Genomic DNA, 112,057 nt, shown 5'->3' with positions numbered 1-112,057 from the left:
CGTGCGACCAGTAGTCGACGTCGGTCCCCGTGAGGCCCGCGAGCGCCTCGGCCGATGAAGGGACGAGCTCCGGCGCAGGGACCGCCGGCATGACGGGACCATGGGTCGGGAACTCCTGCGGAACGTGAAAGGAGACCGTCGCCATGAAGACGAGCTTCGCGTGCTGATATCCGCGTACCTGTCGGGTGGAGAATCCGCGACCGTCGCGGATCGACTCCACGACGTAGCGAACTCGCTCCGCAGTGTCGACTCCTCGCAGGAAGGTGCTGTGCACGGAGTGCACCACACGGTCATCGCCGACGGTGCGGATGGCGGCGGAGACGCTCTGAGCCACCAGATCCCCTCCGTACGCCTTCGGCCATGGCACCGGCTGCGGCTGCGCGGTGAAGGCTCGGCTCTCCGGCGCGGCATCCACTTCCGTGAGCGTGACGGCCTGGCGAAACGAGTCGGTACCGCTCATCCCCGGCGAAATCCCTCGAGCGACGAGTCATCGACGTCCTCGAGATTGACGACGATGTTCTCGGGCGTGCGCGTCGTCAGCCAGACCAGCTCCTCCGTCGTGGACATGTTGGCCTCCACGTGCGGCATGTACGGAGGAACGAACACCCAGTCGCCCGCGGACATGTCGAGATACTCGCGGTACCCCTCTCCGAAGTAGATCCGCCCTGCCCCGCGCAACACGTAGCCGCCCGTTTCCGCCTCGCCGTGGTGGTGCGGCAACGACCGATACCCGGGCTCATTGGACACCTGGCCGAACCAGATCCGTGTGGCATCGGTGTGCTGCGGTCCTACTCCGGACACGCGGATGCAGCCCCCCGACGACGTCGTATGAGTGTCCTCCTCGCCTCCTCGGGTCACCTGAGGCACCTTGTCCCAGCGCAAGCCGTCATCAGTCATGCGTCGCTCCTTTGCTCGTGCTCACCGCGGCTGTGCGAAAGGACCGCACAGCACCTTGGAACAGGAGTGTTGCATATTTGACTATCGTCACACAAGCGCTATATCCAGAAACATGCGGATTCGACGGTGCACCGAGTGCCCCGTCAGTCGATGATGCTGGCGACGAACCTCTCGGCCGGCCCGCTGAGCGTGCGGTGCAGGCGGGAGAAGAGATGCTCGGCCTCGACACCGCTCCACCCGGACGGGAGAAGCTCGAGCGGGATTCCGGGGTCGAGGTAGACGAGATGGCGCCACTGAGTGACGGCACTCACGTACGCCGCGAAGGACTCCCTGTCCCCCAGGCGATCGTCCAGCAGATGAGCGAAAGTGTCGAGAAAGGACTGATACAACGGCTCCAGCTCGTCGAGGTCCCACCACCGCGGTATCGCTTCGGGCAGCTGGCCGACCGGCCTCCCGAGGAACAGGTCGACATAGTCGCTGAGCTCCGCACGCTCCAGCGCTGCTCGCACTTCATCGAGGATGATGCCGGTCGCAATCCACAGACCGCCGCTGACATGCCCGAATCCGTGGCGGCGCAGCAGCGTCCGCACCCGGTGCCGAAGCGGGCGCTCACGCTCCGGAACGCTGAAAGACGCCAACAGCCAGTCGTCATCGACAGCTGCCCGCCGGGCTTCGAAGATGCGATGGTCGCCGGCCTCGAAAGCGGTTTCCAACGAGCGGGACAGCCGGTAGGCAGGCGCAGGCCCACCTCTGTCGCTGACGAGGATGCCGCGCTGCTTCAGCCTCGACACCGACGAACGAACAGCTCCGGAATCAACGCTGAGTGCTCCCAGCAGCGTGATCAGGTCCGCGACGCGGAGGAGCCCGTCGCGGGACCTGCCGTAGCGACCGAACACCGTGACGATGAGGTGTTGCGGGCGAGGTGCGGCGTCGACGAGCACGTCGTCGTCCGACGGCTCCCGTTCCCTCGTTCCCACAGGCGTGAGCCTATCGCGATCACCGCTGGCCGCCATCGCCGTGGGGCAGGATAGGCGGATGAGCATCCCTTCCCCCTCCGTCGAGGTGCCGACCCGGGTACGCGAGCTCGCCCGTGGTGCCGTGCTCGTGCCGGTCTGGCTCAACGGGATCGGCGGGCTCACCTTCCGCACCGACGACGGTCGGTACATCAAGTGGGGCCCGCTCGACGACGAGGCCAGCATGCGTGACGAAGCCGAGCGCATGAGGTGGGCGCACACCTGGCTCCCCGTACCCGAGGTCCTCGAACAGGGGCAGGACGAGACACACGAGTGGCTCGTCACTGTCGCGCTCGAGGCGAGCAGCGCCGTCGACCCCCGCTGGTCGGAGCAACCCGAGATCGCGGTGCGGGCGGTCGGTGTCGGCCTGAGGACGCTGCACGATGCCCTCCCCGTCGCGGAGTGCCCGTGGGAGTGGAGCGCGGGTCGGCGCATCGCGAACGCAGCCGACCGCGGCACCCACGTGCCCCAAGAACTGCGCAAGACACCGCCGATCGACAGGTTGGTGGTGTGCCACGGCGACGCCTGCATGCCGAATACGCTTCTGGACCCCGACGGTCGTCCCGCAGCGTTCGTCGACCTCGCCGCCCTCGGAGTCGCCGACCGTTGGGCCGATATCGCCGTGGCCTCGATGAGCACCATCTGGAACTTCGGCACCGGCTGGGAGGACACGCTCATCGACGCCTACGGCGTCGACCCCGACCGTGAGCGCCTCGAGTACTACCGGAGGCTCTGGAACGAGACGTGAGCGCGATTCCGCCGAGCTAGCTCCACACGAAGCGGAAGGTCCCGAGCGCGACAGCGGCGGCGAGCGCCAGCGCCATGATCACGATGCCGCCGACCAGCGCCACCGCATCCCTCGGGTGCAGGCGCGACGGTCGCGACCAGGTGCGGGGGAGGTCGGATCCGAAGCCACGGGCTTCCATCGCGAGCGCCAGCTTGGAGCCGCGCCGCACGGCGAACACGAGCAGCACGAACGCCATGGAGAAGAATCTTCGCAGCACGCCCCGGTCCCCCACACCGCGAGCACGACGGGCCAGACTCATGGTGCGCCAGTCATCGAGGAACAGGCCCAGCATCCGCGTACCGGCGAGGATGCCGAGCACGAAGCGACTCGGAAGCTTGGCGACCTGGGCCAGCGCATCGGCGAGTTCGGTGGGGTCCGTGCCGCCGAAGAGCAGGATCGTGGGCAGTCCGAGCGCCACCACGCGCAGGCTCACCGCGATCGCGAGCGTGATGGAGTCCTCGCTGATGGTCGCGAACCCGAATGTCCAATAGATCCGCCCGGCAGGTTCGGCGTACAGCAGCATGCTCACGCCGGCGATCGGAGCGAAGATCACGATCGGCAGCAGCCGTTTCAGCACCGTCGACAGACGCAGCCCGGTCAACGGCAGGCAGAGCAGCTGCAGAACGATCGCGGCCAGGGCGCTCGTGATGTCGATCGACGCGAACAACGGCACCGACAGCAGCACGGCGAGCACCAGCTTCGTCACCGGGTTCACCCCGTCGAGCCACACCGGCCGCGCGACCGCGATCGCCGTCACGACGCCGACCCCAGCTCGATGCGATGACCGCCCAGATGTCGGATCACGGCGTCGTCGTGCGTGACCGCGACGATCGAGCGTCCGCGCGTGATCTCCTCCTGCAGGAGCGCGACCAGAGAGATCCACCCGCGCCTGTCCTGGCCGAACGTGGGTTCGTCGAGCACGATCACCTCGGGGGCGCCCGCCAGCGCCGTTGCGACGGACAGTCGACGCTTCTGCCCTCCGGAGAGGGTGAACGGATTGGCCAACGCGAGAGGCGTGAGCCCCAGGCGCTCGAGCAGCTCGTCGACGACCGCGTCCGTCCTCGCGCGGTCCCAGCCGAGTGCGCGCGGACCGACGGCGAGCTCGTCGCGCAGCGTCTGGGTGAGGAACTGGTGCTCCGGCTCCTGGAAGACCATGCCGATGCGGGTGAGCAGCTCACGCGACGACCAGCGGATCGGGCGAGCACCCTTACGCCCCGCCAGCTCGGGTGCCGACCGCACCTCTCCCGCTTGTTCGGGGATGAGCCCGGCGAGGGTGAGCGCGAGGGTCGACTTGCCTGCTCCGTTCGGCCCGGTGATCACCGTTGCGTTCGCCCGCGGTATGCGCAGGTCGAGTCCCGCCTGCACGATGACGCCCGCCTCCCTCGCGATCGAGAGACCGGAGGCGGTGAGCGCGTCGGCTGCCGTCACCCGCTCCAGCACGGGAAGGTCGATGCCTCGCTCGGGCACCCAGACCCCGGCTTCGGCGAGCACATCGCCGTGGACCGCGAACACGTGCTCGGGCGACCCATCCGCGAGCAGCCCGCCGTCGGCCGCCAGCACGATCACGCGCGACATCAGATCCGCCCAGATCGGAGTGCGATGCTCGACGACGACCAGTGTCGCTCCGGAGGACGCCACGGCACGCTCGACGCTCGCCCGCACTTCCCGAACGCCCTCGGGGTCGAGGTTCGCGGTGGGCTCGTCGAGCAGCAGCAGACCAGGGCGCATCGCGAGCACACCTGCCAGCACCAGTCGCTGCTTCTGTCCGCCCGAGAGCGCCTTCGTGGCGCGCTGCGGCGAGACATCGAGCCCTACGGCGTCGAGGGCCTCCGCGACGCGACCGGGGATGTCGGAAGCCGGGACACCCAGGTTCTCGCAGCCGAAAGCCACATCGTCGCCCACTTTCGACAACACGATGCCGGCATCAGGGTCCTGGAGAACGAGGCCCACCTGGCCGTGCCGCGACTCAGGGACGGCACCATCGATGCGCAGCGAACCCGTCCGCTCCCCCTCGTCGTCGCCGCCGAGGACACCGGCGAGGCCGGCGAGCAGGGTCGACTTGCCCGTGCCCGAGGCGCCGAGCAACAGCACCCGCTCGCCCGGCTCGATCGTGAACGAGACGTCGGCGACGGCTGGGCGCTTTCGACCGGTATACCGCCAGCCCCAGCCCGCAGCCTGCACGCGGGCCGGGGCGGCGACGCTCACGCTCAGACCTCGCGTACGTGCTCTCGCCCGACGGCGAAGCGGTTGAGTGCGCCGGTGACGGCAAGGGCTCGCACCAGCAGCCAGCCCACCACGCCGGCGAGGATCGCGCCCGAGACGATCAGGCTGACCAGATAGATCGTGTTGAACTCGACCGACTTCAGGATGTTCGGCGAGCTGCCGTAGAAGAGCTCGAACACCCACGCCGCGACCGCGGCCCCGATGCCGGCGAGCGCGGCGACCACGATCCCGAAACGACGGTAGAAGAACAGCGCGAAGATGATCTCCGCACCGAGGCCCTGCACGAGTCCGGAGAGCACGGTGGAGACGCCCCACACGTTCCCGATCAGCATCGACACGATCGCCGCGACCAGTTCGACGACCAGCGCGGCGCCGGGCTTGCGGATCACGAGGCCGCCCACGACGCCGCCGAGCAGCCAGATGCCGACGGCGATGCCGCCGAGCCCCGGGGTCAGCGCGTCGGCGGCGCCGAACCAGGCGTAGCCGATGGTGTTCCAGCCCCAGAACACGAGGCCGATCGCGACGCCGAGGACGGCGGCGACGACGATGTCGACGACGCGCCAGCGCCAGATCAATGTGCGGTGCAGGTCGTTCGCCGCGGCTGATGCCTGCTTCTCGGATGCGGACGTGGACGTACTCATCTGAACTCCTCCCTGCGCTGGCATGACCCAGATCAGGTTCGACGGTCGAAGCGCGATTCGCTCCCTCTCAGCCCGGCTCGCCGGACTCCCGTGGTTGTGGTGATGATCTTACCCGGTGGTGACACCGGCGTGGCGACAGGGCTCCGCGCCGCGGAACACGCCGGGGATTGGGTACCGTAAACGAGTGACCGCTTCAGATCGCGCCGACGAGGCGACGGGCGTCCTCAGCGACGACGCCTCGCGGACGGCCGCCCCCTCCGAGCGCGCTGCGACTCCACCGCTCACGAAGCCACGCTTCGAACCGCGCACGAGCGGTGACGAGGCGCCGGTGCTCGACGATGCCGATGCGCCGGTCGACGGCGCAGCCGTGCAGTGGGCGGACGAGGCGACCGGCGCGACCGCTCTCACCTGGGTCGACCCCGCCTCCGTCAGCGCGCACACGACCACGGCCACGTTCGAGCAGACCCCTGAGGCCGAGCAGAACGGTGGCCTCTTTCGCGGCGCTCGTCTGCGTCCGGCCATCGCCAGACCGGGAATCCTCGTGCCGCTCGCCGCGCTCACCACCCTGGTCGCCGCCTATGCGGGCACGACGCTGCTCTGGCCGCTACACGAGGTTCCGCCGGTGGCGCAGTCCGTCGAGTTCGACACGGTCCCCGCTCCCGCCGCGACGATCACCTGGCCGAGCGAGGGGAGCGCTTCGGTCGGCATCAGCGGGCTCACCACCGCGGCATCCATCGCCGATCCGGTGAGCATCGCGAGCATCACCAAGGTCGTGAGCAGCCTGATGGTGCTCGACCGGATGCCTCTCGCCCTCGGCGAGCAGGGCCCCGAGTTCCGCTTCAGCTATCGCGACAGCGTGGACTACTGGAACTACCGGCGCAGCGATCAGTCCGCGCTGGATGTCCCCGTCGACGGCGTCCTGACCGAGTACCAGATGCTCCAGGGCACGCTCCTCGGGTCAGCGAACAACTACATCGATCGGCTGGCTTCCGAGATCTGGGGCTCGGACCAGGAGTTCGCGTCCGCCGCCGAGGTGTGGCTGCGCGATCGTGCGCTCACCGGCATCACGGTGGTCACGCCGTCCGGTTTCGACGAGCGCAATGTGGCGACCCCCGCCGCGCTGATCAAGCTCGGCGAGCTGGCCATGCAGAACCCCGTGTTCGCGGAGATCGTCGGCACGCGGTCGGTGGACCTTCCCGGTGCGGGCACGGTCGTCAACACCAACGGGATGCTCGCCGACCCGGGCGTCGTCGGCATCAAGACCGGAACGCTGGTCGGCTGGAACCTGCTGACGGCGAAGGACCTGACGATCGGGGACACCACGGTGCACCTGTTCGCGGCCGCGCTGAATCAGGCGGGCGATGACGAGCGCCTCGCTCTCACCCGCTCGCTGTTCGCCGAGACGGAGGCCGCCCTGGAAGCGCAGGAAGCGGCCGTCGCGAAGGGCACGATCGTCGGACAGGTCACGACCGACTGGGGCGAGAAGGTCGACGTGGTCACCGAGTCCGATGCCGATGTCGTGCTGTGGAACGGCGCCGTCGCCACCGCGACCGCGGCTTTCGATCTGGAGGACGAGCGCGACCAGGGCGGCACGGTGGGCACGTTGACCACTGCCGGACCGCTCAATACCGCGACGGTTCCGCTGGTCCTGGCCGAGGACGTCGAGGGGCCGAGCCCGTGGTGGCGTCTGACCCACCCGCTGGAGCTGCTCGGGATCACCGCCGACGCGTCCTGACCTTCCGCCCGGACGGGTGCAGCACGACGCCCCATCCCGCGTGAGCAGGATGGGGCGTCTGCGTGATGCCGGTCAGTCGCGAGAAGCGGAGCCGTCGGCGCCCTCCTCGAGAAGCGCTTGGGCGGCAGCCGTCTCGGCGGCCGGAACCTGAGCCCCGGCTGCGGCACCGGCGACGGCCGCAGCCGCGTGCACGCCCTCCTCGCCCGCATCGCCGGTGACCACGACCGGTGTCGAGCCGGTCAGGGCGTCTTCGGCGTCGATGTCCGTGGCCGCCTGCTCGAACTGCGACTGGTACAGGCGCCAGTAGGCCCCCTGCGCGGCGATCAGCTCGTCGTGCGTGCCCTTCTCCACGATGTCGCCGTGCTCCATCACGAGGATGAGGTCGGCGTCGCGGATCGTGGACAGACGGTGCGCGATCACGAAAGACGTGCGTCCTTCGCGAAGCGCGGCCATCGCATGCTGCAGCAGCAGCTCGGTACGGGTGTCGACGGCCGAGGTGGCCTCATCGAGGATGAGGATCGACGGCTGCGCGACGAAGGCCCTGGCGATGGTGATGAGCTGGCGCTCACCCGCCGAGACGTTCGCTGCGTCCTCGTCCAGCACCGTGTCATAGCCCTCGGGGAGAGCGTGCACGAAGCGGTCGACGTAGGTCGCCCTGGCCGCGGCGAGAACTTCTTCGTCGGTCGCGGTGGAGCGACCGTAACGGATGTTCTCGCGGATACTGCCGGCGAAGAGCCACGGGTCCTGGAGCACCATCCCGGTGCGCGAGCGCAACTCGTCGCGGGTGACCTCGGCGATGTCCTGGCCGTCGAGCATGATGCGCCCGCCGCTGAGCTCGTAGAAACGCATGATCAGGTTGACCAGGGTGGTCTTCCCCGCACCGGTCGGCCCGACGATCGCGACGGTCTGCCCCGGCTCCACCCGGAACGACAGGTCCTTGATCAGCGGACGATCCGGCGTGTAGGAGAACGCGACGTTCTCGAACTCGATGACCCCCTTGCCCTCGACGAGCGTGGGAGCCTCCGCGTCATCCGCCTCCTGCTCGTCGGCATCGAGCAGCTGGAACACCCGCTCCGCCGATGCCGTACCCGACTGCACCACCGCTGCCATGCCGCCGAGCTCGGAGAGAGGCTGCGTGAACTGCTGCGAGTACTGGATGAACGCCTGCACATCGCCGAGACGGAGCTGGCCGTTCGCGACCATCAGACCGCCGAGCACCGCGATGCCCACGTAGCTGAGGTTTCCGACGAACATCATCGCCGGCATGATGATGCCGGACAGGAACTGCGCCTTGAAGCTGGCCTGGAACAGCTCTTCGTTCTCGGCCTGGAACTTGTCGAGCGCGTCCTTCTCTCGTCCGAAGACCTTCACCAGCGCGTGGCCGGAGAACGCCTCCTCGACGCGGGCGTTGAGCCGCCCGACCTTGCGCCACTGCGTGCCGAACGCCTTCTGGGAACGCGGCCCGATGATGCCGAAGATCACGCCCATCAGCGGCAGCGTGATGAGGGCGACGAGGGCAAGCTGCCACGAGATCGAGAACATCATCACGAGCACGCCGATCACGGTGAGCACCGACGTGAGTGCGCCCGAAAGCGACTGCTGCATCGTCTGCGTGATGTTGTCGATGTCGTTCGTGACACGCGAGATCAGCTCACCGCGCTGCACCTTGTCGAAGTACGACAGGGGCAGGCGGTTGATCTTCGCCTCCACCGCCTCGCGCAGTCGCCACATGGTGCGCACCATGATCACGTTGATGACGTAGCCCTGGATCCAGGTGAGGAAGGCCGCGGCGACGTAGATGGCGAGGACAGCGGCGATGACCAGGCGCAGCGCCCCGAAGTCCACACCCTGACCGACCGTGAACTCGCCGAGCGCGCCGACCTGATTCGCGAAGTCGTCCTGACCCGCGCCTCGCAGCGCTTCGACCACGACATCCTGCGGCGTTCCCGCCGGGAACCCGGGGAAGTCACCGTTCGGCTGACCGAGTTGGATGGAGATGAACCCCGTGTAGACGAGGTTCGTGGCCTCGGCGAGCACCTTGGGCGCGGCGACCGTCAGCACGACGCCCAGAGCACCCAGGATCGACACGAAGACGAACCAGAGAGCCGAGGGCTTCAGCAACCCGATCATTCGCGCGAAGCTCGGCCCGAAGTTGTCGGCCTTGCCCGGTGCGACGCTGTCCCAGTCGCCGGAGTTCTGTCGAGCCTGCTCCGCGAGCTCGGCCTCGTACTTCTCCTCGGCGGTCAGCTCGACCTCGGCCACGGGAGTCGTGGCCTTGCGGCGGCCACGCGTGGGCTTGTGCTGCTCGCTCATGCGTCCACCCCCAGCTGCGACTCGACGATCTCGCGGTAGGTCTCGCTCGTCTCGAGCAGTTCCTCGTGCGTGCCGACGCCGACCATCGTGCCGCCGTCGAGGACCACGATGCGGTCGGCGTCCGTGATGGTGGAGATGCGCTGCGCGACCACGATCTTCGTCACATGCGGAAGCTCCCGCCACAGCGCCTGGCGGAGCCGGGCATCCGTTGTCAGATCGAGGGCCGAGAACGAGTCGTCGAAGACGAGGATCTGCGGCTGGTGCACGATCGCACGCGCGATCGCGAGACGCTGACGCTGACCACCCGAGACGTTCGTACCGCCCTGCGCGATGCGCGAATCGAGTCCGTCCGGCATCTCCTCGACGAAGTCACGGCCCTGAGCGATGTCGAGCGCATGCCACAGTTCTTCGTCGGTCGCGTCCTCTCGCCCGTAGCGCAGGTTCGAAGCGACGGTTCCGGTGAAGAGGAACGGACGCTGCGGTACCAGGCCGATACTGTCCCACAGCGCCTCGACATCGGCCTCGCGCACATCGGTCCCCCCGACGTGCACGGCACCGCCGGAGACGTCGAAGAGACGCGGGATGAGCGAGACGAGGGTCGTCTTGCCCGAGCCGGTCGAACCGACGATCGCGACGGTCTCACCCGGCTGCGCGGCGAAGCTGATGCCGGTGAGCACCGGAGAATCGGCCCCAGGATAGGTGAACTCGACGTCGTCGAGCGCCACGGAACCCGGAACCGGGAACTCGGTGACGCCGTTCTCGGGGCGGATCAGCGTGGACTCGGAGTCGAGGACCTCGCCGATGCGCTCGGCCGAGACCGCCGCGCGAGGGATCATCATCGCCATGAAGCTCGCCATGATGACTCCGCCCATGATCTGGCCGATGTACTGCATGAACGCGAACAACGTGCCGACCTGCACCGTGCCGTTGTTGACCTCGATGCCACCGAACCAGATGACCGAGACGACGGTGACGTTGAGGATGAGCATGAAGAGGGGGAAGAGCAGCACGAACAGCGAGCCGACCTTGCGCCCGACGACCATGATGTCGGTGTTGGCCCCGCGGAAGCGCTCTTCTTCGATGCCTTCGCGCACGAACGCACGGACCACGCGGACGCCGGTGAGCTGTTCGCGCATGATGCGGTTCACGTTGTCGAGCTTGCCCTGATAGCTGCGGAACAGCGGGACCATGCGACCGATCACGAGGGCGGCGAGGATCAGCAGCAGCGGCACCGAGACCGCGATCAGCCAGCTGAGGGTGACCTCGGTTCGCACGGCGAAGATGATGCCGCCGATCGCGAGCAGCGGCGCCGTGACGAGCATGGTCGCCCCCATCATCGCGAGCATCTGAACCTGCTGCACGTCGTTCGTGTTGCGAGTGATGAGCGAACCGGCGCCGAACTGCGAGACCTCGCGCTCGGAGAAGCCGCTGACCTTGCCGAAGACGTCGGAGCGGATGTCGCGGCCTGCCCCCATCGCGGCACGCGCGGCGAAGTAGGTCGCGGTGACCGACGCGATGATCTGCCCCAGTGAGACCGCGAGCATGAACAGGCCGGTGCGCCAGATGTAGGCGGTGTCACCGCGGGCGACGCCGTTGTCGATGATGTCGGCGTTCAAGCTCGGCAGGTAGAGGGTGCCTGCCACGCTGGCGAGCTGGAAGACCAGCACGGCGAGCAGCAGCCACCGGTATCGAGAGAGATAGCGGAAGAGGATTTTTCCCAGCACAGGCGGACTTTCTAGGAAGGATGAAGCGGCGGGTTTCTCGGCAGACGGATGCCGACCGACAACCGGCCACAAGACAGAGTGCCACGATCCGCGGACATTCGTATCCCCCTCTGGGTGGACCTTCGCTGACAGCGAACCGCCGTGACAGCAGCAGTTCTATCCATTCTTGTGTTTAGTCACTGATACAACTTGTGATAGACATGCAGTACAAAGAGAACGGACTCCGCATGCCTGACCTTTTCACCTCCACGCTCGCCTCCGCTCTGTGGCGCCTGGATGGCTGGCAGATGATCAGCGCGCTCTTCACGATGCCGTGGGTCTCTCTGGTCGTCGCGGCGATCATCGCGTGCGGCATCTGCGCGTTCCCCGGAAGGCGCGCGCGGAGGGAGAGCCGGATGCGGCTCGGGGCGACCACAGCCGGCGGCGGCGTCGCCCGCTATTCACGAGAGCACCGCACACTCGGCCTGACGGCGATCGGAGTGGTCGTCGTCTTCCTCGCCGAGAATCTGCTCTCCGGATACGTGCTCGATCTCAACGGCGTCATCTCCTGGTGGCGGTACGCGATGCCGGTGTTCACGGCGTCCGTCGGCATCGGACTCCTGCTCGCGATCGTCGCGACCCTCGGGAGCACACCCCCGGAACGACCGGTCGCCGCTCCCCGTCGCACGTGGCTGACTTTCAGTCCGCGCGCTGGAACGGCGGGAGCCGCCCTCACAGTGCTTGCTCTGACGGCCACCACGGTCCTGGCCGGTCTCGCTTCATCGAACATCGACGGCGGCCCCTATGTCTTCCTCGAGATAGGCATCAACAACGAGCCGATCGACCCGCTCCGACCCTGGTTCTATGGCTGGGCGTACGGCATCCCTGTGCTGATCTGCACCGCGGTCCTCCTGTTCATCGCCGTGGCCGCGCTCCACGCGAGCGCCGTCCGCCCGTTCCTGCGCCCGGAGACGGTAGCCGCAGAGCAGCGAGAACGCCGCGATGTCGCGACGGCGATCACCCGGACCGCGACGGCCGCTTTCCTCCTCGCTCTCGCGGGGGCATGGCGGTTCATCGCCGATGCCGGATCGGTCGCCGGTCTCACCGTCCAAAGCGACGGCGGCTCCGACTCCTACACCGCGTTCTGGCGATACGGCGAGGTCGCAGGCGTCGGAGGCGGTCTGGCACCGTTGCTGGAGATCGCTGCCTTCGTGCTCCTCTTCCTGGTGATCGCGCAGCTGTACCCGCGCGATCACGGCGCACGGACGGGCACTGAGGCCGAGAGCCACGCCGACAGCGAGGCCGTGTGATGAACCCGAATCCGAAGCTCTCGGCGGCAGATGAGGCCAATCCTGCGCTCGACATCTACCGGCAGTTGCGCGGCCTCATCGTCTCGGGCCAGCTCGGTGCCGGCGAACGACTGCCGACCGTGCGTCAGACGGCGAGCGATCTGGGCGTCGCCCCGGGCACCGTCGCACGTGCCTACAAGATGCTCGAGGCGGACGGGCTGGTGATCTCGCGCACCGCCGCCGGCACGCGTGTCTCCGAGTCGGCCGGGGTCCTCCCGGCCTCGGTGATCCGACGCCTCCGCGACTTGGTCGACGAGGCCGACACCCTCAGCGCCGAGCTCGATGACATCGTCGATGTGCTGCGGACGATCTGGCAGTGGCGCGCGGCCGAGGACCCCGGGGAGTAGCCCGACCCTGCTCTGGCCCGGCCCACCTGCCGGGGACCCCCTGCCCGCCTGTCGGGAGTTCCGGACCGAACCGACCGGAACGGCCGAAACCGTCCGACAAGCGGGCACACTCCCGACGGGTGAACACCGCACGCGGGCACACTCCCGACGGGTGAACACCTCGGCTCCTCAGAACAGCGGCGGACGGGGCACGTACGCCCGCGCCGCGGCCCCCGCATCCGGGGCGAGCTCGGCCAGCGTTGGCGGGTCCCACTTCGGGTTGCGGTCCTTGTCGACGAGCTGCGCACGGATGCCCTCGACCAGGTCCGGGTGCTCGTTGACGAACCACAGCACCCGCCGGTACTCGCCCTCGAGAGCTGCCCGCAACCCTCGGAGCTCGCGCGCCTCGCGCACGGCGTCGAGCGTGACGGTGAGCCCGGTCGGCGCGAGACCTTCCAGGAGGTCGGCGACGGACGCGGCCTCCGTGCTCCCCTGTGCCTGCAGGCGGTCGATGATCTCGCCCACGGTCGCGGCCGAGAACGCGTCGTCGATCCATGCCTTCGACGAGGGCAGCGGGGTGGGCTCGGGCGTCTCGTCGAAGAGCAGGACGATCTCGCTGGGACCCGTCGGGTCGGCGCGGAAGGCGAGAGCCTCCCTCAGCGCGTCCAGACGATCCGAGGGCACGAAGTGGTCCGCGAACCCCAGATACACCGCATCCGCACCGCTCATCGTCGCACCGGTCAGCCCGAAGTACTCCCCGAAGCGGCCGGGCGCTCGTCCGAGCAGCCAGGTGCCGCCGACATCGGGCGTGAAGCCGATACGCGTCTCGGGCATCGCCAGCTTCGAGCGCTCCGTGACGATGCGGATCGCCGCGTGACCGGCAAGACCGATCCCCCCGCCCATCGTGATGCCGTCGGCGAAGGCGACGACCGGCTTCGGATACTCCGCGATCATCGCGTTCAACGCGTACTCCGAGCGGAAGAACTCGGCGGTGCGCTCGGCCTGCCCGGCGACGATCTGCGCGTGCAGGGCACGCACATCTCCGCCCGCGCACATGCCGCGTTCCCCTGCCCCATCGATCAGCACGATCTGCACGTCGGTGTCGTCGCGCCAGGCGTCGAGCGCGTCGGTGAGCGTCTGGATCATCCCCTCGTCGAGCGCGTTGATCGCCTCCGGGCGATTGAGAGTGAGCCGCCCGAGCGCTCCTTCGGTGCGGATGAGGACACGGGATGCAGCCTGGGATTCGGTCACGCGTGCCAGGTTACCGCCTCCCCCGGGGCGGGGAATCCGCGCGAAATGCGGGATCCGACAGGCTTTTCCGGCAGGATAGGGAGGAACTGTTCACTGCGACGAGAGGTCACGGATGCCTGAAGGACAGGTGCTGGAGTTCACGCACGTGACGAAGCGCTTCAATGAGGTGACCGCCGTCTCGGACTTCTCCGCGCGCGTCGAGCCCGGCGCCGTCACCGCCTTCCTCGGCCCGAACGGCGCCGGCAAGACGACCACCCTGCGAATCCTGCTCGGTCAGGTGCGCGCCACGTCCGGAACGGCCACGATCGGTGGAACGACCTACGCGGAGCTCCGCCAGCCGCTGCGCACCATCGGCGCGGTCCTCGAAGAGACCGTCTATCGTCCTCGTCGCACAGCCGAGCGCCAGCTGACGATCGCCGCCAAGGCGAACGGCATCCCGCTCGCCCGCGTCGGGGAGGTCCTCTCCCTCGTCGGCTTGGACTCCGAAGGCGACTCCCGGATCGGCGGCTTCTCGCTCGGCATGCGCCAGAGACTGAGCGTCGCGCACGCCCTCCTCGGGGACCCGGGCGCACTCGTCTTCGACGAACCGGCCAACGGGCTCGACCCCGAGGGCATCCGCTGGATGCGCCTTCTGATGCGTCGCCTCGCCGACGAAGGACGCACGGTGCTCGTGTCATCGCACGTGCTCAGCGAGGTGGAGCAGGTCGCCGACGACGTCCTCGTCCTCTCGAAGGGCCGGTTGGTGCTGGCCAGCGGCATCGAGACCCTGGCCGATCCGCAAGGCGGCTCCGTCATCGTGGACGCCGCGGATCGTGGTGCACTCCGCGCCGCACTCGACGCGGCCGGATTCGACATCGAGGTCCTTCGCTCCGGTCTGACCGTGCGGGGCGGAGACGCCGGGACCGTCGGCGCGGTCGCCGCCGAGGCCGGGATCGCCCTGAGCACTCTCGTGCAGCGCGGACCGACTCTGGAAGACGTCTTCATCGACCTGATGCGTGGCGGCCGACTGGCACCGCGCGCGGACACGACCACGCCCCCGCTGGATGCGCCGTCACCCGCTGCCGTGCCCGACGAGACCGGGCCAGAGGGTACCGAGCCCGCCGAGTCCACAGTTGCGATCCCGGTAGCCGCCGCCACAGCCTGGTCCGCCGAGGATGCTGCTGCGTCGGCGACCGTCGACGACGATTCGAACGACGACGTCTCCGATTCGTCCACCCCCGAGCCGGACGACGAGACTCCTGTGGCTGAGGCTCTCCCCCACGAGGACGACGACGATCGCCACGGCGGCGAGGACCAGGTCGAAACGAGCCGGACCGAGGATGCCGCCCAGACCGAGGATGCCGCCCTGGGCGAGGAGCCCCCGGCGCGCTCTTTCGACGAGATCCTCTTCGGCGCCGCAGCCCCCGTCACCTCCCCCACGGTCACAGCCGACGGGGAGACTCCGCGGCACGACGTCGCCGAGGTCTTCACCACGAGTGACGACGCCGAGACGAAAGCGCCCGAGCACGCCGCCGCGGACGACGTGGAGGCAGGCGACGGGATCGCCGGCGAGCACGGCGCGGACGACCACGACGACACGTCGGAGGGCGATGCCCCTGCCGGTGTCGAGATCTTCGCCGACCTCGACACCACGGAGGAAGCCGAGGGCGCCGAACAAGCCCAGGAGACCGGGGAGGCCGACCCGCGGTCGGCAGCCGTCAGCTCGATGCTCGCTGCGGCCGCGCGCGCGTACTACGAGGACGAGCCGAAGGACTACCCGCTGGGCCGTGAAACCGAAGCCAGCGACGAGGACCCCGTGGAGGACGGTGCCCACTGGAGCGTCGCCTCCACCGGCGTGATCGACACGGTTCCGCAGGCCGAGTCCCTGTCCGAGGACGCGAGCGCCGAGGAATCCGGCGACGACCCTGCAGACGGCGAGAGCCACGAGGGCGACCACCACGGTTGAGCCGCCCGCAACAGAACGGGGCGCAGGTTTCGCGCGTCGGACCGCGGTGCGCTCAGGCCGGCCGCGGGCGGATGACCGGTCGGCGGCTCCCCTTCGCGACGGGGATCGGCGCCGTGGCGACGATCTCCTCGACGTTCGCGGGCTCCGATGACACGTCGAGCCGGAGTGCCTGCGTGAGCGCGAGACCGTGCCGCGTCGTGAGGATGAGGCGACGGTACTGCTCGTCGCCCTCGAGGTCGATGACGACGCTCGGACGACGACGGCGGATGAGCACGAAGTCGAGGCTGCCCGCGGCCTTCCAACTCCCCGCGGCCAGGACTCCGGGGATATGCGTGCCGGGGTTCGGGACCCCACGCAGCCAGGTCCATGCGTCGTCGGTCAGCTGAACCTTGGTGATGGTGTCGCGCACGATCCTGAGGTTCTCACGGTGGAATGTCGCGGCACGTTCCAGCGGCGAGAGCACGACTTCGAGTTGCGTCTGGTCCAGCAGCAACGTCACCATGACACTTAGTCTGCCAGCGCCGCCCTGCCAGTTGTCTGGAAGTTGCTCACAGGAACGCAACGATCCCTTGTGGGGTCACACCATTCCCCGCCGCACTACGGGCGAGCCGCTGCCGCGGCCTCCGCGGCGGCGGGCAGTGCCGCTTCGATGAGCCCGAGCTCTTCGTCGCCGTGCGCGGCCGTCAGGAACCATGCCTCGAAGACACTCGGCGGCAGAGCCACCCCCTGCTCCCGCAAGGAGTGGAAGAAGGGCGCATAGCGGTACGACTCCTGCGCCTGAGCCTCGGCGTAGTTCCGCGGGACCGCCCCACGGAACGAGGCGCTGAACAGACTGCCCGCCCGCGCGACCGCATGAGTGACGCCGGCAGATGCGAGGGCGGCATCCAGCGCTGCGGAGAGCCGAGCGGATGCCGCATCGATGGTCGCGTAGACCTCGGGCGTCGCGAGCCGCAACGTCGCGAGGCCTGCCGCGACGGACAGTGGATTCCCCGAGAGCGTCCCTGCCTGATACACCGGTCCCAGAGGCGCGAGCAGGTCCATGACCTCAGCTCGACCACCGAGTGCGGCCAACGGCATCCCGCCGCCGACGACCTTGCCGAACGTGACGATATCGGGCAGGTAGTCCTCGCCGGCCGACGCCTGCAGTCCCCAGAAGCCCGCAGGGTGCACACGGAACCCCGTGAGCACCTCGTCGAGGATCATCAGCGCACCGTGCGCGTGCGCGGTCTCGGCGATCAGGCGGTTGAACCCCGGGAGCGGAGGGACGACGCCCATGTTCGCTGCCGATGCCTCGACGATCACGGCGGCGATCCGCTGCCCGTGCTCGGCGAACACGGCGGCCAGCGCCTCGGGGTCGTTGTAGCCGATCACGAGCGTCTGCGCGGCGATGGGCGCCGGCACCCCTGCCGAGCCAGGAAGCGCCAGGGTCGCGACCCCGGAGCCGGCCTCTGCGAGAAGCCCGTCGGAGTGACCGTGGTAGTGCCCGGCGAACTTCACGAGCAGGTCGCGGCCGGTCGCTCCGCGTGCGAGACGGATCGCCGTCATCGTGGCCTCGGTCCCGGTGGACACCAATCGAACGCGCTCGATCGGACGGATCTCGCCGAATCGGACCCGGTCGGCGATCAGCGCCGCGAGTTCCACTTCGCCCTCGGTCGGAGCGCCGAACGAGAGTCCGCGGGTCGCGGCCTCCTGCACCGCCGCGACGACTTCCGGGTGAGCATGGCCGAGAAGCGCGGGCCCCCACGAGGCCACCAGGTCCACGTACTGACGCCCTGCGGCGTCGGTGACCGTGGCGCCCAGTGCCGACGCCAGGAAGCGCGGCGTCCCTCCGACCGAACCATAGGCGCGAACCGGCGAGTTGACACCGCCGGGGATCACCGCCCTGGCAGCGGAGAACAGGTCGTCATTGCGGTCGGTCATGAAAGCTCCTCAGCGATGCGCGGAATCGTCCCGCCATCCCCTCCAGGCTAACCGTCGAGCGAGGCCTCCGAAGACGTCAGTCACGCAGCCAGGCCGCGGCCTCGGTCGCCCAGTACGTCAGCACCGCATCCGCACCCGCCCGCCGGATGGACAGCAGCGATTCGAGCACGGCAGCGCGTCTGTCGATCCAGCCGTTCGCACCGGCGGCCTCGATCATGGCGTACTCGCCGGAGACCTGGTACGCCCACACCGGAACGCTCACGGTGTCGCGGACCTCGCGCAGCACGTCGAGGAACGCCATCGCCGGCTTCACCATCACGATGTCGGCGCCCTCGGCCTCATCGACGACAGCCTCACGCACGCCCTCTCGGCGATTGCCGGGGTCGAGCTGGTACGTGCGCCGGTCGCCTTGCAGCTGCGAGTCGACGGCCTCCCGGAACGGTCCGTAGAAGGCGCTCGCGTACTTCGCGGCGTAGGCGAGCAGAAGCGTGTCGGTGAAGCCCTCGGCGTCCAAGGCCGCGCGGATCACCGCGACCTGACCGTCCATCATGCCCGACAGCCCGAGCAGGTGCGACCCCGCCCGCGCCTGGGAGAGCGCCATCGACGTGTACCGCTCCAGCGTGGCGTCGTTGTCGACCGAACCGTCGCCGTCGAGCACACCGCAGTGACCGTGGTCGGTGAACTCGTCGAGGCAGAGGTCCGTCTGGACCACGAGTGCGTCGCCGACCTCGGCCGCGAGCGCCGCGGTCGCGACGTTGAGGATGCCGTTGGGGTCGTCGGCACCGGAGCCGCGGGCATCGCGGACCGCCGGGACGCCGAACAGCATCACACCGCCGACGCCCGCTTCCGCCGCCTCCACCGCCGCCGCGCGCAGCGAGTCGATCGAGTGCTGCGCGACACCGGGCATCGAGCCGATCTCCACCGGCTCGGTGAGACCCTCCCGGACGAACAGCGGGAGTACGAGCTGCCGCGGCTCCAGCGAGGTCTCGCGCACGAGGTCGCGCACGGCCCGAGACCGGCGCAAGCGCCTCAGGCGGACGTCGGGGAAGCTCACGGTGCGAACTCGTCGGCCGCGTGCGGAAGGGTGAAGTGCGAGACCGCGTCGATCAGCGCATCGATCGTCTGTCGGTCGGCGACCACCGACACGGGCAGACCAGCGCGCTGGGCGTCCTTCGCCGTGCGCGGTCCGATCGCGGCGAGCAGCGTCTCATCCGGGATCTCCGGGAACTGTTCGCGCACCTGCTGGGCGACCGAGCCGCTGGTGACGAGGATCGCGTTGATGCGACCGTTCTCGACATCGCGGCGGATGCGCTCCGTCACAGGGACGCCGACCGTCCGATACGCGACGACGCCGTGGACGTCGTGTCCTGCCTCGGAGAGCAGGCGGCTGAGCACCGGCTTCGCGATCTCGCTGCGCAGGGCGAGGATGCGGCGCGGTTCCTTCTCGAGATCGATGAGCTGCCGCGCCATGCCCTCGGCGGAGTTGTCCTGCTCGGGGACCAGCGCGACCTCATAGCCGACGGCCTGCAGCGCGGCGGCCGTCGTCTCGCCGACCGCGGCGATCTTGGTCGATCGGGGCACGATCGCCCGATGCGCGAAGAGGACGTCCACGGTGGTCGCACTCGTGACCGTGAGCCAGTGGAACTCCCCGGCGGCGAGCTGCGCGAGCGCGGTGTCGAGCGTCGCCTGATCGGTCGTCGGGGCGAAGTTGATGAGCGGAGCCACGACGGGGACGGCGCCCAGCGCTCGGAGGCTCGCGGCGACGCTGTCGCCCCATGGCCCGCCACGGGGCACCAGAATGCGCCAGCCGTCCAGCGGTCGGTCCTGCTTGGTTTCTTCGGAAGTGGTCATGAGGATTGCTCTCGGGATACGAGGCCGGCCGCCCCTTGATCGAGCAGCCGACGGGCAACAGTGAACCCGAGCTCGCGCGCTGCGTGCATCGGGTCTGCACCATCGGCAGCATCCGCTCCATTGCCACTGCCGTTCCGACGAATATACTCCCCGTTCAGGTCGTCGGTGACGTCGAGGCCGATCCGGCGGCCGCCGTCCGCGGCGTAGACGACCGTTCTGACGCGGACCGACGAGCCGTCGACGACGGCATGCGCAGCCATCGGGGCCTGGCACCCCGCATCGAGCCCTTGCAGGATCGCTCGCTCCACCGTGATGGCCAGGCGAGTGTCCCTGTCGTCGAGACCGGCGAGGGCGTCGAGCAGCTCCCGCGGTGCGTCCGCACGGGTCTCCACCGCGAGCGAACCCTGCCCCGGAGCGGTCGGCCACTCGGCGAGCCCGAGCTCCTCGCGCTGGAGGGGAGTCTTCGCGTCGAGCCGCGACAGCCCTGCCGCAGCGAGGATGACGGCATCCAGCTCGCCCGAGACGACACGCGCGAGGCGTGAATCCACGTTGCCGCGGATGTCGACCACCTCCGCACCAGGCGCCCGTCGGTGGACCTGCGCGATGCGGCGCGGAGAGCCTGTGCCGACCGTGCTGCCGGGGCCGAGCTCGTGCAGCGGGACACCATCTCGGGTGAGGACGACATCTCGCGGATCCTCCCGCTTCGGCGTCGCCGCGATGACGAGTCCCTCGGGGACCGCGGTCGGCAAGTCCTTGAGGGAGTGGACGAGGAAGTCGCACTCGCCCGCGAACAGCGCCTCGCGCAATCGCGTGGCGAAGATGCCCTGGCCGCCGATCTCGGAGAGGGAAGCGCGATTCGTGTCGCCCTCGCTGGTGATCGGGACGAGTTCGACAGGGCGACCGGAGAGCTTCTCGAGCGCGGTCGCGACATGGCCCGACTGCGCCTGCGCGAGCGCGCTGCGACGGGTTCCCAGACGGATGGGGGTGCTCATGGCGCCTACTGGAGGACGTCCGCGATCTCGTCGAACCGGAGTCTGCGCCCCGTGTAGAAGGGCACCTCCTCCTTCACGTACATGCGTGCGTCCGTGTAGCGCAGGTCGCGCATCAGGTCGACGAGATCGGTGAGCTCATCGGCCTCGAGCGGCAGGAGCCACTCGTAGTCGCCGAGCGCGAAGGACGCGACCGTGTTGGCGAGGACACCGGTGAACGCCGCACCCCGGCGTCCGTGGTCGGCCAGCATCGTTCGCCGCTCCTGCTCCGGAGCGAGGTACCACTCGGGCGTGCGCACGAACGGGTACAGGCACAGCCAGTCCTTGGGCTCGATGCCGCGGAGGAAGCCGGGGACGTGGGCGCGATTGAACTCGGCGTCACGATGCACGCCCATCACGTTCCACACCGGGAGGAGCGGACGCAGGAGCTCGGTGCGGCGCAGACGTCGAAGCGCCTTCTGCAGCTCTTCCGCGGTGTCGCCGTGCAGCCACACCATGAGGTCGGCGTCGGCCTTGAGTCCGGAGACGTCATAGAAGCCTCGAACGGTCACGCCGGAGTCCTCGATGTACGCGACGATCGTCTCGAGCTCCGTCGACTCGCTCTCCGTCACGGGAACATCGGGGTTCCGTCGCCAGACGGCCCAGAGTGTGAAGCCGGACGGGTTCTCAGCGCTCTCTTCGGACATCATGCTCCCCAGTCTGCCTCGTTTGTGCAGGAGCCGCTAATCACCCCAGAAGCGGTCCCGACCTCACGCAACGCTGCGCGTCAACGCGAGATCACGCGCGCGATCGCCCAGACCGCGCCGCCCACGGCCGCAGCGACGCCGACGGCTGCGGCGATCGCGCCGATCGGATTACGATCGGCGAACACCCGGGCCTTCGCGGCCGCGCGCGTGGATGCCTTCTCGAGCCGGCGCGGAAGGTTGCCCTTGACCTCGATGGCGGCGAGGGCGGCTTTCAGCTCGGCGCGCGCGGAGGCGACCGGGTCGACGATCCCGTCGGGAACGGCGGTGCGCGGCATGGGCTCAGAACTCGTCATCGCCGGCCTCCTTCACGAGTCGGATGTCTTCCGCTACGGCCTGCGCCGGGTTCTGGCGCGCGAGGACCTTGCGGAACTTCAGGATGCCGAGCAGCGCGAACAGCAGCACGGCGAGGATCAGGATGCCGAAGACCGCGATCGCCGAGAGCCACACGGGCCACCACGACGAGAGTCCGGCGATCGCGAAGACCAGGATGACGGGCACGGCCCAGAACAGGAAGAACAGGGCGACGAGGAACCACACGGAGCCGATCCCGGCGTCCTTCGAGGTTCGGGAGATCCACGCCTTCGCCGCGTCGATCTCGGCCTTGACCAGATTCGTGACGAGTTCCGGCAGATCCCCGAGAAGGGTCAGCAGGCTGTCGTCCGCACGATCACGGTAGCCGCGGGGCATCTCAGGCGCCGGACTTCTTGGGAGCGGACTTGGTGGCCGCCGGCTTCTTCGCGGCGGGTTTCTTCGCGGCGGGTTTCTTGGCCGGAGCATCCGCCGTCGCCTTCGCGGCCTCGACCGCTTCCTCGGTGGCTTCGGCGAGGTCTTCCGCCGCCTCACGACCGGTGGCGATGGCGGAGTCGAGTCGCTGACCGGGAGTGCCGGAGCCGCTGACCGACTTCGCGACCTTCACGACCCCGGTCCAGAGCGCACCGGGAACGGCGGCCGCCTTGTCGCCGACGAAGCCCTTCACCTTGGTGACCTGCTCCTGCACCGGGTCGAGGTGCCATACCTTCAGCCACTGCGTCTTGATCTGTTCGTAGCGCTCACGTCCGGCACGGGTGCCGAGGACGTAGCCCACGCCGAGTCCGACGACGAGTCCGATCTTCCCCTTCATGGGGTCTCCTCACCTTGTTCCGGTTGTCCGGCCAGATTCGCCCGGCTTGGATCGGCCGCAGGCGTCGCGCCCGTCGGCCAGGTACCCAGCGTAACCCCGTATGCCGATTTCGGCATCTATACGCCGGAGGGTTGACACGGAGAGGTACCTCAGTCCCACAACAGGGTGCGCCGCAGGCGGTCCGCCTCGTCCCGCGCATCCGGGATCACCTGCGCGAGCCCCGTTCCGGCGAGCCAGGCACCGACTGCAGCAAGCCCGGGAACCGCGTGGACCGCAGTCCGAGCGGCCTTGCGCCGGTCTCCGGATCCGATGATCGACGCCGGCTGCGACTGCACGAAACGACCGCGATGGGCGGCGAGGACGGCCGCGGGGGCGAGGGGGACTCCGAGCAGCGCGGCGGCTTCTCGCCGAGCGAGATCGGCGGTGTCCGCGTCGCTCAGCTCCGCAGTCGCCGCCGGCTCCCCTTGCGCTCCGAACGACACCCGGACGATGTGACGATCCCCTGCCGCTTCGTGCACCCACGCCCACTTCGCGGTCGAGTGCGTCAGCGCCTTGGCGGTGTGGCTGCCCGGCACCGTGAGGACTCCGGTGCCGCGCGGGGTGGCATCCAACGCTGGCGCGTCGAGTATCAGGGTGACGATCTCGATCTCGGGCGAAGCCGCCGCCTCCGTCTTCCGCAGGTCGGGCACCACCGAGGACAGGAGCTCCCGCGCCGTGGACTCGGGTGTCGCGATGATCACGGCGTCGGCGGCGAGAGCGTCGACCACCGGGGCGGGGGATTCCTCCGCCCCGTCCGTGGCGGGGGGAAGATCGACGGCAGGCGCGGTCTCGATCTCCACCGTCCAGGCGCCCCCGGCACTGCGCACGCTGCGCGCTCTCGCGCCCGTGCGCACGTCGGCGTCGAGACGCCCCAGATCGGCGGCGAGCGCGTCGACGAGGGCGCTCATGCCTCCGGAGAGCCCTTCGACCGCAGCTCCGGGCGTCTTGTCCGCCGCGCCTGCCGTTGCCTGGGGCTCCCTCGCCTTGGCTGCCACGTCACGGAGCGACTGCACGGCTCCGGAGAGGGAGCCGACTCGGGTGAGCGCCGCGTTGAGGCCGGGGGCTGCGACATCGATGTCCACGTCATCGGGAGACGCGGAGTAGACGCCGGTCGTGACGGGCGCGACGAGACGGTCGCGCACCTTGGGCCCCATGCGCGAGGCGACCAGCTTGCCGAGGCTGAGCTCGTGGCCGATCGTGAGGGGCGGCCGCACGCGATCGAGGTACGCGCGCCAGACGCCGGACCACCCGATGATGCGGCGCACGTCGTCCTGGAAGGGATTCGCCGGGATGCCGAGGATGCCTCCGACCGGGAGCGGTGCCGCCCCCACGCCCGGAATACCTGCCAACCACGCGGCGCCCGCCTGCGGAGCCACGATGCGATCCGCGAGACCGAGTTCCTCGACGAGGGCGCGCACGTGCCCGCCCCTGGTCGCATAGCTCTCGGCCCCGGCATCCACGACGACTCCGTCCAGCTCGACCTGACGGATCGCGCCTCCCAGGTCCTCCGCGGCGTCGAGCAGAGTGACGTGCATCCCGACCTTCGCGCACTCCCGCGCCGCGACGAGTCCGCCGATGCCCCCGCCGATCACGACCACGTGCTTCTGCGCCGCGCGGGCGGCGAGGTCGGACGGCTCTACGGTGGAGGGATCGGGGGTCATGCCCTCAATTCTTCCACCCGCGCGGTTCAGACCTCGACGGGCTCAGAGCTGCCGCGTCCGCGCTTGCGGACCTCGCGCAGCACGATCTGCTCGGGGCAGACGGTCGAGAGGAAGTCGCCGACCGAGAGCGCGAGGCGTTCGCCGACGAGTGAGTAGAGGATGCGGTTGGCGTCGCGGCGCTCGGCGACGAGTCCGGCCTGGCGGAGGACGCTCAGGTGACGGGAGATGGTCGGCCCGCTCGAGGAGAAGCGCGACGCGATCTCGCCGGCCGCGAGTTCACCCTCTTTCAGATCCTGCAGGATCTGGCGCCGGGTGGGGTGCGCCAGCGCCGCGAAGATGTCGCCCGCGCTGTCTGCCATGGTTGCAATATAGCATCTTTGCTAGATACTCTTTAGCTGCATAGCTAATTAGCAAAGGAGAGACACCGTGCGGGTAGCGATCACAGGTGGCACCGGATTCGTCGGCAGGAATCTCGCCGACCGACTCGACGACGCGGTCGTGATCTCCCGCCGGAGCGGCGTCGAGATCACCGACGTGGAGGCCTTGACCGAAGCCTTCGAGGGGTGCGATGCCGTGGCGCACTGCGCCGGGATCAACCGGGAGATCGGGGGACAGACCTTCCGTCGTGTGCACGTGGACGGGACGAGGGCCGTCGTGGAGGCAGCCCGCCGCGCCGGCGTGCAGCGCATCGTCCTCGTCAGCTTCCTCCGGGCACGCCCCGACTGCGGCTCCGGCTATCACGAGTCGAAGTGGGAGGCGGAGGAGATCGTCCGCGCCTCTGGCATCCCGCACACGATCCTCAAGTCCGGCATGATCTACGGCCCCGGCGATCACATGGTCGATCACGTGACCAAGGCGGTGCGGACCCTGCCCTTCTTCTGGACCGTCGGCTACCGAGAGCGCACGGCACGACCGGTGCCCGTGGAGGACGCGGTCGACGTCCTCGTCGCCGCCCTCGAAGGTCGCATCGAGGAGCCGACGATCGCGGTCATGGGTGCGGACGAGGTCACGCTCGGCGAGGCCATCCGTCGCATCGCCCGTGTCGCCGGACGTCGTCCCGCCTACCTCCCGGTGCCGACGTGGATCGTGCGGGCACTGGCCCAGGTGACCGAGTGGACGATGGTCGTCCCCCTCGTGGCGAAGGCCCAGGCGCGGATGCTCGCGGAGGGCGTGAGCGAGGCCGCACCGTTCGCCCCCGAGGCACCGGTCGGCATCCGCCCCGCACGAGCGTTCGACGACGAGCGCATCCGCGCGGCACTCCCTGCCGGGGGCTTCACCGCCTCCGACCTGCGGATCATGCGTTGCCTGCGGCGGGCGGCGGGCTTTCGAATCGCGTGAATGGTCGCTTTCGGCTCACGGATACGACGATTTGCGCGATTCGAACGGTGGTAGGGAGGCAGCTCAGAGAGAGTGCGCCAGCTCGACGATACGGGTGAGCTGGTCGGGGTCGGTCTCCGGGGGAACCCCGTGGCCGAGGTTGAGGATGTGCGCGCGCGCCGCACGACCGCGGTCGATCACGTCGCGCACGTGCGCCTCCAGCACCGGCCACGGGGCCGCGAGGAGCGCGGGATCGATGTTGCCCTGCACCGTGACGTCCGGTCCGAGGATCGCGGCCGCCTCATCGAGCGGCTGCCTCCAATCGACGCCCACCCCGTCGGCCACCCCGTCGAGACGCATGTCGGCGAGGAACGGCCCCGTGCCGACGCCGAAGTGGATGGCCGGAAGGCCGATGTCCGCGAGAGCGGCGCGAGAGTGCGGAGCCACGAACCTCCGGTAGTCGGCGGTGCTGAGCGATCCGGCCCAGCTGTCGAACAGCTGCACGACCGAGGCCCCCGCATCGCGCTGCGTCTCGAGGAAGCGGCGGGAGACACGCGCCAGCCAGCCGGCCAGTCGGTTCCACGACTCAGGGTCGGAGTGCATCATGGCCCTCGCGCGCAGATGCTCCTTGGAAGGGCCCCCTTCGACGAGGTAGGCCGCGAGCGTGAACGGTGCACCGGCGAAGCCGATCAGCGGAGTGTCGCCGAGCTCCGCGGTGACGATGCCGACCGCCTCGGCGATGGCTGTGCCGTCCAGGTCGTCCGGGTCGATGGCGGTGACGCGATCGACGTCGGATGCCGTGCGCACCGGCTCCGCGAACACCGGTCCACGCCCGGGCTCGATCTCGACATCGACCCCGGCCAACCGCAGCGGGATGACGATGTCGCTGAAGAACACGGCCGCATCGACTCCGTGTCGGCGCACCGGCTGCAGAGTGATCTCGGCCGCGAGGTCGGGCGTCAGGCAGGCGTCGAGCATCCGGGTCCCGACCCGCAGGTCACGGTACTCGGGCAGCGACCGGCCGGCCTGCCGCATGAACCAGACCGGGGTGTGGGTGGGACGGTCGCCGGCGAGGGCGCGCAGAAGCGGGGCGTCGGAGAGGGCCATGGCCCCATCCTCGCATTCCGCCCTTATGGAGTCGCCGAGTCGAGCGGCGCGAATCCCCGCTCTCCGCGCTCCGGTACAATCGAAGAGTGCTGCTGTGTGTGACGGCGAGTCACAAGACCGCCTCCTTCGAACTGCTCGAACGCCTGAGCCGCACCCCCGACGACGTCGCTCCCACTCTCGTGGGCATGGCGCCGTGCGTGCAGGGTGCCGTGGTTCTGGCGACGTGCAACCGGTTCGAGGCGTACGTCGAGATGGACGAACCGGTGACGGCGGCCGGCGCGATCGGCGTCGAGGCCGTCATCGAAGCCGTCGAGTCCGCGACGGGCATCGCTGCCGCCGACCTCGACGGCGCTTACGCCGTGCACTCGGGACGCCGCGTGGCCGAGCACCTCTTCTCCGTCGCCTCCGGCCTCGAGTCGGTGGTCTCGGGCGAGGGCGAGATCGCCGGTCAGGTCCGCCGTGCCCTCAAGACCGCGCGCAAGGACGGCACCACCTCCCCCGAACTCGAGCGTCTGTTCCAGCGCGCGAGCCAGGCGCAGCGCAAGGTCAAGAACGTCACCGCCCTCGGCCGTGCGGGCCGTTCGCTCGTGCGCCTCGCCCTGGAGCTCGCCGACAGCCGCATCGCCGACTGGTCCGCCGAGCGCGTGCTGCTGGTCGGCACCGGGGCCTACGCCGCGGTCACCCTCGCGACGCTTCGCGAGCGCGGTGCCGCGAACATCTCGGTGTACTCGCCATCGGGGCGCGCCGAGGTCTTCGCCGCGAAACACGGCATCCGTCCGGTCACCGCCGAAGAGTACGCCCGCACCGCCGCGCGGTCGAGCCTGCTCATCACCTGCACCACCGCCACCGTGCCCGTGCTCGGACCCGAGCACCTGCAGCTTCCGTCCGGACCTGCCCCTGCCGGTTGCCCCGTCGGGACGCACAGCCGACTCGTGGTCGACCTCGGCATGCCGCGCAACGTCGACCCCGCCGTCGCCTCACTCGAGGGCGTGGCCCTCCTCGACCTCGAGACCATCCGCCTCCACGCGCCGCTCGAAGAACTCCAGGCGACGGATGCCGCGCGCTCGGTCGTCCGCGAGGCGGCCGAGACCTTCCACGTGGTTGGCGCACGGCAGAGCGTGACTCCATCGGTGGTGGCCTTCCGCTCGCACATCTTCGAGTTGCTCGAACGCGAGATCGATCGTGCTCGGGCTCGCGGCGATGAGGACGGCAAGGTCGAGCAGGCGCTGCGTCACCTCTCCGGCGTGCTGCTGCACACCCCGACCGTGCGCGCGCACGAGCTCGCCGCCGCCGGTCGCGCGGAGGAGTTCACCGCGGCGCTGACCGCGCTGTACGGCATCGCCCCCGAACCCGGCGTCTCCGCCGCGGACGAGACTGCGACCGCCTGACACGCTCCGCCGCGGGGTGGGACACTGGTGGCATGGCCCTTCACATCACCGGAGACACTGCCGCCGACGACCTGCTCACCAACAATCCGCTCGCCCTGCTCGTGGGGATGCTGCTCGACCAGCAGGTTCGGTAACCATGTGCGGATGCGTGATCAATCGCCGACTGCGTCGGGGAGGAGCGAGGTGATCGCTACGCGCACACGGGGCAGTTCGACGCTGATGGTGGCCCACACCGCGTCGTAGTCAGTCGCCTCATAGTGGTGCGCAAGCCGATCGCGCATGCGCTTGATGCTCGACCAGGGCACCTGCGGGTTAGCGGCGATCATTTCGTCACTCAGCCTCGCGACGTTCTCACCGATCTTGATGATGATCGATTCAGCTGCGAGCCCCGGTGTATTCAGATCGTCCGAGACATACCACTCGTGGCCTCGATCGGCGAGACCTATGCCGTCGTCACACAGCCGGACGATCTCACGTAGCGCCCGTTCATCTCTCTCGCTCACGCGGCCACTGCTGAGCGCAAGATTGGATGACCAGCGGGCAGCCCTCCGTCTGTCACCACGTCGACCGGAACTCCGAGCAGCTGTTCGGCAGCCAGGGTGAACTCGGCGATCGTCAGCAATCCGACGTTCGGCGAGCGGGTGACAAGGATGTCGAGATCGCTTTGCGCTGTATCCGTCCCCTGCCCGGCGGAGCCAAACACGCGCACGTTGCTCAGTCCGTGCGCCGCAGCGAGATCCTTGAGCTCGTCACGATGCCGTTCGAGCGCCTCGTGCGGCAGAGGGCGCATAGCTGACCGCAGCCTATCGACCATCGCCGACGACGGAATCCGCCGCCCAGACTCATACGCGGCGATGTTCGGTTGCGCAACACTGCTGCGCACCGCGAGCTGCGATTGGCTGAGCCCAGCTCGCTCGCGCATTTCGCGCAGCTCCTCACTCATATCATGATGATATTACAGTGCCTGATCCGAGGGAAGAGTGCAGACGCACGAGCACCATCATCAGCTGACGCGACATCAGGCCGGTCTATCTCTGCATCGTGAACAACCTGCACGTTCGCAACCATCTCGCGGTGCGTGACGTCTTGCGTCAGAATCCATCGCTTCGCGACCGCTACGCAGAAGTGAAGCTCGATCTTGCGCGCGACCCAGATATCGACATCGGCCGTTACCTTGCGGGAAAGTCCCTCATCCTGCAAGAAGTGCTCGCGGCATCCGACCTCACCTCCGACGAGAAGCGGAAGATCTTCGAGCTCAACACCGGGTAGCGAGGCGTGGCCATGTGGCGGCGAATACAGGTGTGGTGCCGAGTTCACAAGGCTGTACCCGTCCTTCAACCAATGCGAGAGACTGGAGGCATGGCCCTGCACATCACCGGAGACACCGCCGCCGACGACCTGCTCACGAACAATCCGCTCGCCCTGCTCGTGGGGATGCTGCTCGACCAGCAGGTCCCCATGGAGACCGCATTCGCCGGTCCGCTCAAGATCGAGCAGCGCACCGGAGCGGCCGACGCCGCGACGATCGCCCACATGGCGCCGGACGAGTTCCTCGAAGCCTTCCGGCAGACCCCCGCGGTGCACCGCTTCCCCGGATCGATGGCGACGCGCGTGCAGACGCTGTGCCAGACCCTCGTCGACGACTGGGACGGAGACGCCGCGGCGCTGTGGACCGACGGCGACCCGTCGGGACCCGAGGTGCTGAAGCGGTTGAAGGCGCTCCCCGGCTTCGGTGAGCAGAAGGCCAAGATCTTCCTCGCACTCCTGGGCAAGCAATACGGCTTCACGGGCGAGGGCTGGCGCGAGGCATCCGCCCCCTACGGCGAGGATGGGGCGTACCGCAGCGTCGCCGACATCGTCTCGCCGGACTCGCTCGCGAAGGTGCGCGAGCACAAGAAGGCCATGAAGGCCGCGGCCAAGGCGGCCAAGTGAAGCCGACGGGGGGATGACGTCGCGGGACTCATCGCCCGCTCCTGCCACTACCGCTTCCCGACCGGCACCGAGGACGAGAGCGGGCCGCTCGAAGTCGGTTTGTTCGTCGACGCCCCCTCCGGTTGCCGGGACCCCCGCATGCAGACGCCTGCGGGCGGGGGTCTCGGCGCGGAACGGGGGTCTCGGCGACCAGACGGGGCTCAGGCGCCGCGCAGGCGCTCAGCCAGGTAGGCGTGCAGCTGGTCGATCGAGACGCGCTCCTGCGCCATGCTGTCGCGGTCGCGAACGGTGACGGCACGATCGTCGAGCGAGTCGAAGTCGACCGTGACGCAGAACGGGGTGCCGATCTCGTCCTGGCGGCGGTATCGGCGGCCGATCGCCCCCGCGTCGTCGAAGTCGACGGCCCAGGAGCTGCGGAGCGTGTCGGCGACCTCGCGCGCGAGAGGTGACAGCTTCTCGTTGCGCGAGAGCGGCAGCACCGCGGCCTTGACGGGCGCGAGGCGCGGGTCGAGCTTGAGCACCGTGCGCACGTCGGTGCCGCCCTTGGCGTTGGGCACCTGCTCCTCGCGGTAGGCGTCGACGAGGAAGGCCATCATCGCGCGGGTGAGGCCGAACGACGGCTCGATCACGTACGGGGTGTAGCGCTCGCCCGTGGCCTGGTCGAAGTACGTCAGGCTCTGCCCCGACGCGTCGGTGTGGCTGGAGAGGTCGTAGTCGGTGCGGTTGGCGACACCCATGAGCTCGCCCCACTCCTTGCCCGCGAAGCCGAACTTGTACTCGACGTCGATCGTGCCGGCCGAGTAGTGCGCGCGGTCTTCTTCCGGCACGTCGAACTGCCGCATGTTCGAGGCGTCGATGCCCAGATCGATGAACCAGTTCCAGCAGGCCTCGACCCAGTGCTCGAACCACTGCTGCGCGTCGGCGGGCGGCGTGAAGAACTCGATCTCCATCTGCTCGAACTCGCGCGTGCGGAAGATGAAGTTGCCGGGAGTGATCTCGTTGCGGAACGCCTTGCCGACCTGGCCGATACCGAACGGCGGCTTCTTGCGGCTCGCGGTGAGCACGTTCGAGAAGTTGACGAAGATGCCCTGCGCCGTCTCAGGGCGCAAGAAGTACAGGCCCGACTCGTCATCGACGACCCCGAGGTACGTCTTGACCAGACCGGAGAACGCCTTCGGCTCGGTGTACTGCCCCTTGGTCCCGCAATTCGGGCAGGGGATGTCGGCGAGACCGTTCTCCGCCTTGCGTCCCTTGCGCGCCTCGAAGTCCTCGATGAGGTTGTCGGCGCGGAAGCGCTTGTGGCACTGCAGGCACTCGACGAGGGGGTCGGTGAAGGTCGCGACGTGTCCGGATGCCTCCCATACGCGCTTGGGGAGGATGATGCTGGAGTCCAGGCCCACCATGTCCCCGCGGCCGCGCACGAACGTCTGCCACCACTGGCGGCGGATGTTCTCCTTGAGCTCGGTTCCGAGGGGGCCGTAGTCCCAGGCCGACCGGGAACCGCCGTAGATCTCACCCGCTTGGAACACGAACCCGCGGTGGCGGGCGAGGGCGATGACCTTGTCGAGGCGGGACTGTTCGGCCACGGTGGCTCCAATGGTCGGATGCGGGAGGGGACCCGTGAACACGGGCACCCCATTCTATCCGCCGTCCCGCACAGAGCCTGGCCCCGCGGTCCTGGTTGGCGCAGTTCTCCGAGTCGGACGACGAGGTCCCGTGCTTCTCGTTCCTCGACGGTCAGGCCGTGAAAAGGTAACCGCGCGCGGTGTCGTAGCCCGCGATCTTCAGCCCGCTGCCGAGCAGGCCTTCCATCTGGGCACGCAGACGGAGCCGCCACTCGTGTGCGGCCGCCGGGTCCGAGACGCGCAGCGCCTCGATGTCTGCGGGGGTCTCCAGGGTCTCGACGACGTCGTCGTCTGCCGGCGCTTTGGCGATGTCGGCGAGAGCCCACTCGACATCGAGCCGGTCGCTCTCATCGCCCGCGTCCCCGCCGCCGAAAATCCCGTAGCGGTTCACCGAGTATCCGGTCGCGCGTGCGCCCAGCACCGTGAAGAAGAAATGCGCGTTGCGCGCGACCAGCGGATCGAACACCCACGTGATGCGGCCGACATCGCGGGAGAACGCCCACTGGCGCTGGTGCTCCTTGAGCTCACGCCCCCAGCCGCGACCCCGATACTCGGGGAGCAGAGCCGTGATGTGCGAATGCATCGCCCGCCGGGCAGGTTCGCCGAAGAACGCGATCGAGGCACCGACCATGCGCTCCTCGTCGCCCTCGCCGTCGAAGAATCCGACGACGTAGTTGCCCGACTGCTGCAGGGCGCGCAGAGTGCCGGCATCCACCACGCGCTGCGGACCCCGGATGGAGTCGAGCAGGCCCTGCGCGTCGAGGATGAGTTCAACGGTGTCGAGGTCACGGATGGTTCGCACGCACCCAGTCTGCCCCTCGTCGGCCCGTTCGAGGAATCGACGGGCCCGGATCAGCGATACGGGAAGGCCTCTCCCCCACCGGCCGCAAGCGTTTCGGCGACGATCCGGATGTGGTCCTCGGCCATCTCCGGCGGCAGGGGCGGCAGGATCTCGTCCCAGAAGGCGAGCACGGCACCGCGACCCTGCATCATCCCCGCGGGGCGCCCCATCGCCCACAGGTGCATGTGCGCGGACCCGTCGTTCCAGCGACCGAAATGGCAGCGCGCGACCCCGGGGACGCTCTTGACGGCCTGGGAGACCCGCTGCATCAGCGGCCCCAGCGCGGCGAGCACGTCGTGCGGGGCATTCTCGAGCAGCCAGTGCTCGCGCGGCGCGACGCCCCCGATGAACGGCAGACCGCCGACGTCCCACCCGGCACGCACTTGCCACAGCTCGTCGTGCCAGATCGTGTGCACGCTCGGACCGCAGTGCCCGCATTCGCTCGGATCGATCTCTCCTCCGCGCGGCTTCTCCGGAACGAGCATCGGTTCGAGCGGACGCATCGCGATCGTCTCGAACGCCCACGGCAGCCCTTCGGCGATCGCGGAGGCGTCTAGCACCTCGCCGATCGGAAGCCGGCGGTGGTACGCGGAATCGGCGGGATGCTGGTCGAAGGCGGCGTCATCGCTCATCCGCCCATGCAATCACGAACGGCGGATCGCGCTCACACGTTCCTCAGCGCGTCCCGATCCAGCTGCGACACCGAGGTGAGCCCCGCCAGCCCGAGGGTGATGTCGATCTCGGCGAGCACGTTCCGCACGACCTCGCGCACCCCGACCTCGCCGGCGATGCCGAGGCCGTAGGCGTAGGGGCGGCCGAGAGCGACGACCGTCGCGCCGAGGGCGAGGGCGATCACGGCATCGGCGCCGCCCCGCACCCCCGAGTCGAAGACGATCGGCACCCGCCCCGCGACACGCTCGGCGATCTCGGGCAGCACGTCGAGCGTCGGCACCGAGCGGTCGATCTGGCGGCCGCCGTGATTCGAGATCCAGATCCCGTCCATCCCCGCATCGAGCGCAGCCTGAGCATCGTCGGGATGCACGATCCCCTTCAGGATGATCGGCAGATTCGTCCACTCGCGTGCTTTCACCAGGTCCTCCCCCGTGAGCGCGGGAGTGGAGAACACGTCGAGGAACGTCTCGACCGCAGCCCGCGGCAACGGCGAGCGGAGGTTGTCGCGGAGAGAGCCACCACCCGTGAGCGGTGCCCCTTTGCGGGCGATCGTCAAGGCCGCGGCCACCGCCCGAGGCGTGACGCGGACGCCGGGAGCATCGCCCTTCGGCGCCGCGACGCGCTCCTGCACCAGCTGCTGGAACACCGGATCGCTGGTGTACTGCGCGATCCCCAGCCCGCGCGTGAAAGGCAGGTAGGCGAGGTCGAGGTCGCGAGTGCGCCAGCCGAGCAGATGGGTGTCGACGGTGATCACGATCCCCTCGCACCCGGACGCCTCGGCGCGGGCGAGCAGAGAGCGGTTGAGGTCATCCGACGCCGACCAGTAGAGCTGGAACAGGCGGGAGCCGTGCGGTGCGGCGTCGGCCACCTGCTCCATCGGGAAGGATGCCTGGTTCGAGAGCGTGTACGGGACCCCGAGGGATGCCGCAGCGCGTGCGACCGCCAGATCGGCCTCCGCATGGGCCATCTCCATCACCCCGAGCGGGGCGAGCAGCAGCGGCGTCGGGCGCATCCGGCCGAGGAACTCCGCGCCGAGGTCGCGGGTCGAGACGTCACGGAGCGGCCTCGGCCAGACCTGCCAGCGGTCGAACGCACGGCGGTTGGCCGTCATGGTGCGCTCGGAGCCCGCTCCTCCCGCGATGTAGGCGAAGGCCTCCGCGCTCAGCGCCCTGCGCGCCGCAGCTTTCAATGCCACGGGATCGATCGGCACCGCAGGCGTCGTGCCGCTGATGCCCGCGCGGTAGATGTCGGACTGGGTGCGCCGGGAGATACCGCGGTGGGCGGCGGGATCGTCCGGAGCGACGCTGCTCGTGACCATGCTCACATGCTAATCAGCGCCGGACGGCCCCGCAGCGTCCGATCGCCGATAGCCTGAGCCGGTGGGTGCGAGCGATGACAGGGCCAGGAAGCGCCTCTCCCGCACCCCGCCGAAGTGGACGATCGTCGCCGTCCTCGCCTTCGCTGGCCTGTGCTCCTCGTTCATGTTCACGCTCGTCGTCCCTCTGCAGGCCGAGCTCCCGCAGCTGCTGAACGCCTCCCGCGAGGACACCACCTGGGTCGTCACGATCACGCTGCTCGTGGCCGCCGTCGCCACCCCCATCTCCGGCCGCCTGGGCGACATGTACGGCAAGCGCCGGGTCGTGATCGCCCTGCTCGCGCTCCTCGTCCTCGGCTCCATGATCGCCGCGGTCTCCGGATCGATCATCGGCGTGATCATCGGTCGCGCGCTGCAAGGTGCCGTGACGGGTGTCGTCCCGCTCGGCATCGCCATCATGCGCGACGTGCTGCCGCCCGAGCGGCTCGGCACCGCCGTGGCCCTCATGAGCGCGACCATGGGCGTCGGCGGTGCGATCGGGATGCCCGTGGCCGCCCTCCTCGCCCAGAACGCCGACTGGCACATGCTGTTCTGGCTCGCGGCGGCGCTCGGCGTCGTCGGCCTCGTGCTCGTTCTCGCGGCGATCCCGGAGGACGTGCTCCGCTTCCCCGGTCGACTCGACGTGATCGGTGCCATCGGTCTCGCGATCGGCCTCACCGGAATCCTGCTCTTCGTCTCCCGAGGTGCGCAATGGGGGTGGACCTCCGCGCTCACGCTCACCTGCATCCTCGGCGGAGTCGCCGTCCTCCTGGTCTGGGGCTGGTACCAGCTGCGCACGAAGGACCCCCTCCTCGACCTGCGGGTCGCCGCACGGCCCGCCGTGCTGTTCACGAACATCGCCGCGATCGGCATGGGTTTCGCGCTCTTCGCCTCGAACGTCACGTTTCCTCAGCTGCTCGAGATGCCGACGACCGGTGGCGCGGGTTTCGGGCTCGACATGCTGGCGGCGTCCCTCGTGATCATGCCGGCGGGACTCGTGATGATGGTCATCTCACCGCTGTCGGGCTGGCTCGAACGCACCGTCGGCCCCCGCCCGCTGTTCACGGTCGGGGCCGCCGCGATCGTGCTCGCCTACGTCTTCGTCCTGCTCTGGTCCTCCGAGGTGTGGCACATCTTCGTGGCCAACATCTTCATCGGCGTCGGCATCGGCTTCACCTTCGCCGCGATGCCGATGATCATCATGCGTTCGGTCCCCGCCGACGAGACCGGAGCCTCGAACGGACTGAACGCCCTGTTCCGTTCGGTGGGAACGTCGAGCGCCTCAGCCGTGATGGGCGGGGTGCTCGCGGCGATGAGCATCGACGTCGGCGGGGTCGCCGTCCCCACACGCGCCGCCTTCGAGGTGTGCTTCTGGCTCGCGATCGCAGCCGGCGTGATCGCCGTGGTGCTCTCGCTCTTCATCCCGAGGCAGCGAAGTTCCGAGCAGCATCCGTCCCTGCCGGGCTGAGAACGGGGCGCGCTCGAAGAGCACTTGACCCTTTGCCGAACGCATTTCTCTGACTATAATCAGAGATTATGGAGATCGAACGTCAGGTCCAGGCGGTTAGAGCATTCAACAGGGTGGTCACAGAGCGGATCGGAGCCCTCGAGGACCGTTATCTGGCCCGCACGCGGCCACTGGGGCTGGACAGGATCCTCTGGGAGATCGGCCGGACCGGCATCGACGTGAAGGAACTGCGCGATCGCCTCGGTCTCGATTCCGGCTACGCGAGCCGCCAACTGAGGGCGCTGGAAGCGGAGGGTCTCATCACGATCTCCCCCTCACCGGAGGACGGTCGTGTGCGCCGAGCGTCGCTCACCGTGAGCGGGCTCGACGAGCTGGCGCAGCTCGACCGACTCTCGGATGAGCCGGTCGGTTCGATTCTCGACCCGTTGAGCGATCGCGAGCGGGACGAACTGGTCACGGCTGCCGCGACGGTCGAGCGCCTGTTCATCGCCTCGGAAGTGAGCATCACCTCCGTCGACCCCGATCTGCCTGACGCGCGGCGGGCACTCGACGCATACCGCAAGGCATTGGATGCCCGGTTCGAAGGCGGGTTCCGACCCGAGAAGTCCCTCCCCGCGGCAGACGGTGCATTCCGGCATCCCCACGGGGCGTTCTTGCTTGCGACGTGGAAGCGCAAGCCGGTGGGGTGCATCAGCATCACCTCCGCGGACGACAAGGTCGCCACGATACGGCGCCTGTGGGTGTCACCGGACCTGCGCGGTGCGGGTATCGGGCGACGGCTCCTCGAAGCGGCTGAAGACATCGGACGGTCACGGGGAGCGCAACTGGTCCGACTGGAGACGAACAAGTCATTGACGGAAGCGATCGGCCTCTACCGTCGATCCGGCTATCGCGAAGTGCCTGCGTTCAATGAAGAGCCCTACGCACATCACTGGTTCGAGAAGACGCTGCACGATGAGGCTGCCCGGACGACACGAGTCGGCTTCATCGGCCTGGGAATCATGGGCCTTCCGATGGCGCGACGCCTCGCTCACGCCGGCGTGCCACTGTCGGTGTGGAACCGAACGTCGAAGGACATCCCGCGCCTCGTCGGAGGTGACTGCACGGCTGCGGACAGCGTCGCGGATGTGTTCGCGGAGTGCGAGACGATCATCGTGATGCTCCGCAATGAGGCCGCCATCGAAGCGGTGCTCCGAAGCCGCGACGCGAATGTGGCGAGCCTCGTCGCAGGACACACGATCATCAACATGGGCACGATCTCGCCGGAGTTCTCGAAGAGCCTGTCCGATGAGATTCGCGCGGCTGGTGGCAACTACATCGAAGCTCCCGTCTCAGGCTCACGGCGTCCTGCCGAAGATGGCGAACTCGTCGCGATGGTCGCTGGGGACGCCGATGTCGCTTCGCGGATCGCCCCACTGCTCGATCCGCTGTGCGCCACGACCACCTATTGCGGTGCGGTGCCGTCGGCGATCACGATGAAGCTGGCGGTCAACGTGTTCTTGATCGCTCTCGTCACCGGCCTCGCTGAAGCATTCCAGTTCGCGCGAGCACACGGCATCGACCCCCACACCCTCCGAGCCCTCCTGGATGCGGGTCAGATGTCCTCACCGATCTCTCGAGTCAAGACCGAGAAACTCGCCACTGAGGACTTCACCGCGCAGGCAGCCATCTCCGACGTCCACATGAACGCGAAGCTCATCGTCGATGCCGCGGCCACCCGAGGAGGCCACGCCCCGCTCAGCGAGCTTTGCGAAGCCCTCTATCGCGAAGCGTCAGCCCGCGGCGACGGCGCACTCGACATGGTTGCCGTTGTCCGAACCATCGCGGACGGCTAGGGCGTTTCGGACGATGCACCGAATCTCTTGCTGCTGATCTCACTCCGGTCGCCTCGTCGTCGCACGCGGCGAGGAGCGGTCACCGGGAGATCGTGCGCGGATCCGGGTCGCCGTCGTGCGGATGGCGCAGCCGGTCGGGGATCGGCCAGGCCAGCACGAACTGCGCGGTCGCCGGACGGGCCATGTCGCCGAAGTCGTCGATCTTCGCCACGATCCGCCCCGGCACGCCCTCCTCGTCGGGAGTCACCTCGAGGATGCGCACGCGCAGCGGGCGATCGTCCTCGCCTTCCAGCATCCATGGATCCGCGAGCCACGCAATCCCGTGTTCCTCCAGAGCCGCCTCGGCATCGAGCCATTCGGCGGGAGTGCCGACGCGGCGCCCGAGCACGTCGACCGCCACCCATTCGTCTCCGGCGGGGTGGATCCAGCCGAGCAGCTCGCCGTCGTCACGGCGGTGCGGTGTCCAGTCAGGTCGTGGCATCCCACGATGCTAGCGAGAACAGGCGAACACTCGAGAACAGTCCGATCTTCGCGCAACCTGCCTGATGCGGCGTGACTGCCTGACCTGACGTGCGTGTCAGTGTGTGTACTCCATGAGTTCGACGCCGAGCACGCGGAACGCGTCGTGCGCGCGCAGCCGATGCGTGATCGAGAGGTCGTCGAAGCAGACGATGAGCGCGTAGGCGACCCCGGCGCGAGGCCCGGCGAGCACGCCCGCCTCCGCACGCACCCCTCGGTCGCGACCGGTCTTGTTCACGAAGAGCAGCCCGTGCGCATCGTGATCGTGCGCGAAGGGATCGAGTCCCGTGGAGGCCGCGACCAGACTCAGGTCCTGGTTGAGACTCAACCACTCCGACACCTGCGCGCTGACAGCGGCGTCGACGACCTGCGAGTTCACCAGCGCCGAGAAGAGTCCCGCGAGCTCTCGCGCCGAACCGACGGCGACCTGCGGGGCATCGTCGGGGCCGCGACGGTCGCGGAAACGGTCGAGCAGCGCCGTCCGGCGGAGTCCGAGGGACTCGATGCGCTCGCGCACCCGTTCGTGCCCGACCTTCTGCAGCAGGGCATTGACCGCGATCGGGTCGCCCGCGGTCGCCGCCAGCACGGCGAGGTCCTCCAGAGGAAGCGCGGGGGCATGCAGATGCCGCCAGAGCCCCGAGGACTCGACGGCATCGACGCTCTCGCGCTCGACGATCTCGAACGGGTCCAGCGCGCCGCTCTGAAAGCCTGCGGCCACCTCGATGAGCAGTGGGACGACGCCAAGGCCAGCGACCGGCATGGTCACGTGATCGTCGCCCGCCAGGACGTGCACGTGGTTGTCGAGGTCGACGACGTGCACCGAGACCTGCGCGCCGGAATCCGCCAGGCCCTCCAGGGATCGGAGCGTGGCGGTGAACGACCGTCGTCCAGCGGCTGCGCGCCGAGGGAGTCGACGGCTGGTGCGCTGCGAGCGGCGACCGCCGGAGGAATCCTGGGCACCCCGGAGAGACTCGGGGACCGAAGAGTTGCGGAACCCATCACCAGGCTCGAGAGCGCCCACGCTGATCCTTAAGGGGGGTGGATTTGCGGGATACCGAGGGAAGACACTCCCCAGCGGCAGGGCTATCGTAACCCCACCGCCGGGGGATGCTTCACAGAGTGCGACGTTTGGTCACCAGATGGTCACCCGCGAGGCCGCGGGCAACCACAGCGCGTCGGTCTCGGCCACTCCGAACGCCTCGTAGAACGCATCGATGTTGCGCACGATCTGGTTGCAGCGGAACTCGTTCGGCGAGTGCGGGTCGATCGTGAGCAGTCGCAGGGTCTCGGCGTCGCGGCTCTTCTGCTGCCACACCTGCGCCCACGAGAGCAGCAGCCGCTGCACACCCGTGTAGCCGTCGATCACCGGCGCCTCCGCACCGTCCAACGACAGCTCGTATGCCCGGAGCGCGATGCCGAGGCCGCCGAGGTCGCCGATGTTCTCCCCGATCGTGAGGGCGCCGTTGACGTGATGCTCGGCGTCGAGGCCCTCCGGAACCAGCGCGTCGTACTGGGCGATGAGCGCCTTGGTGCGCTCTTCGAACGCCGAGCGGTCGGCATCGGTCCACCAGTCCTGCAGTCGGCCGTCGCCGTCGTAGCGGCTGCCCTGGTCGTCGAAGCCGTGGCCGATCTCGTGGCCGATCACCGCGCCGATGCCCCCGTAATTGGCGGCCGCGTCACGGCCGGCGTCGAAGAACGGATACTGCAGGATCGCCGCAGGGAACACGATCTCGTTCATGGACGGGTTGTAGTACGCGTTGACCATCTGCGGCGGCATGTGCCACTCGGTACGGTCGATCGGCTTCCCGACCTTGTCGACGTTGCGGTCGTGCTCGAAGATCGACGCGCGACGCACGTTGCCGAACAGGTCGTCTCGGTCGATCTCGAGACTCGAATAGTCGCGCCACACCTCGGGGTGACCGATCTTCGGCGTGAACGAATCGAGCTTCGCGAGCGCGCGCTCGCGGGTCTCCGCGGTCATCCACTCGAGGTCGGTGATGCTCCGGCGGTACGCCTCGATGAGGTTCGCGACCAGCTCGTCCATCGCGGCCTTCGCCGTCGGCGGGTAGTGCCGCTCGACGTACACCTTGCCGATCGCCTCGCCGAGCGCTCCCTCGGTGAGCGAGACGCCGCGCTTCCAGCGCTCGCGCATCGTGGGGACGCCGGTGAGCTCGGTGCCGTAGAACGAGAAGTTCTCCTGCACGAGATCGTCGGTCAGGTACGGTGCCGCGGCGTGAACGACCTTCGCCCGCAGCCACGCCTTCCAGTCGTCGAGACGCTCGGGGGTGAGCAGTGCGCCGAGTCCCTCGAAGAAGCTCGGCTGCGACACGACGACCTCGTCGAAGGCTGCGGGGTTCGAGGGCGAGACCGTCTCGCGCCACGGCGTCAGGTCGACGCCGGTGAGCTCCTGGAGCTCGTCCCAGGTCTTGAGGTTGTAGGTCGCGACCGCATCGCGGCTGCGGACGTTGTCCCAGTGGTGGCCCGCCAGCTCGGTCTCGAGCGCGATCGAGCGGTCGGCGCTCGCTGCCGCGTCCGGGACACCCGCGAGTTCGAGCAGTCGCCCGAGATGTGCGCGGTACGCGGCGCGGGTGTCGGCGAACGTGTCGAGGCGGAAGTAGCTCTCGTCGGGCAGCGACAGGCCCGCCTGCACGAGCACCGGGAGATAGCGCTCGGGGTCGCCGGGGTCGCCGTCGACGTAGAGCCCGATCACGGAAGCGCGACCGTCGCGGTCATAGGCGCCAACGGTACGCAGGAACGCCGGGATCCCGTCGATCGCGTCGATCTCGGCCAGGGTCTCGGCAAGCGGGGCGACACCCGCGGCGTCGATGCGCTCGGTGTCCATGAAGCTCGCGAACAGGTCGCCGATCTTGCGGGCGAGTGTGCCCTCCGCTGCGTCCTGCGATTCCTCCACGATCGCACGTACGTCTTTCTCGGCCTGCTCGGCGAGAAGGTGGAAAGAGCCCCAGCGCGCCTTGTCGCCCGGGATCTCGGTGCGGGCGAGCCAGGCGCCGTTCACGTGGCGATAGAGGTCGTCCTGCGGGCGGATGTCGGAGCTGAACTCATCAAGGGCGAGGCCCACGGGAAGAACGTCAGTCATGCGCCCCAGCCTATGACGACCCTCCCCCGCCGGGTCCAGGCGGGACCGCCCGCACTCACCATCCGGTCTGCAGCAGCGACTGGACGACGATCGCGGCGACGATCTGCACCGCCAGCAGCCACCGGCGCGTCCGTTCCTCGAAGAGCGCCAGACCGATCGTGATCCACGGGACGAACGGCAACCAGATGCGCTCCACTTCCGCCCTGCTCATGTTCGACACGTCGGCCAGGAGCACCATGAGCACCCCAGCGGCACACAGCATCAGCACGATGGTGCGCGGCTCCCATCCCTGCCCTGACCCGGTGCGGAGTTCCGGGACCTGACGCCGCTCGCGCGGTCGACGGATCGCCCAGGCCCCGACCGCGGCGAAGGCCGCACCGATGGCCGGCCCCGCGCTGACCGCGAAGGCGGCGAGGTTCCCCCACAGCCAGTACTCGGGCGGTCGACGCGACGCCACCCCGTCCCAATAGCGCTGCTGCAGCACCGGGAACGCCTCCCACCAGGCGAAGCCGAAGACCGCGAACGCACCCACGACGGCGACCGCCGAGACCGCGGCGATCGGCAACGGGATCCACGACCTCCCCGCCACCAGCACGGCGACGGCGAGCACTCCCAGCAGCGGGAGACCGTACGAGAGCATCACGCAGTATCCGAGCAGGAGACCGGCCCCGACCGACCACGCGATCCTCGCGGCGCCGCGAGAACGCGTCGCGAGCGCCAACAGGCAGATCCCCCACGCGGCGACGGCCATGAACATTCCGTCGCCCGAGACGGCGATCCAGATGGCCGCGGGGGTGAACACCAGGAACGGAGCCGCACGACGGGCGAGATCGGTCGCCCCGAGCGCCCGCAGGGTGATCAGGACCGCCACCACCGTCGTGGCGCCCAGGAGCAGGACCACGAACCCGGCGGCGAGCGCGCTCCCGAGCCCGATCCGCACCAGGACCACGAAGAAGAGCAAGGCCCCCGGCGGATGGCCGGCGATGTGCACGGGCCAGTTGTCCTCATGCGCATAGGGAATCCGCTCGATGTACTCCCGGAGCGTGGCCCCGAAGTCGTCGACCTCCCGCGCGGTGCCGAGGTATTCGTACCGGTGGTCGAGGATGGTGCCGATGCCGTCGAGCCCGTCCACCGTGGCGAGCGCGAACAGCCACAGCGCGGACGCCGCGAACGAGAGCAGCAGCAGCCGCCCCCACCGGGCCGAGGATGCGAGCCGCGGACCCCAGATCACGCCGGCCACGCCGAGCAGTACCGCCACAGGCGTTCCCGGTCCGACCCGCGGCGCCCACTCCGCGTGCAGCGGGGGGAACGACTTGACGCGCACGTTCCATCCCGTGAGCGCCGGGATCAGGATCGCGGCCGCGATGAGCACCACGGCGGCGGCCGTCCCCCAGACGGCGAGGCGCGGTCCCGGACGCGTCGCCGCACCCGCCATCAGACGTCCGCCCCCGTGCGCAGCGGGGCATGCGCGAACTCACGCACCCCGTCGTCGAACCCGACCTGCGGCTGCCACCCCAGTTCTCGACCGATGCGATCCGCCGACGCGGTGATGTGGCGCACATCCCCCGACCGGAACTCCCCCGTCCGCACCGGCTGCGGCCCTCCGAACGCCGCCGCGAGCGCATCGGCGAACTCCCCGATCGTGTGCGGGACGCCCGTGGCGACGTTGAACGCACGCGTGGTCCCCGGTGCCGCGCGATCCGTCCACTCGAGAGCGGCGATATTGGCGCGCGCCACGTCTCGGACATGGATGAAGTCGCGTCGCTGCTGACCGTCCTCGAAGACGCGGGGCGCCTCGCCGCGCTCGAGGGCCGAGCGGAAGATCGACGCCACTCCCGCGTACGGCGTGTTCCGGGGCATCCCCGGGCCGTAGACGTTGTGATAGCGCAGCAGCGCCGCCCGTCCCCCGTCGTACGCCCACGTCCGAGCCAGCAGCTCCTGCTCGAGCTTCGTCGCGGCGTAGGCGTTGCGCGGATCGCAGGGCTGCTCCTCGGGGATCGACGTCGGCTGGAGGGGCTCGCCGGTGTGGGGCGACCGCGGCTCGAAGCGGCCCGACTCCAGGTCCGACCGACTCCGCGGCGCGGGCTGCACGAGGCGATCCCCCTCCCGGTAGAGCCCTTCGCCGTAGACCACCATCGACGACGCGAGGACGAGGCGTTCGATCCCGGCCTCCGCCATCGCCGAGAGCACCACCGCCGTGCCGAGCGAGTTCGAGCCCACATAGTCGGGGGCATCGTGGATGCTGACGCCGAGTCCGACCTTCGCCGCCTGATGACAGACCGCGTCGACGCCGATCAACGCGCGGCGCACGGCATCGCGGTCGCGCACATCGGCAGCGACGAACTCGACCTCCCGCCCGCCCTCCGCCTCGGAGGCGGATCTGCCGTGCACGTCCGGGCGCAGGGAATCGATGATTCGAACCCGCCAGCCCGCGGCGATCGCCTCGTCGACGATCGCAGAGCCGATGAAACCGGCCCCGCCGGTGACGAGCAGGAGTCCACTCATGCTCGCGCCCCGATCAGCGCAGCGACCACCTGGGGCGCCAGACGCTCGGGCGGCTCGTATCCCGGAGGGATCGCGGCGATGAGCGCCGCCACGGCCGCACTCAACCGAGGCTGCGCCTGCGCCATCACAGCGAACACGCGTTCCGCGGTGGCCGAGGTGTCGTCCTCCGTCTCGCCGTGCTCGGTGTCGGTGTCGGTCACGATCGCGAGGTTCACGTGCGCGAATCCGAGCTCGGCCGCCAGCGCAGCCTCGGGCAGCTGGGTCATGTTGACCAGAGAGGCTCCCATCGCACGGTGCCAGTCGGCCTCGGCGGCTGTCGCGAATCGCGGTCCCTGCACCACGACGCTGGTCCCCGCGGCGTGCACGCGCTCCCCCCGGTCACGGAGCACCCGGAACGCGATCTCGCGCAGGCCCCGGTCGTAGGGCTCCGCGAACGGCAGATGCTGCACACCGGCGATCTCGATGTCCCCGTCGAAGTAGGTGTCGGCCCTGCCGTGCGTCCTGTCGATGAGCTGATCGGTCAGCACGAAGTCCCCGGGCGCGAGCGACGACGACAGCCCACCCACCGCGTTGGTCGACAGCAGCACGCGCGCCCCGAGTCTCCGCAGGCCCCAGAGCAGCGCCCTGGCGTTGACCCGGTGCGGCGGCACGCGATGCCCCTCACCGTGCCGAGGTGCGAACGCCACCGCGCGACCGTGCAGCAGACCGACGACGATCTCGGGAACGCCTCCCCACGGCGAGTCCGCAGCGGGGAGGACTCGTCTGCCCTCGAGATCGAGCGCTTCGAAACCCGACCCTCCGATCACGGCGAACTCGATCCGGCCCGGCTGCGCGTCAGTCATGCTCCCAGCGTGCCCGTGGAGGCGGCATACCGGCACCCCATTTCCTTACACCCCGATGACAGGTTCCCGATCCGCCCGCGCCCGAGCGGTCGCGGTCCGCATACTGAGGACATGCGCGACGACCACTCGAGCGGTTCGGTGACCGAACGGCTCTCGGTCGCGCTCCAGGATCGGTCCGAGCGTGCCCAGCGAGCCCTGGGCTCCCCCTTGCGCACGACGCGGATGGCCGTCGTCATCGGCAGACTGCTCGGCCTCGCCTTCCTCGTCTGCTTCCTCACCGGCCTGTACAGCCACCTCCAGCAGGATCCGCTGCCCTGGCTGGCGCTGCCGACGCGTCCGATCCACCTCTATGCGTGGAACCAGGGGATCCACGTCGTGACGGGTTCGATGCTCATCCCGCTGCTCCTGGCGAAGCTGTGGGTCGTGTTCCCGAAGCTCTTCGCCTGGCCTCCGGTGCGCAGCTTCCCACACCTGCTGGAGCGTGTGAGCCTGGCGGTGCTGGTGGCCGCCGCGCTGATGGAGCCGATCACCGGTGTTCTGAACACCCTGCAGTGGTATCCGTGGGAGTTCTCCTTCCGCCGCACGCACTTCGCGCTGGCCTGGGTCCTCCTCGGTGCGATGGCCGTGCACATCGCGGTGCATCTCCCCGCGATCGCCGCCGCCTGGCGCTCGCGCCCCGACGAGGACACGACGCCATGACCGATCACCTCTCCCGACGCCGCTTCCTCGCGGGGGTCGGCGGCGCCTCCGCACTGCTCGGTGCTGCCGCGCTCGCCCACGCCGTCACCCCTGTCGGCCCGTTCAGCCTCCGAGAGCCCCGCGCCCGCGCGGACAGCCCTCAGGATCTGCCCGTCAACCGTTCTGCGCGGCATGCCGAGGTGACCGCGCTCGCCCTCGATCCGGCGTGGACGCTGATGGTCGTCGGCGGAGGGATGACCCGCGCCTTCACGGCCGACGGGCTCGAACGACTGCCGCAGCGCACCGTCCGGCTCCCGATCGCCTGTGTCGAGGGGTGGACGGTCGACGCGACCTGGACGGGCGTCCGACTGCGGGATCTCCTGACCACTGTCGACGCCCCCGAAGACGCCACGATCCGCTTCCGCAGCCTGCAGCAGCGCGGCGCGTTCCGGGCCACCACGATGCCGCCCCAGTATGTCGGCGACCCTCTCACGCTGGTCGCCCTGCAGGTCAACGGGCAGCGCCTCGACCTCGACCACGGCTATCCGGCGCGCGTCATCGCCCCCGGACGGCCCGGCGTGCTGCAGACCAAGTGGCTGTCCTCGATCGAGGTCCTCCGATGAGGGCCGCCAGAATCGCCCTCGCGACGGTCGGTGTCGCGCTGCTGCTCTGGGGCGCCTGGCTGATGCTCTCCGCACAGGACTTCGCTCAGCTGTTCAGCGTCGCCGTGTGGCTGCTCGCCGTCGTCGTCGTGCATGACGGCCTGCTCACCGTTTTCAGCGCGGTGCGCCATCGCCTGCGGCCACGGGCCGCGACATCGGCATCCCGCGGCCCGGATGTCACCCGCGAATCGGAGCCTGCCGACGGGTGAGGCTCACGAACGCCCGGCCCGACAGCGTCCACGTCTCGACGATCTGCAGCCCGGTGCCGTCCACCCGATCGCGGAGCGCCGTCGCTCCGATCTCGTACCACGGGAAGGGCGAGCTCGACCGACCGTCGATGTCGACGACGGTCGCCTGATACCCCCGGTCGCGCGTCGGGTGCGGATCGACTTCGACGATGACGCGTCCGCCGGGGGCGACGATCTGGCCGCACCGGGCGAGCAGCACGTCCGGCTCGCCCCCGATGCCGATGTTCCCGTCCAGGAGCAGCAGCGTGCCCCACGAGCCCTCCTGGGGCAACGGGTCGAACACCGAGCGGTGCAGAGCGGGCAGACCCTGCTCCCTGGCGTGCTCGACGGCGGAGATCGCGACGTCGACCCCCAGCCCGAGGTGCCCGGCCACGATCGCGGCGTGGAGTATCCGCCCGGGCCCGCACCCGACGTCGAGCACCGGCCCTCGGATCCGCGTGATCACCGAGTCGTCGGCGGCATCCGCGGCGGAGAGGAACCGACCGACCTCGACCCGATGCTCGGTTCCCTCCCCGAGCTCGATCAGCCGCAGCACCCCTCCGCCGTTGCGCAGGGCGAAGTCGTAGGGCGCATCGCCTCCGGCGCCGAAGTGGGCGGCCGTCGCGTTGCTCATCCTCGGCCGTTCCCCTCGCCCGCACCGCCGACGCCGGCCCCGTCCTCCAGGACATCGGCGAAGCGGGGAAGCAGACCGGCGAGATGCCCGTCCGGCGGCAGGACGGCCGCGACCTCCCGCAACGACGCGAGGTCATCGATGTCCGTGAGAGGCGGGGCGTCCCGCACGCGGAGCCGCATCCGCACCAGACTCCGACGCTGGCGGGCCCCGGTGTCCGACACTGACATCGGCACACCACGGACGAGATCTCCCCGCGACCACGATCCCAACCGCCCGGGGCGAAGATCGTCGATCCCGAGGAGCCAGAAGCCTCCGTCGGTCGCCGGTCCGATCCAGGCGTCGACGTCGTCCGGCCAGTCGTCGGCGAGTGCGCGCAGCAGTATCGGATCCACCTGAGGGGTGTCCATCCCGATCAGCAGCACCCTCCCGGGGACGGAGTCCAGCGCTGCGCCGATCCGCTCGTCCAGCCCGCCCGAGACCTGTGGAATGACCCGGAAACCCGCGGGGACGGCCACCTCGCCCTGCGCACACACGACCACCGGCAAGCCGGTGGCCCCCACCGCCTCGAGGGTGTCGGCGAGGCTCGCCGCCGCGATGTCCGCAGCCTCCTCCAGCGCGAAGGGCGGATGCAGCCGGGTCTTGACCTTTCCCGGCAGGCACTCCTTCGCCATCACGATGATCGTCGCCTCGGTGTTCATGCGAGCTTCCTCAGCGTCCGATGCATGTCCGACACCGCGATCAGCGTTCCCCGCACGGTCCCGGTGACCTTCGAGCGCCCGGTCCGAGGGCGGTACGAGACATCGGTCTCGCCGATGCGAAGCCCCTTCCGCCAGGCACGCAGCAGGAGTTCGAGGGGATAGCCGCTGCGCCGGTCCTCCATGCCCAGGCCGAGAAGCATCTCGCGGCGACCGGCCCGGAACGGACCGAGGTCGTGCATCGAGAGCCCGGTGCGTCGACGCACCATCGACAACAGCACCGAATTCGCGACTCGCGCATGGACCGGCCACGCCCCGCGACCACCGACCCGGCGACGCCCGAACACGAGGTCGCTCTCTCCTCGGTGCACGGGCCCCGCGAGCCTGTCGAGTTGCGCCAGATCGAACGACCCGTCGGCGTCGCAGAAGGCGACGACGGGTGCCGTGGCCGCACACAATCCCGCATGCACCGCCGCGCCGTAGCCGCGCCGCGGCTCCTCGACAACCGTCGCGCCGAGACGGCGCGCGATCTCCGCCGATCCGTCGGTGGATCCGTTGTCGACGACGATGGCCCGCGCCCCAGGAGGCAGGGCGGCCAGCACCCCGGGCAGCGCCTCCGCTTCATTCAGACAGGGGAAGACGACGTCCGTGGGAAAAGCCATATCGCGACGCTAGAGAAAATGTCCCCCGGCGACATCCGTCAACTCTTACGAACCGAGGAAGGTTGCCCTCCGAGCGGGTGACGGGGGCGACCTCCGAACCTACGATGAGAGCATGTCCGCGCCGCCCGTTCCGCCTCCGCACCTCGCGGAACTCGCCGACCGTCGGGTGCTCGTGATCGAGGACGATGCGACGGTGAGCGAAGTCGTCCAGGCGTACCTGCGCGCCGCGGGATACCTGGTCGATCACGCCACCGACAGTTTCACCGGCCTGGCCTCGGCCGCGGCGAGCGCTCCCGACCTGATCGTGCTCGACCGGATGCTCCCGGGCATCGACGGCGCCGAGGTGTGCCGCCGCATCCGGGCCGGCTCGGACGTCCCGATCATCATGCTCACCGCGCTCGGTTCGGAGGAGGACCGCATCGACGGCCTGGAAGCCGGAGCCGACGACTACGTCGTCAAGCCGTTCTCCCCCCGTGAGCTGGTCCTCAGGGTGAATTCGGTGCTGCGGCGGAGCCTTCCCGAGTTCGCGCGCGAGGCTCCGTTCGATCTCGGTCCCTTCCATCTCGATCCCTCGGCGAGGATCGTCACCCGGGAGGGTGTGCCGCTCGAGTTGTCGGTGCGCGAGTTCGAGCTGTTCGCGTTCTTCCTCAAGCACCCGCGCCAGACATTCGATCGGCCCACGCTGCTGCGTCGGGTCTGGGGATGGGAGATCGGAGACCTCTCGACGGTCACGGTCACCACCCGGCGGCTGCGGGAGAAGATCGAAGACGACCCCGGCTCCCCCACGGTCCTCGTGACCGTGTGGGGCGTGGGGTACCGCCTCGAGTGGGAGGACCGCTGATGCCGTTCGCCGATGTCGTCACGATCGCGGCCATCGCGCTCGGGTGGGCTCTTCTCGTCGGAGGCTCTGGGCTGCTCGCCCTGTGGCTGCTGCGCCGTCGCTCGCTGATGCTGCAGCTGTGCATCGTCATCCTCGCCGTGGTGGTGTCCTTCGCCGCCGGGGTGCTCGCGGTCGCCGAGGCGATGTACATCTCCCCCCACGACCTTCTCGTCGTTGTCGTGGTCACCGCCATCTCCGCTGTCGTGGCGGTCGGCGTCGCCGTGGTGCTGGCGGCTCGTCTCGTCCGCGACGCCCGATCCCTGCAGAAGCTGACGCATTCGGTCGGCGAGGGCGAACTGCTCGAGGACACGGGTGCCCTTCCCGTGAACACGGAGTTCGCCCGCGTGGCCGCCGAACTCGTCTCGACCAGCGAGAGACTCGCAGCGGCACGGGAGGAGGTGCAGCTCCTCGATCGCTCCCGGCGTGAGCTGATCGCGTGGATCTCGCACGACCTGCGCAGTCCCCTCGCCGGCCTGCGCGCGATGACGGAAGCGCTCGATGACGGTCTCGCCGAGGATCCCGCCCGCTTCCACCGTCAGATGCGCCGCCAGGTCGACCACATGAGCGACCTGGTCGACAACCTGTTCGAGGTCTCGAAGATCTCCTCCGGCACTCTCACGCTCCGCCTCGAACCGATGTCGCTGCACGACCTCGTCAGTGATGCGGTCGCCGAGCTCGCGCCGATCGCCCGGGCCAAGGACGTCGCGCTCGTCGAGCTGACCAGCCCGGATCACACCGTCGTCGGGGACGCCCGCGAACTCGCTCGCGTCATGACCAACCTGCTCGCCAACGCGATCGAGCACACGCCGGCCGGCGGGACCATCCGCATCAGGACCACCCGCGAAGACGACGCGATGGTGCTCTCCGTCCAGGACACCGGCTCCGGCATCGCGCACGACGACCTGGCGAGCGTCTTCGAACCGGGATGGCGGGGCACCGACGCGCGAACGCCCGGCACGAGCGTCCACGGCACGAGCGGCGCCGGTCTCGGGCTGGCGATCGCACGGGGCATCGTCGAAGCACACCACGGCGTGATCAGCGCCCACAACGCCGACGGCGGGTCGCGGTTCGACATCCGCTTGCCCGTGGGCGCCTGAGCCGGGCGGATGAGGTCGGCGCCAGGTCATAGGCTCGGAGGATGACCGCGCGCACCTCCCTCAATCGAGAGATCCTGCGCCTGGCCGTTCCTGCTTTCGGCGCGCTGGTCGCGGAGCCGGCTTTCCTCATCGTGGATGCCGCGCTGGTCGGGCACCTCGGCACGACGCCGCTCGCCGGACTCGGCATCGCCGCGGCCGTGTTGCAGACCATCGTCGGACTCATGGTCTTCCTTGCGTACTCCACCACACCCGCAGTGGCACGTCGTTTCGGCGCAGGTCAGCCCGGCGAGGCCGTGTCGGTCGGCATCAACGGCATGTGGCTCGCCCTCGGGTTGGGGGCCGTGCTCGCCGTGATCGGCGCGGTCTCCTCGCCGTGGCTCGTGTCGCTGTTCGGCGCGAGCGATGCCGTCGCCGCCCAGGCCAACGAGTACCTCGTGATCTCCATGTGGGGTCTCCCCGCGATGTTGATCGTGTTCGCCGCGACCGGCTTGCTCCGGGGCATGCAGGACACCATGACACCGCTCTGGATCGCGGGACTCGGCTTCGGGGCGAACGCCCTGCTCAACTGGCTCTTCATCTACGGACTCGGCTGGGGCATCGCAGGCTCCGCCGCCGGAACCGTGACCGCGCAGTGGGGCATGGTGGCCGCCTACGCCCTGGTCGTCCGCCAGCTGGCCACGCGCCACAGTGCCTCACTCCGGGCACAGCGCGCCGGCATCCGCAACACCGCTGCGTCGGGCGGCTGGTTGTTCCTGCGCACCGTGAGCCTGCGCGTCGCGCTGCTCGCGACGGTGGGCGTCGCCACCGGGATCGGCACCGATGAACTCGCCGGATGGCAGATCGTCTTCACGATCTTCTCGGCCGCGGCCTTCGCCCTCGACGCACTCGCGATCGCCGCACAAGCGCTGATCGGCAAGGAACTCGGTGCCGGCGACGAGCGGCAGGTGCACCGTGTGCTCGCACGCACCGTGGCATGGGGGGCGTGGTTCGGCGTGATCGTCGGCGGCGTGATCGCCGCCCTGTCCGGGGTGCTCGGCATCGTGTTCACCGGCGACGCCGAGGTCGCCGCTCTCGTGCAACCGGCGCTGCTCGTGCTCGCTGTCGCCCAGCCCGTCGCGGGCGTCGTCTTCGTGCTCGACGGGGTGCTCATGGGCGCGAACGATGCGCGGTACCTCGCCATCGCCGGCGGCCTGAACCTCGTACCGTTCCTGCCCGCTCTGTGGATCATCGCCGCGGTGGGGGTGGACGGCGCGCCGGGCCTCGTCTGGCTCGCCGTGGCCTTCTTCGGCGTCTATCTGCTCGCCCGGCTCGGTACTCTGGGCTGGCGTGTGCGCTCAGGACGCTGGCTGGAGGCGACGGCATGACGACAACATCACCCTGGCCGGAGAGCGCGGACACGGTCACGCGATGGGTGCGGGCGTCGATCCGCCCCGACGCGTCGGAGCTCGAGGTTCGCGGACTCGAGGATGTGCGCGTCTCGTGCGAGCTGGACGGCGACGACCTGGAGCATCTGACGCTCGACGCCAGCGCAGTGGATCTCCGGCTGCGCATGCCGACGCACGACACCGCCCCTTCCGCACCCGTAACCGTCCCGGCGGACACCCCGGAGGTACGGAGCCGACGTGCTGGCACCGCACGCACGATCCGACTGATCGCACGCCCCGTGCGCGTCGAGCGCATTCCGGTCGTGATCGATGCTCAGGTGTACGACGCCCCGATCGAGTGGCTGGTCTACGCGACGCCCGTCGTCGCCGGGCGCCCGGAGAGCCGGTTCGGCATCGAGGTCGTCGGTGACGGCGCGGGGATGCGGGGCTCGTTCCTGGCGTCGCTCGCGGCAACGGATCTGCCCCGGTTGCTGACCGCTGTCCTGCGCCCGGCTCTGAAGGCGGGCGGCGTGCGTCTGCGACGCCTCACCGCCACCGTCGTGCCGGACGGGCCCGACGGCGTCCGCATCGACGGTGCCGCCGGCGTCCGTTGGCGGATCTTCCCCGCTTCCGCGCGGGCGACGGCACGCATCGACATCGACCCCTCGGGCATCATCACCGTCCGCGATGTCCGCGTGACGAGTGGGAACCTGGTGGTCGCGCTCGCGCTGCGCGCAGTCCGTCGAACCATCCGGGCGCAGAACGGACGCACGTACGATCTGAACGACGAGCTCGGCTTCGGCGAAACCGCCCTGCGCCTGCACGACGTGCGGCTCACCGTCGCCGACCAGCTCACCGTCGCCGCGCGCCTCGGCTGAGCCTCGGAGCTCGACTGCGTCTCAGCCGGCGTACCGGCGGCACCACTCGTACATGATCACGGCGGCCGCGGCGCTGGCGTTGATCGAGCGTGTCGAGCCGTACTGGGTGATCTCGATGTGCGCGGAGGCCGCGGCGAGCGCGTCGCTGGACAATCCCGGCCCCTCCTGGCCGAAAAGAAGCACGCAGCGTTGCGGGAGATCCGCCCTGTCGACGGGGACGGCACCGTCGACGTTGTCGACCGCGATGATCGGAAGCCCTTCGTCCGCAGCCCACACCGCGAAGGTCTCGACGTCTTCGTGGTGCACGACGTGCTGGTAGCGGTCTGTCACCATCGCTCCGCGCTTGTTCCACCGCCGGCGACCGATGATGTGCACGGTGTCGGCGAGGAAGGCGTTGGCGCTGCGCACGATCGACCCGATGTTCATGTCGTGCTGCCAGTTCTCGATCGCGACGTGGAACGGGTGCCGCTGGGTGTCGAGGTCGGCGACGATCGCCTCCATCCGCCAGTAGCGGTAGCGGTCGATCACGTTGCGGGTGTCTCCGGCGGCGAGCAGCTCCGGGTCGTACTGCGCGCCTTCAGGCCATGCGTCCTCGCCCCCCGGCCACGGCCCGACCCCGTAACCGGGCTGCAGGGTCGATCCACCGTGGGTCGCATCCGCCGGAACGGCTGCACGGGTGTTCCCCGGCGCGGCGTCATCCATCCCGCAAGGTTATCGCTGCTCACCGCAGGGCCGACACGCCAGATGTCGGACGGATGGGCGCCGACGGTCCGACATCTGGCGTGTCGGCTGGTGCGGTGAAGGATTTAGGTGGACCGAAAAATGCGCTACGGTTTCGGTGTGCCTAAAAATTCTGTGCTTCCGCGAGAGACGATGGATCTGAAGACGGCCACCGCGCCGCGGGGTCTGTGGCTGCTCGGTCCCGCCCTCGTCGCGGGCGTGGCCTACCTCGACCCGGGAAACGTCGCGAGCAACATGACCGCGGGGGCGCAGTACGGCTACCTGCTGGTCTGGGTCGTCGTCGCGGGCAATGTCATGGCCTGGCTCATCCAGTACCTCTCCGCGAAGCTGGGCGTCGTGACGGGGCAGAGTCTTCCCGAGGTGCTGGGCACCCGCCTGCGCCGACCGTGGGCCCGCCGGGCGTACTGGGTGCAGGCCGAGCTCGTCGCGATGGCCACCGATCTCGCGGAGATCATCGGCGGAGCGGTCGCCCTGTACCTGCTCTTCGACGTGCCACTGCTGCTCGGCGGTCTGATCACCGGCGCCGTCTCGATGATCCTCCTCACAGTGCAGAACCGCCGTGGCGCCCGTCCGTTCGAGTTCGTGATCATCGGCCTGATGGCCGTCATCACGATCGGCTTCGTCGCCGGTGTGTTCGTGGCTCCGCCGGATCCGGCAGGAGTCCTGGGCGGCATGGTGCCGCGCTTCGAGGACACCGGTTCCGTGCTGCTGGCGGCCTCGATCCTCGGTGCGACGATCATGCCGCATGCGATCTACGCGCACTCGTCCCTCGCCCGCGACCGTTTCGGGGCCGCGACCGCCCACGTCGGCGACGAGGCCGTGCGCACCGAGACCTCCCGTATCCGGCGGCTCCTCACCGCCACCCGCTGGGACGTCTCGGTCGCGATGGTGATCGCGGGCTCGGTCAACCTCTGCATCCTCCTGCTCGCCGCCGCGAACCTGGCGGGGGTCGAAGGCACCGACTCGCTCGAGGGTGCGCACGCGGCCCTCGCCGCCGGCCTCGGACCGGTCGTGGCCACGTTCTTCGCTGTCGGACTGCTCGCCTCCGGCCTGGCCTCGACGTCGGTCGGCGCCTACGCGGGAGCCGAGATCATGCACGGCCTGCTGCACGTGCGCATCCCCCTGCTCGCACGGCGGCTGGTGACGCTGATCCCCGCTCTCGTGATCCTCGGGATCGGTTTCGATCCGACACTCGCCCTCGTGCTCAGTCAGGTGGTGCTGTCGTTCGGGATCCCGTTCGCCCTGGTCCCGCTGGTCGTGCTCACGGCGCAGCGGCGGACCCTCGGCGCCTGGGTCAATCGACGGTGGACGACGGTGGCCGGCATCCTGGCCTCCGTGCTGCTGATCGCGCTGAACGGCGCTCTGCTCTGGCTGGTGCTGACGGGAGCCTGAGCCCGGATAGGCTCGAAGCATGTCTGCCGAGAGCGCCCGCCGCACCGTCCGCATCCTCACCTGGATCGGCTTCGCGACCGGCGTCATCGGCGGGCTGCTGATCGCCTTCCCGAAGGTCATCGGGGTCGCCAGCCCCTGGGTGCAGCTGGTCCTGGGCGTGGCAACCCTCGTGCTCGCTTTCCGCGCCCGCAAGGTCGGCATCGACGAGGTGGAGGGGTTCGATGGCCGGCTCTCGCTGGCCGCCGCCCTCCTCGGATTCCTCGTCCTGTTCTTCGCGGGTCAGGCCGCGTTCATCTTCCTGAGCGCCCTGGGCTGACCGCCGTCGCAGCACGGGCGCGGGAGAGCACCGCGTAGGCTGATCAGGTGGCCTCCCCCGCAGCTGACGACTATCTGAAGACCGTCTACGCGCACACCGAGTGGCAGGACGCACCGATCACCCCGTCGGTGCTCGCCGCGAAGCTCGGCATCGCTCCGTCGTCCGTCACCGAGATGGTGAAGAAGCTCGCGGCCGCCGGGCTCGTCTCGCACGTGCCCTACGGCGCGGTGCGGCTGACGGATGCCGGTACGACCCGTGCCCTCGCGATGGTGCGCCGGCACCGGCTGATCGAGACCTGGCTGGTGCAGGAGTTCGACTACGGCTGGGACGAGGTCCACGACGAGGCCGAGGTGCTCGAACACACCATCAGCGACCGGCTGCTGGAAGGCATCGACGCTCGCCTGGGACGCCCCCGTTTCGATCCGCACGGCGATGCGATCCCCGACGCCGACGGCCGCATCGAGCGCGAACCCTTCGTGCTGCTCGCCGATGCTCCGATAGGGCACACGGGGCGCGTGCTGCGGGTCGACGACAGGGACCCCGAGCTTCTGCGCTCGCTGGAGGCGGCGGGTGTGACCGTCGGCGCGAAGGTGGGCGTCACCGCACGCGGGTTCAGAGTCGACGGAACCAAGGTGGAGGTCGCCGACGGCGCGGACGCCGTCTGGCTGACCGCCTGAACTCGGCGAGCCCGCACCGGCACCCCCTCTTCTCGCGGCATTCCGGCATCCTGCGACCATCGGCACGACTCGGGATGGTAATCAGTTCCACATTTGTGGCACACTCTGAAAACCGTTTCCACCCATCTGATCGAGGACTCGATGCTGAGAAGATCTGCTGTTGCCGCGACCTGTGCCCTCCTGCTCCTGGGCCTTCCCACCGCCGCCGGAGCCGCCGACGACGAGGAACTGCTGTACAAGTACGTGAAGGATGCAGCGGGGGACTACGGCTACGGAACCACCCCCGTCGACACCTACCCCGGATCCGGCACCCAGGTGTCGATCCCGACCGAGCTCACTCCGGAGAACCGCCGGTTCTCCAGCGCCTGGGTCGCCACCATCGCCAACCTGAACTTCGGCAAGCCGACCGATGCCGCGGACTTCGACGACCGCTTCGGCACCGTGCTCGATGACTTCGAGTCGTGGAACATGAACGCCGTGATCTTCCAGGTGCGCCCGCTGCTCGATGCCTACTACCCCTCGGCGCTGAACCCCTGGTCGGAATTCCTCACCGGAACGCAGGGCGCCGACCCCGGCTACGATCCGCTCGCCCGTGCCGTCGAAGCCACACACGCCCGCGGGATGGAGTTCCACGCGTGGCTGAACCCCTACCGGGTCACGAACACAAAGATGACCGCCGCGTCGGTCCTCGGAGCCCTCGGCCTGGACGCCGACGAGGTCAAGGCGCTCAGCATCCCCGAGTACATCTCGGCCTTGAACGAGGCAGGCATCCTCGCCGACGACAACTACGCCGTGCAGCACCCCGATCACGTGCTGGCGTTCGACGAGAAGCTGTTCCTCGACCCCGGGCAGCCAGAGGTCCGGGCCTCGGTCGCCGCCACCGTCGCGGAGATCGTGGAGAACTACGACGTCGACGCGATCCACTTCGACGACTACTTCTACCCCTACCGCATCACGGTCAACGGTGTGAACGTGCTGTTCGGCACTGCCGGGGAGGACAGGGCGACGTTCGAGGAGTTCGGCCTCACCGAAGGGTACGCCGACACCGCCGCGGGGATCGAGGAGTGGCGGCGCGACAACATCACGGCGCTGATCACCGAGGTCGGCGACACGATCGACGCCCACAACGACAGCGCCGGCACCGCGGTGCAGCTGGGCGTGAGCCCGTTCGGCATCTGGGAGCACAGCGCGCTTGACCCCGCGGGGTCGCACACGCCCACCGGCTCGTCGCAGACGTACAGCACGACCGTCTTCGCCGATACCCGAGGCTGGGTTCAGGACGAGCTCGTCGACTACCTCGCCCCTCAGATCTACTGGAGCTTCGACCAGGGTGCAGCCCCGTACGGCGAGCTCGCGAGCTGGTGGAGCGACACGACCGCCGACAGCCGCACGCAGATCTACGTCGGGCACGCGCTGTACAAGCACGTCAACAACGGCGGCTGGGAGCAGGCGTGGATGAACCCGGAGGAGGTGCCCAATCAGATCCGCTTCAACCAGAAGCTCGACGGGATCGACGGCAGTGTGCTCTTCAGCTACAACGACATGAAGCCGAGTGACGTCGCCGCGCTCCCCGCCGATCAGCAGCCGCGCAACCAGGCGAAGAACGACGCGATCGATTTGCTGAAGTCGGAGGCCTTCGGGCATCCGACGATCGTGCCGGCCAAGCCCTGGCTGTCCGATGGCAGCGTAACGGCACCCGTGGATGTGACGGTGGCGGACGGTGCCCTCACCTGGCGCGCGGGCGACGCCGACGAGGCGCGACAGTACGCGATCTACCACGGCACGGGCACCGCAGCCGAGATCGTCGCCGCGGACGGGACCCTCGTCGACACCCTCTGGGCCGGAGGATCGACGGAGCTCTCGTACCCGCTCCCCTCGCAGACGTTCGCTTCCGACCAGGGAACCTGGGTCGTGACGGCACTGGATGCCGCGGCCGTCGAGAGTGCGGCGGTGCTGGCCGCCGCTCCCACCGACCCCACCGACCCGACCGACCCCACCGACCCCACCGACCCCACCGACCCTGCACCGCAGCCCGGTGATCCCGATGCACCCTCGGCATCCGGAAACGGGTCGGACGGGACCGGAGCCGATGGGCTGGCGGACACCGGCGGGACGACACCGACCGCGCTCCTGCTGGCGGCCGGAGGACTGGTGGCGGCCGGAGGTCTCACGGCGGGCATCGCCGCCGTCCGCCGACGCCGGCGCGCGGACTGAATCCGCCGACGACCGGCGCGACGGGTTCCCCACCACCCCGACGGCCGCCCCTCTCCCGCAGAAGGGCGGCCGTCGCCGCTGTTGCGAGCGCGTCCCGGCGCTGTCGACGCAGCACCCCCGCGCCTTAGCCTCCCGGTTGGAATCGCCCGATCGGCTGCGTTTCGACGTGAAGCCGAGCCATTCGCGCGATTCGAATGGTCATGTGCCAGAAACACTCGCCCTCTAGGCTGTGCACATGGCACAACGCGACGACATCGAATGCTGGCTGACCGACATGGACGGCGTGCTCGTCCATGAGAACGACGCCATCCCCGGGGCATCCGAACTGCTCGCCGGTTGGGAGAGCGCGGGCATCCCGTACCTGGTGCTCACAAACAACTCGATCTTCACCGCGCGCGACCTGTCCGCACGCCTGCGCATCAGCGGCCTGAACGTGCCGGAGGAGCGCATCTGGACGTCGGCCCTCGCGACCGCCGACTTCCTGAAGCAGCAGCTGCCCGGCGGTTCGGCCTTCGTGATCGGCGAGGCCGGCATCCTCACGGCCCTGCACGACGCCGGCTTCATCATGACCGAGACGAACCCCGACTTCGTGGTCGTCGGTGAGACGCGCAACTACTCGTTCGAGGCCATCACGAAGGCGATCCGCCTCATCATCGGCGGCGCGCGCTTCATCGTCACGAACCCGGATGCCACGGGCCCGAGCGCCGACGGCCCCCTCCCGGCCACCGGAGCGATCGCCGCCCTCATCACCAAGGCCACGGGCAAGGAGCCCTACGTCGTCGGCAAGCCGAACCCGATGATGTTCCGCTCGGCGCTGAACAAGATCGGCGCGCACTCCAAGCGCACCGGCATGATCGGCGACCGCATGGACACCGACGTGGTGGCGGGCATCGAAGCGGGCCTGCACACGGTGCTCGTTCTCACCGGGATCAGCGACCAGGCCGAGATCGAGAAGTACCCGTTCCGTCCCGACGAGATCGTGCAGTCGGTGGCCGACCTGCTGCCGCGGATCACCGAGACGATCACGACGGTGAAGACCAAGAAGTAGCCCATGGGCGCGCTGGACGACGGCGAGCGGATCCGGGCGGCGGATGCGGCGGCCTGGCGTTCCTGGCTCGAGGAGAACCACGAGCGCGCGGCGGGGGTCTGGCTGCTCAGCGTGCGCGGCTCCGCCGAGGGGGTCGGCTACGAGGATGCCGTCCGGCACGCGCTCTGCTTCGGTTGGATCGACGGACCGGTACGCGTGTTCGACGACGGGACGGACGACCGGGCGAACGGTCAGTGGTTCTCCCCTCGTCGTCCTGGCAGCGGATGGGCGGCGACGAACAAGGCCCGCATCGCGGAGCTCGAAGCCGCGGGGTTGCTCGCCCCCGCCGGGATCCGTGTGCTCGACGAGGCGAAGGCGAACGGCTCCTGGACCGTGCTCGACGGACCGGAGGCCGGGATCGAACCGGACGAGTTCGCCGCCGCGCTCGACGCCTTCCCCGCCGCGCGGACCAACTGGGATGCCTTTCCGAAGTCGGTCAAAAAGTTCGGCCTCACGCAGATCGCGATGGCCAAGCGGGCGGAGACGAAGACCGCCCGTATCGCGAAGATCGTGGCGAATGCCGCGGAGGGGAAACGCCCATGACCCAGAACGACCTGCTGTTCCTCGTCGTCTTCCTGATCCTGCTCAGCTCGCTGACCGTGTTCATCGTGCAGTTCGTGCGCTCCCGTCGCAGACGCGGTGATTCGGACGACGGCCGCGCAGGCTGGTGGGAAGGTCCCTGGGACGACGACGACCGCACGCGCTGAGCCCCACCCCCGCCCGGATGCCGCCCCCGGAGCGGATGCCGTCCGGATGCCGTCCGGAGCGGATGTCGGGAGATTTCACGGATGTCGGGCGGATGAGGGGCATCCGCCCGACATCCGCCCATCCTCCCGACATGTGACCGGCAACAGGCGTGACACCTGCCCGCTCAGGACGCCAGGGAAGCTCCGGGGATCGCGGCGAGCAGTTCGCGCGTGTACGGATGCTGCGGGTCGTCGAAGATCCGCTCCGGGGTGCCGCTCTCGACCACGACGCCGCGCTGCATGACGTGCACTTCGTCGGAGATCATCCGCACCACGGCGAGGTCATGGCTGATGAAGAGGTAGCTCAGGCCCAGCCGCTTCTGCAGGTCGGCGAGCAGGTCGAGGATCTGCGCCTGCACGAGCACGTCGAGTGCCGACACCGCTTCGTCGAGCACCACGAGCTCGGGTTCGAGCGCCAGGGCGCGGGCGATCGCGACGCGTTGACGCTGCCCTCCAGACAGCTCGTGCGGCAGGCGCTCGGCCATCGCCGCGGGGAGGGCGACCTGTTCCAGCAGCTCGAGCACCCGCGCCTTGCGAGACGCCGTGGTGCCGATGCGGTGCACGCGCAGCGGCTCGGCGATCGACTGCTCGACCGTGTAGCGCGGGTCGAGCGAGGCGTAGGGGTTCTGGAAGACGGGCTGCACCCGACGGCGCAGGGCGAACAGCTCCTTGCGGCGGAGCGTGGTCAGGTCGAGTCCGTCGAACAGGATCGAGCCCGATGTGGCGTCTTCGAGCCCGAGCACCATGTTCGCGGTGGTCGACTTGCCGGACCCCGACTCTCCCACGATCGACACCGTGGTGCCGCGGCGGATCTCGAAGCTCACTCCGTCGACCGCCGTGAACGTCTGCGGCTCCCCCGCCTTGGGGGCGCGCAGGGCGAACTCCTTGCGGAGATCGCGGATCTCGACGAACGGGGTGCCCGTGGCCGCCTCGCGCTGCGGCAGGGCATCCCGGCGGGAGGCGAGGCTGGGCGCCGCGGCGAGCAGCTGCTTGGTGTACTCGTGCTGCGGGGCGCCGAGGACCTGCGCGGATGTCCCCTCCTCCACCACCCGGCCGCGGAACATCACGACGATGCGGTCGGCACGCTCGGCGGCGAGGGCCAGGTCGTGCGTGATCAGGAAGACCGCGGTGCCGAGTTCATCCGTGAGTGTGTCGAGCTGGTCGAGGATGCGCCGCTGCACCGTCACGTCGAGGGCTGAGGTGGGCTCGTCGGCGATCAGCAGGCGCGGCTTGCAGGCGAGACCCATCGCGATCAGCACGCGCTGACGCATGCCCCCGGAGAACTCGTGCGGGTACTGGTGCGCGCGTTGCGCGGCGTCCGCGATCCCCACCATCTCCAACAGCTCGACGACCCGGGTCTTCGTGGCGTCGCCGTGCGTGTGGCCGTGCACCTCGAGAGCCTCGCCGATCTGCTCGCCCACACGCATGAGCGGGTTGAGGTTCGACATCGGATCCTGCGGCACGAGGCCGATCCCCGCACCGCGCAGCGAGATCATCGCGTTCTCGGGCAGATCGGTCAGCTCGCGCCCGTCGAAGCGGATGCTCCCGGCCGTGATCGCGCCGTTCTCCGGCAGCAGACGGTTGACCGCTGCCGCGGTGGTCGACTTACCCGATCCCGACTCGCCCACGACCGCGACGGTCTCACCGGCGGCGATGTCGATGTTGACGTCGCTGATCGCGGTGACCAGCTCGGAACCGGTCCGGAAGGCGACGGCGAGACCGCTGATGCTCAGCACGGGCTCGGTGATGCTCATGATGTTCTCGTTCCTTCGTTGTCGTCCAGGAGGGCGGGGAGCACCGTGCGCCAGAGCACTTCGGTCGGTGCGGGTTCGGGGGCGAAGAGGCGGGTGCTCAACAGCACCGCGGCGGTGCCGGTGTTCGGGATGATCCCGAGGGCACAGCCCGTGAAGCCGGGGTGCCAGAGCACACGGGTCGACCGGCCGGCGACGGCGACCGTGTCACTGCGCCACCCCAGCGCCTGTCCGGCATCCGGTCCGTCGCGGAAGAGCTCGGCAACGGTGTCGGGGTTCCACAGCGCAGGATGTCTGTCGGGTGCGGCGAGCGCCTCCCCCAAGGTCAGCAGGTCGTCTGCGGTGCTGAAGAAACCGGCGTGGCCGGAGACGCCATGGAGAGCGTGGAAGCAGTTGCCGTCGTTCACGACCCCGGCGATCTCGCCTTCGCGCCAGGTGAAATCCCTGGAGGCGGTGAGGATCGGATAGGGCTCTCCCGTGGCGACCATGCGACGTTCGGCGATGTCGCCGACCGCGGACGAGGCGACGGGGCGCCCGACGGGTCCGTACCCGGTGCGGTCGAGCCCGAGGGGTGCCGTGACCAGTTCCCGCACGGCTTCGTCCAGGGGCAGGTCGGCGACGGCTTCGACGATGCGGCCCAGAAGCATGAAGCCGAGGTCGGAGTAGTGACGGGCGTCGTCGAGGCCGTATCGCAGCGGGATCGCATCGGCTGCGGCCGCAGGGTCACCGGGGTGCTCGCGGTCGAGGTAGAGGGGCTGCCACTCCCACAGGCCCGCACGGTGCTGCAGGAGGTGGCGCACCGTCGTTCCCGGAGCGCAGGCGGTGCCGGAGAGGAACCGGTCGACCCGGTCGTCGAAGCGCAGGTCGCCCCGGCTGACCAGGTTCAGGATCGCGGTCGTCGTGGCCGCGACCTTCGAGACCGAGGCGATGTCGAACGCGGTCTCAGTGGTGGTCGGGGTTCCTGCGAGATCGGCCAGGCCGCCGGCCGCGACATCGCGCCCCGCCTCCGTCACGACGCCGGCGACGACTCCGCGCGGGGAGGACTCCATCGCGAGCACGGCGGCGACGGCTCCGGCGGCGGTCATGCGCGTACCTCCGCACCGCGGGTGAGGTCGAGGAGGACGTCGGTCTGCGCGTCGGACGCGAGCCCGATGATGCCCAGGCCCGGGCCTGTCCCCAGGGCCAGCACCTCACCGGACAGGGCGACCCCGCCCACCACAGGTGAACGACGCAGCCAGGACGCCGCGTCCAGGTCGTGCACCACGTCGGGGGCGACGGTTGCCGCGAGGTGGGCTGCGGCACTCACTCCGACGTGGGACTCCATCATGCAGCCGACCACAACGCCCAGACCGGTCTCTCGTGCGGCCTCGGCGGCAGCGAGCGCCTCCGCCAGGCCGCCCGTCTTGGCGAGCTTGATGTTCACGAGGTCGGCGGCTCCCCGGGCGGCGATCCCGCGCACATCATCGGCCGTGCGTACCGACTCGTCCGCCATGATCGGGGTGTCCACGGCCGCCGTCACCGCGGCGAGCCCATCGAGGTCGCGGGCCGCGACCGGCTGCTCGACGAGCTCGAGCCCGAGATCCGCGTCCTCGGCGGCGCGGATCACGCGGATCGCGGCCTCGGCGTCCCAGGCCTGGTTCGCGTCGATGCGCAGGGTGATGTCGGGCCCGACAGCGCCCCGGACGGCTCGGAGTACGGCCACGGTGTCGTACGCGGTGGAAGCCTTGAGCTTGAGGCAGCCGAAGCCGGCGGTGACGTACTCCTCAGAAACCGCCGCCACTTCCTCCGGGTCCCCCACGGACAGGGTCATGTCGGTGCGGAGGTGCGACGTTCTTGAGGAGTTGTGCACCGCGTGCGCGCGAGACAGGTCGGCCACGAGCGAGACCCCCTGCTGCTGGGCGTCGAGATCGGCGACCGCGCACTCGACAGCGCTGCGGGCGGCGGCATTGCCCTGGATCGACCGTGCGATGTCCCCGGGGAGCCCGGCGTCGCCGGCATCGCGACCGATCACCACGTCGGCGAGAGGACCCGCGACCGCGGCGGCGACGCTCTGGGGGCTCTCTCCCGTGACGCGCCAGCTCGTGGCGGCTTCGCCGTATGCTCTGCGCCCCTCCGCATCGGTCGCCTCGACCAGCACGACGTCGAGACGGTCCGTCTGCCGCACGGCCGTGATGAACGGCCGCACCAGCGGCGACGCCACCCGGAGCACGCGCAGACGCACCACCGCGCTCATGTCCACTCCTTGCGCATGCGCTGCTCGGGCTCGCCGAACTCCGGCTGCGTGCGGGTGGCTCCATCCGCATGCCAACCCTTCGCCTCGTAGAAGCCGATCGACGGCGCGTTCGCGGCGAACACCCAGAGCGTCGCGGCCTCGGCCCCGGCCTCCCGCAGCGCGGCCGTCGCCCTCGTCAGCAGTGCTCCGCCGATGCCGCCGCCGTGGGCTCGGGGTGACACGTACAGCGAGTGCACGGCGCCGTCGATGCGACCGTCTTCGGAGGGGCTCGCGGCGTACCGCGTGATCCCGACGATCCCGCCATCGCTCTCCGCGACGAGCACGACGCCCGCCTGCTCGGAGAGCACCCGACGCCACAGCGCCTCCGCGCGCTCGTCGCTCATCGCGTCGAGCGCCGTGTCGGGGAGGACGCCGCGATAGCTCTCCCGCCAGCACGCGAGGAACACCTCGAGCACCCCGGACAGGTCGTCCGGGGTGGCGGGGCGCACCTGGAGCATCACGATGCCGCGGCCTCCGTGAGCACGAGGGAGTCGATGGCGGCGACCGGCTCCGGCATCTGCAACGGACCGACACCCGGGGTGATGGTGCCGAGGATCCGCGGCTCGCGAGCGCCGGTGCCGCCGGGCACGATCGCGGGGATGCCGTGCATCGTGGACCAGCCGATCAGGGCGAGGAGGATCGCCTCCTTGCTGTCGGCTGCGGCCCCCAGCTCGTCGGCCAGCACGACCTCCGTCGCGGGCAGCGCGGCGCGCAACCCGTCGAGGATCAGCGGGTTGCGGCAGCCACCACCCGACACGGCGAGGAATCCGATGCCCGCCGCCTCCACGTCACGCGCGACAGTGCGCACCGTGAGCTCGGTCAGGGTCCGTACGACATCCGCGACGGGGATCTCTCGCCCCTGCGCGGCGAGGTGCTCGTGCACGTAGCCGAGGTGGAAGTGCTCCTTGCCCGTGCTCTTGGGCGGGGTGAGGGCGTAGTAGGGGTCCTGGAGCAGAGCGGCCAGCAGCGCCTCGTCGATCTGTCCGGTGCGGGCGATCGCGGCGTCGTCGTCGTAGCCGAGCGGGTTGAGGTCGTGCTCCACGATGACAGCGTCCACGAGTGCGTTCGCGGGGCCGATGTCGTAGGCGACCAGACCGTCCTGCCGCACCACCGTCATGTTCGAGATGCCACCCAGGTTGAGGGCTGCCGAGACTCCGGCGCGCGAGCGCAGCAACAGCTCGTCGAGGAACGACACCAGCGGTGCACCGTGTCCGCCGACCGTGATGTCGCGGATGCGGATGTCGGAGACCACGGGGGCACCCACCTTCTCCGCGATCCAGGCGGGCTGCCCGATCTGCAGGGTGCCCAGCGCGTGCGCGCCCTCGACCCAGTGGTACACGGTCTGCCCGTGCGAGCACACCGCGTCGACGCCGCCCACCTCGGCAGCGATGTCCGCGGCGACCTCGGCGAACGCCTGACCGATGAGCGTGTCCAGCTCCGCGACCTCGGCGAGCGTCGTCTGCGCCGGAGGCAGCGCCGCGATCAGCCGCGCCCGCAACTCGGATGCGTACGGCACGCTGGTCGCCGCGAGCACCGTGCCGTGCAGGTCCACGCCGTGCGCGGTGAAGCCGCCACTGGTCGTGAAGTCGACGACGGCGGCATCGATCCCGTCGTGCGAGGTGCCCGAGATCAGTCCGAGGACGCGCATCAGTTCTCCTCCAGTGCGGTGCGCAGCCGACCATCGGCGGCGGCCAGTCGAGCGGTGGCCGCGACGAGATCCTCTTCGCGGCGGATCATGATCGACGCGAGCTTCACGTCGTAGGCGGCCGTCTCCAGGGCGGACACCGCCGCGTCGCGGTCGACCTCCGCGATGGTCTGCACCATTCGGATGGCCCGCTCGCGGAGCTTGTGGTTGGTGGCCTTCAGGTCCACCATCAGGTTGCCGTAGGCCTTGCCGTTTCGCACCATCGAGATGGTCGAGAACATGTTGAGCACGAGCTTCTGCGCCGTGCCCGACTTGAGCCGGGTCGAGCCGGAGAGCACCTCGGGGCCGACCTCGACCTCGATCCCGTGCTCCGCCGCCGCACTCAGCGCGGTGCCGACGTTGCACGAGAGCCCGATGCTGAGCGCGCCGAGCTCGCGCGCTCGGCGGACGGCCGCGATCACATAGGGGGTGCGTCCGCTGGAAGCGATGCCGATCACGGTGTCGAGCGGGCCGATTCCTGCCGCGTCGATCGCTGCAGCACCCGCGTCCGCGTCGTCCTCCGCCCCCTCGACGGGGTTCACGATCGCGCCGGGCCCTCCGGCCATGATCGCGAAGACGAGCTCCGGCGGGGTGCTGAACGTGGGAGGGCATTCCGAGGCATCGAGCACGCCGATGCGCCCCGGGGTTCCCGCGCCGACGTAGACCAGGCGGCCGCCCTGCGCCATGCGCGCGGCCGTCGCCTCGATCGCGGGAACGATCTGCGGCAGGGCCCGCTGCACGGCGGCGGGCACCGTGGCATCCGCCTCGTTCATGGTCTGCGCCAGTTCAGCCACGCTCATCAGGTCGAGTTCCGCATAGCGCGGGTCGCTGGCCTCCGTGGCCAGTCCACCGAGATCCTCGAGGGTCATCGCTTTCCTCTGTTCCGGGGGTCGAGACTGTCGCGCAGCCCGTCGCCGAGCAGGTTCAGACCGACGACGAGGAGCACCACGATCACGCCGGGCGCGATCATCGTCCACGGGGCGATCGTCACGAGCGTTCGCGCCTCGAAGATCATCGAGCCGAGCGAGGGCGCGGGCGGGGGCGTGCCGAGACCGAGGAAGCTCAGCGATGCCTCGGTGAGCACGGCCCACGACAGCGACAGCGTGACCTGCACGATGATGATCGACGTGATGTTCGGCAGCACGTGCCGGAACATGGTCGCCATGCGACCCTGACCCGTGCTCTTGGCCGCCTTGACGTACTCGACCTCGCGCAGCGACAGCACGGGTCCTCGGGTGACGCGGATGAAGATCGGCACGTACACGATCGCGATCGCCACGGCGATGGTGAACCAATTGCGGTCGAACACCGAAGCGAGCGACAGCGCCAGCAGCAGCGGCGGGAACGCGAACAGCACGTTCGTCACGGCGGTGATCGCGCCGTCGGAGAAGCCGCGGTAGAAGCCGGCGATGAGTCCGCAGACGGTGCCGACCACGGTGGCGAAGGCCACTGCGACCACGGAGATGAGAGCCGAGTTGGCGACGCCGGCGGCCACGCGGGAGAACACATCGCGACCGAACTGGTCGGTGCCGAACCAGTGCACGGCGGACGGCGGCTGCAGGCGCGAGGGCGGATCCTGCGCGAGGGGATCGAACGGCAGCAGCCCGAACGCCGAGACGAGGCTCAACACCGCGAGCAGAGCGACGATGATGAGGCCGGTGAGTCCGCTGCGGCTGCGCAGCAGAAGACGCACGCGCTCCATGCTGCGCCCGCCGCCGGGGGCGAGAGACGGAGTCTGAGAGATGTCGGTCATGCGGCACGCACCCGAGGATCGATGACCCGGTACAGCAGGTCGGTGAGCAGGTTGACGATGACGAAGGCGAGCGCGATCACGAGGACGGTGCTCTGCACGAGCGCATACTCCTTCTGCTGGATGCCGAGCAGCACCTGTCGTCCTATGCCGGGGAGCGAGAAGATCTGCTCCACCACCACGGCGCCGCCGAGGAGATAGCCGAACTGCAGGCCGGTCATCGTGACGATGGGCACCAGGGCATTGCCGAGCACGTGGCGCACCTGCAGTCGCCGCGGCGGGACACCTTTCGCCCTGGCGGTGCGGATGAAGTCGTTGGAGCGGATCTCCAGCACCGCCGTGCGCGTCGTGCGCATGATCGGCGCGGCGATACCGAAGCCGAGCACGATCGAGGGCAGCAGCATCTGCTGGAGGTTCAGCAGCGGGTCCTCGAACAGCGTGGCGTAGGCCTGGCCGTTCGGGTTGAAGCCGAACGACGAGGCGAGGATCGCCAGCAGCGCCGTCCCGAGCAGGAACGCGGGGATCGAGAGCCCGGCCAGGCCGATGACCTGTCCGACGCCGTCGCGGAAGGAGTCGGGCTTCGAGGCGGAGAGCATCCCGAGGGGGATGCCGATGGCCAGGGCGATCACGATGGAGAAGATCGCGAGTTCGAAGGTGACGGGCAGGGCTGCGGCGGTGAGCTCGAGGACGCTCGTCTGAGCGCGCGAGGAGAAGCCGAGGTTTCCGGTGAAGATGTTCCCCAGCCACGAGAAGAACTGCACGAAGAGCGGCTGGTCGAGACCGTAGTACGCCTCGAGGGCGGCACGCTGCGAGGGCGTGAGGGCGGCCGCCTCCGTGCCGAGGCCGGAGCTGATCTGATCGCCGGGGATCGCCCGCAGCATCAGGAAGACGAAGATGGCGACGCCGAGGAGCGTGCCGAGTGCGGCGACGATGCGTCGCAGCACACTGTTGCGGAGGAGCTGTCTGAACATGCGCGTGTGAGGGTGCCTGTCGTCGGGGAGGGAGGGGGCGCGGTGACCGCGCCCCCTCCGTTCCGCTACTTGATGGAGGTGGTCCGCAGGTACTGCAGCGAGCCGTTCGCCATCGGGGTGAACCCGTCGACCGTCGACGCGGTCGCCGTGTACGTGTAGCTCGTGAACAGCCAGATCCACGCGGCGTTGTCCTCGAGGTTCTCGGAGACCTGCGCGTAGATGTCCTTGCGCGTCTCCGGGTCGGCCGTCTGGCGACCCTCGGCGAACAGCGCGTCGAGCTCGGGCGAGGAGTAGCCGGCGACCTTGTTCAGGTTCCCGGTGCTGGTGAAGTAGCGGCCGTACATGCCGTCGGGGTCGGGGCGGCCGCCGTTGAGGGCGACGGCGGCGTCGAAGTCGGCTGCGATCCAGCGGTCGACGAACGCACCGGACTCGAGCACCTCGAGGTCGAGCGTGATGTTCGCGTCGGCCAGCTGGGCCTTGAGGTTCTGGGCCTCGTTCACCGACGTCGCGTACTCGCCCTGCGAGACGATCGTCTTGATGGTGACGCCGTCCTCCTTGCCCGCCTTCTTCAGGTACTCGGCGGCCTTGTCGAGGTCGCGCTCGGGGCACGGACGCGCCTCGGGGTCGGACTTGTACGCGGGAGAGGTGATGGGACCGGTGACTTCGCCCTCGCCGAGAGCGGCCGTGTCGAGCACCTCCTGGCGATCGATCGCGCACTGCATCGCGAGGCGCACGTTGACGTCGGTCAGGTCACCGCGCGTGGCGTTCAGCTGCAGCGCGTGGTAGCTCAGCTGCGGCGTCGTGGCGACCTCGACGTTCGCCCCCTCGGCGGTCTGCGCGACCAGCGGGTCGTCGAAGACGGCCAGCTGCACGTTGCCGGACTGCATCGCCGACACGATCGACGACTCGTCGGGGATCACGCGGAACTCGACCGTGTCCAGCAGCGCCGCATCGCCCCAGTAGTCCTCGTTCTTCGCCAGCGTGATCGACTGGCTCGCCTTGCGGTCGTCGAGGATGAAAGGACCGGTGCCGTTCGGGGTGGTGTTCAGCCCCTCCTCGGTGTCGTCCGAGGAGAGCATCGCCATGTTGATCACGGCGAGGTTCGCGGGAAGCGCGGCATCGGGAGCGCTCAGGGTGAGGGTGACGGTGTTCTCGTCGGTGGCCTCGACCGCGGCGACGGAGGCGAGAGAGCTCGCCGCGACCGCAGCCGTCTCCTCGGCGGCGATGGCGTCGAGCGAGTACTTCACGTCTTCGGAGCCGAAAGTGCTGCCGTCCGCGTAGGTGACGCCCTCACGCAGATGGAAGGTCACGGTGAGACCGTCTTCCGACACGTCCCACGACTCGGCGAGGCCGGGGACCACGTTGAGGTCCTCGTCGAACTCGGTCAGCGTGCCGTACAGGTTCTGCAGGACGTTGACGGCCTGGAACTGCGTCGCCTTCCACGGGAAGAGCGTGTCGGGGTCGCTCGTGACGCCGATGACGAGGTCGCCGCCGGCCTCCCCCGTCGACGGGGTGTCGGACGCGGGTGCGGAACAACCGGTGATCACGAGCGCCAAAGCGACACCCGTGGCTGTGAGGGCGCCGAAGGACGCCCGCCGTGCTGTGCTCATTGCTGATTCCTCCTGGCTGGGACGCGTCGCCGTGGCGTCGGGTCAGGCACTGTTGCCTGCCGCCCGCGAACATCGTCGGTCTGGGTTGGTACTAAAAGTACACGACCGACGCTACTCATGTAACAGAAGTTCCTCTACTGTTATGAACAGCGATCGGAGAACCTATGCCTTACGAAGCCGCCCGCGACGATGCCGGCGCACACCCCGTGCTCGTCCGCATGCGTGCGATCCGTCCGGAGCTGCGTCCGAGCGAGCAGCGCATCGCCGACCTCTTCCTCGCCGATCCGGCGGGAACCGCGGGACTCTCCATCGCCGAACTCGCCCAGCGCTGCGACACCTCGACCACCTCGGTGGTGAGGTTCTGCAAGCGCCTCGGCTACGAACACGTGCGCGAGCTGCGCAACCACGTGCTGCGCGACGTCGAACGCGAGACGTTCGACACGGCTGCACTCCCCGCCGTCTCCGGTGACATCGACCGCAACGACACGCTGTCCGACATCGTCGCGAAGGTGTCGCTGGCCGAGACGCTCTCGCTCGCGGACACCGCCAAGGTGCTCGACACCGAATCGCTGCGCGCCTCCGTCGACGCCATCACGTCCTCGACCAGGGTCGACATCTTCGGTGTGGGCGCGAGCTCCATCGTCGGCCTCGACCTGCAGCGCAAACTCACTCGAATCGGACGCACGGCGCTGGACTGGTCGGATCCGCATGCCGCGTGGACCTCGGCGGCGACGCTCGGCCCTGGCAACGTCGCGATCGCGGTGTCGCACACCGGCACCACGACCGACACGATCGAGTTCCTGCTGCTCGCCCGCCAGACCGGAGCGACCACGATCGCGATCACGAACCACGCCGGCGCGCCGCTGGCCGACCAGGCCGACATCGTGCTGACGACCGCCGCGCGCGAGACCGGCTTCCGGTCGGGTGCCCTCGGCAGCCGGATCGCCCAGCTGATGGTGGTCGACTGCATCTTCATCGGCGTCGCTCAGTCGAACTACGACCGCTCGATGGAGGCGCTGCGCGACACCTTCGCCGCCGTCCACCGCGTGCGGAAGACGGAGGCGTGACCGCCCGCACCCGACGAGCGCGAGCGGGGCTGTTCGCCGCCTTCGCGAGCCTCGGGGTCACGGCCGCCTTCGTCCCCGCGGTCCTGCCCTCCACGGAACGCGCGCTGGCCACCGACCTCAGCGCCGCCGTCCCCGCGTTGTTCGCCGGACTCCTGTTCGGCGTGCTGCTGTCGGGGCCCCTGTTGACACGCCGTTCGACGCACGTCACGCTCATGCTCGGCAGTGCACTCCAGGCCGCCGCCATCGTCGCCGCATCCGTGGCCGACGCCCCCGCCGTGTTCATCGCCGCGGCCTCCGTCGCCGGATTCGGGTTCGGGCTGGTGGAGGCTTCGGGATCCGTGGCGGCGAAGTCCGTGGCCACCGGCAGCGCGACAGGGCTGCTCAATGCTCTGCTCGGCACGGTCGCGGTGTGCGCCGCGGTCACGCCCCTGCTCGTCGCCGTGGGATCCGGAATGCGTCCGATGCTCGGAATCCTGGCGATCGTGCCGCTTCTGACTCTCGCGATGCTCGTGGGATCGACGGCCCCGACCTCTCCCGCCACAGCTCCCGCGCATCGTGACGTCCGCGGGCTGCTCGTGCTCCTCCCCTTCGCTGTCGCGCTCCCCCTGTACGTCGGTGTCGAGACCGTGCTGTCCGGATGGTCGGCGGTGATCCCGGCGCGGATCCTCGCGGTCGATCCCGGTCTCGCCGCGCTGGGGACCTCGGCGTTCTGGACGCTCATGGCCATCGGGCGGTTCAGCGCGGCGGGACTGCGCCACCTCTCCGTCTCGCCGATCGTGATCCTCGTGTCGGCGACGAGCGGCGCGGCGGTCCTGATGGCGACCGCGGGGCTGCTGGTGGGGTCCGCGCCGGGGGCGGCGCTCATCGCTTTGGCCGCCGTGGTCGTGCTTCTCGCGCCCAGTTACGGCGTCATCCTGGGACTCGCCCTCGACCGCCTCGACCCCGCGCGCAGCGCTGCGGTGACCGGTGCTCTCGTCGCCTGCGGCGCGGTCGGCGGAACGTTCGTGCCCACGGTGGTCCTCCTGATCGGAAGGGACCCGGCGTCGAATGCGACCTTCCTCGTGTCCGCCGCGCTCTGCGCGCTCGTACCGGTGCTCATGCTGATCGCCTCCCGACAGCGGCAGACCCGCTCCGCGACGAGCTGACCTCTCCTCCACGCCCCGCGACCACGCCGACTTCTGCACGGATGCCGGAATACCGGCACCCGCACCGCCGAGAGCGGCGTAACGTCGTGGCAACCCATCCGAGCAAGGAGAGCATGCGTGTCCACCGAGGTCCTCGCGATCATCATCAGCGCGATCGGCATCGTGCTCACGCTCGGAACGAGCCTCCTCGCCGCCGGCGCGTGGATGATCCGCCGCATCGACGAGCGCATCGACGGTGTCGACGGCAAACTCACCACCCGCATCGACACCGTCGAAGAGCGACTCACCACCCGCATCGACACGGTCGAGGAGCGACTCACCACCCGCATCGACACCGTCGAGGAGCGACTCACCACCCGCATCGACACCGTCGAGGAGCGACTCACCACCCGCATCGACACCGTCGAGGAGACACTCACCACCCGCATCGACACCGTTGCCGCAGACATCACCGACCTCAAGATCGCCGTCGCCCGACTTGAGGGGCCACCACGGCACCTGCTCACCGCGGGACGGTGAACAGAGCGTGCGGAGCGACCTACCGCAGCACGAGAGCAGCGGCGCCGATGAGCGGCCCCTCGTCGCCGAGCCCTGAGCGCACGACGCGAGTACGGCGCGAGTACTCGTGCGCCGCGCTCGCGGTGAGCGCCTGCTGCACGAGGTCGATGTAGTCGGCCGACACTCGCGAGAATCCGCCGCCGATGGCGACCACGTCGAGGTCCACGAGAGTCGCGGCATCCGCGAGCGATTCCCCCACCTCGCGGGCCGAACGCTCGATCGCCGCCCGCGCGAGGGGATCGCCGGCCGCCGAATCCCGTGCGAGGTCTTCGCCGGTGGCGCCGGTCCACCCCTGCTGCTGGGCCCACGCGGCACTCGCGGGCCCCGAGGCGATCTCCTCGAGCGTCAGGCCGCCCTCCCGGCGCACCTGGCCGAGATGACCGGCGTTGCCCGTGGCCCCGGGGATGTAGGCACCGTTCGCGACGAATCCGCCGCCGACGCCGGTCGAGACCACGATCGACAGCGAGGCACCGGCCCCCTGGGTGGCACCGAGCCACGACTCGGCGAGCGCGAGGGCACCGCCGTCATGGCCGAGCACGGTGCGCACGTCGCCCCCGAGGACGGTGGAGGCCGCGGCGCGGACGGCCCCTTCCAGGAGGAAGCCGCGTGCGAGCGGCATGTTCACCGGCACGATCGCGCCGAGGGAGCGGTCGACGGGACCAGCACTGCCGATTCCCGCGCCGACGAGCTCCGCATCGTCCGGAAGCGCAGCGAGCGCATGCTCGACGATCGCGACGACGGCCGCGTCCAGCGACTCGAACGTGGCGTCCCGACCGGTGGGCTGGCGACTGCGACTCCCCGGGAGCAACCGGCCGTCGTCCGCAACGAGCGCGGCCTCCATCTTCGTGCCGCCCACATCGACGGCGAGCGCGTAGCGCGTCACTGCGGGTCGAGCCCGAGGTCGTCGAGGTCGAAGGCCGCGCGCCATTCCAGGCCCTCGGCTTCGATCGCGGCCTGCGCGCCGGTCTTGCGGTCCACGATCACGGCGACGGCGACGATCTCGGCGCCTTCCTTGCGCAGGGCTTCGACGGCCTTGAGCGCGGACTGGCCGGTGGTCGAGGTGTCTTCGAGCACCACGACGCGCTTGCCCTCGACGTCTGCGCCTTCGATCTGACGACCGCGACCGTGGTCCTTGGGCTCCTTGCGCACGACGAAGGCGTCGAGCGGGGCGTCGGCGGCGACCGACGCGTGCAGCACCGCGTTCGCGATGGGGTCGGCGCCGAGCGTGAGGCCGCCGACCGCCACGACGTCGAGGTCGCCGATCAGGTCGAGCATGATGCGGCCGATCGCGGGAGCGGCACGGTGGTCCAGGGTGAGCTTGCGCATGTCGACGTAGTACGTCGCCTGCTTGCCGCTGGAGAGGGTGAAGTCGCCGTGGAACACCGCCTCGTCTTTGATGAGGTCGAGGAGCGTCTGGCGGTCTGCGTCGAGTGCGGTCACGGCATCCAGTGTAGGAGGCACACCCTAGGCTTGAGGCATGCGCTTGGCCACCTGGAACGTCAACTCCATCCGCACCCGCGTCACCCGCACCGTCGAATTCGCCGTCCGTGAAGACGTCGACGTGCTGGCGATGCAGGAGATCAAGTGCAAGCCGGAGCAGTTCCCGTACGCGCCGTTCGAGGAGGCCGGGTACCACGTCGAGGTGCACGGGCTGAACCAGTGGAACGGGGTCGCGATCGCGAGCCGCCTGCCGATCACCGATGTGCGCACGGCCTTCGACGGAATGCCGGGCTTCGCCAAGGGCCATGAAGGCCCTGATGCACCGCTCGAGGCGCGCGCGCTCGGCGTCATGGTCGACGGAGTCCGCGTGTGGAGCCTGTACGTCCCCAACGGTCGCTCCCTGGAAGACCCGCACTACCTGTACAAGCTGCACTGGCTGGAGCAGCTCAAGAAGTCGACGGCTGCCGAGCTCTCGGCGAACCCCGATCTCCCGCTCGCCCTGGTCGGCGACTTCAACATCATCCCGTTCGATCACGACAACGGTGATCCCGACATCGTGATCGGCCGTTCCACCCACGTCTCCCCGCAAGAGCGCGAGGCGTTCTTCGCTTTCCAGGATGCCGGGGTCACCGATGTGGTGCGCCCATTGATCCCCGAGGGCTTCACCTACTGGGACTACCAGCGCTTGAAGTTCCCGCGCAACGAGGGCGTCCGGATCGACTTCGTGCTGGGCTCGCGCACGCTCGCCGAAGCCGTGACCGGAGCCTCGATCCATCGCGACGAGCGCAAGGGCGAACAGCCCAGCGATCACGTTCCGGTAGTGGTCGACCTCGATGGGCATCGCCTGGGCACCGGTGGCGCTGAGGATGACGACGACCTGCCGATGATCTTCTCCTGAAGGCCGATCCGATGAGCGTGCGGCTGATCGCCACCGACCTCGACGGCACCCTCCTGGACTCGACCTCGACCGTCAGCGCACGCACTCGCGCGGCGCTCGATGCGGCACGAGAACGCGGCATCCACGTGGTTCCCGTGACAGCCCGCCAGCCGATCGGGCTGCGTGCCATCGCGGCGGATGCAGGGTTCGACGGCTGGGCGCTGTGCAGCAACGGCGCCTACGCCGTGCGTCTCGACGACGGGCGGATGCTCTTCGCCGAGGAGCTTCCGCCCGAGACGATCCGGGCACTCGCGGAAGCCCTGCGCGCAAGCATCCCTGGCCTGTTGTTCGCGAGCGTGCGCGAGGCCGGCGAGACGTTCGTGGCCGAAGACGGCTACGCCGCGATCGCGGCTCTCACCGACCACAAGCGCGACCCTGCCACGATGGGCGGGGTGCCGTTGGAGCAGGTGCTCGCCGCCCCCAGCCTGAAGTTCGTGATCCGCCATCCCGAACTCGCGCCCGATGCCCTGTTCGACACGGTCCGCTCTCTCGGGCTGACCGGCTTCGAGGCGACGCTCTCCGGGGCTCCGTTCGTGGAGGTCATGGCCGAGGGCGTCACCAAGGCCACCGGCTTGGCCCGGCTCTGCGAGCACCTCGACATCGACCGCACCGACGTGGTGGCCTTCGGCGATGCACTCAACGACGTCGAGATGCTCCGCTGGGCAGGGCACGGGGTCGCCATGTCCGGTGCCGAACCCCTCGTGCAGGACGCGGCGGACGAGACGACCGCGTCCAACGATCAAGACGGCGTGGCACGGGTGATCGAGCGACTCCTCGGCTGAGATCTCACTCGAACGTCCCGACCTGCGGCACTCGATCGGTCCGCGCGTAGCGGAACAGCGTCACCCCGGCCTCATCGGTGATCGGCGGTTCGAGCAGGCGCAGTACGGCCGGAAGCGCGCCGTCGTCGAAGACCTTCTTCCCGGCGCCGAGCAGCAGCGGGTACACCCAGAGGTTCAACTCGTCGAACAGTCCCTCGGCGAGCAGCGTGTGGACGAAGTCGATGCTGCCGATCACGTGCACCTCGCGATGGGCCGCCCGCATCGCCGCGACCTCCGCGGCGAGGTTGGCACCGACGCGCGTGCTGCCCTCCCAGCCGAGCGCGAGATCGGCATCCCGCGTCGCGACGTACTTCGGCACGCGGTTGAAGAGCGTGCCGATGTCGCCGGACTCACCCTCGGTGTGATGGGGCCAGTACGAGGCGAAGATGTCGTACGTGCGCCGACCGAGCAGCAGCGCGTCGAGCCCGCGCATCCCCTTCTCGATCTCGGGACCGACGCCGGACGAGGGGTATCCGGCCTGCCAACCGCCGAACCGGAACCCGCCCGACGTGTCCTCATCGGTGCCGCCCGGCCCCTGGGCCACGCCGTCGAGTGTCATGAAGAGGTCGATCAGGATGCGGCCGGCTGCCTGTTGTTCGTCAACATACTGGCTGTTCATGTGGTGCTCCTCACGGTGAGTCGTGCGATGTGGAAGGTGCGGGCGAACGAGTCCAGCAGGGATTCGTCGCCGCGGACGACTGCGACGATGTCCTGCGCGAGCGCTTGCAGCGGTGTGATCTCGCCGGAGATGAGGCGGCGGATGCCGGGTCCCGCCACGATCACGGCATCCGGTTCGCCTTCCGGCGGGCGTCCTCCCACCGGCGGGGCGGGCGGTGCGAGCTGCGCGACCCGGAGCTCCCCGTCACGCACCGATGCGCGGAGGGCGACGTCACCGACGTGCAGCTCGTACTCCGCATCCGCAGCTGCGTCGGCGATGAAGGCCGTGCGCAGCGCCATCGTGAGGGAGTCCGCGGTGACGACGTCGCCCTCTTCCGGATCGCCCATCGCCTGGAAGCCCCATCGTCCGAGCGCCAGCATGATCGGCTCGAACGAGCGTCCGTAGGGTGTGAGTTCGTACACGAGTCCGCAGTTGAGCAGCGGCACCCGCCGCACGACCCCGCCCTCCTGGAGCTCCTTCAGCCGGGTCGACAGGATGTTGGTCGGGATGCGCGGCAGCCCCTGCTTGAGGTCGGTGTAGCGCCGGGGGCCGACGAGCAGATCGCGGACGATGAGCAGAGCCCACCGCTCCCCGATCAGCTCGACCGCCGTCGTCACACCGCAGTACTGTCCATAGCTGCGCGCGGCCACGTCAGGCCGACGCGGCGGTGTCGGCCACGTGGTCCGGGCCGTTCTCGACGGCTTCGGGCGTCATGTAGAGGAAGCCGAGCGAGTTGCCGTCCGGGTCGTCGAGGTCGCGCGAGTACATGAAGCCGTAGTCCTGCGCGGGCTTCGGCTCGACTCCACCGGCGGCCAAGCCCTTGGCGAGGATCGCGTCGACCTCCTCCCGCGAGTCCTGACTGAACGCGACCGACACCTGCAGGGCCTCGTTCGGGTCGGCGATGGGCTTGTCGGTGAACGTCGCGAAGTACTCGCGCGTGAGGATCATGAAGTAGATAGCAAGTGGCTGTCGGTGCGGAGTGATCCGTCGCCAGGGGGATGCCGCGGCCGACGCCCAGCCCTACGGTGGAAGGATGTCCGCCGCACCGTTCACCCGCACGCCGACCGAACGCGAACGGCGCAGCGACTTCTTCCTCGCGCTCGTGCTCTTCGTCGGCGCGATCCTGAGCGCCGCCCTTTCCTCGATCGCGCAGGTGTACGGCGATGAGCAGGCCGCGCTGTGGACGGCTCTCGTGTACGCGGTGGTCGTCGCCGTCCCCCTCGCCTTCCGCCGCCGCTGGCCCGGAACCGTCGCGGTGGTCGTCTCCCTCGCCTACTTCACCGCGGTCACCGTGCGGGTGCCCGAGATCTATGTCGGGAACATGGCGATGTTCATCGGCCTGTATACGGTCGGCGCCTGGATGAACGACCGCCGACGTGCACTCATCGTGCGTGTCGCCATCATCGTCGGAATGTTCGTGTGGCTGCTGATCACGATGTACCGCGACGCGATCACCGAAGCGGACAAGGCCGATGTCGTCGCGGGCGCCATGTCGCCCTACGTCGCGTTCATGCTCATCCAGATCCTGCTGAACGTGCTCTACTTCGGAGGCGCCTACTACTTCGGCGAGCGGTCGTGGGCGGCCGCGGAGCAAAGGTCGGTCCTCGAGCACCGCACGGTGGAGTTGGAGCGCGAGCGCGAGGTCACCGCGGCGCAGGCGGTCGCCCTCGATCGGGTGCGCATCGCCCGTGAGCTGCACGACGTCGTCGCCCACCACGTCTCGGTGATGGGTGTGCAAGCAGGGGCGGCGCGATTGGTGCTTGACCGCGACCCGGCCGAGGCCGCACGCATCCTCACCGGCGTCGAGGGATCGGCGCGCGACGCGATCCATGAGCTCCGTCAACTGCTGGAGACTCTGCGTGCACCCGGTGGCGAGACGACGGACACCGCCTCCACGCTCACTCTCGACGACATCGCCGAGCTCGCCGAGGCATCGGCCGAGGCGGGGCTGCCGACCGACTACGCCGTGATCGGCGAGCCCGTCCCGGTCCCCTCAGTGGTGGCGGTGAACCTGTACCGGATCGCGCAGGAGTCACTCACGAACGCCCGCCGCCATGCGGGCTCCGGTGCCACCGCGGACGTCCGCGTGCGCTACGACGACGACGGCGTCGAGGTCGAGATCGTGAATACGGGGCGCGCGGTCGCCCAGGTGCGACCCGGCCTCGGCCAGCTGGGCATGCGGGAGCGCGCCGCGGCATCCGGCGGCACGCTCGAGGTGACGCCTCGTCCGCTCGGCGGGATTCGCGTGCGCGCCAGGGTGCCGTTCCCGACCCCGGTCGCGTCGGGAGCACGCCGATGAACGGCCCGATCCGCGTGCTGCTGGTCGATGACCACGCGCTGTTGCGCGCCGGCTTCCGCACCATCCTCGACACCCAGCCCGACATCACCGTGGTGGGCGAGGCGTCGTCGGGTGCGGAGGCCGTCGCCCAGGCATCCGCTCTGCACCCCGACGTCATCACGATGGACGTGCAGATGCCCGACATGGACGGTATCGAGGCGACCAGGCGAATCGTCGCAGACCCTGCGGTCGCCGCCGCGATCGCCATCGTGACGACGTTCGACCGCGACGACTATCTGTACCAGGCGCTGGATGCGGGAGCCAGCGGCTTCCTGCTCAAGAACGCCGGGGCGGAGGACCTGATCGCCGCCGTCCGAGCACTCGCCGCCGGCGACGGGATGCTCGCGCCCGAGGTCACTCGCCGCGTGCTGGCGCGATTCTCCGCTGCCCCCGCACACCCGGTCGAGGCCCCTTCGACCGCGGGCGCCGCGAACCCGCGGCCCACCCTCGCCGAGCCGCTCACCGAGCGCGAGGCCGAGGTTCTCACGCTGCTCGCCGACGCCCGCAGCAACTCGGAGATCGCCAAGGCCCTGTTCATCGGCGAGGCGACCGTGAAGACGCACGTCTCGCGCATCCTTCAGAAGCTCGGTGCACGGGACAGGGTGCAGGCGGTGGTCCTGGCGCACCGCCTGGGTCTGGCGTGAGCATCCTGGGACTCCGCTCGCGCTAGCCTCGGAGCCATGCACGAAGCCGCACCGCTCTCCCGCCCGATCCTGGCTGGCGTGGTGACGGCGCTCGTCGGCTTCACCAGCTCATTCGCGGTCGTGCTGACCGGGCTCGACGCCGTCGGTGCGGACGCGGCGCAGGCGGCGAGCGGACTCCTCGCGGTCAGCGTCACGATGGGACTCGCGTGCGTGGTGCTCGCCTGGCGGTATCGGATGCCGATCACGGTCGCGTGGTCCACACCGGGGGCTGCGCTCCTCGTCGCGACCGGCACCGTCGAGGGTGGCTGGCCCGCGGCGGTCGGGGCGTTCCTCGTCACCGCTGCCCTGATCCTGCTCACGGCGCTCTGGCCCGCCCTCGGCGCCCTGATCGCGCGCATCCCCCCGTCGATCGCTCAGGCCATGCTCGCCGGTGTTCTCCTGCCGCTGTGCCTGGCGCCGATCACCGGTATCGTCGCCAACCCCTGGGGTGTGCTGCCGGTCGTTCTCACCTGGTTGGTGTTCGCGCGGCTGGCACCGCGCTGGGCGGTGCCTTTCGCCTTCGTGGCGGCGACCGCCGTGGTCACGGTGACACTGGTCGGGTCCGGCGCACCGTTCGACACCGCGCTCCTCCTGCCGCGTCTCGAATTCACCACCCCGACCTTCACGGTCGGCGCGCTGGTCGGCCTCGCTCTCCCCCTGTTCATCGTGACGATGGCCTCGCAGAACGTCCCGGGGATCGCGATCATGCGCAGTTTCGGATACGAGGTGCCGTGGCGTCCGGCGATGCTCGTGACCGGAGTCGGCACCGCCCTCGGGGCCACCGCCGGCGGGCACGCGATCAACCTGGCAGCGATCAGCGCCGCCCTCGCCGCCGCGCCGGATGCCGACCCCGACCCGAAGCGTCGCTGGGTCGCCGGCGTCTCGACCGGGGTGTCGTACCTCGTGCTCGCCGTGTTCTCCGCCGCGTTCGCCGCACTCGTGGTGCTCGCGCCCGCGGCGGTGATCCCCGCCGTGGCAGGACTCGCCCTGTTCGCCGCATTCGGATCGTCGGTGCAGCAGGCCATCGACGATCCCGGCGAGCGGATCCCCGCCGTGGTCACCTTCCTGGTGGCCGCCTCCGGGATCGCTGTGCTCGGCGTCAGCGCCGCGTTCTGGGCGCTGGTCGCCGGGCTCCTGGTGCGCGCGGTGCTGCACGCCGGCCGCACCTGATCCGACCTCCCCCGGAGGGGTGATTCCCCGGGCTCCCCCGCAGGGGGGATGTCGTGCCCTGCCGCGGTCCGTAGCGTGAAGGCATGACCACAGGAATGCTCGAACTCTCCGGCATCACCAAGAGCTACGGCTCTCGGCGCGTGCTCGATGACGTGTCCTTCGCGGTCGCCCCCGGGCGGCTGACCGGCTTCGTCGGCGGCAACGGCGCCGGCAAGACCACCACCATGCGCATCGTCCTCGGCCTGCTGTCTTCCGACGGCGGCGAGGTCGCCCTGGACGGGGCACCGGTCACCACCGAAGACCGCCGTCGCTTCGGGTACATGCCCGAGGAGCGCGGCCTCTATCCCAAGATGAAGGTGCTCGAGCAGATCGTGTACCTCGCGCGGCTGCACGGCTTCGGCAAGCAGGATGCCACGGACCGGGCGACGGCCCTGCTCACCGAACTGGGGCTCGGCGAACGGTTGAACGACACGATCGAGTCTCTGTCACTGGGCAACCAGCAGCGCGCGCAGATCGCCGCTTCCCTGGTGCACGATCCCGAGGTGCTGATCCTCGACGAACCGTTCTCCGGCCTCGACCCGCTCGCGGTCGACGTGGTCGCCGGGGTCCTGCAGTCCAGCGCGGCGAAGGGCGCCTCCATTCTCTTCTCGTCCCACCAGCTCGACGTGGTCGAGCGCCTGTGCGACGACCTCGTCATCCTCGCCGGCGGCACGATCCGCGCGGCCGGTTCCCGTGATGCGCTGCGCGCCGAGCACGCCCGCGACCGCTACGAACTGGTCTCGGCCGGTGACGCCGGCTGGCTCCGCACCGAACCCGGCGTGACGGTCGTCGACTTCGAGGGAGGGTACGCACTGTTCGACGCGGACGGTCCCGAGACCGCACAGCGGGTGCTCCAGTCCGCGGTGCAGCGCGGAGACGTCGCGAGCTTCGCCCCCAAGCATCCGTCCCTCGCCCAGATCTTCAAGGAGGTCATCCGATGAGCGCCCCGAACCCCGTCCGCAGCCCCAACGGCATCTGGCTCGTCGCCGAACGCGAGATCGGATCGAAGCTGCGCAGCAAGGCCTTCCTGATCTCCACCGGCATCCTCCTGGTGCTCGCCCTCGCCGGCATCATCCTCGGCGGATTCGCGAGCAAGAACACCGACACGACCCCGGTCGCCGCGACCGCCGAGACCGCGGCCGCCGTGTCCGCCATCCCGAACATCGAGGTCACCGAGGTGGCCGACCGGGCCGCAGCCGAGGAACTCCTCCGCGATGACCAGGTCGACGCCGCAGTGCTCCCGGGTGACGGGCCTTCGGGCTACACGGTCATCGCACTGCAGGATGCCCCCGGCTCACTTGTCTCGGCGCTGTCGATCTCGCCGGAGGTCGTGATCCTGGACCCGGCGACCACCAACCCCCTCCTTCGGTACTTCATCGCAATCGCCTTCGGACTCGTGTTCATGATGGCCGCGGCGACGTTCGGCGGCACGATCGCGCAGAGCGTCGTGGAGGAGAAGCAGACGCGTGTGGTCGAGGTGCTGTTGTCGGCGATCCCTGCGCGCACGCTGCTCGCCGGGAAGGTGATCGGCAACACGGTCCTGGCGATGGGGCAGATCCTCGCGCTGGCGGCGGTGGCGACCATCGGTCTGATCGTCACGGGCCAGCGCGAGGTGCTCACCACGCTCGGGTCACCGATCATCTGGTTCGCCGTCTTCTTCCTGTTCGGGTTCATCCTGCTGGCGGCGATGTTCGCGGCGGCGGCGTCGATGGTCTCGCGCCAGGAGGACATCGGCTCCACGACCACACCGATCACGATGCTGATCATGGCTCCGTACATCCTGGTGATCGTCTTCAACGACAACCCGCTGGTGCTCACGATCATGTCGTACGTGCCGTTCTCCGCTCCGGTCGGCATGCCCATGCGCCTGTTCGTCGGTGAGGCTCAGTGGTGGGAGCCGCTGCTGAGCCTGGTCATCCTGCTCGCCAGCTGCGTGGCGGCGATCGTCATCGGCGCCAAGATCTACGAGAACTCGCTCCTGCGCATGGGCTCGCGGGTCAAGCTCTCGGAGGCTCTCCGCGGCTGACACGCCGTCGGAGGTGCGAAAACGGAGACGAGCGCGCACGTCGCCTGCGTGTCAGTGCATGACTCGCAGGCGACCGCCTCGCTCGTCTCCGTTTTGGCTTCCGCGAAGATCAGCTCAGGATCAGATCACGTCGTCGCCGAGAGTGGTGGGGTTGCCGAAGCGGTGGTTCGTGATCGACACGGCCTGCTCGTGCAGGAACGGCAGCATCTCGACGCGGCCGGCGCCGGTCACGGCATGCGACCACACCGCCACGTCCGGGCTGCCCTCGAGCGCCTCGACCAGCGCCGAGGCGTCGCCACCGACCAGACGGACCCGCTGCCACGTGTTCGCCGCCTTGGCGTAGCGCTTGGTCCACGCGGCATCCGACTCGTGTTTCACGGTCACGCCCTGCGCACGCAGCACCTTCTCGATGCGGGAGGGCAACGCCGGCGCCGACACCGTGAACGGACTGCCACTGCGGAGGGCTGCGGCGAGCACGCGAATGCCGTCCGCAAGCGGAGCGTCCTCGCCGATGCGGACATCGACCGCGACCGGGCGGTAGCGGAAGAGGTTGCGCTCCACCCCGAGGCCGGACTTGTCCGACACGGCGCCGAACTCGGAGGTCCAGGCCCGCTCATCGGACGCGGCGGCGCGGTGCAGCCAGTCCACCGCGGCCCCATCGAGGTCCGCGCCCGCCGCATCCAGCAGGGCGCTGACGGCGGGCGCCACGGCGGCACCCGGGACGACCGCGGGAAGCTCCGCCGGGGCCCACTCGCCGAGACCGAAGAGGTAGTTCGGTCCGCCGGCCTTCGCGCCCGCACCCACGGCCGAGCGCTTCCAGCCGCCGAACGGCTGGCGCTGCACGATCGCCCCGGTGATGCCGCGGTTCACGTAGAGGTTGCCCGCCTCGACGCCGTCGAGCCAGGTGGCGACCTCACCGGAGTCGAGGGAGTGGATGCCGGCGGTGAGGCCGTAGTCGACCGCGTTCTGCAGCCGTAGGGCCTCATCCATGTCCTTGGCGTGCATGACGCCGAGCACCGGGCCGAAGAACTCGGTCAGGTGGAAGTACGACCCCTCACGCACACCGGTCTTCACACCGGGCGTCCATTGCCTTCCCTCGTCGTCGAGCTTTCGCGGCTCGACGAGCCAGCGCTCACCCTTCTCCAGCGTCGTGAGCGCCCTGAGCAGCTTGCCGTCGGCGGGCTCGATGATCGGGCCCATCTGGGTGGCCGGGTCGTCGGGCAGACCTACGCGCATCGAGGTGACCGCGTCGACGAGCTGACGCTCGAACCTCTTCGAGTCGGCGACGGATCCCACGAGGATCGCCAGAGACGCCGCGGAGCACTTCTGCCCGGCGTGCCCGAACGCGCTGCGGGCGACGTCGGCGGCGGCCAGGTCGAGGTCGGCCGACGGCGTGACGATGATCGCGTTCTTGCCGCTCGTCTCGGCGAGGAGGGGAAGGTCGGAGCGGAAGGAGCGGAACAGCTGCGCCGTCTCGTACGCCCCGGTGAGGATCACCCGATCCACCGCGGGTCCCGCGACCAGGCGGGTGCCGAGGTCGCGGGACGCCAGGTCGACGAGCGCGAGCAGATCACGCGGCACACCGGCGGCCCACAGCGCCTCGACCATCACGGCACCGCAGCGCTGCGTCAGCTTCGCGGGCTTGATGATGACGGCCGAGCCCGAGGCCAGCGCCGCGAGCACACCGCCGGCGGGGATCGCGACCGGGAAGTTCCACGGCGGCGTGACCACGGTGACCTTCGACGGCACGAACTCGGCACCCGACACGGTCTCGAGGTCCTTCGCGCGCTCGGCGTAGTAGTGCGCGAAGTCGATGGCCTCGCTCACCTCGGGGTCGCCTTCCGCGATGGTCTTGCCCGCCTCGTGGGCCATGATCTCCAGGAGCTGTCCGCGACGAGCCGCGAGTTCGTCCCCGGCGCGGTGCAGCACGGCGGCGCGCTCGGCCGCGGGGAGAGCCGCCCACTTCGCGGCCGCGGTGGTCGCGGCGCTGAAGATGCCGTCCAGTTCGGCTTCCGTCTCGACCTTGGCGATCGCGATCGTGTCCAGCCCCAGCGTCGATCCGACCGAGCGGCCGAGGATCGCCCGTCCCCACGCACGGTTGGCCGCGATCGCGGGATCGGTGTCGGCCTGGTTCCCGAAGCCGTCGGTCGTTCCGGTGGCGGCCTCCGCGGCGCGGTCCTGCACGCGGTGGGGACCGGGGATGAATCCGTCCTCGTCGGCCGCGAGCGCGGCCAGCGAGCGCTCGAAGCGCTCCCTCTCCCTGGTCAGCAGCGACGGGTTCGAGGCCAGCTCGAACACGGCCGACATGAAGTTCTCGGAGCTGGCGTTCTCCTCCAGACGACGCACCAGGTACGCGATCGCGACGTCGAACTCGGCCGGGTTCACGACCGGTGTGTAGAGCAGCAGGCGCCCGACGTCCTTGCGCACGGCCTCGGCCTGCCCCGTCGCCATGCCGAGCAGCATCTCGTACTCGACCAGAGGGTCCGCTCCCGTGGGATCGGCCACACCGCGTGCCTGCGCGAGCAGCCAGGTGTACGCGATGTCGAACAGGTTGTGCCCCGCGATGCCGATGCGCACGGCGTCAAGGCGCTCCGGGGTCATCGCCCAGTCGAGCACCCGCTTGTAGTTGGTGTCGGAGTCCTGCTTGGTGCCGTAGGTGGCGAGCGGCCAGCCGTGGATCGCGGCGTCGACCTCTTCCATCGCGAGGTTCGCGCCCTTGACGACGCGCACCTTGATCGGAGCTCCGCCCTTCGCGCGGCGCGCAGCGGCCCACTCCTGCAGCTGCTGCATGGCACCGAGCGCATCGGGCAGGTACGCCTGCAGCACGATGCCGGCTTCGAGGTTCTCCAGCCCCGGCTGGTCGAGGATGCTCGTGAAGGCCGCGATCGTGAGATCGAGGTCGCGGTACTCCTCCATGTCGAGGTTGATGAACTTCGCCTTGCCCTGGGCTTCGGCCCGGGCGGCGAGCTCGTAGAGCGGGATCAGCTTCTCGACGACATCCGCGACGGCCTCGTCGAACGACCACATCGAGAGCTGACTGACGACGCTCGAGACCTTGATCGAGACGTAGTCGACGTCGTCGCGGGCGAGGAAGTCACGGGTGCCGCGCAGACGGTGTCCTGCTTCGCGCTCGCCCAGCACGGCTTCGCCGAGGAGGTTCAGGTTGAGGCGGTTGCCGCTCTTGCGGAGCTTCGCAATCGCGGGGCCCAGCTTGGCGGGGGTCGCGTCGAGCACCAGGTGCCCGACCATGGCACGCAGCACGCGGCGGGAGATCGGCACGACGACGCCGGGCAGCTTCGGTGCCCAGAAGCCGCCCGTCTTGATCGCGGCGCGCAGGTACCCGGGCAGCAGACCCGGGGTGATGTCGCTCAGCTCGGCGAGCGTGCGCCCGGCGACGCGCAGATCTTCGGGGCGCATCACGCCGTCGACGAAGCCGACCGTGAACGCGAGCCCGTTCGGGTCCTTCAGCACTTCGGAGAGGCGCTGGGCTGCGGGCTCGACCGGGTGCGTCTCGCTCTCGGCGAGCCAGCGCTGGACGAGCGCGGCGACCTCTTCGGTGCGGGGGGTGGTGGTGTCGGCGGCGACAGGCATCGGTGGGACCTTCCAGGAGAGCGCACACCGGGGTTTCGTGTGCGGCTGGATCATTGTCCTGCCACTCGGTAGGCTCCGTCTATCAACCGATTCGAGTGGATTCTGTTCACTCTGACTGAACGAATGGAACGGGCGTGCTGGACGTCACTCGGCTGCGGATGCTGGTGGAGCTGTCGCGGCGCGGAACACTCTCCGCGGTCGCCGATGCGCTCTCCTACAGCAAGGCCTCGGTGTCGCAGCAGTTGAGCGCCCTGGAGCGCGATGTGGGAGTACCGCTGCTGCGCCGGGTGGGGCGCGGAGTGCAGTTCACTCCGCAGGGGAACGTCCTCGTCGCCGAGGCCATCGGCATCCTCGATCAACTCGAACACGCCGAGGTCGCGGTCGCCGAATCGCTCACCGAAGTGACCGGCACCGTGCGCATCGCGGTGTTCCAGTCGACGGCGCACTCCCTTCTCCCCCGTGCCCTTCGGGCCCTGAAGGACCGGCATCCCGCGTTGCGCGTCGAGGTCACCGAGTGCGACCCGGAGACCGGCCTGGTCGGGGTGTCCAGCCGAGACTTCGACCTGATCCTCGCCGAGCAGTACCCCGGACGCACCCGACCGATCCACGCGGATCTCGACAGAGTGGAGCTCGCCCACGATGCGATCGCGCTGGCCCGGCGTCCCGGGGCCCCGCCACCGGCGGACGCGTTCGCCGCCCTGTGGTCGACCCGCGCGGAGCCCTGGGTTCTCGAACCCGCCGGCACCGCCTCGCGAGCCTGGGCGGAACAGCTGTGCCGCACCGCCGGGTTCGAGCCGGACGTGCGCTACGAGATCGCCGATCTCACGGCGCATGTGCGACTGATCCACGCAGGACTCGCCGTCGGTCTGCTGCCGGATCTGGTGTGGGCGGGCGACACCCCGACGGTCGACCTCGCCCCGCTTCCCCACGACCCGCGGCGCGAGATCTTCTCCTCCGCGCGACGCGTGTCGGCGGATGCCCCGTCGATCCGCGCGGTCCGCAACGCGCTGACCGATGCGGCCACGCACAACCTCCCGGACTGAGTCGGGAATATGCATGCACATGCATCTGTTCGGTTCCGTGTACCCGGACGATGGAGTCCGATCCCCTCCATCCGAAAGGCACTTCTGTGAGCACCCCTGTCATCGACCGCACCGCACCGACCGAGCACCCCGTTCTCGACGTCCTCGCCGGCCGCTGGAGCCCCCGCGCTTTCGACGCGCAGAACACGATCGACGAGGCGAAGCTCGCCACCGCGCTCGAAGCGGCCCGCTGGAGCCCGTCCGCCAACAACACTCAGCCTTGGCGCTTCATCGTCGCCCGTCGCGGCACCGCCCTGCACGCCCAGGTGGTGGACGCGCTGATGGGCTTCAACCAGGCCTGGGCGGGCAACGCCGCTGTGCTCGTCGTCGCCGTCGCTGAGACCGCCACCGCCGACGGCACCCCCATCACGCACGCCCTCTACGACCTCGGCCAGGCCGTGGCGCACTTCTCCGTGCAAGCCCACCACGACGGCCTGCTCGTGCACCAGATGAGCGGCTTCGACCCCGAGGTCGTGCGCGAGTTCGCCGACCTCGAGCCACGCTTCGTCCCGGTCACGGTCTTCGCGGTCGGCGAGTTCGGCGACGTGACCGCACTCCCCGAGGTGTTGCAGGAGCGCGAAGTCGCCCCGCGCGTGCGTCGCCCCATCGCCGAGACGGTCATCCTCAGCGCCTGACGACGTCGCGCAGAAGGAGAACTCACGCTTTGAAGGAGGCCTTGAGCCATCTCCTCCTTCGTAGCGTGAGTTCTCCTTCAGGCACCGGCGACCCTCGGGGCCTCAGTCGTCGAGCAGCTCCGCCTCGACCACCTCATCGTCCTCGGGCTCCGACTCGGGTGTCGTCGCGGTGAGCACGAGGCCGGACCCATCCGCGGCCACATCGACTCGCACCGTGTCGCCGTCGTGCACGCCGCCCGAGAGCAGCGCGGTCGCCAGCTTGTTCTGCACCTCGCTCTGGATGAGGCGACGCAGCGGCCTCGCCCCGAACATCGGGTCGTAGCCGCGCTCGGCGAGCCACGCACGCGCATCGGGGGTGACCGCGAGCGTGAGCCGACGGTCGTGCAGCCGGTCGTGCAGCTGGTCGACGGAGAGCTCCACGATCTGCGCGAGATCGTCTTCGCTCAGCGCCGAGAACATCACGATGTCGTCGAGGCGGTTCAAGAACTCCGGTCGGAACGCCTGCCGCACGAGCGCCATGACCTGATCGCGCTTCTCATCCGGTCCGAGCACCGGGTCGATCAGGATCGGCGATCCCAGGTTCGACGTGAGGATCAGGATCACGTTCGAGAAGTCGACCGTGCGCCCCTGACCGTCGGTCAGACGTCCGTCGTCGAGCACCTGCAGCAGCACGTCGAACACCTCGGGGTGCGCCTTCTCGACCTCGTCGAGCAGAATCACGCTGTACGGGCGACGACGCACGGCCTCGGTCAGCTGCCCGCCCTGCTCGTAGCCGACGTACCCCGGAGGGGCACCGACGAGCCGGGAGACCGAGTGCTTCTCGCCGTATTCCGACATGTCGATGCGCACCATGGCATGCTCGTCGTCGAACAGGAACTCCGCGAGCGCCTTGGCCAGCTCCGTCTTTCCGACACCCGTGGGGCCGAGGAACAGGAACGAGCCGGTCGGGCGACCGGGGTCGCTGATCCCGGCACGGGAGCGGCGCACGGCGTCGGACACGGCCTTGACGGCGTCCTTCTGTCCGATCAGTCGCTTGCCGAGCTCGTTCTCCAGGTGCAGCAGCTTCTCGCTTTCGCCCTGCAGCAGTCGGCCGACCGGGATCCCGGTCCATGCGGCGATCACGGCGGCGATGTCCTCTTCGGTGACCTGCTCGTTGACCATGCGCGGTTCGGCGGGCGTCGCGGCTTCGGCCTGTTCCGCCTCGGCGATATCGCGCTCGAGGCGCTTGATGGTCTCGTACTCGAGCTTCGAGGCCTTGGTGTAGTCCGCGTTGCGCATCGCGAGATCGCGCTGGGTGATCGCGTCGTCGAGCTGCTTCTTCAACTCACCGACCCGGTTCAGGCCCTGCCGCTCTCGTGCCCATCGGGACTCCAGGCCGGCGAGTTCCTTCTCCATCTCGACGAGGTGCTCGCGAAGGACGCCGAGGCGCTCCTTGGAGGCGGCATCCTTCTCCCGTTTGAGCGCGAGTTCTTCGAGCTTCATCCGGTCGACCTGGCGCTTGAGCTGGTCGATCTCCACGGGCGAGGAGTCGATCTCCATCTTGAGCCGGGACATCGACTCGTCGATCAGGTCGATCGCCTTGTCGGGGAGCTGTCGGGCCGGCAGGTACCGGTTCGACAGTGCCGCGGCCGCCACGAGGGCGCTGTCGGAGATCGTGACCCCGTGGTGCGCTTCATAGCGCCCCTTGAGGCCGCGGAGGATCGCGATGGTGTCCTCGACCGTGGGCTCGCCGACATAGACCTGCTGGAAGCGACGCTCCAGGGCAGCGTCCTTTTCGATGAACTCGCGGTACTCGTTGAGCGTGGTGGCGCCGATGAGCCGCAGCTCGCCACGAGCCAGCATCGGCTTGAGCATGTTGGAGGCGGCGACGGACCCTTCGCCCCCGCCTGCGCCCATCAGCACGTGCAGCTCGTCGATGAACGTGATGACCTGCCCGTCGGACTCGGTGATCTCCTTGAGCACCTGCTTCAGCCGCTCCTCGAACTGCCCGCGGTACATGGCACCGGCCACCAGGGCGGAGATGTCGAGGGTGACCAGCTCCTTGTCCTTGAGGGACTCGGCGACGTCGCCGGCGACGATGCGCTGGGCGAGGCCTTCCACGACCGCTGTCTTGCCGACGCCTGGTTCACCGATGAGCACGGGGTTGTTCTTCGTGCGGCGGGTGAGGACCTGGCTGACTCGACGGATCTCGCTGTCGCGTCCGATCACGGGGTCGAGCTTGCCCTGGCGGGCGCGGTCGGTGAGGTTGATGCCGAACTGCTCGAGGGCGGATTGCTGTTCCTGGTTCTGGCTACCGGTCTGCGGGGTGGTCATGCGCTCCTCCTGGAGATGCTCCTTCTGGTCGTCTCCCACTTCCCGGTTCGGAAGCGGGGATCAAAGTTGAGTGGCGTTGACTCAAGTTTAGCATTCCTTCAGCGTTCGCGTGCGATCGCATCCCAGATCGCGGTCGCGACCGCGCGCTTCGAACCGGATGCGCTGCCGGCATCGTGGCCGTTCGGCCCGAGAATGTGGACGGCGTTGTCGGGACCCTCGAATCCCCTCTCCCAGCCCACCTCGTTCACGATGAGCAGATCCACGCCCTTGCGCTGCTGCTTGCGGCGAGCGCGTGCAAGGAGTTCCGACGCGTTCTCCGGCGTCTCCGCGGCGAACCCGACGACGAGCTGACCGGGCCGCCGGCTCGATGCGAGAGCCGCGACGATGTCCTCGTTCTCCACCAGCTCGATGGCCGGGATCCCCCCACCCTCCTTGGTGAGCTTGCGCTCCGACACCGCGGCCGGTCGGTAGTCCGCCACGGCGGCAGCCATCACGAGAACATCGGCGGGAGCGGACTCCCGCTTCATCGCCTCGGAGAGCTCCGCCGCCGTCCCGACCGGCACGATACGGATCGACGGGTGCCGCACCTCGGCGAGCACCTCGCCCGAGATGTTGGCCGACACCAGTGTCACCTCGGCACCTCGAGCGGCCGCCTCCGCAGCGAGGGCAGCGCCCTGTCTGCCGCTGGAGCGGTTGCCGAGGAAGCGCACCGGGTCGATCGGCTCACGGGTACCGCCCGCCGAGACCACCACACGCACACCGCTGAGGTCCCCGGGAATCATCAGCGCCTGCGCGGCGGCGAAGATCTCCTCGGGTTCCGACATCCGACCGGGACCGCTGTCGCCGCCGGCGAGCTCCCCGTCCGCGGGGCCGACGATGTGCACGCCACGCTCCCGCAGCGTCGCGATGTTCGCCTGCGTCGCCCGGTTCCGCCACATCTCCGCGTGCATCGCCGGGGCGATCAGCACCGCGGCCTCGCTGGCGAGCAGGGTCGTACCGAGAAGGTCGTCGGCGAGTCCGGCTGCCAGCTTGGCGATCGAGTTCGCCGTGGCCGGCGCGACGATCACCAACTCGGCATTCTGTCCCAGGGCCACGTGCCGCACTTTCGCGACGTCGTCGTGCACGCTCGTGGTGACCGCATGACGACTGATCGCCTCCCAGGTCGGCAGCCCCACGAAGCGCAAGGCGTCTTCCGTTGGCACCACGGTCACGTCGTGACCGCCCTTCGTGAGCAGGCGCACCAGATGCACCGTCTTGTACGCGGCGATGCCGCCCGTGACTCCGACCACGATGTTCACGTCTCGATTCTGCCCCAGCATCCACCGCCATGGGCCGACACCTCACCCTCGACCTAGACTTGGTCTCGTGTGCACGGTTGTCATCGACGTCGAGCGGGCCGGATCCGCACGACTTCTCGCGGTCCGCGACGAAGATCCGCTGCGGGCCTGGGACTCCCTCGGGGCCTGGTGGCCTGAGGACCACCCGGGCGTGATCGGCATCCGCGACCGTCGAGCCGGTGGCGCGTGGCTCGCGGCGAATCCCTCCGAACGCCGACTCGCCGTGCTGCTGAACCGTGCGGACGTGAGCGGCCTCCCCGATGCCCAGGCCGTCTCCCGCGGCTCCCTGGCGCTGGAGTCGGTGCGAGGGCGCTCCCCCGTCGCCCCGCTGTCCATGCACGGCTTCAACCTGCTCGAGGTGGGTCCCGAAGGCGCGCGCGTGCTGTCGTGGGACGGTGTCGAACTGCGCGAGACACCCATCGAACCCGGCACGCACATGATCGCGCACGACGACCTCGACGATGCGACGACCCCGCGGATCGAGGCGTGGCTGCCGGAGTTCCGCGCCTTGGGCCCGACTGCCGACAGCGCCGACTGGACGGCCGAGTGGACCGCGCTCCTCGCCTCCTCCGCTGAACTCCCCCCGGAAGACGACCGGGCCATCATCCGCGACAACCGTCCGCACGGCTATCCCACCCAGTCCCTGCTGTACTGCATCGCCTCCGTGACACCCGAGAGCGTCGAGGTCCGCGACGTGACCCTTCCCTCCCCCGCACACTGGGCCGAGTAGCCCCGCGCGCGGACTCCGCCTCTTGCGGGATCAAAAACGCGCCTGATTCCCTTCTCCGCGATCCCTTTTCGATCCCGCGACGCGGCCACAGCAGGGGTCAGGCGGCGGGGACCCTTGGTTCGTCGACGCAGGAGAATCGCGCGCGGTAGGCGGTGGGGGTGAGGCCGAGGACGCGGGCGAAGTTCTGCCGCAGCACCGCCGCCGACCCGAAGCCGCATTCATCCGCGATGTGCTCGAGCGGAAGGCCGGTGCGCTCCAGCATCCGCTGCGCATGGATGATCCGCTGGCGGGCCAGCCAGGCCGCGGGGGTGGCTCCGTACTCGGCCTTGAACCGCCGAGCGAAGGTACGCGATGACATCAGCGCCCTGGCGGCGAGCTGGTCGACACCGAGATCGTCCCGCAGGTGCTCGACCGCCCAGTCCGCGACCGCGGCGAGCGAGTCGGTGGGGACCTGCGGGATCGGTCGGTCGATGAACTGCGCCTGCCCGCCGTCACGCTGCGGCGGAACGACCATGCGCCGCGCGATGCGGTTGGTGAGCTCGGCGCCCACTTCCTGTCGGAGCAGATGCAGACAGGCGTCGATACCCGCAGCCGTGCCCGCACTGGTGATGACCTTCCCGTCCTGCACGAACAGCACGTCGGGATCGATGTCGATCTGCGGATACATGGCGGCCATGACGTCGGCGTACTTCCAGTGCGTGGTCGCTCGGCGGCCGTCGAGCACCCCGGCTGCCGCGAGGATGAAGGATCCGCTGCAGACGCTCATCACCCAGGCGCCGCGCGCGACGGCCCGCCTGGCGAGGTCGAGCAGCAACGGGTCGACGTCACCCCAGCGCTCCCGCGGAAGCGGGCAGAACACCACCAGATCCGCCTCATGGGCGAACGTCAGGTCGTGCTCGACGTTGACCGAGAAGCCGATCTTCGACGCCACGACGCCCGTGCGGGGGGCGACGATGCGGAAGTCGAAGTTCGGAACTCCGTCGTCGGCGCGATCGAGGCCGAACGCCTCGCACGCAACGCCGAACTCGAAGGGGGCGAACCCGTCCTGGATGACGCAGGCGACCGTCTTCATGTGCACGCTCCTGAATGGCAGTTTTCTTACGCTCAGAGTCTCCTCTGCCACTCGTGGCGGTTCAACACTGAACGTAGCGTTTCTGCCATGGTACTCGTCATCGCACTTCTCGTCCTCGCTGCGTGGGCGACGATCGCCACGTTCGTCGAGCTCCGCCGCGACGGCCACCGCCGCGTCCCGACCGACTGGAGACGCGTCGCCGGGCGCGACCTCCACCAGGAAGCCGAGTCCGGGCACATCTACCGCTGACCCGGGACGCCGGGCATCGCACACGAACGGAGCGTCGGGGCTACGCTCGAGGTCATGAGCGAGCCCGTGCAGCCTCCTGTTCCGCCTTCCGGACACGACCTCCCGGTCACTCCTGCGGCACCGCCCGCTGCGCCGCTGCCCGCTGCACCTCAGTACCCCACCGCTGCGCAGGGGTATCCGAGCACTCCCCCGTATCCGGCAGTGGCCCCCGGGCCGCAGGGATATCCGATGGCCGCGTCCGCCGCACCGGCGCCCCGCCGCGAGAGCAATCCGCTCGCTCGCGCGGCCTTCATCATCGCCGTGGCCACCTTCGCGATCAACCTGTTCGGATCCATCGCGCGGCCGTTCGTCTACAGCGGCGACGGCGGATATGAGTTCATGCTCGCTTTCGACAACGGGATCGGCATCCTGAGCTTCTTCCTCTATGTCGTGGCGCTGATCCTGGGGCTGATCGCGGTGCGCCGCGCCGGATCGAGACTGCTGACCGGGATGGCGATCGGCATCGCGGCGGTCGGTGCCATCGGGTTCCTCTTCACCAGCATCGCCTTCACGCTGCTCCGGTTCTTCTGACAGCGGATGGCGTCAACGCGTCACCTCGACGTGCGCTCGACACCGTGAGACCTCAGCGCCTCGCGAGCACCCGATCGTAGATGGCGACCATCGCGGCCGTGCGCGAGGACTGCCGGAACGCCTCGGCGACCTCGGGAACCGGAACCGGAGCGGTGCCGCCCGCGATGTCGGAGGCGGCACGGCGCAAGGTCCCGGCGAGCGCGGCGACCCGCTCCGCCTCGATGTCCCGGCCGGACGTCGCGGCATCGGTGTCCGGTACCGCCCAGAGCCCACCACCGAGTTCCGCGGCGATGTCGGGGTCGCAGATCACGGAGGGCGTCCCGAGCGTGGCCGCCTCGAAGGGTGTCATGCCCTGGGTCTCGAAGCCGATCGACGTCTGCACGAGCGCATCGGCGGCGGCGATCCGCTCCAGCGTCTGCGCATAGGTCAGCCGTCCGGCGAACCGGATGCCGTCGTGCCCGCGGACGACCTTCTCCGCAGCCGCGCGCTGAGCGCCGCCGCCGATGATCTCCAGCTCCGCATCGACGCCGGCGACGACGAAGGCCTCCAGGAACGGAAGCAGGCGCTTCTCGGGACTCATCCGCCCGAGCCACACGAATCGCGGTCGCCCCGGCTCCCGGCTCGCGGGGCGCGCGGCGAGCGTCTGTGCACGGAGCTCGTCGTCGATGCCGTTCCAGACCACGTCGACGTGCGGGAAGACGTCGTGCTGCTCCAGGCGCCGGGCGAAGTGCGTCGACGGAGCGGTCACGGCCGATGCTCCGGCAGCGAGACCGCGCAGGAACGCCCACCCGTCCCTGCCCTGCACCGGTCGTCCGATGCCGCGCATCGCGATGCCGCGCCACGCGTTCAGCACCGCGAGCACGGGCCGGTGCAGCGGGGTGACCGCGGCGATCCCGACATCCACGCGGTTGTGCATGGTGTGCACGACAGGGAGCCCGTGCCGCTGCGCATAGCGGTGCCCGATGAACGCGCCCCAGAAGTCGGCCTGCACGTGCACCAGGTCGACGGGCGGACGTCGGGTCATGGCCCGGTCGAGGAAACGGTCGGTCGCCCGGCCCGGCCAGCTCATCGAGTACTCGCGGTCCACCGTGATCGGCATCGACGGCAGATCGATGTAGGCGCCGCCGTGAGAGCCGGAGGACGCCCGCGATCCATGCATACTCGGCGCGACGACCGTGACGGTGTGCCCGGCTCGTTCGAGGAACTCGCGCTGGAGTCGCATCGACACCTGCGCGCCGCCGAGCGAGTCGAGGTGCTGATCGCCGAAGAAGACGATGTGCATGACCGCTACTCCGGCAGCGGCTCGTCGCGGTACAGCGCCTCGAAGGTGTCGAGGGTGCGGTTGATGTCGTGGATCGCGACGCCGTCCAGTGAGGCCCGCTGCATCCGCTCGTACTCCGCAGGATCCGCGGTGAGGACGTCGGTCAGGCGCGCGGCGAGCTCGTCGACGTTCCCCGGCTCGAACAGGTAGCCGTTCTCGCCGTCGTGCACGAGGTGCGGCAGCGCCACAGCGTCCGCGGCCACGACCGGCAAGGCCGAGGCCATCGCCTCCATGGTCGCGATGGACTGGAGTTCCGCGATCGACGCGATGACGAACAGGCTCGCGCGGGACAGCAGCGCACGCAACTCCTCGTCGCTCGTGCGCCCGTGGAACGTGACGCGATCGGCGAGCCCGAGCTGGGCGGTGAGGTGCTCCAGCTGCTTGCGCTGATCTCCCCCGCCGACGATGTCGAAGGTCGTCTCGAGCGCGGGATCGAGCTTCGTCATCGCCTTGAGGATGACCTCGACCTGCTTCTCGGCGGTGAGGCGCCCGACGAAGACGATGCGGTTCTTCTCGCGCGGCCCGATCACCGGTGTGTACTGCGCACGGTCGATGCCGCAGCTGACGGGGATGACGCCGTGGACCTCCACGGTCTTCTCCAGGAAGTCCGCGGCGCGGCGGGTGGGGGTGGTGATCGCACGCGTCAGATCGAACGTCCGCTTCGCGTCGGCCCAGGCGAGCTTCAACACGAAGTCGTCGATGAACTTCGGCATCGTGGTGTGGTCGAGGATGTTCTCGGCCATGACGTGGTTGGTCGCGATGACCGGGATGCCGCGCTGCTTCGCGATGCGCGCGAGGCCGCGACCGATCACGATGTGCGACTGGATGTGCACGACATCGGGCTGCACCCGGTCGAGCACCGTGCGCGCGTAGTGCTTGGAGCGCCACGGCCAGACGAATCGCAGCCAGTCGTGCGGCGCCCAGCGCACCGACGGCAACCGGTGCAGCGTCATCGGCTCGCCCTCGATGACCTCGGTGTGCGGCTGGGCGCGGCGGTACGCCTGATTCGGTGCGGAGACGTGCACGTCGTGCCCGCGCTGCACGAGGCCCGCGGCGAGACGCTCGGCGAAGCGCGCCGCACCATTGATGTCGGGCGCGAACGTGTCGGCGCCGATGAGGATCGTCAGAGGACGGGGCGCGGATTCGGCGGCGGGGCCGCTCGACGGATCGATCGGATCGTCGGAGGAGGTCACAGACATGCTGCCTTACGATGTGGCGGCCAAGGAGGAGCCCTGGTCGGGCGCTGGCCACTCTACCCGAGCGCCCTGATCCCGCGGCCGAGGCATACCGGCATCCCCTCAGCCTCAGCCATTAACGTGGGAGCATGCGATTGACTGCCGACGCCGATCCCCAGCTGTGGATTCCCGTGACGGACTCGCTGGGGTGGAAGGGACGCCGCCACCGCAAAGCGGCGATCCGGATGCTGCTGGGCCAGGTCAACGCCGCGGTCGGCGCCACCGAGCGCCCCGGCTCCCGCTTCGGCGCCTGGGCGATGAGCCAGGCCGCGCCGATGATGATGAAGCGGGCCGACGGCCGCGTCCTGGTGTGGACCTGGAAGGCGGAGCCGGAACTGGTCGTCGCGATGGCCACCGCGCAGGCCCTGACCCCGGAGGTGCGGATCGCACGGGCCTCGATGCCGATGGACTACGACGACACCGAGTCTTTCCCCACCCGGCTCGGAGTGGGTGAGAAGCTGCTCGTCCCGATGCCGCCGTCCCCCGCGTCCCCTCCCTTCGCCACGTACACCTGGGACACCGGGACGCACCTGGTCACACTGACGGCCGTCTGCAGCGACAAGGAGCGGTTCGGCACGCTGACCGGCGCACTCGACGACCTGGCTCGCAGCATCCGCATCGCCGACGACCTCACGGGCGGCGAATCACCCGACGTGCTGCGCCTCGACCCGGCCTGAGGGGCGTCCGCCTTCCCCGGCTGCGTCGTACACTCGCACGCCCTCGACCCAGGTGCCGCGCACTTCGGTGAGGCCGATCTCGCCGGCGGGGTGCACGAACGGGTCCCGGTCGAGGAGGGCCAGGTCCGCTCGCATCCCCACCGCGATCGTGCCGGTGTCGTCGAGGTGATTCACGAAGGCGGAACCCGCAGTGTAGGCGGCGAGCGCGGTGCCGAGGTCGATCGCCTGCTCCGGCAGGAACGGCGGGTAGTCGCCCTCCCATTCGGTCGGAGCCGATCGACGGTTCACGGCCACGTGCATCGCGGCGAGCGGATTCGGCGTGCTGACCGACCAGTCGCTTCCCGCGGCGAGCACGGCGCCGGAGCGCAGCAGATCGCCGAAGGGGTACTGCCAGGCGCTGCGCGTCTCCCCGAGGAAGGGGATGGTGAGGTCGACCATCTGCGGCTCCAGCGTGGCCCACAGCATCTGCATGTTCGCGGTCACGTCGAGCGCGCGGAACCGGGGGATGTCATCCGGGTGCACGACCTGGATGTGGGAGATGTGGTGCCGGTTTCCGCGCGGGCCGTTGCGCAGGATGGCTGCTTCGACCGCGTCGAGGCACTCGCGCACGGCCCGGTCGCCGATGGCGTGGAAGTGCAGCGTGAACCCGAGCGCATCGAGTCGGGTCGCAGCTTCCTTGAGCAGCTCCGGCTCGACGAACGAGATGCCGGAGTCCTCGCGCGGATGCCCGTGGCCATCGCAATAGGGTTCGAGCATCGCCGCGGTGAAGTTCTCAGCCACACCGTCCTGCATGATCTTCACGCTGCGGGCGCGGAACCGTCCCACCGCGCTCTCGTCCCGACGCCGCACGATGTCGTCGATCTGCTCCAGCCCGCGCGAACGATCCCACCAGAGCGAGCCGACGACCCGAGCAGTCAGCGCTCCGGAGGCGGCTGCTGCGCGGTAAGCGGGGAGCGGGTCGCCGGCGTCGCCGTACTCGGTGCCGACGATCGCGTCCTGCCACGCCGTGACGCCGAAGGCATGCAGATATCGCTGTCCTTGCAGCAGCGCCTCCACCAGACGTTCGGGCGCCTCCTTCGGAAGGAGCCGGTTCACCAGCCCCATCGCGCCCTCGTGAAGCGTGCCGGTCGGCTCGCCTGCGGCATCCCGTTCGATCCGGCCGTCGGCGGGATCCGGTGTGTCGCGGGTGATCCCGGCGAGCGCGAGCGCACGGGAGTTCACCCATGCGCCGTGCCCGTCACGATTGGGCAGGAATGCGGGGCGATCGGGCAGGACCGTGTCGAGGTCCACCGCCGTCGGGGTGCCACCGGGGAAGGCGGACATCTGCCACCCTCCCCCGAGGATCCACTCGTCGTCGGGGTGCTCCGCCGCATACTCGGCGATGCGCTCCAGGTACTCCTCGCGCGTGGCCAGGGCGGACAGATCGCACCGCAGCATATCGAGCCCGCCCCACACCGGGTGCACGTGCGCGTCCTGGAACCCGGGGACCAGCAGCCCTCCGTCGAGATCGACGACCTCGGTGTCCGGGCCGATCAGCCCCGCGAGGTCGTGACCGATCGCACTGATCCGGCCGTCCGTGACCGCGACGGCACGGGCGGTCGAGCGCGCCGCGTCGGCGAGGAACACCCTTCCGCCCCGGGAACCACCGGCGAAGACCAGGTCCGCGTATGCCACGGTCAGCCCCCCGCCATCGTGCGGGCGATCTCGGTCGCCGAGTCACCGGCCCGCTTGAGCACCACCGCCACCAGCGCCAAGGCGAGGAGCGTGAGCACGAGCATGATGGTCGACACCGCCGCGATCTCCGGACGCAGTCCGCTGCGCAGGGCGCTGAGCACGTACACCGGCCACGGGGTCGTGCCGGACACCTGCACGAACGCCGACACGACCGTGTTGTCGAGGCTCAGCGTGAACGAGAGCAGGAACCCGGCGAGCACGGCCGGCATCGCCAGCGGCAGCGTGATCTTGAGGAAGGTCCGCACGGGCGGGGCGTACAGGTCGGCAGAGGCTTCTTCCAGTCGCGCGTCGAGTCCCACCAGTCGCGCCCGGACGATGTACGACACGATCGCGATCGAGAACAGCGATTGCCCGACGACGAGCCTCATGGTGCCGTCGTTGAAGATCCCGATCCCGGCATCCTGGCCGAGGAAGACCAGCCAGGGCAACAGCGCGACGGCGTCCACGATCTCGGGGGTGACCGACACGAGCAGCAGGAGCCCGAGGAACCACCACACCCACTTGCCGGGATTGCGCGCCATCGCGATACCCGCCAGGGTTCCGAGCGCTGTCGCGAGCAGGGCGGCCAGCAGCCCTGTGCGCACCGACACCAGCACCGCGTCGCGGATCGCCGGCTTGTTCACGATGGCGAGGAACGAGTCGAAGCCGAAGTGGTCCCACGAGACCAGCAGGCGTCCGACGTTGAAGGAGTAGACGATGATCACCAGGATCGGCAGGAACAGGAACAGGAAGACGAGCCCCGCCCAGATCGGCAGCAGGAAACGTGTTGCTCCACGGCGTGCACTCATGAGCGCTCCCCCAGGACGAGTCGGTTGCGTTGTCTGAGCGGCAGCAGGACGAGCCAGAGCAGTCCGGCAGCCACCGCGATCGAGATCATGATGACGATGATCAGCAAGACGGCCATCGCCGAGCCGAGCGCCCAGTTCTGCGCCGTCTGGAACTGACTCGCCACGATCTGTCCGATCATGTTGCCCTTCGCGCCGCCGAGGACCGTGGCGGTGATGTAGTCGCCCATGAGCGGGATGTACACCAGCAGCACCCCCGCGATGATGCCCGGTCTGGCCAGGGGAACGGTCACTCGGAGGAAGGTCGTCGCACTGTTCGCGCCCAGGTCCTTGCTCGCCTCGCGCAGCGGACCGGAGACCCGGTCGAAGGCGACGAAGAGCGGGAGGATCATGAGCGGCAGGTAGTTGTAGACCACCCCGAGCAGCACGGCGCCCCGCGAGTACAGCAGGTCGAGGGGGCCGGGGATCACCCCGATTCCCTGGAGCAGCTGCGACAGCCAGCCCTCCGGGGCGAGGATCACCTGCCAGCCGATCGTGCGCACCAGGAAGTTCGTCCAGAACGGCACCATGACCAGGGCCAGCAGCAGCCCGCGCTTCGACGGCGGTGCCTTCACGGCGATCCAGTACGCGACCGGAGCCCCGATCACCAGGCACAACAGCGTGCCGAGGATGCCGATCCACAGCGTGTTCAGGAAGGTGCTGAAGAACGTGGGCGAGAGCGCCTCGAGGTAGCGGTCGAAGGAGAGGTGGTCGAGGGCATGGGTGGCGAAGATGCTCGGCTTGTAGCCGAAGCTGAAGACGATGACCATGCCGATGGGCGCGACGAAGAAGATGAGCAGCCACACCCAGGCGGGGATCGCGAGACCGAACTTGAGCTTAGGCACCGGCGGCCGCCTTCATCGAGTTCCAGATCGCGACGACGCGGTCCTGGGCGTCCGTCAGTTTGCCCTCATGCATGGTCTGCACCTGCTCCTCGTCGAAGAACACCATGTCGAGCCGTTCGAGACCCGCAGCCTCCGCGGCTTCGCGGACGCCTGCGATGCCGGTGTCGTAGCCGATGTAGTCGACCTGCGCGAGCTGTACATCGGGTTGCAGGACGAAGTTGATGAACGCGTGGGCAGCCTCGGGGTGCGGCGCTCCGGCGGCGATCGCCCAGTTGTCCATCCACAGTTCGGTGGCCGGGCTCCCGAGCACCCACTGCCAGCGGTCGGGGTCGTCGGACTCGAAGATGCCAAGGCGCGCGTCGCCGTTGTAGGACTGCAGCAGCGCGTGCGAGGCCTGGGGGATCGACGAGCCACCCGGGTAGGAGTCGAACGCCGAGATGTGCGGCGCGAGCTCCTTCACGAGGAAGTTCTCGACCGCGTCCAGGTCGTCGGGGTCGGTCGTCGTCCAGTCGATGCCGTTCGCCCAGAAGTAGATTCCCAGCAGCGGCGCCGGGTCGTCCAGCACCGACGTCGATCCGGACGCCTCGTTCTGCGCCGCATCGATGAAGTCGTTCCAGGTCGTGAGCTCGCGCGAGATCACCCGCTTGTCGTAGACGAACCCGGTGGTCCCCCAGGCCTTGCACACCGAGTACTCGTTGCCGGGGTCCCAGGCGCGTCCGCGGAACTCCGGCGCCACGTGCTTCAGATTCGGCAGGAGGTCGAGGTTGAACTTCTGCAGCAGCCCGTTCTCGGCCATCGGCCCCACGAAGACACCGGTCGGCACGACGATGTCGTACCCGGACGTGCCTCGGGCCGCGACGAGCTTGGCGATCAGCTCCTCGTTGGAGTTGAAGGCGTCGAGCACGATCCGCGGGCCGTTCTCCGCGGTGAACTGCTCGAGCACCTCCGGCGCGTCGTAATCGCCCCAGCTGTAGATGGAGAGCTTGTCCTCCAGCGGTCCCCCCTTGGCGTGCACCGCCGCAGCGTTTTGGCCGGGGGAGCAGGCACTGAGCACCACGGCCCCGCCCGCCAGCAGCGCGGTGGCGAGAAAGCCGCGGCGGGACAACTCGGCGCGGATCACGCGGGCGGCGCTCCGGTGCGCGAGCACGCGGACCGGAGGGGCGCCCGTCACCGCCCTCCCCCCTGGGGAAGCGCGATCACATGTGTGGCGGTGGTCGGGATGCCGTCGGCGGCGAAGAGTCGCACGTCTGCGGGATCCCACACGCAGCGGACCTCGTCCTCCACGCCGATGCGCGGCGCGGTGGGCGCCGGCATCCGGGAGAGGAACGTCGCGTCTTCACCGACGCGGACCGCGACCTGCATGGTCTCGCCGAGATGCGAGACGCTGAGCACACGACCGCGCGCGCCGGCGCCGTCGCCCTGCTCGAGCCGTACGTACTCCGGGCGGATCGCGGCGACGGCCGGCTGACCGGCGGCGACCCGCTCCCCGCCCCAGCGACCGGCGATCGCACCGATCGCGGTGTCGAGGGCCTCTCCGTCGGAGCGAACGGTTCCGTGCACGAAATTCTGCTGGCCGATGAACGAGGCCACATAGGCCGAGGCCGGTTCCGCGTAGATCGCCGCCGGCTCGTCGAGCTGCTCGATCCTGCCCGCTCGCATCACCGCGATCCGGTCGCTCATCGACAGCGCTTCGGCCTGATCGTGCGTGACGAAGACGAACGTCGTGCCGAGCCGCGCCTGCAGGAGCTTGAGCTCGAGCTGCATCTCCTCGCGCAGCTGCCGATCGAGGGCGGCGAGCGGCTCGTCGAGAAGGAGCACACTGGGGCGGTTGATGAGGGCGCGGGAGAGCGCGATGCGCTGCTGCTGACCACCCGACAGCTGGGTGGGCTTGCGGTCGGCGAAGCTGCGCAGCTGCACCATGTCGAGCGCCTCGCTCACCCGCGTCCGCTGCTCCGACTTGGGCACGCCGCGCTGCTGCAGTCCGTACGCGACGTTCTCCGCGACGGACAGGTGCGGGAACAGCGCGTACGCCTGGAAGACGGTGTTCACCTCGCGGCGATACGGCGGAAGGCTCAGCACGCTCCGGCCCGAGATGCTGATGTCCCCGGTATCGGGGTACTCGAAGCCGGCGATCATGCGCAACGTCGTCGTCTTGCCGCAGCCCGAGGGTCCGAGGAGCGAGAGGAACTCCCCCGGTTGCACGTCGAGGGTCAGATCGTCGACGGCCACGGCGGTGCCGTAGCGCTTGGTGACGCGGTCGATGCGTACCGCACCGGTGGCTGTGGGCGTGTCGAGCGTCGCCGAAGACGCAGGCAGAGTGCCGGGCATGGAGCCTCCCCATTGAGAATCGCTTGCGGCGAGTCTGGCACAGGAAAGGGCTCAGGTATAGCGAAATCGGAAGTCTCTTGATTAATTCGCAACGGTATCCGTTGCCAATGTCGGAACTTGCGACCGATTAGCGCCTCGTATGACCTCCTACTTGCGGTCGAAGTCGAAGGCCTTGAGCAGTTCGAGGACGGCCTTGTCGCGCTCCTCGCCGCCCTCGTCGAACATGTGGGTGACGTGGGTGCGCAGGTGGTTCTCCAGGAGCAGCCGGTTCAGTGATTCGAGGGAGCGCTGGATCGCCCGGGACTGCGTGATGATGTCCATGCAGTACTCCTCGTTCTCGATCATCCGCGCGACGCCGCGCATCTGCCCTTCGAGGATGCTGGTGCGGTGCAGAGCACGCTTCTTGATGTCTTCGATCACCCCTCGAGGGTACTCCGCCCTCACGGGCCGGAGACTGTCTGGTCCGCGAGACGAGCGCCGGCACACGCCGGGTACCGCGCGCGAGCCACCGTGAAAGGATGACGTCATGCCGCGAACACCGATGACGCAGCTCTCGACCTCCGACCAGGAGCGCCTCCGCGCACTCCGGCGCATGAAGGCGGTCGCCCTCGGAGCGCTGCTGTTCATGGCCGTCGTGTTCGTGATCGCGTTCGCTTTCCAGCAGCGAGTCGGCTGGCTCGGTTACGTCCGCGCCGCTGCCGAGGGCGGGATGGTGGGTGCCCTCGCGGACTGGTTCGCCGTCACCGCGCTGTTCCGCCGCCCGCTCGGGCTCCCGATCCCCCACACCGCGATCATCCCGAACCGCAAGGATGAGATCGGCCGCACGCTCGGAGAGTTCGTCGAGACCAACTTCCTGGCCGGCGACGTCGTGCGCACCAAGCTGTCCAGCACGCGCATCGCCCTGCGCGCCGGCGAGTGGTTGCGCGAGCCTGCGCATGCCGAGCGAGTGGGAGCCGAGGGAGCGACGATCGCGACCGCCGTACTGGGTGCGCTGAGCGACGATGATGTGCGCGATCTCATCACCGACCTCGCCCGCGAACACCTGGTGGCGCCGGAATGGGGCCCGCCGGCGGGTGCCTGGCTGGAGAAGATCGTCGACGCGGGCGCTCACCACGGCGCGGTCGACCTCGCCGCCGACAGCATCGCCCGGTGGCTCGACGCGAACGCCGCATCGTTCACCGGGCTCGTCTCACGGCGCCTCCCCGGCTGGGTGCCGAAGCTCGCCCATCGCTTCGTCGATGACACGGTCTATCACGAGGCGGTCAAGTTCGTGCACGCGGTGCAGGCCGATCCCCACCACCCCGCTCGTATCGCGGTCGACGGCTACCTGTCGCGCCTGGCCGACAACCTGCAGAACGATCCGGCCACGCGTGCGAAGCTCGAGAACGCCAAGGCCTCACTGTTCGACAGCCCCCGCGTCGGAGCTCTGGCAGCCGAAGCGTGGAACACCGCGAAGAACGGCCTGCTGACCGCTCTCGCCGACCCCGACAGCGGGCTGCGTCGCCGTGCCGTCCAGGCGCTGCAGGAAGTCGGCGAGCGCATGACCTCCGACGTCGCCCTCCAGCACCGCGTCGACACCTGGGTGTCGGACGCCGCCGTGTTCCTCGTCGACCGCTACCGGCACGACATCGCCTCGATCATCACCGACACCGTCGAGCGCTGGGATCCCGCCGAGACGACCGAGAAGATCGAGCTCATGGTCGGCCGCGACCTGCAGTACATCCGCCTGAACGGCACGTTCGTCGGCGCCCTCGCGGGTCTCGCCATCTTCGCCCTCGCCCACGCCCTGATCCCCGGAGTCTGACCATGGCATCCACTTCCCGACCGTTGAGTCACGACCCCCTCTGGCCTCGTGCGGGTTCCTGGCCCGCCTTCACGGGTGCGGCCGATGCGGTGCTGCTCGGAGTGCCGACCTGGCGCACCTCGCTCTCGCCGACCGGCGCCCACGCGACGCCGGCTGCCGTCCGCGAAGCGCTGCCGCGTTACGGGACCACGCTGATGGGACCGCCGGCGCTCGACCTCGACGAGGTCCTGCGCATCGCGGATGCCGGCGATGTGAGTGATCCGGACGGCGCGGACGGCGAGGCGAGGGTCATCTCCCGTGTGCGTGCACTCGCCGCGGCGGCGAAGCTCGTGATCGCGCTCGGCGGCGACAACTCGCTCACGTATCCGGTCGCGCTCGGCGCCGAAGCCACGGGCCTGATCACGTTCGACGCGCACTTCGACCTGCGCGACGGTGTCTCCAACGGCACGCCGGTGCGACGCCTCGTCGAAGACGTCCCCGCAGCGACGGAGCTGACGACCACCCGGATCGACCCCACCAGGATCGTGCAGATCGGCATCGCCGACTTCGCGAACTCCGCTGCCTATGCGCGGCGCGCGTCCGACTGGGGCATCCGCGTCGTCACGCTCGACGAGGTGCGCCGTCGTGGCATCGAGGACGTCACCGCCGAAGCGCTCGACATCGCCGGCGCAGGTGCGGCCCAGCGTGTGCACCTCGACATCGACGTCGACGTCTGCGATCGCTCGGTCGCCCCCGGCTGCCCGGCAAGCGTACCCGGCGGGCTCCAGGCGTGGGAGCTGCGCTCCCTCACGCGTGCCGTGGCGCGCGATCCGCGGGTGGTGAGTGCGGACCTCGCCGAGGTCGATGCGACCGCGGACGCAGATGACGCCAGGACGGTCCGTCTGGCGGCGCTGTGCGTGCTCGAACTGCTCGCCGGCCTCGCGTCCCGGCGATGAGGATCGTCGTCTCCGGCACGCACGCGAGTGGCAAGAGCACTCTGATCGCCGATTTCCGTAGCGCGCATCCGGAGTATCTGTCGTTCGGCGACCCGTTCGACGACCTCGAGGACTTGGTGGGCGATCCCGCCGGGGAGGCGAGTTTCGTCGGGCAGCTGCGGATCGCGGACGCACGCCTGCGGGCCGCGGCGAGGCAGCCGGACGTGATCGCCGAGCGAGGACCACTGGACTTCGCCGCCTACCTCATGGCCCTCGAACGGCTCGGGCGGAGCACGGGTGCCCTCCTTCCACGCGCGATCGAGATCGCCGAGGACTCTCTCGCCCACGTCGAGCTGGTCGTGCTCGTCCCACTCGACGAACGCCGGTCGATCCCCGTCCCCGACGAAGAAGACCCGGCACTGCGCGAGGCGATGGACCAGGCTCTGCTCGACCTCGCCGATGATCTCGAGCATGATGCGAGGGCTCGGTTCCTCACCGTCGCCGGAGATGGCGCGACGCGGCTTGCCACGCTGGTCGCAGCCATCGCGGAGTGACGGCGTCACCTCACCTGGACGCCGTCCTTCCACACCTGCCGCACGAGCGGGACCCCCGGTCGATACGCGAGGTGGACACGGGTGGGCGCATCCAGCAGCACGAGGTCGGCCCTGGCGCCGGGAGCGATCACCCCGACGTCGTCCCGCCGGAGCGCCCTCGCCCCTCCGGCCGTCGCCGCCCAGACGGCTTCGGCCGGGGTCATCCCCATGTCCCGCACGGCCACAGCGATGCAGAACGGCATCGAAGAGGTGAAGCTCGATCCCGGGTTCGTGTCGCACGCCAGAGCAACGGTCACTCCCGCGTCGATCAGGCGGCGGGCATCCGGATACGGCTGCCGCGTCGAGAACTCGACGCCCGGCAGGAGGGTGAGCACGGTGTCGGAGCCGGCGAGTGCGTCGACGTCGGCATCCGTCAGGTACGTGCCGTGGTCGATCGACGCCGCGCCGAGCTCGACCGCCAGACGGACACCGTCGCCCGGGCCGAGCTGACTCGCGTGCACCCGGGGCGAGAGTCCTTGCGCGGTGCCGGCCTCGAGCACACGGCGTGACTGCGCAACCGTGAAAGCTCCGGTCTCGCAGAACACGTCGATCCACTTCGCGTACGGCGCGCACGCAGCGAGCATGGGGCCGGTGACCAGGTCGACATACTCGTCCGCTCGGTCGGCGTACTCGGCGGGGACCACGTGCGCTCCGAGGAAGGTCACCTCGGGCGTCACCTCGGCTGCCAGGCGCACCAGGCGCTCCTCGTCGACGACGCTCAGACCGTAGCCGCTCTTGATCTCGACCGTCGTCGTGCCCTGAGCGAGCATCTCGTCGAGGAAGCCGCGCAGACGTGCGCGCAGCTCGTCGTCGGTCGCGGCGCGGGTGGCGGCCACGGTCGAGCGGATGCCACCGGCCGCATACTTCTGCCCTGCCATGCGGGCCTCGAACTCGGCCGCCCTGTCGCCGCCGAAGACCAGGTGGCTGTGGCTGTCGACGAAGCCGGGGATCACCGCACGCCCACCGGCGTCGACGACCTCATCCGCCCCCGGTGCGTCCGCGGCGGCGCCCACCCAGGCGATCCGCTCACCGTCGATCAGCACGGCCGCGTCCACCAGGGTCCCGGTGCGGTCGAGGTTGGTGGTCAATTCCGTGATGTTCGTGAGGAGCGTTGCCATGTCCTGAGCCTCTCAGAGCATCGGGATGTTCAGACCGCGTTCGCGGGCGATCTCGCGAGCGTGCTCGTAGCCCGCATCGACGTGACGCATCACTCCGGTGCCCGGGTCGTTCGTCAGCACGCGTTCCAGCTTCTGGGCCGCGAGTTCCGAACCGTCGGCGACCGTGACCTGGCCGGCGTGGATGGAGCGGCCGATGCCGACCCCGCCTCCGTGATGCAGCGACACCCACGACGCGCCGGAGGCCGTGTTGAGCAGCGCGTTCAGCAGCGGCCAGTCCGCGATCGCGTCGGAGCCGTCCTTCATCGACTCGGTCTCGCGGTAGGGCGAGGCGACGGAGCCGGAGTCGAGGTGATCGCGGCCGATCACGATCGGGGCCGACAGCTCGCCCGAGGCGACCATCTCGTTGAACTTGAGTCCGGCGAGGTGGCGCTCCTTGTAGCCGAGCCAGCAGATGCGGGCGGGCAGCCCCTCGAAGTGGACCTTCTCACCTGCCTTCTCCAACCAGCGGTGCAGGGCGGCATCGCCGGGGAAGAGCTCGGCGATGGCGCGGTCGGTCTTGTAGATGTCTTCGGGATCACCGGAGAGGGCGGCCCAGCGGAACGGCCCGCGCCCCTCCTCGAACTGCGGACGGATGTACGCCGGCACGAACCCGGGGAACTCGAAAGCCCGGTCGAACCCGCCCAGCTGAGCTTCGGCCCGGATCGAGTTGCCGTAGTCGAACACGGCGGCCCCCGCATCCTGGAAGGCCACCATCGCCTCGACGTGCGCGGCCATCGACGCGCGCGAGCGGCGGGTGAACGCTTCGGGGTCGCGCTCGGCCTCGGCCTTCCACTCCGCGACCGTGATGCCCACCGGAAGGTAGGCGAGCGGATCGTGGGCGCTGGTCTGATCGGTCACCACGTCGACCGGCACGCCCCGACGGCGCAGTTCGGGGAACACCTCGGCCGCGTTGCCGACCACGCCGACCGAGAGGGCCTCGCCCGCTTCCTTGGCGGCGACCACTCGAGCAACGGCCGCGTCGAGGTCGGTCGTGTACTCGTCGAGGTAGCCGTGCTCGACGCGCCGCGCGAGACGCGACCCGTCCACGTCTACGATCAGCACGGCGCCATCGTTCAGAGTCACGGCCAGCGGCTGAGCGCCGCCCATCCCACCGGCACCGCCCGTGAGGGTGAGCGTGCCGCGGAGGGACTCCAGCCCGAGCGAGCGGGCCACCGCGGCGAACGTCTCGTACGTCCCCTGCAGAATGCCCTGCGTGCCGATGTAGATCCAGGATCCGGCGGTCATCTGCCCGTACATGATGAGCCCGAGCTCCTCGAGCTTGCGGAACTCCGGCCAGGTCGCCCAGTCGCCCACAAGGTTGGAGTTGGCGATGAGCACCCGCGGCGCCCACTCGTGCGTGCGGAAGACTCCCACAGGCTTGCCCGACTGCACCAGGAGGGTCTCGTCCGGTTCGAGTTCGTCGAGGGTGCGCACGATCGCGTCGTATGCCTCCCAGCTGCGGGCGGCCTTGCCCGTGCCACCGTAGACGACGAGGTCCTCGGGGTGCTCGGCGACCTCGGGATCGAGGTTGTTCATCAGCATGCGCTTGGCCGCCTCGGCGCCCCAGCTCTTCGCCGTGCGCTGGTTGCCCCGAGCGGCACGGACGACGCGAGACCGGGATGCAGTGGACTCGGGTGCAGTGGACTCGGGTGCAGTGGACTCAGTCATGGATGTGCTCCTTTGCGATGCGGGCGACGGCGCCCGACTGGACGAGGGCGGTGACGGCCTCCATCTCCGGGGAGAGGAAGCGGTCGGGGCCGGGGCCTGCGGCAACCGTACGGACGAGGTCTCGCACCGCGCCGGTCGCCGGCCCGGCTTGCAGCGGCGCCCGCAGGTCGAGAGCACGCGCGCCGGTGAGGATCTCGATCGCGAGGACGCGGCCGAGACCGTCGATCGCGCGACGCAGCTTGCGGGCGGCGGCCCATCCCATCGAGACGTGGTCCTCCTGCATGGCGGAGGACGGGATCGAGTCCACGGATGCCGGCACGGCCAGACGCTTGAGCTCGGACACGATCCCGGCGGCCGCGTACTGCGCGATCATCAGTCCGGAATCGACCCCCACCTCCTCGGCGAGGAACGGCGGCAGCCCGTGGTTGCGTGCGGGATCGAGGGCGCGGTCCGTTCGCCGTTCGGAGACCGAAGCGACATCGGCGACGGAGATCGCGAGAAAGTCGAGAACGGCCGCGACGGGAGCCCCGTGGAAGTTCCCGTTGGACTCGATACGACCGTCGGGGGTGATCACCGGGTTGTCGATCACACTGGCGAGCTCGCGGCCGGCGATCATCGCCGCGTGTGCCATCGTGTCACGCGCCGTGCCGTGCACCTGGGGCGAGCAACGCAACGAGTAGGCATCCTGGACTCGTCCATCCTCCGGCCCCTTATGGCTGGCGACCATCGGGGAATCCGCCAGGAGGAGACGCAGGTTGCCGGCCGACTCCGCCTGTCCCAGCTGAGGCCGCAAGGCCATCAGGTCGGCGGCGAACACCGCGTCGGTACCCAGCTGGGACTCCACCGACATCGCCGCGGCGACATCTGCGGTGACGAGGAGCGTCTCGAGATCATGCAGGGCGAGCACGAGCATGCCGAGCATGCCGTCCGTGCCGTTGATCAGGGCGAGGCCCTCCTTCTCGACCAGGGTGAGGGGCTCGATGCCGGCGGCGGCGAGCGCCTCCGAGGCTGCCCGCAGCTCGCCGGACGCATCCCGAACCTCGCCCTCTCCCATCGCCGCGAGAGCGATGTGCGCGAGCGGCGCGAGGTCTCCGGAGCATCCGAGAGAGCCGTATTCGCGAACAACGGCGGTGATCCCGGAGTTCAGCAGTGCGGCGTACGTCTCGACGACGATCGGGCGAACCCCCGTGCGTCCGGACGCGAGTGTCTGCAGACGCAGCAGCTGAAGCCCGCGGACGACCTCCCGCTCGACCTCGGGGCCCGTTCCCGCGGCGTGCGAGCGGATCAGGCTCGCCTGCAGCTGGAAGCGACGATCCGGCGCGATGAACGTGGTCGCGAGGGCGCCGAAGCCCGTGGAGACGCCGTAGTGCGGATGAGGGTCGGCGGCGAGACCATCGATCACTCGACGGGTCTCGGCGACACGCGCAAGCGCATCCTGGTGTATCGATACAGGAGCGTCGAAGCGGGCAACGGCGACGACATCGGTGGGCGACAGCGGAGCCGCGCCGACCAGCACGGGGGCGAGTTCGGTCATGAATCGATTCCACACCCGGGAGATCGACGGGAACACCCGTCCGTGGGAGGCTGTGTCTGTGATCTCAGACAAGTTCCAGACAGGCCAGGTCCCGGCAGCCGAGAACACCTTGCGGATCCTGCGCTTTCTCGCCGACCGCCCCGCGCCGGTCGCGGCTTCCGCGATCGCCCGAGAGCTGGATCTGCCCCGCTCGACGGTCTACCACCTCCTCACCACCCTCGCCGCGCACGGATTCGTGCTGCACCTGCGGGAGGAGAGACGCTGGGGCCTCGGCACGTCCGCCTTCGAACTGGCCAGCGGGTACACCCGGCAGCAACCGCTGGCTCGACGCGGCCGGCCTCTGGTGGCCGCCCTGTCGGACCGGCTGGGCGAGAGCGCGCACCTCGCCGTGATGAGCGGCGGAGACGTGCTCTACATCGTCGAGGAGCGTGCGCCACGACGGCCCGCGTTGGTGACCGACGTGGGGGTGCGACTACCTGCGCACCTCACTGCCTCAGGGCGCGCAATGCTGGCTGCACTGCCCCGGGAGCAGGTTCGGGCGCTCTACCCGGATGTGTCGGCGTTCCCCGATCGCACCGGTGTCGGGCCCCGTACGCCGCGCGAACTGCGCGAGCTGCTGCGAGTCGTGCGATCGCGTGGGTATGCGACGGAGAACAGTGAGGTCGCGGAGGGCCTGCGGAGCGTCGGCGCCGCGGTTCTCGACCCCGCCGGGTGGCCGGTTGCGGCAGTGGCCGTGACCTGGGGCCGCGCAGATCTCGACGAGGAGTTGCTCGCCGCCGCGGTACGCGAGTGCGCAACCATGCTCGAGTCGCGCTTGCGGCGGTGACGCTCGTCGAATCTGACGTCGTGTGAACGCAAAATGGCCACCCAGCGTTGGGTGGCCATTTTGTTTAAAAGGAGTCCGGCGGTGTCCTACTCTCCCACAGGGTCCCCCCTGCAGTACCATCGGCGCTGTGAGGCTTA

The 112,057-nt window shown here is 69.4% G+C and carries 111 protein-coding genes, 1 rRNA gene, 1 pseudogene and 1 riboswitch (1 of these 114 cut by a window edge); of the genes and pseudogenes, 46 read left to right on the top strand and 67 right to left on the bottom strand.

The annotated features are described in order from the left end of the window. The 3 genes from LC041_RS00560 to LC041_RS00550 all read right to left on the bottom strand — a co-directional run. Positions 1–460, bottom strand: the 5' portion of a protein-coding gene (locus LC041_RS00560; protein WP_226531024.1) for an acyl-CoA thioesterase. 404 nt of this gene lie to the left of the window's left edge; the window shows 460 of its 864 coding nt (coding positions 1–460); the start codon lies at positions 458–460; its stop codon lies off the left edge, out of view. Next, positions 457–897, bottom strand: a complete 441-nt coding sequence (locus LC041_RS00555; protein WP_226531023.1) for a cupin domain-containing protein — start codon at positions 895–897, stop codon at positions 457–459. Before LC041_RS00555 ends, LC041_RS00560 begins: the two co-directional genes overlap by 4 nt. Before the next feature lie 143 nt (positions 898–1,040). Next, a complete protein-coding gene (locus LC041_RS00550; RefSeq protein ID WP_226531022.1) occupies positions 1,041–1,874 on the bottom strand; it encodes a PaaX family transcriptional regulator in 834 nt (277 codons plus the stop codon). A gap of 58 nt (positions 1,875–1,932) precedes the next feature. On the opposite strand from LC041_RS00550, the gene LC041_RS00545 reads away from it, so the two are divergent. After that, the gene (locus LC041_RS00545; RefSeq protein ID WP_226531021.1) at positions 1,933–2,658 is read left to right on the top strand and encodes an aminoglycoside 3'-phosphotransferase; all 726 of its coding nucleotides are present in this window, start codon (positions 1,933–1,935) and stop codon (positions 2,656–2,658) included. 16 nt (positions 2,659–2,674) lie between these two features. On the opposite strand, the gene LC041_RS00540 is transcribed toward LC041_RS00545, so the two are convergent. The 3 genes from LC041_RS00540 to LC041_RS00530 form a co-directional block, all read right to left on the bottom strand. Beyond that, positions 2,675–3,454: an energy-coupling factor transporter transmembrane component T family protein gene (locus tag LC041_RS00540; RefSeq protein ID WP_226531020.1), complete on the bottom strand. Its 780-nt coding sequence runs from the start codon at positions 3,452–3,454 to the stop codon at positions 2,675–2,677. Continuing rightward, positions 3,451–4,902 carry an ABC transporter ATP-binding protein gene (locus LC041_RS00535; protein ID WP_226531019.1) on the bottom strand — a complete coding sequence of 484 codons (1,452 nt, stop codon included), beginning with the start codon at positions 4,900–4,902 and terminating at the stop codon, positions 3,451–3,453. The genes LC041_RS00540 and LC041_RS00535 overlap by 4 nt, the downstream gene beginning before the upstream one ends. 2 nt (positions 4,903–4,904) lie before the next feature. Beyond that, positions 4,905–5,561, bottom strand: a complete 657-nt coding sequence (locus LC041_RS00530) for an ECF transporter S component (protein ID WP_226531018.1) — start codon at positions 5,559–5,561, stop codon at positions 4,905–4,907. Next, a riboswitch (TPP riboswitch) is annotated at positions 5,552–5,663 on the bottom strand. (Overlaps the previous gene by 10 nt.) Before the next feature lie 82 nt (positions 5,664–5,745). Here LC041_RS00530 and LC041_RS00525 point away from each other — a divergent pair. Further along, positions 5,746–7,296 (top strand): D-alanyl-D-alanine carboxypeptidase family protein, encoded by a 1,551-nt coding sequence (locus LC041_RS00525; protein WP_226531017.1) that lies wholly within the window; start codon positions 5,746–5,748, stop codon positions 7,294–7,296. Between the two features lie 72 nt (positions 7,297–7,368). Here the strand turns inward: LC041_RS00525 and LC041_RS00520 are convergent, their stop codons facing one another. Both LC041_RS00520 and LC041_RS00515 read right to left on the bottom strand, forming a co-directional pair. Further along, entirely contained in the window at positions 7,369–9,609 is a 2,241-nt protein-coding gene (locus tag LC041_RS00520; RefSeq protein ID WP_226531016.1) for an ABC transporter ATP-binding protein, read from the bottom strand. Continuing rightward, positions 9,606–11,333 carry an ABC transporter ATP-binding protein gene (locus LC041_RS00515; RefSeq protein ID WP_226531015.1) on the bottom strand — a complete coding sequence of 576 codons (1,728 nt, stop codon included), beginning with the start codon at positions 11,331–11,333 and terminating at the stop codon, positions 9,606–9,608. Before LC041_RS00515 ends, LC041_RS00520 begins: the two co-directional genes overlap by 4 nt. A gap of 227 nt (positions 11,334–11,560) precedes the next feature. Between LC041_RS00515 and LC041_RS00510 the strand changes: the two genes are divergently transcribed. Both LC041_RS00510 and LC041_RS00505 read left to right on the top strand, forming a co-directional pair. After that, on the top strand, positions 11,561–12,622 hold the full coding sequence (locus LC041_RS00510) for a hypothetical protein (RefSeq protein WP_226531014.1): 1,062 nt from the start codon (positions 11,561–11,563) through the stop codon (positions 12,620–12,622). Then, positions 12,622–13,008, top strand: a complete 387-nt coding sequence (locus tag LC041_RS00505; protein WP_226531013.1) for a GntR family transcriptional regulator — start codon at positions 12,622–12,624, stop codon at positions 13,006–13,008. Before LC041_RS00510 ends, LC041_RS00505 begins: the two co-directional genes overlap by 1 nt. A 168-nt stretch (positions 13,009–13,176) precedes the next feature. Here the strand turns inward: LC041_RS00505 and LC041_RS00500 are convergent, their stop codons facing one another. Then, positions 13,177–14,238, bottom strand: a complete 1,062-nt coding sequence (locus LC041_RS00500; protein ID WP_226531012.1) for an enoyl-CoA hydratase/isomerase family protein — start codon at positions 14,236–14,238, stop codon at positions 13,177–13,179. Positions 14,239–14,350: 112 nt separating this feature from the next. Here LC041_RS00500 and LC041_RS00495 point away from each other — a divergent pair, with 112 nt between their 5' ends. Beyond that, the gene (locus tag LC041_RS00495) at positions 14,351–16,183 is read left to right on the top strand and encodes an ATP-binding cassette domain-containing protein (RefSeq protein ID WP_226531011.1); all 1,833 of its coding nucleotides are present in this window, start codon (positions 14,351–14,353) and stop codon (positions 16,181–16,183) included. A 52-nt stretch (positions 16,184–16,235) separates the two neighbouring features. Here LC041_RS00495 and LC041_RS00490 read toward each other — a convergent pair whose 3' ends face one another. The 11 genes from LC041_RS00490 to LC041_RS00440 all read right to left on the bottom strand — a co-directional run bounded on the left by LC041_RS00490 (position 16,236) and on the right by LC041_RS00440 (position 24,868). Then, positions 16,236–16,685: a hypothetical protein gene (locus tag LC041_RS00490; protein WP_226531010.1), complete on the bottom strand. Its 450-nt coding sequence runs from the start codon at positions 16,683–16,685 to the stop codon at positions 16,236–16,238. A gap of 95 nt (positions 16,686–16,780) precedes the next feature. Next, complete coding sequence (gene hemL / locus LC041_RS00485) at positions 16,781–18,103, bottom strand: glutamate-1-semialdehyde 2,1-aminomutase (protein ID WP_226531009.1); 1,323 nt, start codon at positions 18,101–18,103, stop codon at positions 16,781–16,783. Between the two features lie 76 nt (positions 18,104–18,179). Beyond that, positions 18,180–19,157, bottom strand: a complete 978-nt coding sequence (gene hemB, locus LC041_RS00480) for a porphobilinogen synthase (RefSeq protein ID WP_226531008.1) — start codon at positions 19,155–19,157, stop codon at positions 18,180–18,182. Beyond that, positions 19,154–19,954 (bottom strand): uroporphyrinogen-III synthase, encoded by an 801-nt coding sequence (locus LC041_RS00475; protein WP_226531007.1) that lies wholly within the window; start codon positions 19,952–19,954, stop codon positions 19,154–19,156. Before LC041_RS00475 ends, hemB begins: the two co-directional genes overlap by 4 nt. After that, complete coding sequence (gene hemC, locus LC041_RS00470; protein ID WP_226531006.1) at positions 19,951–20,946, bottom strand: hydroxymethylbilane synthase; 996 nt, start codon at positions 20,944–20,946, stop codon at positions 19,951–19,953. The genes LC041_RS00475 and hemC overlap by 4 nt, the downstream gene beginning before the upstream one ends. 5 nt (positions 20,947–20,951) lie before the next feature. After that, on the bottom strand, positions 20,952–21,632 hold the full coding sequence (gene hemQ / locus LC041_RS00465; protein WP_226531005.1) for a hydrogen peroxide-dependent heme synthase: 681 nt from the start codon (positions 21,630–21,632) through the stop codon (positions 20,952–20,954). A 77-nt stretch (positions 21,633–21,709) separates the two neighbouring features. Next, complete coding sequence (locus LC041_RS00460) at positions 21,710–21,982, bottom strand: hypothetical protein (protein WP_226531004.1); 273 nt, start codon at positions 21,980–21,982, stop codon at positions 21,710–21,712. Beyond that, complete coding sequence (locus LC041_RS00455; RefSeq protein WP_021198266.1) at positions 21,969–22,376, bottom strand: phage holin family protein; 408 nt, start codon at positions 22,374–22,376, stop codon at positions 21,969–21,971. The genes LC041_RS00460 and LC041_RS00455 overlap by 14 nt, the downstream gene beginning before the upstream one ends. Position 22,377: 1 nt before the next feature. Then, positions 22,378–22,809: a hypothetical protein gene (locus LC041_RS00450; RefSeq protein ID WP_226531003.1), complete on the bottom strand. Its 432-nt coding sequence runs from the start codon at positions 22,807–22,809 to the stop codon at positions 22,378–22,380. A 149-nt stretch (positions 22,810–22,958) separates the two neighbouring features. Continuing rightward, positions 22,959–24,509, bottom strand: a complete 1,551-nt coding sequence (hemG, locus tag LC041_RS00445; RefSeq protein WP_226531002.1) for a protoporphyrinogen oxidase — start codon at positions 24,507–24,509, stop codon at positions 22,959–22,961. A gap of 26 nt (positions 24,510–24,535) precedes the next feature. Next, a complete protein-coding gene (locus LC041_RS00440; RefSeq protein WP_226531001.1) occupies positions 24,536–24,868 on the bottom strand; it encodes a metalloregulator ArsR/SmtB family transcription factor in 333 nt (110 codons plus the stop codon). A gap of 67 nt (positions 24,869–24,935) precedes the next feature. Between LC041_RS00440 and LC041_RS00435 the strand changes: the two genes are divergently transcribed. Next, entirely contained in the window at positions 24,936–25,847 is a 912-nt protein-coding gene (locus tag LC041_RS00435) for an NAD(P)H-binding protein (RefSeq protein WP_226531000.1), read from the top strand. Between the two features lie 63 nt (positions 25,848–25,910). On the opposite strand, the gene hemE is transcribed toward LC041_RS00435, so the two are convergent. Beyond that, positions 25,911–26,933: a uroporphyrinogen decarboxylase gene (hemE, locus tag LC041_RS00430; RefSeq protein ID WP_226530999.1), complete on the bottom strand. Its 1,023-nt coding sequence runs from the start codon at positions 26,931–26,933 to the stop codon at positions 25,911–25,913. A gap of 86 nt (positions 26,934–27,019) precedes the next feature. Here hemE and LC041_RS00425 point away from each other — a divergent pair, with 86 nt between their 5' ends. Next, positions 27,020–28,321, top strand: coding sequence for a glutamyl-tRNA reductase (locus LC041_RS00425; RefSeq protein WP_226530998.1), 1,302 nt, complete (start codon positions 27,020–27,022; stop codon positions 28,319–28,321). A 32-nt stretch (positions 28,322–28,353) separates the two neighbouring features. After that, a pseudogene (locus LC041_RS00420) lies at positions 28,354–28,449 on the top strand (HhH-GPD-type base excision DNA repair protein); the annotation flags it as partial. A gap of 24 nt (positions 28,450–28,473) precedes the next feature. Here the strand turns inward: LC041_RS00420 and LC041_RS00415 are convergent. Together LC041_RS00415 and LC041_RS00410 are read right to left on the bottom strand one after the other, a co-directional pair. Then, entirely contained in the window at positions 28,474–28,824 is a 351-nt protein-coding gene (locus LC041_RS00415) for a HepT-like ribonuclease domain-containing protein (RefSeq protein WP_226530997.1), read from the bottom strand. Further along, positions 28,821–29,264, bottom strand: coding sequence for a helix-turn-helix domain-containing protein (locus LC041_RS00410; protein ID WP_226530996.1), 444 nt, complete (start codon positions 29,262–29,264; stop codon positions 28,821–28,823). The genes LC041_RS00415 and LC041_RS00410 overlap by 4 nt, the downstream gene beginning before the upstream one ends. Positions 29,265–29,338: 74 nt before the next feature. On the opposite strand from LC041_RS00410, the gene LC041_RS00405 reads away from it, so the two are divergent. Continuing rightward, positions 29,339–29,590, top strand: a complete 252-nt coding sequence (locus LC041_RS00405) for a GrpB family protein (RefSeq protein ID WP_308012744.1) — start codon at positions 29,339–29,341, stop codon at positions 29,588–29,590. Positions 29,591–29,680: 90 nt separating this feature from the next. Further along, the gene (locus LC041_RS00400) at positions 29,681–30,253 is read left to right on the top strand and encodes an HhH-GPD-type base excision DNA repair protein (protein ID WP_226530994.1); all 573 of its coding nucleotides are present in this window, start codon (positions 29,681–29,683) and stop codon (positions 30,251–30,253) included. A gap of 200 nt (positions 30,254–30,453) precedes the next feature. On the opposite strand, the gene LC041_RS00395 is transcribed toward LC041_RS00400, so the two are convergent. From LC041_RS00395 to LC041_RS00380, 4 genes are all read right to left on the bottom strand, one after another. Beyond that, positions 30,454–31,839 carry a glycine--tRNA ligase gene (locus tag LC041_RS00395; protein WP_226530993.1) on the bottom strand — a complete coding sequence of 462 codons (1,386 nt, stop codon included), beginning with the start codon at positions 31,837–31,839 and terminating at the stop codon, positions 30,454–30,456. 151 nt (positions 31,840–31,990) lie between these two features. Next, complete coding sequence (locus tag LC041_RS00390; protein WP_226530992.1) at positions 31,991–32,680, bottom strand: GNAT family N-acetyltransferase; 690 nt, start codon at positions 32,678–32,680, stop codon at positions 31,991–31,993. Between the two features lie 50 nt (positions 32,681–32,730). After that, a complete protein-coding gene (locus LC041_RS00385; protein ID WP_226530991.1) occupies positions 32,731–33,351 on the bottom strand; it encodes a hypothetical protein in 621 nt (206 codons plus the stop codon). 32 nt (positions 33,352–33,383) lie between these two features. Then, positions 33,384–34,709: an alpha-hydroxy-acid oxidizing protein gene (locus LC041_RS00380; protein WP_226530990.1), complete on the bottom strand. Its 1,326-nt coding sequence runs from the start codon at positions 34,707–34,709 to the stop codon at positions 33,384–33,386. Between the two features lie 61 nt (positions 34,710–34,770). Between LC041_RS00380 and LC041_RS00375 the strand changes: the two genes are divergently transcribed. Next, entirely contained in the window at positions 34,771–36,213 is a 1,443-nt protein-coding gene (locus LC041_RS00375) for an MFS transporter (RefSeq protein ID WP_226530989.1), read from the top strand. A gap of 68 nt (positions 36,214–36,281) precedes the next feature. Continuing rightward, on the top strand, positions 36,282–38,048 hold the full coding sequence (locus tag LC041_RS00370; RefSeq protein ID WP_226530988.1) for a GNAT family N-acetyltransferase: 1,767 nt from the start codon (positions 36,282–36,284) through the stop codon (positions 38,046–38,048). 79 nt (positions 38,049–38,127) lie between these two features. Here the strand turns inward: LC041_RS00370 and LC041_RS00365 are convergent, their stop codons facing one another. The 6 genes from LC041_RS00365 to LC041_RS00340 all read right to left on the bottom strand — a co-directional run bounded on the left by LC041_RS00365 (position 38,128) and on the right by LC041_RS00340 (position 45,011). Continuing rightward, a complete protein-coding gene (locus tag LC041_RS00365; RefSeq protein ID WP_226530987.1) occupies positions 38,128–38,529 on the bottom strand; it encodes a hypothetical protein in 402 nt (133 codons plus the stop codon). Positions 38,530–38,625: 96 nt separating this feature from the next. Beyond that, positions 38,626–39,588 carry a serine hydrolase gene (locus LC041_RS00360; RefSeq protein WP_226530986.1) on the bottom strand — a complete coding sequence of 321 codons (963 nt, stop codon included), beginning with the start codon at positions 39,586–39,588 and terminating at the stop codon, positions 38,626–38,628. 111 nt (positions 39,589–39,699) lie between these two features. Further along, the gene (locus tag LC041_RS00355; protein ID WP_226530985.1) at positions 39,700–41,664 is read right to left on the bottom strand and encodes a M13 family metallopeptidase; all 1,965 of its coding nucleotides are present in this window, start codon (positions 41,662–41,664) and stop codon (positions 39,700–39,702) included. 55 nt (positions 41,665–41,719) lie between these two features. Next, complete coding sequence (locus LC041_RS00350) at positions 41,720–43,099, bottom strand: hypothetical protein (protein WP_226530984.1); 1,380 nt, start codon at positions 43,097–43,099, stop codon at positions 41,720–41,722. Beyond that, the gene (locus tag LC041_RS00345) at positions 43,099–44,169 is read right to left on the bottom strand and encodes an NAD-dependent epimerase/dehydratase family protein (RefSeq protein ID WP_226530983.1); all 1,071 of its coding nucleotides are present in this window, start codon (positions 44,167–44,169) and stop codon (positions 43,099–43,101) included. Before LC041_RS00345 ends, LC041_RS00350 begins: the two co-directional genes overlap by 1 nt. Next, positions 44,166–45,011 (bottom strand): MTAP family purine nucleoside phosphorylase, encoded by an 846-nt coding sequence (locus LC041_RS00340; RefSeq protein ID WP_226530982.1) that lies wholly within the window; start codon positions 45,009–45,011, stop codon positions 44,166–44,168. The genes LC041_RS00345 and LC041_RS00340 overlap by 4 nt, the downstream gene beginning before the upstream one ends. 111 nt (positions 45,012–45,122) lie before the next feature. Here LC041_RS00340 and LC041_RS00335 point away from each other — a divergent pair, with 111 nt between their 5' ends. The 3 genes from LC041_RS00335 to LC041_RS00325 are packed head-to-tail and all read left to right on the top strand — an operon-like array spanning position 45,123 to position 46,560. Beyond that, positions 45,123–45,710, top strand: coding sequence for a hypothetical protein (locus LC041_RS00335; protein ID WP_226530981.1), 588 nt, complete (start codon positions 45,123–45,125; stop codon positions 45,708–45,710). Continuing rightward, positions 45,707–46,312, top strand: coding sequence for a molybdopterin-dependent oxidoreductase (locus LC041_RS00330; RefSeq protein WP_226530980.1), 606 nt, complete (start codon positions 45,707–45,709; stop codon positions 46,310–46,312). Before LC041_RS00335 ends, LC041_RS00330 begins: the two co-directional genes overlap by 4 nt. After that, complete coding sequence (locus LC041_RS00325) at positions 46,309–46,560, top strand: hypothetical protein (protein ID WP_226530979.1); 252 nt, start codon at positions 46,309–46,311, stop codon at positions 46,558–46,560. Before LC041_RS00330 ends, LC041_RS00325 begins: the two co-directional genes overlap by 4 nt. On the opposite strand, the gene LC041_RS00320 is transcribed toward LC041_RS00325, so the two are convergent. From LC041_RS00320 to LC041_RS00310, 3 genes are read right to left on the bottom strand one after another with little or no spacing between them, the layout of a single operon-like run. Continuing rightward, a complete protein-coding gene (locus LC041_RS00320) occupies positions 46,529–47,212 on the bottom strand; it encodes a class I SAM-dependent methyltransferase (protein ID WP_226530978.1) in 684 nt (227 codons plus the stop codon). The genes LC041_RS00325 and LC041_RS00320 overlap by 32 nt on opposite strands. Further along, positions 47,209–47,910 (bottom strand): TIGR04282 family arsenosugar biosynthesis glycosyltransferase, encoded by a 702-nt coding sequence (locus LC041_RS00315; protein ID WP_226530977.1) that lies wholly within the window; start codon positions 47,908–47,910, stop codon positions 47,209–47,211. The genes LC041_RS00320 and LC041_RS00315 overlap by 4 nt, the downstream gene beginning before the upstream one ends. Next, the gene (locus LC041_RS00310; protein WP_226530976.1) at positions 47,907–48,569 is read right to left on the bottom strand and encodes a glycosyltransferase family 2 protein; all 663 of its coding nucleotides are present in this window, start codon (positions 48,567–48,569) and stop codon (positions 47,907–47,909) included. Before LC041_RS00310 ends, LC041_RS00315 begins: the two co-directional genes overlap by 4 nt. A 112-nt stretch (positions 48,570–48,681) precedes the next feature. Here LC041_RS00310 and LC041_RS00305 point away from each other — a divergent pair, with 112 nt between their 5' ends. From LC041_RS00305 to LC041_RS00290, 4 genes are read left to right on the top strand one after another with little or no spacing between them, the layout of a single operon-like run. Then, positions 48,682–49,410 (top strand): response regulator transcription factor, encoded by a 729-nt coding sequence (locus tag LC041_RS00305; protein ID WP_226530975.1) that lies wholly within the window; start codon positions 48,682–48,684, stop codon positions 49,408–49,410. After that, positions 49,410–50,546 (top strand): sensor histidine kinase, encoded by a 1,137-nt coding sequence (locus LC041_RS00300; RefSeq protein ID WP_226530974.1) that lies wholly within the window; start codon positions 49,410–49,412, stop codon positions 50,544–50,546. The genes LC041_RS00305 and LC041_RS00300 overlap by 1 nt, the downstream gene beginning before the upstream one ends. A 41-nt stretch (positions 50,547–50,587) precedes the next feature. Beyond that, on the top strand, positions 50,588–51,910 hold the full coding sequence (locus tag LC041_RS00295; RefSeq protein WP_226530973.1) for an MATE family efflux transporter: 1,323 nt from the start codon (positions 50,588–50,590) through the stop codon (positions 51,908–51,910). Continuing rightward, on the top strand, positions 51,907–52,788 hold the full coding sequence (locus LC041_RS00290; RefSeq protein WP_226530972.1) for a hypothetical protein: 882 nt from the start codon (positions 51,907–51,909) through the stop codon (positions 52,786–52,788). Before LC041_RS00295 ends, LC041_RS00290 begins: the two co-directional genes overlap by 4 nt. Positions 52,789–52,809: 21 nt before the next feature. Here LC041_RS00290 and LC041_RS00285 read toward each other — a convergent pair whose 3' ends face one another. Continuing rightward, positions 52,810–53,490, bottom strand: a complete 681-nt coding sequence (locus tag LC041_RS00285) for a TrmH family RNA methyltransferase (protein WP_226530971.1) — start codon at positions 53,488–53,490, stop codon at positions 52,810–52,812. Positions 53,491–53,661: 171 nt separating this feature from the next. Here LC041_RS00285 and LC041_RS00280 point away from each other — a divergent pair, with 171 nt between their 5' ends. The 7 genes from LC041_RS00280 to LC041_RS00250 all read left to right on the top strand — a co-directional run bounded on the left by LC041_RS00280 (position 53,662) and on the right by LC041_RS00250 (position 59,922). Further along, positions 53,662–54,921, top strand: a complete 1,260-nt coding sequence (locus tag LC041_RS00280; protein WP_226530970.1) for an Nramp family divalent metal transporter — start codon at positions 53,662–53,664, stop codon at positions 54,919–54,921. Between the two features lie 19 nt (positions 54,922–54,940). Then, positions 54,941–55,237 carry a hypothetical protein gene (locus tag LC041_RS00275; protein ID WP_226530969.1) on the top strand — a complete coding sequence of 99 codons (297 nt, stop codon included), beginning with the start codon at positions 54,941–54,943 and terminating at the stop codon, positions 55,235–55,237. A 47-nt stretch (positions 55,238–55,284) separates the two neighbouring features. Further along, on the top strand, positions 55,285–55,914 hold the full coding sequence (locus LC041_RS00270; RefSeq protein ID WP_226530968.1) for a metal-dependent transcriptional regulator: 630 nt from the start codon (positions 55,285–55,287) through the stop codon (positions 55,912–55,914). 141 nt (positions 55,915–56,055) lie between these two features. Continuing rightward, positions 56,056–58,128, top strand: a complete 2,073-nt coding sequence (locus LC041_RS00265; RefSeq protein WP_226530967.1) for a glycoside hydrolase family 10 protein — start codon at positions 56,056–56,058, stop codon at positions 58,126–58,128. A gap of 235 nt (positions 58,129–58,363) precedes the next feature. Continuing rightward, complete coding sequence (locus LC041_RS00260) at positions 58,364–59,176, top strand: HAD-IIA family hydrolase (RefSeq protein ID WP_226530966.1); 813 nt, start codon at positions 58,364–58,366, stop codon at positions 59,174–59,176. 3 nt (positions 59,177–59,179) lie between these two features. Next, entirely contained in the window at positions 59,180–59,758 is a 579-nt protein-coding gene (locus LC041_RS00255; protein ID WP_226530965.1) for a YdeI/OmpD-associated family protein, read from the top strand. Beyond that, a complete protein-coding gene (locus tag LC041_RS00250) occupies positions 59,755–59,922 on the top strand; it encodes a hypothetical protein (protein ID WP_226530964.1) in 168 nt (55 codons plus the stop codon). Before LC041_RS00255 ends, LC041_RS00250 begins: the two co-directional genes overlap by 4 nt. 164 nt (positions 59,923–60,086) lie before the next feature. Here the strand turns inward: LC041_RS00250 and LC041_RS00245 are convergent, their stop codons facing one another. The 9 genes from LC041_RS00245 to LC041_RS00205 all read right to left on the bottom strand — a co-directional run bounded on the left by LC041_RS00245 (position 60,087) and on the right by LC041_RS00205 (position 69,999). After that, positions 60,087–61,715, bottom strand: a complete 1,629-nt coding sequence (locus LC041_RS00245) for an ABC transporter ATP-binding protein (protein ID WP_226530963.1) — start codon at positions 61,713–61,715, stop codon at positions 60,087–60,089. Next, positions 61,712–62,797: a serine hydrolase domain-containing protein gene (locus tag LC041_RS00240; protein ID WP_226530962.1), complete on the bottom strand. Its 1,086-nt coding sequence runs from the start codon at positions 62,795–62,797 to the stop codon at positions 61,712–61,714. The genes LC041_RS00245 and LC041_RS00240 overlap by 4 nt, the downstream gene beginning before the upstream one ends. After that, positions 62,794–63,945, bottom strand: a complete 1,152-nt coding sequence (locus LC041_RS00235; protein WP_226530961.1) for a mandelate racemase/muconate lactonizing enzyme family protein — start codon at positions 63,943–63,945, stop codon at positions 62,794–62,796. Before LC041_RS00235 ends, LC041_RS00240 begins: the two co-directional genes overlap by 4 nt. Next, positions 63,942–64,442, bottom strand: a complete 501-nt coding sequence (locus tag LC041_RS00230) for a GNAT family N-acetyltransferase (RefSeq protein ID WP_226531783.1) — start codon at positions 64,440–64,442, stop codon at positions 63,942–63,944. The genes LC041_RS00235 and LC041_RS00230 overlap by 4 nt, the downstream gene beginning before the upstream one ends. After that, positions 64,442–65,632 (bottom strand): anhydro-N-acetylmuramic acid kinase, encoded by a 1,191-nt coding sequence (locus LC041_RS00225; protein ID WP_226530960.1) that lies wholly within the window; start codon positions 65,630–65,632, stop codon positions 64,442–64,444. Before LC041_RS00225 ends, LC041_RS00230 begins: the two co-directional genes overlap by 1 nt. Further along, positions 65,632–66,537: an N-acetylmuramic acid 6-phosphate etherase gene (murQ, locus tag LC041_RS00220; protein ID WP_226530959.1), complete on the bottom strand. Its 906-nt coding sequence runs from the start codon at positions 66,535–66,537 to the stop codon at positions 65,632–65,634. The genes LC041_RS00225 and murQ overlap by 1 nt, the downstream gene beginning before the upstream one ends. Continuing rightward, positions 66,534–67,421: an ABC transporter permease gene (locus tag LC041_RS00215; protein WP_226530958.1), complete on the bottom strand. Its 888-nt coding sequence runs from the start codon at positions 67,419–67,421 to the stop codon at positions 66,534–66,536. The genes murQ and LC041_RS00215 overlap by 4 nt, the downstream gene beginning before the upstream one ends. After that, the gene (locus LC041_RS00210; RefSeq protein WP_226530957.1) at positions 67,418–68,389 is read right to left on the bottom strand and encodes an ABC transporter permease; all 972 of its coding nucleotides are present in this window, start codon (positions 68,387–68,389) and stop codon (positions 67,418–67,420) included. The genes LC041_RS00215 and LC041_RS00210 overlap by 4 nt, the downstream gene beginning before the upstream one ends. A gap of 65 nt (positions 68,390–68,454) precedes the next feature. Next, the gene (locus tag LC041_RS00205) at positions 68,455–69,999 is read right to left on the bottom strand and encodes an ABC transporter substrate-binding protein (protein WP_226530956.1); all 1,545 of its coding nucleotides are present in this window, start codon (positions 69,997–69,999) and stop codon (positions 68,455–68,457) included. Positions 70,000–70,163: 164 nt separating this feature from the next. Between LC041_RS00205 and LC041_RS00200 the strand changes: the two genes are divergently transcribed. From LC041_RS00200 to LC041_RS00190, 3 genes are all read left to right on the top strand, one after another. Continuing rightward, entirely contained in the window at positions 70,164–71,066 is a 903-nt protein-coding gene (locus LC041_RS00200) for a MurR/RpiR family transcriptional regulator (RefSeq protein ID WP_226530955.1), read from the top strand. Continuing rightward, the gene (locus tag LC041_RS00195) at positions 71,063–72,211 is read left to right on the top strand and encodes an MFS transporter (RefSeq protein WP_226530954.1); all 1,149 of its coding nucleotides are present in this window, start codon (positions 71,063–71,065) and stop codon (positions 72,209–72,211) included. Before LC041_RS00200 ends, LC041_RS00195 begins: the two co-directional genes overlap by 4 nt. Positions 72,212–72,328: 117 nt before the next feature. Continuing rightward, the gene (locus LC041_RS00190; protein WP_226530953.1) at positions 72,329–72,730 is read left to right on the top strand and encodes an apolipoprotein A1/A4/E family protein; all 402 of its coding nucleotides are present in this window, start codon (positions 72,329–72,331) and stop codon (positions 72,728–72,730) included. A 19-nt stretch (positions 72,731–72,749) separates the two neighbouring features. On the opposite strand, the gene LC041_RS00185 is transcribed toward LC041_RS00190, so the two are convergent. Further along, positions 72,750–73,652, bottom strand: coding sequence for an ROK family protein (locus tag LC041_RS00185; RefSeq protein ID WP_226530952.1), 903 nt, complete (start codon positions 73,650–73,652; stop codon positions 72,750–72,752). Then, a complete protein-coding gene (gene pyrE / locus LC041_RS00180; RefSeq protein ID WP_226530951.1) occupies positions 73,649–74,209 on the bottom strand; it encodes an orotate phosphoribosyltransferase in 561 nt (186 codons plus the stop codon). Before pyrE ends, LC041_RS00185 begins: the two co-directional genes overlap by 4 nt. A 37-nt stretch (positions 74,210–74,246) precedes the next feature. Here pyrE and LC041_RS00175 point away from each other — a divergent pair, with 37 nt between their 5' ends. Continuing rightward, a complete protein-coding gene (locus LC041_RS00175; protein WP_226530950.1) occupies positions 74,247–75,107 on the top strand; it encodes an exodeoxyribonuclease III in 861 nt (286 codons plus the stop codon). Positions 75,108–75,118: 11 nt separating this feature from the next. Continuing rightward, positions 75,119–75,928, top strand: coding sequence for a Cof-type HAD-IIB family hydrolase (locus LC041_RS00170; protein WP_226530949.1), 810 nt, complete (start codon positions 75,119–75,121; stop codon positions 75,926–75,928). 4 nt (positions 75,929–75,932) lie between these two features. Here the strand turns inward: LC041_RS00170 and LC041_RS00165 are convergent, their stop codons facing one another. From LC041_RS00165 to LC041_RS00155, 3 genes are read right to left on the bottom strand one after another with little or no spacing between them, the layout of a single operon-like run. Next, positions 75,933–76,586, bottom strand: a complete 654-nt coding sequence (locus LC041_RS00165; RefSeq protein WP_226530948.1) for a dihydrofolate reductase family protein — start codon at positions 76,584–76,586, stop codon at positions 75,933–75,935. Then, the gene (locus LC041_RS00160; protein ID WP_226530947.1) at positions 76,583–77,275 is read right to left on the bottom strand and encodes a winged helix-turn-helix transcriptional regulator; all 693 of its coding nucleotides are present in this window, start codon (positions 77,273–77,275) and stop codon (positions 76,583–76,585) included. Before LC041_RS00160 ends, LC041_RS00165 begins: the two co-directional genes overlap by 4 nt. Position 77,276: 1 nt before the next feature. Beyond that, positions 77,277–77,573, bottom strand: a complete 297-nt coding sequence (locus LC041_RS00155) for a VOC family protein (protein ID WP_308012725.1) — start codon at positions 77,571–77,573, stop codon at positions 77,277–77,279. Between the two features lie 85 nt (positions 77,574–77,658). Here LC041_RS00155 and LC041_RS00150 point away from each other — a divergent pair, with 85 nt between their 5' ends. The 5 genes from LC041_RS00150 to LC041_RS00130 all read left to right on the top strand — a co-directional run bounded on the left by LC041_RS00150 (position 77,659) and on the right by LC041_RS00130 (position 82,881). Further along, positions 77,659–78,924, top strand: a complete 1,266-nt coding sequence (locus LC041_RS00150; protein WP_226530946.1) for a sensor histidine kinase — start codon at positions 77,659–77,661, stop codon at positions 78,922–78,924. Next, positions 78,921–79,607 carry a response regulator gene (locus LC041_RS00145; protein ID WP_226530945.1) on the top strand — a complete coding sequence of 229 codons (687 nt, stop codon included), beginning with the start codon at positions 78,921–78,923 and terminating at the stop codon, positions 79,605–79,607. The genes LC041_RS00150 and LC041_RS00145 overlap by 4 nt, the downstream gene beginning before the upstream one ends. 36 nt (positions 79,608–79,643) lie before the next feature. After that, on the top strand, positions 79,644–80,816 hold the full coding sequence (locus LC041_RS00140) for a benzoate/H(+) symporter BenE family transporter (RefSeq protein WP_226530944.1): 1,173 nt from the start codon (positions 79,644–79,646) through the stop codon (positions 80,814–80,816). A gap of 95 nt (positions 80,817–80,911) precedes the next feature. After that, positions 80,912–81,796 (top strand): ABC transporter ATP-binding protein, encoded by an 885-nt coding sequence (locus LC041_RS00135; protein ID WP_226531782.1) that lies wholly within the window; start codon positions 80,912–80,914, stop codon positions 81,794–81,796. Beyond that, positions 81,793–82,881: an ABC transporter permease gene (locus LC041_RS00130; protein ID WP_226530943.1), complete on the top strand. Its 1,089-nt coding sequence runs from the start codon at positions 81,793–81,795 to the stop codon at positions 82,879–82,881. Before LC041_RS00135 ends, LC041_RS00130 begins: the two co-directional genes overlap by 4 nt. 120 nt (positions 82,882–83,001) lie before the next feature. Here the strand turns inward: LC041_RS00130 and LC041_RS00125 are convergent, their stop codons facing one another. After that, positions 83,002–86,472: a proline dehydrogenase family protein gene (locus LC041_RS00125; RefSeq protein ID WP_226530942.1), complete on the bottom strand. Its 3,471-nt coding sequence runs from the start codon at positions 86,470–86,472 to the stop codon at positions 83,002–83,004. Positions 86,473–86,606: 134 nt separating this feature from the next. On the opposite strand from LC041_RS00125, the gene LC041_RS00120 reads away from it, so the two are divergent. Both LC041_RS00120 and LC041_RS00115 read left to right on the top strand, forming a co-directional pair. After that, entirely contained in the window at positions 86,607–87,515 is a 909-nt protein-coding gene (locus tag LC041_RS00120; RefSeq protein WP_226530941.1) for a LysR substrate-binding domain-containing protein, read from the top strand. An 86-nt stretch (positions 87,516–87,601) separates the two neighbouring features. Next, a complete protein-coding gene (locus LC041_RS00115; RefSeq protein WP_226530940.1) occupies positions 87,602–88,189 on the top strand; it encodes a nitroreductase family protein in 588 nt (195 codons plus the stop codon). Positions 88,190–88,291: 102 nt separating this feature from the next. On the opposite strand, the gene LC041_RS00110 is transcribed toward LC041_RS00115, so the two are convergent. Continuing rightward, a complete protein-coding gene (locus tag LC041_RS00110) occupies positions 88,292–90,502 on the bottom strand; it encodes an ATP-dependent Clp protease ATP-binding subunit (RefSeq protein ID WP_226530939.1) in 2,211 nt (736 codons plus the stop codon). A 98-nt stretch (positions 90,503–90,600) separates the two neighbouring features. Further along, the gene (gene coaBC, locus LC041_RS00105; protein ID WP_226530938.1) at positions 90,601–91,800 is read right to left on the bottom strand and encodes a bifunctional phosphopantothenoylcysteine decarboxylase/phosphopantothenate--cysteine ligase CoaBC; all 1,200 of its coding nucleotides are present in this window, start codon (positions 91,798–91,800) and stop codon (positions 90,601–90,603) included. A 67-nt stretch (positions 91,801–91,867) separates the two neighbouring features. Here coaBC and LC041_RS00100 point away from each other — a divergent pair, with 67 nt between their 5' ends. Then, positions 91,868–92,569: an NRDE family protein gene (locus tag LC041_RS00100; protein WP_226530937.1), complete on the top strand. Its 702-nt coding sequence runs from the start codon at positions 91,868–91,870 to the stop codon at positions 92,567–92,569. Positions 92,570–92,666: 97 nt separating this feature from the next. Here LC041_RS00100 and LC041_RS00095 read toward each other — a convergent pair whose 3' ends face one another. After that, positions 92,667–93,641: a GlxA family transcriptional regulator gene (locus LC041_RS00095; protein ID WP_226530936.1), complete on the bottom strand. Its 975-nt coding sequence runs from the start codon at positions 93,639–93,641 to the stop codon at positions 92,667–92,669. A gap of 87 nt (positions 93,642–93,728) precedes the next feature. On the opposite strand from LC041_RS00095, the gene LC041_RS00090 reads away from it, so the two are divergent. Beyond that, complete coding sequence (locus tag LC041_RS00090) at positions 93,729–93,890, top strand: hypothetical protein (protein WP_226530935.1); 162 nt, start codon at positions 93,729–93,731, stop codon at positions 93,888–93,890. 54 nt (positions 93,891–93,944) lie between these two features. Further along, positions 93,945–94,460, top strand: coding sequence for a hypothetical protein (locus tag LC041_RS00085; RefSeq protein WP_226530934.1), 516 nt, complete (start codon positions 93,945–93,947; stop codon positions 94,458–94,460). A 52-nt stretch (positions 94,461–94,512) separates the two neighbouring features. Here LC041_RS00085 and LC041_RS00080 read toward each other — a convergent pair whose 3' ends face one another. After that, the gene (locus LC041_RS00080) at positions 94,513–95,742 is read right to left on the bottom strand and encodes a glycosyltransferase (RefSeq protein WP_226530933.1); all 1,230 of its coding nucleotides are present in this window, start codon (positions 95,740–95,742) and stop codon (positions 94,513–94,515) included. A 5-nt stretch (positions 95,743–95,747) separates the two neighbouring features. Further along, complete coding sequence (locus LC041_RS00075) at positions 95,748–96,980, bottom strand: glycosyltransferase (protein WP_226530932.1); 1,233 nt, start codon at positions 96,978–96,980, stop codon at positions 95,748–95,750. A gap of 125 nt (positions 96,981–97,105) precedes the next feature. On the opposite strand from LC041_RS00075, the gene LC041_RS00070 reads away from it, so the two are divergent. After that, a complete protein-coding gene (locus tag LC041_RS00070) occupies positions 97,106–97,693 on the top strand; it encodes a hypothetical protein (RefSeq protein ID WP_226530931.1) in 588 nt (195 codons plus the stop codon). Here the strand turns inward: LC041_RS00070 and LC041_RS00065 are convergent. The 6 genes from LC041_RS00065 to LC041_RS00040 form a co-directional block, all read right to left on the bottom strand. Continuing rightward, entirely contained in the window at positions 97,661–99,367 is a 1,707-nt protein-coding gene (locus LC041_RS00065; protein ID WP_226530930.1) for an amidohydrolase, read from the bottom strand. The genes LC041_RS00070 and LC041_RS00065 overlap by 33 nt on opposite strands. A gap of 2 nt (positions 99,368–99,369) precedes the next feature. Then, on the bottom strand, positions 99,370–100,215 hold the full coding sequence (locus LC041_RS00060) for an ABC transporter permease (RefSeq protein ID WP_226530929.1): 846 nt from the start codon (positions 100,213–100,215) through the stop codon (positions 99,370–99,372). After that, on the bottom strand, positions 100,212–101,096 hold the full coding sequence (locus LC041_RS00055; protein ID WP_226530928.1) for an ABC transporter permease: 885 nt from the start codon (positions 101,094–101,096) through the stop codon (positions 100,212–100,214). The genes LC041_RS00060 and LC041_RS00055 overlap by 4 nt, the downstream gene beginning before the upstream one ends. Further along, positions 101,089–102,267, bottom strand: a complete 1,179-nt coding sequence (locus LC041_RS00050; RefSeq protein ID WP_226530927.1) for a polyamine ABC transporter substrate-binding protein — start codon at positions 102,265–102,267, stop codon at positions 101,089–101,091. The genes LC041_RS00055 and LC041_RS00050 overlap by 8 nt, the downstream gene beginning before the upstream one ends. Further along, entirely contained in the window at positions 102,264–103,424 is a 1,161-nt protein-coding gene (locus LC041_RS00045) for an ABC transporter ATP-binding protein (protein WP_226530926.1), read from the bottom strand. Before LC041_RS00045 ends, LC041_RS00050 begins: the two co-directional genes overlap by 4 nt. A 147-nt stretch (positions 103,425–103,571) precedes the next feature. Next, positions 103,572–103,844 carry a metal-sensitive transcriptional regulator gene (locus LC041_RS00040; RefSeq protein WP_017202671.1) on the bottom strand — a complete coding sequence of 91 codons (273 nt, stop codon included), beginning with the start codon at positions 103,842–103,844 and terminating at the stop codon, positions 103,572–103,574. 106 nt (positions 103,845–103,950) lie between these two features. On the opposite strand from LC041_RS00040, the gene LC041_RS00035 reads away from it, so the two are divergent. The 3 genes from LC041_RS00035 to LC041_RS00025 are packed head-to-tail and all read left to right on the top strand — an operon-like array spanning position 103,951 to position 106,696. Then, positions 103,951–105,228, top strand: a complete 1,278-nt coding sequence (locus LC041_RS00035) for a DUF445 domain-containing protein (protein WP_226530925.1) — start codon at positions 103,951–103,953, stop codon at positions 105,226–105,228. Positions 105,229–105,230: 2 nt separating this feature from the next. After that, positions 105,231–106,163: an arginase family protein gene (locus LC041_RS00030; RefSeq protein WP_226530924.1), complete on the top strand. Its 933-nt coding sequence runs from the start codon at positions 105,231–105,233 to the stop codon at positions 106,161–106,163. After that, positions 106,160–106,696, top strand: coding sequence for an AAA family ATPase (locus tag LC041_RS00025; protein WP_226530923.1), 537 nt, complete (start codon positions 106,160–106,162; stop codon positions 106,694–106,696). Before LC041_RS00030 ends, LC041_RS00025 begins: the two co-directional genes overlap by 4 nt. 5 nt (positions 106,697–106,701) lie before the next feature. Here LC041_RS00025 and hutI read toward each other — a convergent pair whose 3' ends face one another. Genes hutI through hutH form a run of 3 tightly spaced genes read right to left on the bottom strand, consistent with a single transcriptional unit; the run spans position 106,702 to position 111,094 of the window. Continuing rightward, positions 106,702–107,853 carry an imidazolonepropionase gene (hutI, locus tag LC041_RS00020; RefSeq protein ID WP_226530922.1) on the bottom strand — a complete coding sequence of 384 codons (1,152 nt, stop codon included), beginning with the start codon at positions 107,851–107,853 and terminating at the stop codon, positions 106,702–106,704. Positions 107,854–107,865: 12 nt separating this feature from the next. Continuing rightward, positions 107,866–109,560: a urocanate hydratase gene (gene hutU, locus LC041_RS00015; protein WP_226530921.1), complete on the bottom strand. Its 1,695-nt coding sequence runs from the start codon at positions 109,558–109,560 to the stop codon at positions 107,866–107,868. Beyond that, a complete protein-coding gene (hutH, locus tag LC041_RS00010; RefSeq protein WP_226530920.1) occupies positions 109,553–111,094 on the bottom strand; it encodes a histidine ammonia-lyase in 1,542 nt (513 codons plus the stop codon). The genes hutU and hutH overlap by 8 nt, the downstream gene beginning before the upstream one ends. A 58-nt stretch (positions 111,095–111,152) precedes the next feature. On the opposite strand from hutH, the gene LC041_RS00005 reads away from it, so the two are divergent. Continuing rightward, complete coding sequence (locus LC041_RS00005) at positions 111,153–111,920, top strand: IclR family transcriptional regulator (protein WP_226530919.1); 768 nt, start codon at positions 111,153–111,155, stop codon at positions 111,918–111,920. Positions 111,921–111,993: 73 nt separating this feature from the next. On the opposite strand, the gene rrf is transcribed toward LC041_RS00005, so the two are convergent. Then, positions 111,994–112,057 (bottom strand): 5S ribosomal RNA (rrf, locus tag LC041_RS17460); the annotation flags it as partial.

The organism is Microbacterium paraoxydans (genome assembly GCF_020524545.1).
GTDB lineage: Bacteria > Actinomycetota > Actinomycetes > Actinomycetales > Microbacteriaceae > Microbacterium > Microbacterium paraoxydans_C.
Note: the sequence above shows the minus strand (reverse complement) of the source record. Positions and strands in the feature narration are given on the sequence as shown.

What these genes read in the sequence shown, in the direction of transcription:
- LC041_RS00235 (WP_226530961.1), bottom strand. Translation starts at nt 63,945, where the DNA reads ATGAGCGCGGTGGTGCGTCTGCGCGTGCTCCGGGTGGCGTCGCCGCTG.
- LC041_RS00410 (WP_226530996.1), bottom strand. Translation starts at nt 29,264, where the DNA reads ATGAGTGAGGAGCTGCGCGAAATGCGCGAGCGAGCTGGGCTCAGCCAA.
- LC041_RS00300 (WP_226530974.1), top strand. Translation starts at nt 49,410, where the DNA reads ATGCCGTTCGCCGATGTCGTCACGATCGCGGCCATCGCGCTCGGGTGG.
- LC041_RS00135 (WP_226531782.1), top strand. Translation starts at nt 80,912, where the DNA reads ATGCTCGAACTCTCCGGCATCACCAAGAGCTACGGCTCTCGGCGCGTG.
- LC041_RS00070 (WP_226530931.1), top strand. Translation starts at nt 97,106, where the DNA reads ATGCGATTGACTGCCGACGCCGATCCCCAGCTGTGGATTCCCGTGACG.
- LC041_RS00210 (WP_226530957.1), bottom strand. Translation starts at nt 68,389, where the DNA reads ATGTTCAGACAGCTCCTCCGCAACAGTGTGCTGCGACGCATCGTCGCC.
- LC041_RS00275 (WP_226530969.1), top strand. Translation starts at nt 54,941, where the DNA reads ATGTCTGCCGAGAGCGCCCGCCGCACCGTCCGCATCCTCACCTGGATC.
- LC041_RS00355 (WP_226530985.1), bottom strand. Translation starts at nt 41,664, where the DNA reads ATGACTGACGTTCTTCCCGTGGGCCTCGCCCTTGATGAGTTCAGCTCC.
- LC041_RS00400 (WP_226530994.1), top strand. Translation starts at nt 29,681, where the DNA reads ATGGCCCTGCACATCACCGGAGACACCGCCGCCGACGACCTGCTCACG.
- LC041_RS00340 (WP_226530982.1), bottom strand. Translation starts at nt 45,011, where the DNA reads ATGACTGACGCGCAGCCGGGCCGGATCGAGTTCGCCGTGATCGGAGGG.
- LC041_RS00305 (WP_226530975.1), top strand. Translation starts at nt 48,682, where the DNA reads ATGTCCGCGCCGCCCGTTCCGCCTCCGCACCTCGCGGAACTCGCCGAC.
- LC041_RS00475 (WP_226531007.1), bottom strand. Translation starts at nt 19,954, where the DNA reads ATGACCACTTCCGAAGAAACCAAGCAGGACCGACCGCTGGACGGCTGG.
- LC041_RS00090 (WP_226530935.1), top strand. Translation starts at nt 93,729, where the DNA reads ATGGTACTCGTCATCGCACTTCTCGTCCTCGCTGCGTGGGCGACGATC.
- LC041_RS00155 (WP_308012725.1), bottom strand. Translation starts at nt 77,573, where the DNA reads ATGATCCTCACGCGCGAGTACTTCGCGACGTTCACCGACAAGCCCATC.
- LC041_RS00025 (WP_226530923.1), top strand. Translation starts at nt 106,160, where the DNA reads ATGAGGATCGTCGTCTCCGGCACGCACGCGAGTGGCAAGAGCACTCTG.
- LC041_RS00380 (WP_226530990.1), bottom strand. Translation starts at nt 34,709, where the DNA reads ATGGTCACGAGCAGCGTCGCTCCGGACGATCCCGCCGCCCACCGCGGT.
- LC041_RS00110 (WP_226530939.1), bottom strand. Translation starts at nt 90,502, where the DNA reads ATGACCACCCCGCAGACCGGTAGCCAGAACCAGGAACAGCAATCCGCC.
- LC041_RS00345 (WP_226530983.1), bottom strand. Translation starts at nt 44,169, where the DNA reads ATGAGTGGACTCCTGCTCGTCACCGGCGGGGCCGGTTTCATCGGCTCT.
- LC041_RS00555 (WP_226531023.1), bottom strand. Translation starts at nt 897, where the DNA reads ATGACTGATGACGGCTTGCGCTGGGACAAGGTGCCTCAGGTGACCCGA.
- LC041_RS00310 (WP_226530976.1), bottom strand. Translation starts at nt 48,569, where the DNA reads ATGGCTTTTCCCACGGACGTCGTCTTCCCCTGTCTGAATGAAGCGGAG.
- LC041_RS00225 (WP_226530960.1), bottom strand. Translation starts at nt 65,632, where the DNA reads ATGCGCGTCCTCGGACTGATCTCGGGCACCTCGCACGACGGGATCGAT.
- LC041_RS00030 (WP_226530924.1), top strand. Translation starts at nt 105,231, where the DNA reads ATGGCATCCACTTCCCGACCGTTGAGTCACGACCCCCTCTGGCCTCGT.
- LC041_RS00045 (WP_226530926.1), bottom strand. Translation starts at nt 103,424, where the DNA reads ATGCCCGGCACTCTGCCTGCGTCTTCGGCGACGCTCGACACGCCCACA.
- LC041_RS00455 (WP_021198266.1), bottom strand. Translation starts at nt 22,376, where the DNA reads ATGCCCCGCGGCTACCGTGATCGTGCGGACGACAGCCTGCTGACCCTT.
- LC041_RS00255 (WP_226530965.1), top strand. Translation starts at nt 59,180, where the DNA reads ATGGGCGCGCTGGACGACGGCGAGCGGATCCGGGCGGCGGATGCGGCG.
- LC041_RS00510 (WP_226531014.1), top strand. Translation starts at nt 11,561, where the DNA reads ATGCCTGACCTTTTCACCTCCACGCTCGCCTCCGCTCTGTGGCGCCTG.
- LC041_RS00295 (WP_226530973.1), top strand. Translation starts at nt 50,588, where the DNA reads ATGACCGCGCGCACCTCCCTCAATCGAGAGATCCTGCGCCTGGCCGTT.
- LC041_RS00265 (WP_226530967.1), top strand. Translation starts at nt 56,056, where the DNA reads ATGCTGAGAAGATCTGCTGTTGCCGCGACCTGTGCCCTCCTGCTCCTG.
- LC041_RS00250 (WP_226530964.1), top strand. Translation starts at nt 59,755, where the DNA reads ATGACCCAGAACGACCTGCTGTTCCTCGTCGTCTTCCTGATCCTGCTC.
- LC041_RS00520 (WP_226531016.1), bottom strand. Translation starts at nt 9,609, where the DNA reads ATGAGCGAGCAGCACAAGCCCACGCGTGGCCGCCGCAAGGCCACGACT.
- LC041_RS00320 (WP_226530978.1), bottom strand. Translation starts at nt 47,212, where the DNA reads ATGAGCAACGCGACGGCCGCCCACTTCGGCGCCGGAGGCGATGCGCCC.
- LC041_RS00315 (WP_226530977.1), bottom strand. Translation starts at nt 47,910, where the DNA reads ATGAACACCGAGGCGACGATCATCGTGATGGCGAAGGAGTGCCTGCCG.
- LC041_RS00230 (WP_226531783.1), bottom strand. Translation starts at nt 64,442, where the DNA reads ATGCTCCAGGTGCGCCCCGCCACCCCGGACGACCTGTCCGGGGTGCTC.
- LC041_RS00095 (WP_226530936.1), bottom strand. Translation starts at nt 93,641, where the DNA reads ATGAAGACGGTCGCCTGCGTCATCCAGGACGGGTTCGCCCCCTTCGAG.
- LC041_RS00290 (WP_226530972.1), top strand. Translation starts at nt 51,907, where the DNA reads ATGACGACAACATCACCCTGGCCGGAGAGCGCGGACACGGTCACGCGA.
- hutH (WP_226530920.1), bottom strand. Translation starts at nt 111,094, where the DNA reads ATGACCGAACTCGCCCCCGTGCTGGTCGGCGCGGCTCCGCTGTCGCCC.
- LC041_RS00035 (WP_226530925.1), top strand. Translation starts at nt 103,951, where the DNA reads ATGCCGCGAACACCGATGACGCAGCTCTCGACCTCCGACCAGGAGCGC.
- LC041_RS00145 (WP_226530945.1), top strand. Translation starts at nt 78,921, where the DNA reads ATGAACGGCCCGATCCGCGTGCTGCTGGTCGATGACCACGCGCTGTTG.
- LC041_RS00505 (WP_226531013.1), top strand. Translation starts at nt 12,622, where the DNA reads ATGAACCCGAATCCGAAGCTCTCGGCGGCAGATGAGGCCAATCCTGCG.
- LC041_RS00545 (WP_226531021.1), top strand. Translation starts at nt 1,933, where the DNA reads ATGAGCATCCCTTCCCCCTCCGTCGAGGTGCCGACCCGGGTACGCGAG.
- LC041_RS00165 (WP_226530948.1), bottom strand. Translation starts at nt 76,586, where the DNA reads ATGAACAGCCAGTATGTTGACGAACAACAGGCAGCCGGCCGCATCCTG.
- hutI (WP_226530922.1), bottom strand. Translation starts at nt 107,853, where the DNA reads ATGGCAACGCTCCTCACGAACATCACGGAATTGACCACCAACCTCGAC.
- hemQ (WP_226531005.1), bottom strand. Translation starts at nt 21,632, where the DNA reads ATGATGTCCGAAGAGAGCGCTGAGAACCCGTCCGGCTTCACACTCTGG.
- LC041_RS00075 (WP_226530932.1), bottom strand. Translation starts at nt 96,980, where the DNA reads ATGTCTGTGACCTCCTCCGACGATCCGATCGATCCGTCGAGCGGCCCC.
- LC041_RS00200 (WP_226530955.1), top strand. Translation starts at nt 70,164, where the DNA reads ATGCCTTACGAAGCCGCCCGCGACGATGCCGGCGCACACCCCGTGCTC.
- hemG (WP_226531002.1), bottom strand. Translation starts at nt 24,509, where the DNA reads ATGACCCCCGATCCCTCCACCGTAGAGCCGTCCGACCTCGCCGCCCGC.
- LC041_RS00140 (WP_226530944.1), top strand. Translation starts at nt 79,644, where the DNA reads ATGCACGAAGCCGCACCGCTCTCCCGCCCGATCCTGGCTGGCGTGGTG.
- LC041_RS00175 (WP_226530950.1), top strand. Translation starts at nt 74,247, where the DNA reads ATGCGCTTGGCCACCTGGAACGTCAACTCCATCCGCACCCGCGTCACC.
- LC041_RS00365 (WP_226530987.1), bottom strand. Translation starts at nt 38,529, where the DNA reads ATGCCACGACCTGACTGGACACCGCACCGCCGTGACGACGGCGAGCTG.
- hemE (WP_226530999.1), bottom strand. Translation starts at nt 26,933, where the DNA reads ATGGCCCTCTCCGACGCCCCGCTTCTGCGCGCCCTCGCCGGCGACCGT.
- LC041_RS00215 (WP_226530958.1), bottom strand. Translation starts at nt 67,421, where the DNA reads ATGACCGACATCTCTCAGACTCCGTCTCTCGCCCCCGGCGGCGGGCGC.
- hemC (WP_226531006.1), bottom strand. Translation starts at nt 20,946, where the DNA reads ATGAGCACCCCCATCCGTCTGGGAACCCGTCGCAGCGCGCTCGCGCAG.
- LC041_RS00280 (WP_226530970.1), top strand. Translation starts at nt 53,662, where the DNA reads ATGGATCTGAAGACGGCCACCGCGCCGCGGGGTCTGTGGCTGCTCGGT.
- LC041_RS00440 (WP_226531001.1), bottom strand. Translation starts at nt 24,868, where the DNA reads ATGGCAGACAGCGCGGGCGACATCTTCGCGGCGCTGGCGCACCCCACC.
- LC041_RS00350 (WP_226530984.1), bottom strand. Translation starts at nt 43,099, where the DNA reads ATGGCGGGTGCGGCGACGCGTCCGGGACCGCGCCTCGCCGTCTGGGGG.
- LC041_RS00460 (WP_226531004.1), bottom strand. Translation starts at nt 21,982, where the DNA reads ATGACGAGTTCTGAGCCCATGCCGCGCACCGCCGTTCCCGACGGGATC.
- LC041_RS00490 (WP_226531010.1), bottom strand. Translation starts at nt 16,685, where the DNA reads ATGGTGACGTTGCTGCTGGACCAGACGCAACTCGAAGTCGTGCTCTCG.
- LC041_RS00330 (WP_226530980.1), top strand. Translation starts at nt 45,707, where the DNA reads ATGACCGATCACCTCTCCCGACGCCGCTTCCTCGCGGGGGTCGGCGGC.
- LC041_RS00240 (WP_226530962.1), bottom strand. Translation starts at nt 62,797, where the DNA reads ATGACCGCCGCCGGAGCCGTCGCCGCCGTGCTCGCGATGGAGTCCTCC.
- hemL (WP_226531009.1), bottom strand. Translation starts at nt 18,103, where the DNA reads ATGACCGACCGCAATGACGACCTGTTCTCCGCTGCCAGGGCGGTGATC.
- LC041_RS00530 (WP_226531018.1), bottom strand. Translation starts at nt 5,561, where the DNA reads ATGAGTACGTCCACGTCCGCATCCGAGAAGCAGGCATCAGCCGCGGCG.
- LC041_RS00325 (WP_226530979.1), top strand. Translation starts at nt 46,309, where the DNA reads ATGAGGGCCGCCAGAATCGCCCTCGCGACGGTCGGTGTCGCGCTGCTG.
- LC041_RS00060 (WP_226530929.1), bottom strand. Translation starts at nt 100,215, where the DNA reads ATGAGTGCACGCCGTGGAGCAACACGTTTCCTGCTGCCGATCTGGGCG.
- hutU (WP_226530921.1), bottom strand. Translation starts at nt 109,560, where the DNA reads ATGACTGAGTCCACTGCACCCGAGTCCACTGCACCCGAGTCCACTGCA.
- LC041_RS00335 (WP_226530981.1), top strand. Translation starts at nt 45,123, where the DNA reads ATGCGCGACGACCACTCGAGCGGTTCGGTGACCGAACGGCTCTCGGTC.
- LC041_RS00260 (WP_226530966.1), top strand. Translation starts at nt 58,364, where the DNA reads ATGGCACAACGCGACGACATCGAATGCTGGCTGACCGACATGGACGGC.
- LC041_RS00085 (WP_226530934.1), top strand. Translation starts at nt 93,945, where the DNA reads ATGAGCGAGCCCGTGCAGCCTCCTGTTCCGCCTTCCGGACACGACCTC.
- LC041_RS00170 (WP_226530949.1), top strand. Translation starts at nt 75,119, where the DNA reads ATGAGCGTGCGGCTGATCGCCACCGACCTCGACGGCACCCTCCTGGAC.
- LC041_RS00130 (WP_226530943.1), top strand. Translation starts at nt 81,793, where the DNA reads ATGAGCGCCCCGAACCCCGTCCGCAGCCCCAACGGCATCTGGCTCGTC.
- murQ (WP_226530959.1), bottom strand. Translation starts at nt 66,537, where the DNA reads ATGACCCTCGAGGATCTCGGTGGACTGGCCACGGAGGCCAGCGACCCG.
- LC041_RS00245 (WP_226530963.1), bottom strand. Translation starts at nt 61,715, where the DNA reads ATGAGCATCACCGAGCCCGTGCTGAGCATCAGCGGTCTCGCCGTCGCC.
- LC041_RS00450 (WP_226531003.1), bottom strand. Translation starts at nt 22,809, where the DNA reads ATGAAGGGGAAGATCGGACTCGTCGTCGGACTCGGCGTGGGCTACGTC.
- LC041_RS00370 (WP_226530988.1), top strand. Translation starts at nt 36,282, where the DNA reads ATGGAGATCGAACGTCAGGTCCAGGCGGTTAGAGCATTCAACAGGGTG.
- LC041_RS00150 (WP_226530946.1), top strand. Translation starts at nt 77,659, where the DNA reads ATGTCCGCCGCACCGTTCACCCGCACGCCGACCGAACGCGAACGGCGC.
- LC041_RS00080 (WP_226530933.1), bottom strand. Translation starts at nt 95,742, where the DNA reads ATGCACATCGTCTTCTTCGGCGATCAGCACCTCGACTCGCTCGGCGGC.
- LC041_RS00125 (WP_226530942.1), bottom strand. Translation starts at nt 86,472, where the DNA reads ATGCCTGTCGCCGCCGACACCACCACCCCCCGCACCGAAGAGGTCGCC.
- LC041_RS00205 (WP_226530956.1), bottom strand. Translation starts at nt 69,999, where the DNA reads ATGAGCACAGCACGGCGGGCGTCCTTCGGCGCCCTCACAGCCACGGGT.
- LC041_RS00285 (WP_226530971.1), bottom strand. Translation starts at nt 53,490, where the DNA reads ATGGATGACGCCGCGCCGGGGAACACCCGTGCAGCCGTTCCGGCGGAT.
- LC041_RS00495 (WP_226531011.1), top strand. Translation starts at nt 14,351, where the DNA reads ATGCCTGAAGGACAGGTGCTGGAGTTCACGCACGTGACGAAGCGCTTC.
- LC041_RS00385 (WP_226530991.1), bottom strand. Translation starts at nt 33,351, where the DNA reads ATGAGCGATGACGCCGCCTTCGACCAGCATCCCGCCGATTCCGCGTAC.